Annotated in this window: 75 protein-coding genes and 3 pseudogenes; 39 read left to right on the top strand and 39 right to left on the bottom strand. The window is 42.0% G+C overall.

The window, feature by feature from the left end:
• From BKK52_RS13505 to BKK52_RS04580, 7 genes and pseudogenes are all read left to right on the top strand, one after another.
• Positions 1–2,575 (top strand): annotated as a pseudogene (locus tag BKK52_RS13505) (hypothetical protein); the annotation flags it as partial.
• Between the two features lie 149 nt (positions 2,576–2,724).
• Positions 2,725–3,216 (top strand): annotated as a pseudogene (locus tag BKK52_RS04600) (transposase family protein); the annotation flags it as partial.
• A gap of 173 nt (positions 3,217–3,389) precedes the next feature.
• Complete coding sequence (apt, locus tag BKK52_RS04595) at positions 3,390–3,932, top strand: adenine phosphoribosyltransferase (protein ID WP_077420211.1); 543 nt, start codon at positions 3,390–3,392, stop codon at positions 3,930–3,932.
• Between the two features lie 10 nt (positions 3,933–3,942).
• Entirely contained in the window at positions 3,943–6,015 is a 2,073-nt protein-coding gene (gene dnaX / locus BKK52_RS04590; RefSeq protein WP_077420209.1) for a DNA polymerase III subunit gamma/tau, read from the top strand.
• A gap of 40 nt (positions 6,016–6,055) precedes the next feature.
• A complete protein-coding gene (locus BKK52_RS04585) occupies positions 6,056–6,904 on the top strand; it encodes a DUF808 domain-containing protein (protein ID WP_077420207.1) in 849 nt (282 codons plus the stop codon).
• A 129-nt stretch (positions 6,905–7,033) separates the two neighbouring features.
• Positions 7,034–7,273, top strand: coding sequence for a surface lipoprotein assembly modifier (locus tag BKK52_RS14055; RefSeq protein WP_256821840.1), 240 nt, complete (start codon positions 7,034–7,036; stop codon positions 7,271–7,273).
• On the top strand, positions 7,273–7,803 hold the full coding sequence (locus tag BKK52_RS04580; RefSeq protein ID WP_256821839.1) for a surface lipoprotein assembly modifier: 531 nt from the start codon (positions 7,273–7,275) through the stop codon (positions 7,801–7,803). The genes BKK52_RS14055 and BKK52_RS04580 overlap by 1 nt, the downstream gene beginning before the upstream one ends.
• 67 nt (positions 7,804–7,870) lie before the next feature.
• Here the strand turns inward: BKK52_RS04580 and BKK52_RS04575 are convergent, their stop codons facing one another.
• Positions 7,871–8,425 (bottom strand): NAD(P)H nitroreductase, encoded by a 555-nt coding sequence (locus tag BKK52_RS04575; protein ID WP_077420205.1) that lies wholly within the window; start codon positions 8,423–8,425, stop codon positions 7,871–7,873.
• A gap of 336 nt (positions 8,426–8,761) precedes the next feature.
• On the opposite strand from BKK52_RS04575, the gene sppA reads away from it, so the two are divergent.
• Both sppA and BKK52_RS04565 read left to right on the top strand, forming a co-directional pair.
• Positions 8,762–10,618, top strand: coding sequence for a signal peptide peptidase SppA (sppA, locus tag BKK52_RS04570; RefSeq protein WP_077473498.1), 1,857 nt, complete (start codon positions 8,762–8,764; stop codon positions 10,616–10,618).
• Positions 10,618–11,292 carry a Fic family protein gene (locus BKK52_RS04565; RefSeq protein WP_077478054.1) on the top strand — a complete coding sequence of 225 codons (675 nt, stop codon included), beginning with the start codon at positions 10,618–10,620 and terminating at the stop codon, positions 11,290–11,292. Before sppA ends, BKK52_RS04565 begins: the two co-directional genes overlap by 1 nt.
• A gap of 53 nt (positions 11,293–11,345) precedes the next feature.
• Here BKK52_RS04565 and BKK52_RS04560 read toward each other — a convergent pair whose 3' ends face one another.
• The 6 genes from BKK52_RS04560 to BKK52_RS04535 are packed head-to-tail and all read right to left on the bottom strand — an operon-like array spanning position 11,346 to position 17,744.
• On the bottom strand, positions 11,346–12,278 hold the full coding sequence (locus tag BKK52_RS04560; protein ID WP_077420202.1) for a bile acid:sodium symporter family protein: 933 nt from the start codon (positions 12,276–12,278) through the stop codon (positions 11,346–11,348).
• A gap of 58 nt (positions 12,279–12,336) precedes the next feature.
• The gene (locus BKK52_RS04555; protein WP_077420201.1) at positions 12,337–13,146 is read right to left on the bottom strand and encodes a peptide ABC transporter ATP-binding protein; all 810 of its coding nucleotides are present in this window, start codon (positions 13,144–13,146) and stop codon (positions 12,337–12,339) included.
• A gap of 3 nt (positions 13,147–13,149) precedes the next feature.
• The gene (locus BKK52_RS04550; RefSeq protein ID WP_077420200.1) at positions 13,150–14,202 is read right to left on the bottom strand and encodes a peptide ABC transporter ATP-binding protein; all 1,053 of its coding nucleotides are present in this window, start codon (positions 14,200–14,202) and stop codon (positions 13,150–13,152) included.
• A gap of 2 nt (positions 14,203–14,204) precedes the next feature.
• A complete protein-coding gene (locus tag BKK52_RS04545) occupies positions 14,205–15,092 on the bottom strand; it encodes an ABC transporter permease subunit (RefSeq protein ID WP_077473493.1) in 888 nt (295 codons plus the stop codon).
• Positions 15,082–16,047 carry an ABC transporter permease gene (locus BKK52_RS04540; RefSeq protein WP_077420198.1) on the bottom strand — a complete coding sequence of 322 codons (966 nt, stop codon included), beginning with the start codon at positions 16,045–16,047 and terminating at the stop codon, positions 15,082–15,084. The genes BKK52_RS04545 and BKK52_RS04540 overlap by 11 nt, the downstream gene beginning before the upstream one ends.
• The gene (locus BKK52_RS04535) at positions 16,047–17,744 is read right to left on the bottom strand and encodes an ABC transporter substrate-binding protein (RefSeq protein WP_077420197.1); all 1,698 of its coding nucleotides are present in this window, start codon (positions 17,742–17,744) and stop codon (positions 16,047–16,049) included. Before BKK52_RS04535 ends, BKK52_RS04540 begins: the two co-directional genes overlap by 1 nt.
• A gap of 120 nt (positions 17,745–17,864) precedes the next feature.
• On the opposite strand from BKK52_RS04535, the gene BKK52_RS13645 reads away from it, so the two are divergent.
• Genes BKK52_RS13645 through BKK52_RS04525 form a run of 3 tightly spaced genes read left to right on the top strand, consistent with a single transcriptional unit; the run spans position 17,865 to position 19,757 of the window.
• The gene (locus BKK52_RS13645) at positions 17,865–18,038 is read left to right on the top strand and encodes a hypothetical protein (RefSeq protein WP_165688440.1); all 174 of its coding nucleotides are present in this window, start codon (positions 17,865–17,867) and stop codon (positions 18,036–18,038) included.
• A complete protein-coding gene (locus BKK52_RS04530; protein WP_077420196.1) occupies positions 18,031–18,315 on the top strand; it encodes a type II toxin-antitoxin system RelE/ParE family toxin in 285 nt (94 codons plus the stop codon). The genes BKK52_RS13645 and BKK52_RS04530 overlap by 8 nt, the downstream gene beginning before the upstream one ends.
• Complete coding sequence (locus tag BKK52_RS04525; protein WP_077420195.1) at positions 18,315–19,757, top strand: YcjX family GTP-binding protein; 1,443 nt, start codon at positions 18,315–18,317, stop codon at positions 19,755–19,757. The genes BKK52_RS04530 and BKK52_RS04525 overlap by 1 nt, the downstream gene beginning before the upstream one ends.
• A gap of 1 nt (position 19,758) precedes the next feature.
• Here the strand turns inward: BKK52_RS04525 and BKK52_RS04520 are convergent, their stop codons facing one another.
• The gene (locus BKK52_RS04520; protein WP_077478052.1) at positions 19,759–20,640 is read right to left on the bottom strand and encodes a VirK/YbjX family protein; all 882 of its coding nucleotides are present in this window, start codon (positions 20,638–20,640) and stop codon (positions 19,759–19,761) included.
• An 85-nt stretch (positions 20,641–20,725) separates the two neighbouring features.
• Between BKK52_RS04520 and BKK52_RS04515 the strand changes: the two genes are divergently transcribed.
• On the top strand, positions 20,726–21,784 hold the full coding sequence (locus BKK52_RS04515; protein ID WP_077473489.1) for a TIGR01620 family protein: 1,059 nt from the start codon (positions 20,726–20,728) through the stop codon (positions 21,782–21,784).
• A gap of 51 nt (positions 21,785–21,835) precedes the next feature.
• On the opposite strand, the gene BKK52_RS04510 is transcribed toward BKK52_RS04515, so the two are convergent.
• The 5 genes from BKK52_RS04510 to cls form a co-directional block, all read right to left on the bottom strand.
• The gene (locus BKK52_RS04510; protein WP_077478050.1) at positions 21,836–24,004 is read right to left on the bottom strand and encodes a TonB-dependent receptor; all 2,169 of its coding nucleotides are present in this window, start codon (positions 24,002–24,004) and stop codon (positions 21,836–21,838) included.
• A 37-nt stretch (positions 24,005–24,041) separates the two neighbouring features.
• Positions 24,042–26,012, bottom strand: a complete 1,971-nt coding sequence (gene fhuB, locus BKK52_RS04505; RefSeq protein WP_077420191.1) for a Fe(3+)-hydroxamate ABC transporter permease FhuB — start codon at positions 26,010–26,012, stop codon at positions 24,042–24,044.
• Positions 26,006–26,833 (bottom strand): iron-siderophore ABC transporter substrate-binding protein, encoded by an 828-nt coding sequence (locus BKK52_RS04500; RefSeq protein WP_077420215.1) that lies wholly within the window; start codon positions 26,831–26,833, stop codon positions 26,006–26,008. Before BKK52_RS04500 ends, fhuB begins: the two co-directional genes overlap by 7 nt.
• Before the next feature lie 172 nt (positions 26,834–27,005).
• Positions 27,006–27,770 carry an ABC transporter ATP-binding protein gene (locus BKK52_RS04495; RefSeq protein ID WP_077478048.1) on the bottom strand — a complete coding sequence of 255 codons (765 nt, stop codon included), beginning with the start codon at positions 27,768–27,770 and terminating at the stop codon, positions 27,006–27,008.
• Positions 27,771–27,853: 83 nt separating this feature from the next.
• Entirely contained in the window at positions 27,854–29,314 is a 1,461-nt protein-coding gene (gene cls, locus BKK52_RS04490; RefSeq protein WP_077473487.1) for a cardiolipin synthase, read from the bottom strand.
• Positions 29,315–29,332: 18 nt separating this feature from the next.
• Here cls and BKK52_RS04485 point away from each other — a divergent pair, with 18 nt between their 5' ends.
• From BKK52_RS04485 to BKK52_RS04475, 3 genes are read left to right on the top strand one after another with little or no spacing between them, the layout of a single operon-like run.
• The gene (locus tag BKK52_RS04485; RefSeq protein WP_077420213.1) at positions 29,333–30,013 is read left to right on the top strand and encodes a TIGR01621 family pseudouridine synthase; all 681 of its coding nucleotides are present in this window, start codon (positions 29,333–29,335) and stop codon (positions 30,011–30,013) included.
• 30 nt (positions 30,014–30,043) lie between these two features.
• Entirely contained in the window at positions 30,044–30,847 is an 804-nt protein-coding gene (gene xthA / locus BKK52_RS04480; protein ID WP_077420188.1) for an exodeoxyribonuclease III, read from the top strand.
• Between the two features lie 9 nt (positions 30,848–30,856).
• Positions 30,857–31,630 (top strand): TIGR01619 family protein, encoded by a 774-nt coding sequence (locus BKK52_RS04475; protein ID WP_077478046.1) that lies wholly within the window; start codon positions 30,857–30,859, stop codon positions 31,628–31,630.
• Between the two features lie 158 nt (positions 31,631–31,788).
• Here BKK52_RS04475 and BKK52_RS04470 read toward each other — a convergent pair whose 3' ends face one another.
• The gene (locus BKK52_RS04470; RefSeq protein ID WP_077420186.1) at positions 31,789–32,451 is read right to left on the bottom strand and encodes a trimeric intracellular cation channel family protein; all 663 of its coding nucleotides are present in this window, start codon (positions 32,449–32,451) and stop codon (positions 31,789–31,791) included.
• Between the two features lie 111 nt (positions 32,452–32,562).
• On the opposite strand from BKK52_RS04470, the gene BKK52_RS04465 reads away from it, so the two are divergent.
• Together BKK52_RS04465 and BKK52_RS04460 are read left to right on the top strand one after the other, a co-directional pair.
• Positions 32,563–33,363: a hypothetical protein gene (locus BKK52_RS04465; protein WP_077420185.1), complete on the top strand. Its 801-nt coding sequence runs from the start codon at positions 32,563–32,565 to the stop codon at positions 33,361–33,363.
• Positions 33,360–34,232, top strand: a complete 873-nt coding sequence (locus tag BKK52_RS04460; protein WP_143531384.1) for a DMT family transporter — start codon at positions 33,360–33,362, stop codon at positions 34,230–34,232. Before BKK52_RS04465 ends, BKK52_RS04460 begins: the two co-directional genes overlap by 4 nt.
• 383 nt (positions 34,233–34,615) lie before the next feature.
• Here the strand turns inward: BKK52_RS04460 and BKK52_RS13755 are convergent, their stop codons facing one another.
• The 6 genes from BKK52_RS13755 to BKK52_RS04435 all read right to left on the bottom strand — a co-directional run bounded on the left by BKK52_RS13755 (position 34,616) and on the right by BKK52_RS04435 (position 40,006).
• Positions 34,616–34,864 carry a hypothetical protein gene (locus tag BKK52_RS13755; RefSeq protein WP_208606143.1) on the bottom strand — a complete coding sequence of 83 codons (249 nt, stop codon included), beginning with the start codon at positions 34,862–34,864 and terminating at the stop codon, positions 34,616–34,618.
• Between the two features lie 36 nt (positions 34,865–34,900).
• Positions 34,901–35,248 carry an NAD(P)H-dependent oxidoreductase gene (locus BKK52_RS13750; protein WP_207551792.1) on the bottom strand — a complete coding sequence of 116 codons (348 nt, stop codon included), beginning with the start codon at positions 35,246–35,248 and terminating at the stop codon, positions 34,901–34,903.
• Positions 35,249–35,355: 107 nt separating this feature from the next.
• Complete coding sequence (locus BKK52_RS04450; RefSeq protein WP_077473486.1) at positions 35,356–36,231, bottom strand: arginase family protein; 876 nt, start codon at positions 36,229–36,231, stop codon at positions 35,356–35,358.
• A gap of 92 nt (positions 36,232–36,323) precedes the next feature.
• Entirely contained in the window at positions 36,324–37,220 is an 897-nt protein-coding gene (locus BKK52_RS04445; protein ID WP_077421777.1) for a LysR family transcriptional regulator, read from the bottom strand.
• 125 nt (positions 37,221–37,345) lie between these two features.
• The gene (locus tag BKK52_RS04440) at positions 37,346–38,305 is read right to left on the bottom strand and encodes an AEC family transporter (protein ID WP_077421778.1); all 960 of its coding nucleotides are present in this window, start codon (positions 38,303–38,305) and stop codon (positions 37,346–37,348) included.
• 63 nt (positions 38,306–38,368) lie between these two features.
• The gene (locus BKK52_RS04435) at positions 38,369–40,006 is read right to left on the bottom strand and encodes an NAD-dependent malic enzyme (RefSeq protein WP_077478042.1); all 1,638 of its coding nucleotides are present in this window, start codon (positions 40,004–40,006) and stop codon (positions 38,369–38,371) included.
• A gap of 197 nt (positions 40,007–40,203) precedes the next feature.
• Here BKK52_RS04435 and BKK52_RS04430 point away from each other — a divergent pair, with 197 nt between their 5' ends.
• On the top strand, positions 40,204–40,557 hold the full coding sequence (locus tag BKK52_RS04430; RefSeq protein ID WP_077421406.1) for a helix-turn-helix domain-containing protein: 354 nt from the start codon (positions 40,204–40,206) through the stop codon (positions 40,555–40,557).
• Between the two features lie 230 nt (positions 40,558–40,787).
• On the opposite strand, the gene BKK52_RS04425 is transcribed toward BKK52_RS04430, so the two are convergent.
• A complete protein-coding gene (locus BKK52_RS04425) occupies positions 40,788–41,009 on the bottom strand; it encodes an HP1242/YdcH family protein (RefSeq protein ID WP_077421405.1) in 222 nt (73 codons plus the stop codon).
• A gap of 197 nt (positions 41,010–41,206) precedes the next feature.
• Between BKK52_RS04425 and serS the strand changes: the two genes are divergently transcribed.
• Positions 41,207–42,496 (top strand): serine--tRNA ligase, encoded by a 1,290-nt coding sequence (gene serS, locus BKK52_RS04420; RefSeq protein ID WP_077473483.1) that lies wholly within the window; start codon positions 41,207–41,209, stop codon positions 42,494–42,496.
• Between the two features lie 55 nt (positions 42,497–42,551).
• Here the strand turns inward: serS and tpx are convergent, their stop codons facing one another.
• The 3 genes from tpx to serC form a co-directional block, all read right to left on the bottom strand.
• The gene (gene tpx, locus BKK52_RS04415; RefSeq protein WP_077473482.1) at positions 42,552–43,049 is read right to left on the bottom strand and encodes a thiol peroxidase; all 498 of its coding nucleotides are present in this window, start codon (positions 43,047–43,049) and stop codon (positions 42,552–42,554) included.
• Between the two features lie 7 nt (positions 43,050–43,056).
• Complete coding sequence (gene hisC / locus BKK52_RS04410) at positions 43,057–44,166, bottom strand: histidinol-phosphate transaminase (protein WP_077473481.1); 1,110 nt, start codon at positions 44,164–44,166, stop codon at positions 43,057–43,059.
• 71 nt (positions 44,167–44,237) lie between these two features.
• A complete protein-coding gene (gene serC / locus BKK52_RS04405; RefSeq protein ID WP_077473480.1) occupies positions 44,238–45,323 on the bottom strand; it encodes a 3-phosphoserine/phosphohydroxythreonine transaminase in 1,086 nt (361 codons plus the stop codon).
• 187 nt (positions 45,324–45,510) lie between these two features.
• Here serC and BKK52_RS04400 point away from each other — a divergent pair, with 187 nt between their 5' ends.
• The gene (locus BKK52_RS04400; protein ID WP_077421400.1) at positions 45,511–45,864 is read left to right on the top strand and encodes a DUF496 family protein; all 354 of its coding nucleotides are present in this window, start codon (positions 45,511–45,513) and stop codon (positions 45,862–45,864) included.
• A 52-nt stretch (positions 45,865–45,916) separates the two neighbouring features.
• Here BKK52_RS04400 and folK read toward each other — a convergent pair whose 3' ends face one another.
• The 5 genes from folK to dksA all read right to left on the bottom strand — a co-directional run bounded on the left by folK (position 45,917) and on the right by dksA (position 52,238).
• Positions 45,917–46,393: a 2-amino-4-hydroxy-6-hydroxymethyldihydropteridine diphosphokinase gene (folK, locus tag BKK52_RS04395; RefSeq protein WP_077421399.1), complete on the bottom strand. Its 477-nt coding sequence runs from the start codon at positions 46,391–46,393 to the stop codon at positions 45,917–45,919.
• Positions 46,394–46,404: 11 nt separating this feature from the next.
• Complete coding sequence (gene pcnB, locus BKK52_RS04390; RefSeq protein ID WP_077473479.1) at positions 46,405–47,853, bottom strand: polynucleotide adenylyltransferase PcnB; 1,449 nt, start codon at positions 47,851–47,853, stop codon at positions 46,405–46,407.
• Positions 47,854–48,046: 193 nt separating this feature from the next.
• Positions 48,047–50,101 carry a TonB-dependent receptor gene (locus BKK52_RS04385; protein ID WP_077473478.1) on the bottom strand — a complete coding sequence of 685 codons (2,055 nt, stop codon included), beginning with the start codon at positions 50,099–50,101 and terminating at the stop codon, positions 48,047–48,049.
• 75 nt (positions 50,102–50,176) lie between these two features.
• Positions 50,177–51,568, bottom strand: coding sequence for a glucose/sorbosone family PQQ-dependent dehydrogenase (locus BKK52_RS04380; RefSeq protein WP_077419900.1), 1,392 nt, complete (start codon positions 51,566–51,568; stop codon positions 50,177–50,179).
• Between the two features lie 232 nt (positions 51,569–51,800).
• A complete protein-coding gene (gene dksA, locus BKK52_RS04375) occupies positions 51,801–52,238 on the bottom strand; it encodes an RNA polymerase-binding protein DksA (protein WP_077419899.1) in 438 nt (145 codons plus the stop codon).
• Between the two features lie 260 nt (positions 52,239–52,498).
• On the opposite strand from dksA, the gene BKK52_RS04370 reads away from it, so the two are divergent.
• The 6 genes from BKK52_RS04370 to uvrC are packed head-to-tail and all read left to right on the top strand — an operon-like array spanning position 52,499 to position 60,540.
• Positions 52,499–54,868, top strand: coding sequence for a DNA internalization-related competence protein ComEC/Rec2 (locus tag BKK52_RS04370; RefSeq protein ID WP_242650009.1), 2,370 nt, complete (start codon positions 52,499–52,501; stop codon positions 54,866–54,868).
• A 40-nt stretch (positions 54,869–54,908) separates the two neighbouring features.
• Complete coding sequence (gene msbA, locus BKK52_RS04365; protein WP_077419903.1) at positions 54,909–56,672, top strand: lipid A ABC transporter ATP-binding protein/permease MsbA; 1,764 nt, start codon at positions 54,909–54,911, stop codon at positions 56,670–56,672.
• A 56-nt stretch (positions 56,673–56,728) separates the two neighbouring features.
• The gene (gene lpxK / locus BKK52_RS04360; protein WP_077419897.1) at positions 56,729–57,727 is read left to right on the top strand and encodes a tetraacyldisaccharide 4'-kinase; all 999 of its coding nucleotides are present in this window, start codon (positions 56,729–56,731) and stop codon (positions 57,725–57,727) included.
• Positions 57,720–57,899 (top strand): Trm112 family protein, encoded by a 180-nt coding sequence (locus BKK52_RS04355; RefSeq protein ID WP_077419896.1) that lies wholly within the window; start codon positions 57,720–57,722, stop codon positions 57,897–57,899. The genes lpxK and BKK52_RS04355 overlap by 8 nt, the downstream gene beginning before the upstream one ends.
• Positions 57,900–57,947: 48 nt before the next feature.
• On the top strand, positions 57,948–58,712 hold the full coding sequence (gene kdsB / locus BKK52_RS04350; RefSeq protein ID WP_077473477.1) for a 3-deoxy-manno-octulosonate cytidylyltransferase: 765 nt from the start codon (positions 57,948–57,950) through the stop codon (positions 58,710–58,712).
• 1 nt (position 58,713) lies between these two features.
• On the top strand, positions 58,714–60,540 hold the full coding sequence (uvrC, locus tag BKK52_RS04345; protein WP_077473476.1) for an excinuclease ABC subunit UvrC: 1,827 nt from the start codon (positions 58,714–58,716) through the stop codon (positions 60,538–60,540).
• A 140-nt stretch (positions 60,541–60,680) separates the two neighbouring features.
• On the opposite strand, the gene lysS is transcribed toward uvrC, so the two are convergent.
• The gene (gene lysS / locus BKK52_RS04340) at positions 60,681–62,189 is read right to left on the bottom strand and encodes a lysine--tRNA ligase (RefSeq protein ID WP_077478040.1); all 1,509 of its coding nucleotides are present in this window, start codon (positions 62,187–62,189) and stop codon (positions 60,681–60,683) included.
• A gap of 109 nt (positions 62,190–62,298) precedes the next feature.
• A protein-coding gene (gene prfB / locus BKK52_RS04335) for a peptide chain release factor 2 (RefSeq protein ID WP_143530038.1) occupies positions 62,299–63,397 on the bottom strand; the annotation gives its coding sequence in 2 pieces (ribosomal slippage) (positions 62,299–63,321 and positions 63,323–63,397; 1,098 coding nt in all).
• 131 nt (positions 63,398–63,528) lie between these two features.
• Here prfB and dsbC point away from each other — a divergent pair.
• The 12 genes and pseudogenes from dsbC (at position 63,529) to BKK52_RS04270 (ending at position 73,964) form a co-directional block, all read left to right on the top strand.
• Complete coding sequence (dsbC, locus tag BKK52_RS04325) at positions 63,529–64,215, top strand: bifunctional protein-disulfide isomerase/oxidoreductase DsbC (RefSeq protein WP_077478038.1); 687 nt, start codon at positions 63,529–63,531, stop codon at positions 64,213–64,215.
• Between the two features lie 55 nt (positions 64,216–64,270).
• Positions 64,271–65,998 (top strand): single-stranded-DNA-specific exonuclease RecJ, encoded by a 1,728-nt coding sequence (gene recJ / locus BKK52_RS04320; RefSeq protein ID WP_077478036.1) that lies wholly within the window; start codon positions 64,271–64,273, stop codon positions 65,996–65,998.
• Between the two features lie 4 nt (positions 65,999–66,002).
• The gene (locus tag BKK52_RS04315; protein WP_077473496.1) at positions 66,003–66,698 is read left to right on the top strand and encodes a thiol:disulfide interchange protein DsbA/DsbL; all 696 of its coding nucleotides are present in this window, start codon (positions 66,003–66,005) and stop codon (positions 66,696–66,698) included.
• Positions 66,695–67,390 (top strand): 5'-methylthioadenosine/adenosylhomocysteine nucleosidase, encoded by a 696-nt coding sequence (locus BKK52_RS04310; protein ID WP_077478034.1) that lies wholly within the window; start codon positions 66,695–66,697, stop codon positions 67,388–67,390. Before BKK52_RS04315 ends, BKK52_RS04310 begins: the two co-directional genes overlap by 4 nt.
• Before the next feature lie 2 nt (positions 67,391–67,392).
• Entirely contained in the window at positions 67,393–68,064 is a 672-nt protein-coding gene (cmk, locus tag BKK52_RS04305; protein ID WP_077478032.1) for a (d)CMP kinase, read from the top strand.
• A gap of 95 nt (positions 68,065–68,159) precedes the next feature.
• Positions 68,160–69,809: a 30S ribosomal protein S1 gene (rpsA, locus tag BKK52_RS04300; protein WP_077419887.1), complete on the top strand. Its 1,650-nt coding sequence runs from the start codon at positions 68,160–68,162 to the stop codon at positions 69,807–69,809.
• A gap of 138 nt (positions 69,810–69,947) precedes the next feature.
• Positions 69,948–70,232 (top strand): integration host factor subunit beta, encoded by a 285-nt coding sequence (locus tag BKK52_RS04295; RefSeq protein ID WP_077419886.1) that lies wholly within the window; start codon positions 69,948–69,950, stop codon positions 70,230–70,232.
• Between the two features lie 84 nt (positions 70,233–70,316).
• Positions 70,317–70,616: a LapA family protein gene (locus tag BKK52_RS04290; RefSeq protein ID WP_077416845.1), complete on the top strand. Its 300-nt coding sequence runs from the start codon at positions 70,317–70,319 to the stop codon at positions 70,614–70,616.
• Positions 70,616–71,797 carry a lipopolysaccharide assembly protein LapB gene (gene lapB / locus BKK52_RS04285; RefSeq protein WP_077478030.1) on the top strand — a complete coding sequence of 394 codons (1,182 nt, stop codon included), beginning with the start codon at positions 70,616–70,618 and terminating at the stop codon, positions 71,795–71,797. The genes BKK52_RS04290 and lapB overlap by 1 nt, the downstream gene beginning before the upstream one ends.
• Before the next feature lie 33 nt (positions 71,798–71,830).
• Positions 71,831–72,529, top strand: a complete 699-nt coding sequence (gene pyrF / locus BKK52_RS04280; protein ID WP_077419884.1) for an orotidine-5'-phosphate decarboxylase — start codon at positions 71,831–71,833, stop codon at positions 72,527–72,529.
• Positions 72,529–72,849, top strand: coding sequence for a stress response translation initiation inhibitor YciH (gene yciH, locus BKK52_RS04275; protein ID WP_077419902.1), 321 nt, complete (start codon positions 72,529–72,531; stop codon positions 72,847–72,849). The genes pyrF and yciH overlap by 1 nt, the downstream gene beginning before the upstream one ends.
• A gap of 542 nt (positions 72,850–73,391) precedes the next feature.
• A pseudogene (locus BKK52_RS04270) lies at positions 73,392–73,964 on the top strand (IS1595 family transposase).
• A gap of 68 nt (positions 73,965–74,032) precedes the next feature.
• Here the strand turns inward: BKK52_RS04270 and BKK52_RS04265 are convergent.
• From BKK52_RS04265 to BKK52_RS04230, 8 genes are all read right to left on the bottom strand, one after another.
• Positions 74,033–74,980, bottom strand: a complete 948-nt coding sequence (locus BKK52_RS04265; RefSeq protein WP_077419883.1) for a ribose-phosphate pyrophosphokinase — start codon at positions 74,978–74,980, stop codon at positions 74,033–74,035.
• Positions 74,981–74,996: 16 nt separating this feature from the next.
• Positions 74,997–75,914, bottom strand: a complete 918-nt coding sequence (gene ispE / locus BKK52_RS04260; RefSeq protein ID WP_077419882.1) for a 4-(cytidine 5'-diphospho)-2-C-methyl-D-erythritol kinase — start codon at positions 75,912–75,914, stop codon at positions 74,997–74,999.
• Positions 75,914–76,534, bottom strand: a complete 621-nt coding sequence (gene lolB, locus BKK52_RS04255; protein WP_077478027.1) for a lipoprotein insertase outer membrane protein LolB — start codon at positions 76,532–76,534, stop codon at positions 75,914–75,916. The genes ispE and lolB overlap by 1 nt, the downstream gene beginning before the upstream one ends.
• Before the next feature lie 27 nt (positions 76,535–76,561).
• Entirely contained in the window at positions 76,562–77,851 is a 1,290-nt protein-coding gene (locus BKK52_RS04250; RefSeq protein ID WP_077478024.1) for a multifunctional CCA addition/repair protein, read from the bottom strand.
• Positions 77,852–77,896: 45 nt separating this feature from the next.
• Complete coding sequence (locus BKK52_RS04245; protein ID WP_077473462.1) at positions 77,897–78,526, bottom strand: TIGR04211 family SH3 domain-containing protein; 630 nt, start codon at positions 78,524–78,526, stop codon at positions 77,897–77,899.
• An 88-nt stretch (positions 78,527–78,614) separates the two neighbouring features.
• Positions 78,615–79,877: an inorganic phosphate transporter gene (locus tag BKK52_RS04240; RefSeq protein ID WP_077478023.1), complete on the bottom strand. Its 1,263-nt coding sequence runs from the start codon at positions 79,875–79,877 to the stop codon at positions 78,615–78,617.
• A gap of 25 nt (positions 79,878–79,902) precedes the next feature.
• Entirely contained in the window at positions 79,903–80,583 is a 681-nt protein-coding gene (locus BKK52_RS04235) for a TIGR00153 family protein (protein WP_077478021.1), read from the bottom strand.
• Between the two features lie 101 nt (positions 80,584–80,684).
• A complete protein-coding gene (locus BKK52_RS04230) occupies positions 80,685–81,410 on the bottom strand; it encodes a DUF4184 family protein (RefSeq protein WP_077419878.1) in 726 nt (241 codons plus the stop codon).
• Between the last annotated feature and the right edge of the window lie 112 nt (positions 81,411–81,522).

The raw sequence follows: 81,522 nt of genomic DNA, 5'->3' as shown, positions 1-81,522 counted from the left end.
TACATCGAAAGTTGATCCTATTGCAGAAACGCCAAAAATCGACATCACAGAAATAGCTGGTGATAAGCAAGCAGATACTGTAACTGATGATGGCACAGCAACCGGTGATGTGTACGCACAAATCAGCCCGGCTGAAGCAGCGGCAGGTTTTATCGTTAAAGGTACAAGTAGCGATATTAGCGGTGAGATTACGGTGACAATTGGTGAAAAAGGGTCAGCTGCGGCGATTGTAACTAAAACAGTTACTCCGGCAGAAGATGGTTCTTGGTCGGTCACTGTTGGTGCCGGTGAATTAACCGACTATGCTTCAACTAAAGAGTATGAAGTGAAAGCAACCGGTGCTAACGCAGAAGGTACTGCAGCGAAAGACGTTGATTACACGGCATCAACTCCACAGGTAACGGCTATCGCACTTAACGATAATTTAACCGATGAACCGTTAGAAAATGGCACTTATGAATATAGTAGCTACTATGCACAAAATGATGATAAATATGTGGGTGAGGTAAGCAGTGCGGGCGACTTGAAAGCCGCGACATCTTTATCAACAGGCTTAACTAATGATAAAGATGCAAGCCTAAGCTTTACACTTGATAAGGAACCGACAGCGGGTCAAATTGTTAAGGTGTATCGTTATACCCTTTCTGAAAGCTCGGATGCGGCAACACCATACACCGAACATAGTAAAACGGATGTTACTGCAGATTTAACGACCTCAGATGGCTTAAATTATGTCTTAACGCCAAAAGGTGCTAATGTACTTGATGATACTTACAGTACAAACTACCGCTATGAAGTGGTCATCGAAGATAAGAACGGTGATGAACTCTCAGCCGGTGCTAAGGCGACATTTGATTTCCGCTTAGACACCTTAGTAGAGCAAATGTCGGTTGAGAAATTTGATATTACAACAGGTGAAGTCGTCTTTGCTCCAACCGGTTTATCTGAAGTGGGTGCAACCATTCAATATCGTTATGCAACAGGTACAGGCAAAACTGACTGGTCGGATAAAGTGATTGCAAATAGTGACGGTAAATACAATCTAACGCTCAATAACTTTAATCGTAAAGTGTCGGGTGCATTAGAACTGCGTATTACTGATGCTGCGGGTAACGTGTCTGAAACAAAAGTCAGCGTATTACGTAACTTAACGGCTACAATGAATACTGAGGAAGGTCCGGATCCAAGACCGGAAGGTAGCAAAATCGGTGCACCAATTACCTATGGTAATGGCAGTATGGATGATGCAGCTGTAGTTCTCCCACGTCAACCAGTTACAACTGCAGATAATGGTGGTTTTGTTACTACAGATGGTAACGATACTATTATCTTTGGTTTAGACTATAATCGCTTCGGTAATATGGGTGTATACAATGGTACCTTCGGCGCAACGCAGGCAAATACCTTTGGTGGCTTTGCAGCTGGAGCAGGTGACGACAGTGTTCAATTCAGAGGTGAGGCACAATCAATGTATGGTGCAAAATTTGATATGGGCGCAGGTAATGACCGTATTTCAGTCGCAGGTGATCTGAAAATTGGAAATTATACGTTTGATCTAGGGCAAGCGGATGATAAAGCGGGTGATACCAATATCCTCTATATTGGTGGAGATATTGTTAATGCCTCCACAACAAAATTCTTCGGTGGCGCAGGTAACGATAGTATCCAAGTAGATGGTAACTTTGATGGTAATAAAACGATTGAGCTTGGTGAAGGAAATAATGAACTTCGTGTGGGTTATGGCACCTCCGGCGGTACAGATCTTAAGAAGGCAACCTCCTTTACTTCAGGAAGTGGTGATGACATTATTTCTGTAAAAGGTAGTATCGGTACTATTGCAGGTCAAAAGCAAACCTTTGATCTCGGTGACGGTAATAACTTCATTGAAACAGGGGGCAATATCGACACCGATGGTGTGTTCACCTTCGGTAAAGATGTGGATACCGTGAGCATTAAAGGCGGACTCTACGGCGGTACCTTTAACTTCGGAGCGGGTAACGATGAGATGACTGTCGGCACAATCGCCAAATCAGCGGTAGATAACGTGAAGCTTAACTTTGGTGAAGGTGATGACAAGTTAATTATCAATGGCACTCAAGTGAATACCGGTTATGGTGCAATTGATGGTGGAGAGGGTAATGATACCATTGTCTTAAAAGGTCAAAATCTAGATCTCAAATTGAGTCAAGTGATCAACTTTGAAACCATTGATATGCGCGCAATAAGCGGTGGCACCGGCAACCAAAAAGTGAGTTTATCTCTTAAAGATTTACAGCAAACCGGTGATACAGCCACTAAACTTTATATCAAAGGTGATGTGGGTGATACCGTTGACTTTGGTAACAACGGCGGTGATGGAGCGAACAATGGTGCTAGAGATGGTGTCAATGGTAAAGAATTCCGTGATAGCGGTGGAACAAACTTAACTGGAAAAAATGACTGGAATGTTTGGGAAAAAACAGGTTCAGATATCGTTGAGAACGGTGTAGTGTATGATAAATACACCTACAAAGGTGCAACCGGTGAAGTGAATAGCGAAGAAGTGTATATCCAACAAGGTATTTCAATCATCTAATGATTGACTTCGTGATAGTTTAGTATCAATCCCCCGAGGAGTAATCCTTGGGGGATTTTTTATGAAAAGAGCGGTCTGTTTTTTTGATTTTTTCGATATTATGAAGCGAATGTACAAAAGTAGTTGAGATGTCGGCTTGAGTAGTATAGTTTGCATTGGATAAACTGGCGTTTGGGCAGGTTCGGATCAATAATGAACGATGCAAACAAAGCATTTTTGTGTTCGTAAGCGGTGTTCGCTCAATTTGGTTGAGACACAACCTAGCTAATATTAAACAGAGATTGACAGCACTTGAAAAACTTGTTGCAGAGCGAGGGGGTATTTTCAATGAATCCCAAATTCAAGCCTTAGAGCGTAAGAAATAGGATAAGGTCGTGACGAAATTGAAACAATCTATCTCGGCTCTATCTGGGGGCTCAAGGTTCGTTCTATGTGGACAATCTTAAAGGTGTTAGGCGAATTTATCAGCAAACCTTGCAAAATTATATACGATGAAGACCGCTATCACCGCCGCAGATATGCTGAATGATAAAGTGCAGCTTTACTTTGCAAGTCAAGGCTTACCAATGTTATTACGTATTCTCACCGACCGAGGCAGTGAATATTGTGGTAAGGTGGAAAATCATGACTACGACTTATTTGGTGATTAATGATAGGAAATGTATATTGGTAACTAGGAGGGACTTTCAACTGGCAATGAATTAGCTCGCTAATCAGCTTCCATAATTTTCTGGGATCTTCCATTTTTCCTCATTTTTTATGCTAGAATAGCCACCCAAAATATTGAACTTTCCTTACTTTATTGAGCTTATTTATGAATACCAAACTCGAACTTATCAAGTCTTCCATCAAATCCATTCCTAATTATCCGAAAGAAGGCATTATTTTCCGTGATATTACAGCCTTATTAGAAGTGCCTGAAGCTTTCAAAGCCAGCATTGATTTAATCGTTGCACAGTATCGTGATAAAAAAATAACTAAAGTACTTGGCACCGAATCCCGTGGTTTTATTTTTGGTGCGCCAGTTGCCCTTGCATTGGGTTTACCTTTTGAATTAGTGCGCAAACCGAAAAAACTCCCACGTGAAACCATTTCACAATCCTACCAATTGGAATATGGTCAGGACACCCTTGAAATTCACGTGGATGCCGTTTCCGAAGGGGATAACGTGTTGATTATTGACGATTTGCTCGCTACCGGCGGTACCGTTGAAGCCACTGTTAAATTGGTGGAACGTTTAGGCGGAAAAGTCAAACATGCGGCATTTGTGATTAATCTGCCTGAGCTTGGCGGCGAACAACGCTTGAATGAATTAGGCGTGGATTGCTACACCTTAGTGAATTTTGAGGGGCATTAAACAATCATTTATGAGCTATCAAGTTTTAGCCCGAAAATGGCGTCCCCAAACCTTTGAAGAGGTGGTGGGGCAAAGCCATATTCTCACCGCACTTTCCAATGGCTTAAAAGAACAACGCCTTCATCACGCCTATCTCTTTTCCGGCACACGTGGAGTGGGAAAAACCTCCATCGCACGCCTTTTTGCCAAAGGGTTAAATTGCATTAAAAACGGTATTACCGCTCACCCTTGCGGCGAATGTGAAAATTGTAAAGCCATCGAGCAAGGTGCATTTATTGATTTGATTGAGATTGATGCGGCTTCCCGTACCAAAGTGGAAGATACCCGGGAATTATTGGATAACGTGCAATATAAACCGGTGGTCGGGCGTTTCAAAGTGTATTTGATTGATGAAGTGCATATGCTTTCACGTCATTCTTTCAATGCGTTACTGAAAACTTTGGAAGAACCGCCGGAGTATGTCAAATTTTTACTTGCCACCACAGATCCGCAAAAATTGCCGGTCACCATTTTATCCCGCTGTATGCAATTTCATCTCAAAGCGTTAGATGAAACGCAAATTTCACAACATCTTGCCCATATTTTAAGTCAAGAAAATATCCCTTTTGACTCGGTTGCTTTAGATAAATTGGCAAAAGCGGCGCAGGGGAGTATTCGCGATAGTCTCAGTCTTACGGATCAAGCTATTGCTATGGGGGATCGTCACGTTACGGTCAATGTGGTCAATGCGATGTTAGGATTATTGGATGATACGCAAGCCATTGACATCATTTACGCCCTACACCAAGGCAATGGCGAAGCTTTAATGAAAACAATTCAGACGGTTGCCGAAAAAGCAGGTGATTGGGATAGCTTATTGTCTGAAGTGGCGGAAAAATTGCATCAAATTGCCTTAATGCAGTTATTGCCGCAAAATACCGCAAATGAAAATGAACACCTTGCCTTTCTTGCAAAACATATCGCACCGGAAGATGTTCAGTTTTTCTATCAGGTAATCGTTTCAGGTCGAAAAGAGCTGAGTGTGGCACCGAACTATCGTGTCGGGGCGGAAATGACATTATTACGGGCGTTAGCATTTCACCCAAAGTTTCTAACGGCAGCGCCGAAATCTAATTTGTCTGAATCTCAATCGACGTCCGATGGAAAAAGTGCGGTTGAAAATCAGGGAAATTATATTGATGTACCGGTGCTGTCGCAGACTATCAAAGCGAATTATGGCGCAGAATCCGCCCGTTCCGTTTCTTCTTCAAATCAAACACTTAATCTTGCCAGCCTTGCGGCGTTAGATGCGTTAAAGCAACTGAATCAAATTGAAGATAATGAGCGACAATCCCATCAAAAAGAAATGAATGATGCTGTGAATGAAACATTGCATCACATTCAAGTTCTTGATGAGCAAAAAACAGAAAGAAAAATGACCGCACTTCCCGTGCGTGAAATGACGCCGCCAAAGAAAACGGCGGTAAAAGAGCCTGTTGTTCCCCCACTCCCTAAAAATATTCAGACGATGGAAAACTCTGTGGAGGATAATGCGGAGTTGGCGCAAGAAGAGCAGGAAATGCTTGATGCGGAAACCTATCGTTGGGAATGGCGTAATCCTGAGCTTGCTAAGGAAGTGGAGACTATTCGCCCATCAGATATTAAACAAGCCATCTTGGAAGATATGACACCGGCGTTACGTTTACGCATTATTGGTATCACTCAAGCCCGTGATGAATGGACGGATATTGTCGAGCGTTCCGGTGTCACAGGTTTTGCCAAAGAGTTGGCATTAAATTGTTTTTTGCTTGGTAAAACAGAGAACACCATTCAACTTGGGATTCATTCGGGAAAAGCTCATTTACGTCAAGATCGGAATATCAAAGTTTTAACGGAAGCCCTCGATAAGCTTTACGGACAGGAAATAAAGCTTGATATTCAATCCGATGATCGTGAGGTCATAACGCCCATGGAACTTCGCAAACAGGTATATCAAGATCTTTGTGAGCAGGCCCGTGGCGAACTTCAACAAGATAAAAAATTACTTCTCTTACAAAAAGAGTTTGATGCAACCTTGGATGTAGAGAGCATCCGCCCGGTTTAAACTCACTTTTTTCTCAATTCACTTTATTAAAGGAAATTTTATGGCATTTAGTTCGCTTTTCACATTAATTGATGATATAGCCTCCCTTCTTGATGATGTGGCATTAATGACCAAAATGGCAGCCAAAAAAACCGTTGGAGTGGTAGGGGACGATCTTGCCTTAAATGCAAACCAAGTTACCGGTGCCAGTGCGGAACGGGAACTGCCGATTGTCTGGGCGGTGATGAAAGGATCTTTTGTCAACAAACTCATTTTAATTCCCCTTGCCTTATTGCTTTCCGCTTTTTTGCCCGGATTGATCGTGCCGCTTTTAATGTTAGGCGGGGCATACCTTTGTTTTGAAGGTGTTGAAAAATTATTGCACAAGTTCTTCCATCACGATGAACCGCAGGAAAAAAACGAGTTTAATGAACAGGTAAAGATCAAAGGGGCGATTCGTACGGATTTTATCCTTTCTGCAGAAATCATTATTATCGCGCTTGGTGAACTCACCCAAGCGGATCTTATTACGCGTATTATTACCCTTTCGATTATTGGTATAGGCATTACGGTTCTAGTTTATGGCTTAGTTGCTTTGATTGTGAAAACCGATGATTTTGGCTTGTTTTTGATGAAAAAAGGCAAAACGGCAAAAAGCATTGGGCAAGGCATTTTACTGATTATGCCAAAATTTATGCGGGCCTTAAGTGTGATTGGCACGCTGGCGATGTTCCTTGTGGGCGGTGGGATTTTCGTTCATCACCTTGATTTTATTCACCATTTCCTTGAACAATATCAACTCACCGATGGTTGGATAAGCAATCTTGCCGCATTAATTGTGGGGGTTGTCATTGGTGCAATTATTTGTGCGATAGTATTGCCGATAATGAAATTGGTGTCGAAGCATTAGAAAAACACGCTAAAAAATCACCGCACTTTCCCCCTTCCTCCGAAATCCTTCGGATTTCCCCCTTTCCTCTAAATAGGAGAGGGGACATACCATAAATAAGCGAAGTGAAGTTTGTACAATGGCGATATAATGCCACAAACCGCCCACGGCATAGCCTATAGTCTTTCGCTCGGCAAAGATTTCAATCTCGGCAACCGCTATTATCTCGCCTTTGAAAACGAATTATTCGGCAAAAGTTATTGGGATAATCACGATTATGACGATATTTATAACCGCACTTCCCTTGGTGTGCGTTATAAAACCGCACAATCCACCCTCAGCCTGTTACCATTTTATGAAAAACGTTGGTACGGTGGGGAAAGTTATTAGTGGGGCAATGGCGCACGATTGGAATTAAGCCATTGCTCAATCCGAATTGGCAGCTTTCAACAGCAGCGGAATACACCAAACAACGCTATTTCGACAGCACCGCACAAAACGGCAACACCAAATTAGTGTCTGCCACCTTGGTGTGGGCGAGAACGCCACGCCAATTTTTCTATCTTGGCGGCGATTTCAACCGTGAAACCACCAAAGTGAAACAATACGGCTCTGACACCAAATCGCTCCGTATCGGTTGGGGGCAGGAATGGAGCAAAGGCATTTCAAGCCGTTTAGGCTTGGGCTTTTCACAACGCCATTATAAAGATCAAGCGGTATTGGGTGGGTTGATTCCCTTGGGGAAAGTGCGCAAAGATCGCATTTTCAATGTTAATCTCACTCTTTGGAAACGGGATTGGCATTTGTTCGGTATCACGCCAAAATTGCAATTTTCCTACCGTAAACAAAAAAGTAACATCCCAAGTCTGTATTCTTACGACCGTCAAAACCTGAATTTGATTTTTGAGAAATCTTTTTAAGTTTATGGGAGGGAAAATGGCAAGTGGGTAAACTTTGTTCACCCACTTGCCTTGTTTAAAGAGGGGGTTATAAATAACTCACAAATTCTTCCATGCTCTCTTGGCGAGCTTCTCTTTCCACTTTTTCTATGGCGGTGCCAAGCATTAATAACGCCACAATGTTATCCTGTTCACGGCAACCAAGGGCTTGACGAAGAGCTGTGCCTTCCACCCACTTTCCGGTGATCCAAACATTGTCAAACCCTTGTGCGTGAGCGGCAAGTTGAATACCGTAGGCAGCGCAACCGGCAGTCAGCAATTGTTCCCATTCCGGCACTTTGGGGATGTCAGGGGTGATTTTAGCGATAACCGCAATCACCATAGGTGCACGGTGTGCCAAATTCTCTGCTTTTTTTAACCGCTCTTCACCAAGATTAAATTCCAAAACCGCTTCTTTGAGCAATTCCTCTAGTTTATGCAAACCTTCATTTTCGATCACCACAAAGTGATAAGGCTGTAATTTACCGTGATCGGGTGTGCGAAGTGCGGCTTGAAAAATGTGTTTGAGCTGCGTTTTATTAGGGGCAGGGGCGGTGAGTTTTTTGTTGGAACGACGGGTGGTTAAAAGGGTTAAAGCATCCATTTTTTTATCTCATTTCTTTTTCATTAAGCAAAAGTGCGGTGTTATGTCGCACTTGCACAAAACTATTGGCTATCTTCCCTCCCTCCGTTTACGGGGGGAGGTGCCGCAGGCGGAGGGGAAAAGAGCGGTTACTTTTCACTGAGTTTTTGCAACTTTGTTGCAATCCCCCTTAAGGTGCCACCTCGCTTCCTGTAAAAGGAGGGAGCGAAAAATTATCTATTGTGCAACTGCTACATAATGCCGCAAAAGTGCGGTAGATTATAGCATAGTTTTTAGTACGGGTTTATGTTACTCTAAGCGCAATTTTTTTGACCTATCTGATACCTTATGAATCCCATTTTTCGAGTCATTAGATTTTGTTGGCGTACACTAAATTTTATCCGTGATTTAGTGATGAACTTTTTCTTTTTAATTTTTATTTTATTGTTGGTGACACTTTTTAGTTTCACTGGCAATACGAAAAAAAATACGGTGAATTTAACTGCCGATAAAGGGGCGTTGTTGCTGAATTTAGACGGCTATTTGGCGGATAATCGTGATGACACATTTGGTTGGCAACAGGCATTACGCGAATTAAATACCAGCGAACGCACACCGTTGCAAATTTCTACTTTCGATGTGGTTTACGCCATTAATCTAGCAAAAGAAGACGACAGCATTCGGGGCTTGGTGCTGGATCTGAATTATTTTTCAGGCGGCGATTTGCCGGCAATGGATTATATCGGTAAGGCGATTGCGGATTTCAAAACCTCGGAAAAACCGGTGATCGCTTTTGCCAATAATTATTCGCAAGGGCAATATTTTTTAGCCAGTTTTGCCGATCAGATTTATTTGAATCCGATAGGGCAAGTTTCCGTTCAAGGATTGGCACAAGAGAATTTGTATTATAAAGATCTGTTGGACAAACTGGCTATCACGCCGCATATTTTCCGTGTCGGCAGCTATAAATCTGCCGTTGAGCCTTTCTTACGCAATGATATGTCGCCGGAAGCGAAAGCAAATATGAACCAATGGTTAAACGGGATGTGGGAAAGTTATGTGCAGATTGTGAGTGCGAACCGCCATATTTCTCACGAAACCCTGCTCCCCAATGCAAGACAATATTTAGCGGATTTGAAAGCCTTGAAGGGCAACAGTACGGCTTATGCGAAACAACGTAGATTAATCACAGACATTGCTACCCATTTAGATTTAGATAAAAAATTAACCGCACTTTTCGGTAAAAATGCGGAAGGTGAGGTGAATATGGTGGATTTCTCAACCTATTTATCCGGATTTGAAGATCGAATGACATCTTCAATAGGTGAAAATAAAATCGCCATAGTCAATGTGGAAGGAGCGATTATTGACGGTGAAAGTGCAGAAGGTGATGTTGGTGGCGACAGCGTGGCACGTTTGTTGCGTAAGGCATACGATGATAATTCAGTAAAAGCGGTTATATTGCGGGTAAATTCGCCGGGAGGCAGTGCTTTTGCCTCAGAGTTGATTCGTCAAGAAGTGGATAATTTACAAAAAGCAGGCAAACCGGTGGTGGTGTCTATGGGGGCGATGGCGGCATCGGGCGGCTATTGGATTTCGGCAACATCGGATTATATTATTGCGGATAAAAATACGATCACCGGTTCTATCGGTATTTTTGCTATGCTGCCAACCTTTGAAAATGCAATCAAAAAAATTGGCATCAATGCTGATGGTGTGGCGACAACGGAATTGGCGGAAACCTCGGTGTTTAGCCCGCTCTCAAAAAATACACAAGATATTTATCAGTTAGAAATTGAGCATGGCTATGATAAATTTTTGACTTTAGTCAGTAATGGTCGCCAAATGTCAAAAAATACTGTGGATAAAATTGCACAAGGTCAGGTGTGGCTGGGTAAAGATGCTTTCAAGCATAATCTTGTGGATGAGTTGGGGGATTTTGATCGTGCCGTAGAAAAAGCGGGCGAATTGGTTAATCTTCATCGTGATCCTGTGATTGAAGATTTTTCGGTGGAATGGATAACGGAAGAAGACACCAGCCTTGTAGGGAAACTCTTTAAGGATTTCAGACAAAGCGGACAGCAATTTATCGCCCAATGGTTTGATTTACCTAAACCGCTCCAACAAATCAAACGGGATTTAAATCAACTCAATAAATTCAATGATCCGAAAGGGCATTATTTGTATTGTTTGAATTGTGGAAAGGTGAATTAATGGAAAATAAATATCAACTTTCACTCAAAGAAAACATTTTTCTGGCGAAAAAAACATGGGTTTCTCAAATTTATCATATGAGTAAATTTGAAAATTGTAATACAACCTTGTTACAAACCGAGCATATTTTAAATTATCGTGCCGATATATCGGTTTCTTTAAATGACGCCGAAACGATCTTGAATTTACGCAATGGCTTTCGGTTTATGATTAATCATATTCAAGATGAATTGAGTCTTGATTTTATGAAAAAGATTAATTTTCTTGTGGCGCAAAATGATTCCCTTGATCCCGGCGAAATTCGGCGTGGTCAAGTGGGCGTATCCCTTTATAATGGCGAGCGTTATGTGCCGGCAATTCCTAAAGAGGCTGATGTGATAGCAAAAATCACTGCCATTTTATCGGACTTGCAACATTCAGAAATCTATCGGGGATTGGTTTTTATGCTTGAAATGATGAAAGATCAAATTTTTTGGGATGGCAATAAAAGAACGGCAATTCTTTCCGCTAATGCTTATTTTATTCAACAGGGATTGGGGATCATTGAGATTGACGATAGCTATTTTGATGAATTTAATTTAATGCTTTCCGCTTTTTATCAAGATCAAAATAAACGGGAAATATTGGTTAAATTTTTATATGAGAATTGTATTCAAGGCATTGATTTTAATTAAAAAAGCAGGGGTTGCCCTGCTTTTCTTTTTAATAAGAGCGGTCAAATTTACCATTATTTTCCATTCTTCATTGTTGAAAAAATATTCGCCAAAATCGGGCCGGATACATTGTGCCAGAAACTGAATAAGGCACTTGGTACGGCGGCAATAGGGTTAAAATGTGCCGCTGCAAGGGCTGCACCTAAACCGGAATTTTGCATACCGACTTCAATCGCAATCGCTTTACTGTCTGCAGTGTTGAGTTTGAATAATTTTGCCGCAAGAAAGCCAATGAGATAGCCTAAACAGTTGTGTAATACCACAACACTGAAAATCAATAAGCCGGATTCCACAATTTTATCTTTGCTCACCGCCACCACCGCCGCCAAAATTAAGACGATTGACACCACGGAGATAAGTGGGGTGATTTGACTTGCTTGGGTAATGATATTTTTGAATAAGGTGCGAACCACTAGCCCTAAGAAAATAGGGAAAAGCACCATTTTCAAGACTGACATAAACATCGCAGAGGCATTAATATCCAGCCATTGGCTTGCCAGTAGGTAAAAAATTGCCGGTGTTAAAAGCGGGGAGAGTAGGGTTGAAATGGTGGTGCAAGCAACGGAGAGTGCGGTGTTACCTTTTGCAAGATAGGTCATCACATTTGAGGAAGTTCCACCCGGGCATGAGCCGACTAAAATGACACCCACTGCAAGGTCAGAGGGTAAATTAAATACTTTGGCTAAGAAAAAGGCGATGGCAGGCATAATCACAAATTGACCGACCACACCGATAAAAACGGCTTTCGGGTGTTTTGCCACTTCACCAAAATCGCTGAATGTGAGGGTGATCCCCATACCGAACATCACTAAACCGAGTAAGTAAGGAATGTATGATGCGAAAATTTTGAATTCTGCCGGAAATAAAAAGGCAAGAACAGCAAAAACGATAGCCCATAGGGCAAAGGTTCTGCTGACAAATTGGGTTAATTTAAGCAGTGTTTGCATGGATTTTCCTTATAGATAATAAAAGAGCGGTCGATTCTAAAGGTGTTTTTCTTGTAAATCAATCTGCGATATCTTGGCGGACCCAAGCACTTTCATCCAACAAGCGACCAAAATGGCTTTCCACAAGGCGTTTTGTTACGGTGGTTTGAGGGGTGCAAAAGAGATCTTTGGGGGAACCGTATTCAATGATTTTTCCTTCATCCATCACAAGCACATCGTCAGCGAGATGTTTGATGACCCCTAAATCTTGCCCTACATAAATATAGGCAACGCCTAAACGGGCTTGGATATCGACGGAAAGATTGAGAAGTTGAACTCGCACCGAGGCATCTAACGAGCTTAGCGCATCATCGACAATAATAATTTCAGGTTCTAAGATGATTGCCCGTGCGATGGCGATCCGTTGTTTTTGGCTTACGGAAAGGTTTTTGATTTTTAAGTTGGTGTAATCAGGGTAAAGCCCAACCATAGAAAGGGTTTTAAAGATCTTCTGATTACGTTTTTCTTCATCCCAGTCAGTCGTTAATCGAAGTGGTGAATCAAGGATTTGCCCAATATTTTGTCGGGGATTAAAGGCGGAATTGGCATCTTGGAACACCATACGGATGTGTTGGGTGCGATAATGGGGATTTTCAAAATCAAGCGGTTCATTATTAAATTTAATTTCCCCTGAAGTGGGTTTTATCATCCCGGCTATCATTTTTACTAATGTGGATTTTCCCGAACCGTTTTTTCCGATAATGGCGAGGGTTTGTTTTCGTTCAAGATTGAAACTCACGTTTTCCACGGCATTAAATTTGCTTGAGCCAAACCAACGGGCGGGACCGTCAAAGGTTTTACAGAGGTCGATTACTTGTAATAAAGGCATAGGTTAATCCTTATTGGGTTCCGTAGATAAGGTAAGCGGGGAATTCAGCACGGTTTCTTTTATCTGTTTTTCTCGAAAGTTAATCGGAAAATGGCAAGAAAACTCGTGCTGTTTAATACGATAGCGTGTCGGTTTTTTAATGCATTGTTTTTGTGAAAAAGGACAGCGTGGTCCAAAACGGCATCCCATTGGCATTTGTTCTAATAGGGGGACGGTTCCCTCTAATGTCCCAAGTTTCGACTTAAAACCAAAGGGTTGGGTAAAATCCGGTACAGAATGAATCAGCGCCTTGGTATAGGGGTGATGAGGCGATTCCAATAAGGTTTGTGTGGGTGCCGATTCGGTATTTTGCCCGCAATAAAGCACGGATACCGTATGACAAAAATCACTCACGCCGGGAATGTCATTGCTGACTAAGAGAATACTCATCCCTTGGTTTTGATTCATACCGGAAAGTAAGCGGAACACTTGGCGTGCAGTAATAGACTCCAAGGCATTTGTGGGTTCATCGGCAATGAGCAGACGTGGTTGATTTGCCACGGCAATGGCAATCATCACTTTTTGCCCTTCTCCTTCCGTGAGTTCATTGGGGTAACTTGCCATAATGTCTTTATGATTTTTTATGCCTACACGATGAAGTAATTCGATGGCTCGGCGTTTTTTCCAACCAAACCAATGCCACCATTTGCCACGATATGTCCAACTCGGAATATGTTGGATTAACTGTTTACCGATTTTTCGACTGGGATCTAAACAGGTGAGAGGATCTTGAAAAATCATCGAAATTTCTTTACCGACTAATTTTCTACGCTGTGTAGGAGAGAGTTTTAACAGTTCCACATCATTGAATCGGAAACGATCTGCGGTGATAATCCAATCCTCTTTGATGGCATTTCCAATCACTTTGGCAATTAAACTTTTACCCGAGCCGGATTCGCCCACCAGCCCTAAAATGTCGCCGTCATTGAGGGTTAAATTAACACCGTCAATAATTCTTACGCGCCCCGTCGGCGTTTTGATTTCAATGTTGAGATTACGAATATCCAGTAGTGCCATAGTTATTGATAGTATTGGTTAATGGCTTTACATAAGCCGTTGGTAAAGACAATGCTTAACAAAATCGTGATGATAATGGCAAAGCCGGGGAGCAACACCGTCCAAGGGGCGAGATAAATCAATTCAAGGGAATCTTTAATCATCGCTCCCCATTCCGACATGGGGCGTTGCGCACCGAGGGAAATAAAACTTAGGGCACTAATGTCTAAAATCGTGACAACAAACGCCCGTGAAATTTCCTGAATATAGGTGACGGTAATGTTGGGTAGGATCGTACTGCGAAGTAATTCGCCGTCAGTGATACCATCCAGTTTTAACATCATGACATAGCCTTTTTTGAGTTCTTGTTGAATTGCACGATAAATGGCGTGGGTGAAATAGGGAAGCACTGCCAATAAGGTGGAAATCACGGCATTCATCAAACTGGGTTCCATAAAGGTGGATATGATGATCGCAATGAGCAAAATCGGAATAGAGAGAAAGGCATCAAAAATATGACCGAGAAAACGGGCTTTAATGCCACCGGACATCCCCGCCCAAATGCCTAATGCACCACCGATCAGCGCCGCAAGAATTACCACAATCAAGGAAGAGCCTAGTGTATAGCGCGTGCCCATTATGACACGGCTTAATACATCGCGAGCCAGATCATCGGTGCCAAAGAAAAAGGCGATTTGCCCTTTTTCCACCCAAGACGGCGGCATTAACTCTTGTCCGACAAATTCCATACTATCGCTGTATGGGGCGACAAAAGGGGCGAAAAGTGCGGTTAAAATTAACAGAAAAAATAAATAAAAGCTCAGTAAAGCAATTCGATTTTTGCGAAACTGTAACCAAATTTGATAAATTGATGCACTTTCACGAAATTCATCAGGTTCTTTATCTTGCATACCAACCTTTCTTATTAAATGGATCGAGAATAAACATCACGGTTTTGGCTAGGGTGTCAATGGTAATAATACAAATACCTAATACAATGACACCGGCGGAAATACTGTTGTAATCTTGGATGCTGACCGCATCAATAAGCCAACGTCCGATCCCGGGCCAGCCGAGGACGGTTTCTACGAGCATACATTGGGTAAGCACTAAAGTGAACACGCGCGTGATTTGTGGTACGAGTAATGGAAAAGTATTGCGAAAGACATATTGTTGCAAAATTTTCCATTTTGACCATCCACGGGTCACCGCTGTTTTGGTGTAATTTTGTTGAAGAATGTATTCCGCCCGTTGTTGAATGGTTCGGATGATTTCCATCGTCGGTAAGATACATAAAATTAGGGTTGGGAGGGCGAGATGTTGTAATACGCTTTGCACGATTTTTGTGCGATAAGGCACGTCCACAAACCAAACGTCAACCACCGGAAAACCGGTAATCGGGGGGATTTCATAAAGCAAATTATATTGTCCGGTAGCGGATATTTCCCAACCATAAATCGCCGCCATATAGAGTAAAATCGGGGCAAGCCAAAAAATAGGAATTGATAGTCCTACATAGGATAAACTTTGCAAGGTTTTAGAAAAAATGCCCTGATTATTGACCGCACTTAAAATGCCAAGAGGAATACTGAAAATAAAAGCAAGCAATAAGGCGGTAAAACACAGTTCTAATGTGGGCGGTAAAACGGTAAAAATAAGTGATTTTAATGATTGACCGCCGTTATAGGTAATGCCTAAATCTCCTTGCAGCAATGCATTAAGATAATAAAAATAGCTACCCAAAATGTTATTTTGGATAAGTGCTTCATTCAACGGATCCCGCATTAAAATAGCAAAGCTAATGAGGGTTAAAATAAAGAATAATAAAATAACCCAAAGGAGATGGCGTAATGCCGACCACAACATTATTTTTTCTCCTTAGCGAAATAAAGCGTTGAAAAATTGATGCTGCCGAAAGGAGTCATTTGCACCCCTTTTACTTTGTTATTGGCGACTAAAAAGCGTTTTGCATTGGCAATCGGGATAATCGGCAGCTCTTTTAGCACTAAGTTTTGAGCGATATTGTAATTTTTCGCACGTTCACGCAAGGATGTATTGGCGAGTGCATTATCCATTAAGTCATTAAATTGAGGATGACACCAGTTGGATAAATTTGTCATATCCTCTTTGGTTTCACAGCTTAAAATGGGACGCATAAAACCGTCAGGATCTAAATTCCCGGCAAGCCAACCGGTAAGAATCATATCGTAATCTTCGGTTTTTTTATTCCGCTGCTCTAACAAAAACGTTCGTGTAACCGACCGCACTTTGACATTTACCCCGGCTTGTGCCAAATCCCATTTGATAAGTTCCGCCATTTTTATGGGGGAAGGATTATACATTTGTTCTTCATTAAGTACCCACATATTCAGTTGCAAATTTTTGTTTTCCAGCACTTTTTTGGCGTGTTTTGGCGAATAGTCAAAATCAAATTCCGGTGTATTAATATCCGATGCCCAAGAAACATTGGGGATAATATTATTCGCCACCGTTGCCGTGTTGTGATAAATATTGCGGACAATACGCGCCCGATTAATACTTTGTGAAATAGCTTGACGAATTTGCGCATTTTGCATTAGCGGTTTATTGAAATTAAACGCCAAATAGGAAAGATTCATTCCTTCTGCAGACTGTAAATAATAACGTTCGTCATTATTGTGTAATAGCCCTAATTGGCTCACTTCCGGATAAGCGGCAATTTGACATTCGTTATTGAAAAATTTAATCAGGCGTGCGGTGCGTTCGGTGGATAAATCAACCAAAATATGTTTAATTTTGGCATCGTTGTTCCAATAATGATCATTACGCAACAAACGTACATATTGGTTATAGATATAATCTTGAACTTGATAAGGGCCGGTACCGACAGGATGAGTATCCAGTTGGGGGAGATTATCATCTGCACTTAATTGATAGGCATATTCTTGTGAAAAAATAATCGCATATTGGCTGGCAAGGTGCGACAGAATAGAAGAATCCGGCTCAAAGAGTTCAATTTTTATCTTGTAAGGATTGACTGCTGTAATGGACTTAATTTTTTGATTTAATCTGATGCTGTCAAAATACGGAAAACGCACTTTTTTCGCTTGTTCATGAAAGATGCGATATTGCGGATTCTTACCCTGTACCGGATGATCTTGATTTAAAACGGGTAAATAGGTGTTATGACCCAATACACGGTTGATGGAAAAGATGACATCTTCCGCATTGAAATCCCGAGTAGGCGTAAACCAGGCTGTGTGATGAAATTTTACCCCTTTACGTAAATTAATGAGAATTTCTTTACCATCGGGTGAGATGGTATAAGATTGTGCCAAAGAGGGTGTAACGGTCGCACTGTGATTTTTAATTTCAAACAGTTTGTTATAAATCTGTTCTGTGACCACATTCATACTGGTGCCGGCATCTGCTGTTTGTGGATTAAACGAAAATCCCGAAGAATTCGTGCAATAAATTAAACCGTTTTCCGTTAAACTTTCCGGCACACGCGGTGCGGCTTGAACCTGACTAAGTAAGCCCAAATTGAAAAGAAAGCAGAAAAATATCGGATTTCGGCGTAACATAATGAATGTGTTGTGGTAAATTATGGGGCAAATTGTAAGGTATATTGCTAAAAATGGCTAGACGTTGCTTTTATCGCACCTGAGGCGTATAGTCGTTTCAATCTGAGATGGGGGAAAAATATGTTAAAAGAAAAAGGTTATGATGAGTTTTTGGCTCAACAGTTAAAAGAAGCGCGTGAAGAAGTTAAAGCGGGGAAAGTGTTAAGTCATGCTGACTCTAAAGCACAAACACTTAAACTATTAGAACGTAAGGCCAGTGAGTTTTCAGCAATGGAAAACAAGATTTATGCCTAAGGTGATTATCACGCAAAAAGCACAGAAACACATTGATGAAATTATTGAGAATGTTGTCGAATATACTCACTCTCTTGAAAGTGGATTAAAATTATTTAATGACTTAAATGATAAAATTTCCCTTATTGGCTTTATGCCGGAAGCGATAGGCCGGTTACGGGAAGATGGAAGTCGAGAGGCTTTTTGTCGAGGCTATCGTATTGTTTATGAAGTCATTAATCATCATGTTTATATTCATTTTGTCATCCACAGTCGCAGAATTTATCCAAGACCCTAATGTTTAATGCTATTCAAAAAGAACTCAACCAAATAATTAACCGCGGATTTGACCGCACTTTACGCCTTGCGGTAACCGGGTTAAGCCGTAGCGGTAAAACCGCTTTTATTACCAGTCTTATTAATCAATTATTATCCGTTAATCAAAGCTCAAGCCGTCATTTACCGCTATTTGAGGCGGCAAGAAACGGCACAATAATTACCGTCAAACGTGTTCCACAACTGGATTTGAGTGTGCCACGTTTTGATTACGAAGCCAATATCAATGCGCTTACCCAACAACCGCCGCAATGGTGCCAATCAACCCGTGGGGTGAGTGAAACCCGTCTTGCTATTCGTTTTCAGCGACAAAGTGGTTTACTTCGCCATGTAAAAGAGCGGGGAACATTGTATTTAGATATTGTGGATTACCCCGGCGAATGGTTGATTGATCTTCCTTTGTTGCATTTGCATTTTGAACAATGGTCGCTCGAACAGGGACTGATTCATCAAGGTATGCGGGCAGAACTTGCCAAACCTTGGTTAGAGGCTGTGAGAAAATTGGATTTAAGTGAGGCTGCTGATGAAGCGGTGTTAGCAGATATCGCTAAAAGTTACACAGACTATCTCTACCAATGTAAAGCACAGGGAATGCAATTTATTCAGCCGGGACGCTTTGTGTTACCAGGGGAATTAGAAGGCGCACCGGCATTACAATTTTTCCCGTTAATTCACCTCACTCCGGGGCAATGGAAAACCCTGAAAAAAGAGGCAAAACCAAACAGTTATTTTGCGGTATTGAATAACCGTTATGATTACTATCGCCATAAAATTGTAAAAGGATTTTACGAAAATTATTTTTCAACCTTTGATCGCCAAGTAATTTTGGCAGATTGCTTAACCCCGCTAAACCATAGCCGACAAGCATTTTTAGAGATGCAGATGGGGTTAAATCAATTATTCAAAAATTTTCATTATGGTAAACGACATTTCCTAAACCGTTTGTTTTCCCCACGCATTGATAAATTAATGTTTATTGCCACAAAGGCAGATCATATCACCACTGACCAAATGCCGAATTTAGTAAGTCTAATGCGACAGTTGGTGCAAGAAGGGGGACGATATGTGGAATTTGAAGGTATTGAAACGGAATATACGGCAATTGCTGCAATTCGTGCGACAAAGCAGGTGATTGTTAATCAAAACGGCAAACAAATTAAAGCTATTCAAGGGGTACGCAGCAAAGATAAACGGTTGACTACGCTTTATCCCGGTACGGTACCGAGTAAATTACCAAGCCCGGAATTTTGGCAAAAAATGCCACCCTTGACGGAAAATGAGGGGAAAATGATGGCATTTGATTTCGACAGCTTTGAGCCGCAACCCCTTGAGCAAGGAGAGACGATCCCCCATTTACGAATGGATGCCGTATTACAGTTTTTGTTAGGCGACAGGTTCGATTAGACTAGGAAAAACGCCTTGCAATTTCATTGGTGAGACGATCGAGCATCTCGTAACGTTTACGATACATTGAACGTTTTTTACTGGCGATTTCCTCTAAAGGTTTATGTTCATTATCAAGCGGGAGTTGCCAATAAGGCGCTTGATAAACCCCTTGGTTTTCTTGCCAGAATTCATCGTAATCGAACAATATTTTGCTGCGGGCTGAAAGACGGTATTTACCTTGAGATTTATGGGGAATGCCAACCAAATCACATTGCCAATGTTTTGCCAATTCACGAAAGACCTGCATTAGCATAAACATTGGGCGAAGGCCGTGTAAATCCTTTGTTGCTTTTTTGATAAGTGCTTGGGCGTTTTCATAATAAGGGCCTTGCATCGAGGCAATCAACAACTTATTGGGCGATAAAAAGGTAAAAGAAGCATCGTAAATCCGCTCGTTATTTTTATTCCTAAGATTGATCGCAAAATAGCCTTCAAAAGGATCAATAAAATTGAGGCTTAAATTCAGGGAAAGATCCTCGGTTAATTGACAAAGTGGGATCACTTGTGCGTTAAGCAAGGTTGAGCAAAACGGAACTCCCCATTTTTCTTCAGCAAGTTGTAAATGTTGTGTAATGGCAGCCAAGCGTTGTGAGGCAGAAAAGCGTTTATCACAATAGGTTGTTAAGAGTGGATTAAAACGATAATAATCTTGCCTGAACAGGGGTTGCCATAAAGGGTTTTTATTGAGGAATTCAATGAGTTGCCGGCATTGCTTTTGGTAAAGGAAGGTGTAGGTATAATAGCGAAATTTCTCACGCAATTGTTTAATTAACGGACGATCCTTAGAATAGGGATACATTTGGACATAAGTCGGGAATGAAATTGGTGTTTGTGTTGTCATGTTTGTATGAATAAATAATCAGGGCAAATATCATCGCACTGCCTCAATGCGATGAAAGAAAATAAGAAATAGGGTGTATTTTATAATGGAAAAGCAAATTTTCAACCAATATGATGAGCCTTCGGCAGAAACTTTCCAGCCAAAACAAGAATTTATTGGTGTGGAAGCCATTGAAGATGAACCTTTAGAGGGGGAGTGGCTTGATGAGCAATTTGAACAGGTGATAAAACCGAAGCCAAAAGGTTGGAAAACGCTGTTGAAATTGACCGCACTTTTATTTGGTGCGGCAATCATTGCGCAGTCCGTGCAGTGGATTTGGGACAGTTTTCAGAACCGGCAATGGATTTATTTTGCCTTTTCTCTCGTGAGTTTGATTGTGGTGCTGTTTGGTATCAAAGAAATGCTGGGGGAATGGCAGCGTTTGGTGCGCTTGAAAAAACGGGAAAGGTTGCAACAACAAAGCCAATTGCTCTGGCAAAAAAGTGAGCTCGGCAATGAAAGTGTTTTTGATAGAGAAGGTGAGGTGGGGAAAAAGCTTTGTTTGGAAATGGCAAAAAGTTTGCAGTTAGATGAGCAATCGCCCGCTATCGTGCAATGGCAACGTTTACTGAATGAGGCTTATTCTGCCCAAGAGGTGGCACAATTATTCAGCCAAAATGTATTGAAACCCTTCGATCAAAAAGCGAAAAAATTGATAAGCCAAATGGCGGCAGAATCTGCCGTGGTGGTGGCAATTAGCCCCCTTTCCTTAGTGGATATGTTTTTTGTAGCGTGGCGAAATATTCGATTAATCAACAAAATTGCTGAAATTTATGGCATTGAGCTAGGCTATTTCGCCCGTATTCGTTTATTGCGTATGGTATTGGTGAATATCGCCTTTGCCGGGGTCACCGAAGTGGTACAAGAGATTGGGATGGATTGGCTTTCACAAGATATTACCGCAAAACTTTCCGCCCGAGCGGCACAAGGTATTGGAGTGGGTTTGCTCACTGCCCGTTTAGGGGTAAAAGCCATGGCGTTTTGCCGCCCCCTTGCTTTTCAACCCGCTGAAAAGCCGAAACTCTCTCATATTCAAAAAGAACTGTTGAGCACAATAAAAGAGGTAGTGTTGAATAAAAAAGTGAGGGAAAAGGAATTGGTTTAAAAATCGAAGGAAAGAAGATAAGTGCGTCAAGATGACGCACTTTTTGTTTTATTAGAAATCAATGGTGGCACTCACTGATAAGGTGCGAGGTGCACCCGAAACTAAATAACCATAACCCGGATGTCCTCCAACGGATTCCCAGTATTTTTTATTGGTTAAATTATCCAAACGGGCTCGCAGGGTAACCGGTGTATCGCCGAATAAAGCAATATAGCGAGCTCCAATATCGACACGTGTCCAATCTTTCGCTTTCAGGGTATTTTGTGCATCGACATAGCTTGAACCGGTGTAGGTAACACGGGATTCAAGGGTTAAGCCCTCAATGGCTTTGACATCATATTCCAATCCTAAATTACCTTGGAATTTTGGTACACCAATGGTGTATTTGCCATCAGTCTCGGAAGAACCGGTATCCCGTTGTTTGGCATGCAAGAATGTCACCCCACCAAGCAAACGCAAGTTAGTTATGATTTGACCATAAATATTGATTTCCGCCCCATCGTGGCGATCTTTACCTTTGGTGGTGTAGTACTTATTGGCGTCTAAATAACCTCGTGGTTTTTCTGTGCTAAAGAGAGAAAGGCTTGCACCGAATCCATTTTGTGATTCATATTTCACGCCAATTTCTTTTTGTTTTGACACATAAGGTTTTTGTGTTTGCCCTTGGTTGATTGCATCATTTGGTGCGGTATCGCCCTGTGAGAGGCTTTCAATATAGTTACCATACACGGAAAATTCCGGTGTAAAACGATAAACCACCCCTACACTAGGGCTAATTCTGGCTTCTTTATAATTAGCGGATTGTACGCCGGTATCGTAGGCAAAATCTTTTGATGACAGTTGTTGCCAACGGGCGCCTAAAGTAACTTGTAATGTTTTATCCAAAAACGATAGCGTATCGCCTAAAGCAACACTGGTAAGCACGACACGATTGGTTAAAGCCGGAGAGTTTAAGTTGTTTCCTCTAAATGCATTGTTAGCATAAGAAATTTCATTAATATAGCGTGGTGAATAAAGATTTGTAGCAAAGGTATTGAAAAAATCCATTACATAGGCATTTTTACGCTTTTCTTGATAATGGTTTGCGCTTAATACCGTTTCGTGACCGACTGAGCCTGTTTCAAAAGAGCCTTTTAATCCGATTTCCCCAGTATGAATAATATTACGGCGTTCATTATCAAAACGATATTCTGTGCCATCACCATTATTGTTACGAACGGTTAGATTAGCCAATACGTTTGATTCTTTTCCATCACGGAAACCATAAGCGGCATAACCGGTTAAGTTCGGTAAAAAATCATATTCGGCACGTAATGTACCAAAAACATCACGTTCTTCAGAGTAAGTCCAATGTTGTCCCCAGTTGCTTGTGGCTTTAGGGGCACTCGGGACTTCGGTGACACCGTCTAACGTTACGCTCGGGCGAGGATTGCTTAAATGGTTTTTCTGATAACCTAAATCGGCAGATACTCGGGCTTTATCGCCTTTCCAGTCTAGCCCTAAATGGAAGACTGTATTACGGGCTTTATCACTATCAATGGCACTTTCTCCCTCTGTATGGGCAGCATTTAAACGTACGCCAAATTCCTTATTGTCTCCAAAACGGCGAGAAATATCTGCTCCAACATTGGTGCGTTCATTGCTTGAAATACCAATATTTAAACGGTTCAGATCTTCCATTCCCGCCCGTTTTGGCATTAATGCAATGGCTCCACCAATAGAGCCGCCACCCGGAGCCATACCATTTAAGAATGCGGAGGCGCCACGTTGGACTTCAACACGTTCAAACATTTCGGAGGCGATATATTGACGGGGTAATAATCCATATAAACCGTTATAGAGAATATCGTCCGAATTTGTAATGAAACCACGCATAAAATAGCTTTCTTGGAAATTACCGAAACCACGGGCAACACGCACATTAGGATCGTTTTTCAATACATCTGCTACACTACGGGCTTGTTTGTCTTGAATAAATTTATTGGTATAACTTGTGGTCGCAAAGGGATTTTCTAAGTTAGCTTTATTGCCTAAAATACCTACACGACTACCGGAAGCCACTTGACCGCTGGCAAATTCCTTTGCCAGCCCTTCTTGTGAAGCATCAGCACTGACTTCAATGACATCCAATTCTTCCACTTTTTGCTCTTCGGCATAAGCAGAATTTACTGCCAAGATGATCGCACTTGTCAGTGCACTATAAACAAAGCTTTTTTTCATTTTTTATCCTTAATTGAAGGTTAGGGTTAATCCATTGTTAGACTTTCCGCATCATCAGCAAAAAGTAAGTTCCCCCCACTAACGTGGCAACTAAGCCTGTGGGGATTTCATAAGGGAATAAAATTTGTCGCCCAATCCAATCGGCAATGAGCATAATGGTGCTGCCAAGGAGGGCGGAAATCAGTAATTGTTGGCGTGCTTTGTGTATGCCTAAAAAATGGGTGAGGTGCGGCACGAGCAAGCCAATAAAGCTGAGTGGACCGATAATCAGCGTGGCAAGTGCGGTCAAAATCGCACTAAAAATAATTAAAATCCAACGGGTTTGAGAAATGTTAAGCCCTAACGCCTGTGCCATAGGGGCTTGCAGGCGGAGCAAATCCAGCCAACGGCTGAAAGCCAAACTGCCGCCTAATAACCCCAACGCCAATAAGCTAAAGGGAATGGCGAGGTCGGCGTCCAAACTTTGGGTTGAGCCGGACGTCCAGCTGATTAATTGGCTTGCACGGGGATCGCCACTGGCGATGGCGAGGCGTTGCAGCGTATCAAATAAGGCGGACAGGCTGATCCCCGTCAGCAACACTTTTTCCGGCAACATTCCATTGCGTTGGTTGATGGCGGCAAGAATGATTAATGCAATCAATGCACCGCCGATACCGGCAAGCCAAAACCACAGGGACGTTTGGGCGGAGAAGGCAAAAAGTAACACTAAAATTCCCATACTTGCCCCGGAAGACACGCCCAATAATTCAGGGCTTGCCATCGGATTAAGGGTTAAACGCTGTAATAATACCCCTGCCACGGAAAGCAAAATGCCGGCACAAATGGCGATCAATATTCGGGGATAACGCAGGGCGAGAATATCCATATTAAAGTCGCTATCGGGGGTAAGAATTTGCCAAGCGTGGCTAGCATTTTTCCCCAAGCCCAGGGCGATCATCAGGCTTATGGCGAAAAAGGCGATAATCATCCAAGTAAAGTGCGGTCGATATTGGCGGACTTTTTGTAATGCCGTGCCGGTTAAACGTCCGCTATGGGGTAATGCACGAAACATTAACCAAAGGAGTAATGGTGTGCCGAGCAATGCTGTTACTGCGCCGGTTGGCAGGCTTATTTGATAATAAAGGCTGATGAGTTGTAAAAATAAATCGGTGATGGCGAGTAATAATGCCCCAAGAAGAACAGAGGCGAGCAGTTGTCGGGTAAGAGTGCGGATGCGAAGTTGGCGAACCATGGTTGATGCCGCTAAACCAATAAAGCCAATCATTCCTACGGCACTGACTACAGCAGCGATCAAATAGGCACTGACTACAATGCCGATAAAACGCAGTTTTCCTACCGGCACACCAAGGCTTGTGGCGTTACTATCATTTAACGCAAGGATAGCAAACGGACGGCGCAATAAAAAAATAATCGAAAAACAGACCGCACTTTGTATTGCCAAAAGTTGACTGTCACGCCAGCTTTCTTGCACAAGCGAGCCTGCCCCCCATTGTGCTAGCCCCCGGGCTTCTTCCGGGTAAAATAACATCATCATTGCGGTGCAAGCCCCAAAATAAAGATTCACCACAAGCCCTGAAAGAATCAGTAATAATGGCGAGAGAGTTTTCCGCATTGCCAGTGCCAGCACAAATGCTAAACTTAATCCGGCACCGACAAGGGCAATGAAACTTGAGCTATATTGCAACAGTTGGGGCGCAAAAATAGCGACAGCAAATAAGCTAAATTGTGCACCGCTATTTATACCTAATGTACTATCGGAAGCCAAAGAGTTGCCCATCACCTGTTGTAATAGTAGGCTGGCAAAAGCCAGTATGCCACCGGCGAGCAAGGCAATGGCAATACGAGGTAGGGTATAGCTTTGTACTAATAATAAATCCAGATTATCGGTAGGTTGAATGAGCGCCCAAATACTGGTATTTTCAGGCAGTTGTAGGGTTAATACGCTAATTAAAAGCCCTAAGAATAATCCGCTTAAAAGGAGAAAGAATAAAGAAGGGCGGGTTACCATTGTTCGCCTCCTTGTAATAATCCATGGGCAAAAATACCGATAAAACGTTGGGCAGAAGGGAGTGCACCGAAAGTCCACACTGCCGGTAAAATCAACGGTGATTTAGCAAGAGGCAGACGTTGCCATAATGTATTGTGGGTGAGGGCAGTCGCAATATGACTAGGATAAGGTTTTATCACCACAAAACGAGTATTTGAAGGCAATTTTGCCAGCTCGGTAATGTCAATATTTTGGAAGCCCCAGTTATTGACTTGAGCGGTATAAGCGTTTTTAAAACCCAGTTGGCGGATAACCTCACCCAATAAACTATTTTCACCATAAATGCGTAAATGGCGGGTATCGATAAATTGCACCAACGCGATAGGGCGATCGGTGAAGGGTTGCAATAGCGGACGATAATGATCGATATCCTTTTGATATTGCGACAATAATTGTTGCGCAGCTTGCGGTTTGCCAATAATATCGCCGATTTTTTGTGTAGCGGCGACCACGTTTTCCCAAGCATTCCCTTCTTTGTAAAAATCCACATTATAAACTTTGCCATAAGGGGCTAATTTTTCATTGAGGGCGGCGTAGAATTGGCTGTGAATAAAGGTTAATGACTTAAAGGAATGAGAAAGGGCGGCAATGCGCTCGGCATTGGGTTGTAAACGAACGCCTAAATCAATGGTATTTTTAGGTAGTTGGGGCTCTATTACCCAAGTTTGATAACTTTTCACATCGCCCACGGCAAGGGGCGGTTGGTCAAGAGCAATGAGGGTTTCGGCAACCGTCCAATCCACTGTGGCATAAGCGGCTTGCGTGTCATAACCGGTTTGCATGGTATAGCCGGCTTGCGGCTCGTCCGCCTGACTTGGCAGACTGAAAAGTGTGGTCACAAAAAACAAGGTTTTTTGAATGTTCGCTTTGCTAACGGCGGCGAAGGCAGAAATTATCAGCTCAGTGATTAGGCATAAAAATAGCCGTGAATTTTTAAGACAACAGGACAACATTTTAATAAAAGCTCACGGGACGATGAGTTTCAGGATGTTCGATAACATTGAGTTCAATGCCGTAAATTTGCTGTAATGAGGCTTTATTGACGATGTCTTGTACATTGCCTTGTGCCAATAATTTTCCGCTGTGCAATGCCACTAAATGATCGCAAAAACGGGCGGCAAGGTTGATGTCGTGAATCACAATCACCACGCCGAGATTTAATTCACGGCTAAGCTGGTGAACCAGTTGCATCACTTCTACTTGATGGGCGATATCCAGTGCCGCGAGGGGTTCGTCAAGCAGTAAAAATTGGCTTTCTTGTGCCAATAGCATCGCAAGCCAAATTCTCGAACGCTCGCCACCGGAAAGGGTATCCACCTGTTGATCGGCAAATGGTGCTGTGTGGGTGAGTTGTAATGCCCGTGCGATAGCCTGTCTATCTGCTTGTGTTTCACGCCCAAATAGCCCATTCCACGCATATCGTCCCATAGCGATCAGTTCTTTTGCTGTCATATTGGTGGCTTGTGGCAAATGTTGCGGTAAATAAGCCACTTGCTTGGCAAAATCCCGGCTCTTCCACTGGTGAATAGAACGATTAGCCAACAATATTTCACCTGAAGAGATTTTTTGTTGACGAGCCATCAGTTTGATTAATGTGGATTTGCCGGAACCATTATGTCCGATTAAGCCATAAACTTTACCGCTTTCAAAGGAAAGGTACGTGGGATGGAGCAAGGTACGCTGAGGAATGGAAAAGGAAACTTGCTGAAGTTGAAACACAATAACTCAAGGGGAAATATTAAATCAAAAAGTTGGTAACATTCTATATGAAAATTATTCTTATTTCAAACTCAGCAGAACCATTATAACAGTGGGCTAAACAAAAAGAACAAACGCTCAATAATGCGATAATAAAAAGGGCGGGAAAGCCATTTTCCGCTGTCGAGCTGCTCGGAATTGGCAATATAGCTTTCGTGTAAAATCGCCACTTCATTGGCAAAGGCTCGATCCTCTACCGCAATTGCCAGTTCAAAATTTAAGAAGAAACTGCGTAAATCCATATTCATTGTGCCGACCAAAGCGAGTTTGTCGTCAATCAGCACGCTTTTGGTGTGCAATAAACCGGTGTTAAATTCATAGATTTTCACCCCGGCAGCGAGGAGATCGTCAAAAAAAGTGCGGCTTGCCCAACCCACCATGAGCGAATCATTTTTCTTCGGCAGAATGATGGAAACGTCCACGCCCCGTAATGCTGCTGTGCGAAGGGCTTCGGCAATGCTGTGGCTTGGCACGAAATAGGGCGAGGTGATGACAATGCTTTCTCGGGCGGCATAAATTGCCAAGGCTAAACTTTGAGGCGCAAGATCATCGGGGAACGCCGGGCCTGTGGCGATCACTTGCACAGAGTGGGTGTCATAATCATCAATGGGTACAATCGGACAGTTGGGCAAAAATAGCGGCAATTCCACGCCGGTTTCAATTTCCCAATCCCAAGCGTGCAGGCTGTTTAACACCGCCGACACCGCACCATTGATCCGTACCATAATATCCACCCAATTTCCCACTTTGCTATCTTGTTTGAAAAAGGCAGGATCGACCATATTCATACTGCCCGTGTAGGAAATTTGATTATCAATGACGATAATTTTTCGGTGCTGGCGTAAATCAATGCGACTGAAAAACATTCGGAATAAATTCACATACAGGGTTTCCACAATTTCAACGCCTTGCTCCCGCAAATCCCGGCAGGCTTTGCTTATCAAAAACGGGCGGCTGCCTACGGAATCCAATAAAATTCGAATTTCCACGCCGCGCTGTTTGGCATCCAACAAGGCTTGGCTGACTTCTTCAATCATGCCTTTATTCGACCAAATATAAAACACCATATTGATAGAATAACGGGCTTGTTGAATATCCTTGATAATACTGTGAACGATAGTTTCAGGAGTATCCAAAATATGCAGTTCATTACCTTTGATACAAGGAATACCAAGACGGCGATAGTTGAGATCAAAGAGCGGTCGATATTGTAAGCTTTTTGGCGTACTCACCAGTGCCGACTGTTGTGATAAATGGGCGAGCCATTTACTGTATTTGGCGTGCAATGCTTGAAAGGCATTCGCCCGTTTTGTTCCCAGTTTCACCTCGCCAAAAATAAAATAGGCAAGCACCCCGACAACCGGTACAAGATAAATCAGCATAAGCCAAGAGAGGGTGGCAGAGGAGGATTGTTTTTTCACCAAAAGACGAAGGGTCACTGAGATAATTGTCAGCCACGCCAACACAGGAATAATATAAACCAGTATAATATGTTCAAAATTCATAAAATTTTAACCGCACTTATGCAATTTGACATTCTTTATCAACATCGTGATTTTATCATTATTTACAAGCCTTGTGGCATCAGCGTGCATAAAGATCGGGAAACTCAGGGGCTAACCACGCAGGTAGCGAATCAACTTGGCGTGCCGCAAGTGTGGTTGATACATCGTTTGGATAAAATCACCTCAGGCTTATTAATTCTTGCCTTAAATGTAGAAAGTGCGTCGGAATTTTCACGACTTTTTGCCGAACATCAGATTCACAAAACCTATCTTGCCTTGAGCCATCAAAAACCGAAAAAGAAACAAGGCTTGATTATCGGCGATATGAAAAAAGCCCGTAACGGTGCGTGGAAACTCTGCCAAAGCAAAGAAAATCCGGCGATTACAAGGTTTGAATCCGTTAGCTGTGAACCCCATTTACGCCTGTTTTTCCTCAGGCCCCAAACGGGCAAAACCCACCAGTTGCGTGTGGCAATGAAAAGTCTTGGCAGCCCGATTTTAGGCGATGATCTTTATGGCAAAAACATAGCTGAAATTGACCGCACTTATCTCCACGCCGCAAGGCTTGAATTTGAATTTTACGGTGAAAAATTTGATGTGAAGGCAATGCCGAAAGAGGGGAAATGGTGGCAAAAAGACAGTGTGAAGATGAAAATAAATGAAAACCCTTTTTTCGGAAAAGGGAAAATCCCTGTATAATACCTACAATTTTTGTAACTAGGAACTGAAATGAAATTTATCTCTTTTAATATTAATGGTTTGCGTGCCCGTCCTCATCAATTGGAGGCGGTGATTGAAAAATATCAACCCGATGTGATTGGTTTACAGGAAATTAAAGTGGCGGATGAGGCTTTTCCTTATGAAATCACGGAAAATTTAGGCTATCACGTTTTCCACCATGGGCAAAAGGGTCATTATGGCGTGGCGTTACTTACCAAACAAGCGCCAAAAGCCGTTCGCCGTGGTTTTCCAACGGATGGTGAAGAGGCACAAAAACGCATTATTATGGCGGATTTGGAAACGGATTTTGGCTTGCTGACAGTGATTAACGGCTATTTCCCACAAGGGGAGAGCCGTAACCACGAAACCAAATTCCCGGCAAAAGAAAAATTTTATGCGGATTTACAGCGTTATTTAGAGCAAGATCACGATAAAGCCAACCCGGTTTTAATTATGGGTGATATGAATATCAGCCCAAGTGATTTGGATATCGGCATTGGAGAAGAAAACCGCAAACGTTGGCTGCGTACCGGAAAATGCTCATTCTTGCCTGAAGAGCGTGAATGGTATCAGCGTTTATATGATTACGGTTTGGAGGATAGCTTCCGCAGATTGAACCCTACCGCAAATGATCAATTCTCGTGGTTTGATTACCGTTCAAAAGGCTTTGATGATAATCGTGGTTTACGTATTGACCATATTTTAGTAAACCATGCCTTAGCAGCGCGTTGTGTTGACGCCGGCATTGCTTTGGATATTCGGGCAATGGAAAAACCTTCTGATCACGCACCGATTTGGGCGGAATTTAAATAGGACAAAAAAATGGATATGGCAAATTGGCAGAATTACCGTTCTATGGTGAATGATATGCCTGCAGTGTTTACCGCAAATATTGAAAACATCGATCAATTTCATGGTAAGAATTGCAATAAAATTGTGCAATTTACCATTAATTATGACAGTGATGAGAGCGGGCTTCCCTCAGAAGGGGAGTATGACAAGCTCATTAATCGTATCTTCAAAACTCTCGCACAATTGACCGCACTTCCAAACGTGTTTTTTGCTGGGCATTTTATTTGTAACGGACAGGCGAAAATACACTTTTATTGCGAACACTCGGAAATCTTGCTTGAAACCTTATCGCAAATCGATTTTGTGGAGGATGTGACGGTTCAGGATGATCCGAATTGGGATATTTACTTTGATTTTCTGCTTGCTTCGCCCCTTGAGATCAAAATGAATGCCACAGAGGAATTGCTGGGTTTATTGCAAAGCAAAGGGCGTGATTTAAGTGATACCTATTTGGTTGAACATAGTTTTCACTTTGACGAGGAACAAAAAATGTTTCCTTTTATGGATGAGCTGAGTTTGGGGGATTATTCCTTTACTACATTGCAATATTCCGCTCAAGCTATCCAATTTCATGAAGATGATGAGCCCTATTATTTGGTCAAACTTGAGCAAGAAATTCCCCTTGATAATGGCGAAATTTTTGAACTGGTGGAAAAGTTTGAAAAGTTGGCACGGCAGTTTATGGGCGATTATATCGGTTGGGAATGCGATAGTTTGATGGATGATAACAAGCAGCTGAATTGATATTTTAAGGTATCCCGCCCTCCACGGCTTGCTTGGATTTCTTCCCCTCTGTCTTAAACGGGCGGGGGGATTAAGGGACATAAGCCATTATTAAATAAACGAAATCCGATTTGTGCAACTGCTATGTAATCCGCACTCTTAATCAATTTTATTTCTCTTCATTTCTTTTTCTTGGGCAATTTATCTTGATGATCGCTTGTCAATTCTTGATAGTTGAACACTGGCAGCCCCCATTCAAAACGAATGGCTAAAATTCGCAGTGTAAAGCTACTGATTAAAGTGATTAACACCGCAAGGGTTTGTTCTATTTGCAAGGCCATCAGTCCGAAATAGGTCAGAGTGGCACAGAGTGAAACACTGGCGTAGAGTTCTTTTTGAAAAACAAGGGGAATACGGTTACAAAGCATATCACGCAATACGCCGCCAAATGCCCCGGTAATACAGCCTGCAATACAAACAATGGTGATACCATGCCCCATATCCATTGCAATCTGGGCGCCAATAATTGAAAACACGACCAAGCCCATGGCATCTAATACCAAGAAAATCATTCGGAAATAACGCATAAAATGATTGATAAAAGGGGCGATATAAACGGTCATCACCGCAGCCCCTGCCACCACCAAAAAATATTCGGGATGTTTTACCCAGCCCAAAGGATAGTGCCCGAGTAACACATCACGCACAGAACCGCCGCCAATGGCGGTGACAGAGGCGATGATAATCACACCGAAAATATCCATTTTTTCCCGACCGGCCGCCAATGCGCCCGTCATTCCCTCGGCGGTGATACCAATGATATATAAAATGCTCAGTAACATTCAGGCTCCTAAAGTGCGGTCGCAAACGAGATTAAATTTGACCTTCATTCTACTTTAAAATAGTCGGGATTTTTAGCATAATGGCGCATTATTTTTTTATCTTTTTTAACCATGTCCGAACAAGCTTCAAAATCTTTTTTAGTGCCGCTTTCAATCCTTGCTGTTGTGATGGTGCTTGCTGTTGATCTTTTCATTTTCTCTTTTCAATCCCAACCTCAAGTGTTGTCGCATTTAGGCTTAACGGTACTTGTCGCCCAGTTAATCTCATTATTGGTGTTTTATAAAGGGGAAATTTGCCCGGGGCAGCGTGGACGACTAATTAAAGTCAATTTGGCTTTTGCTTTATATTGGATTGTCTGGTTTGTGATGAGCCTGTTATCTCCAGAGCCTACCTTTACCAATGTGCTCTGTCTATGTGGGCTTTCTATTGTCTATTTTATTTGGAAACAGCCCAAAGAAGAAAAACTGCGTAATAGTTTTTTATTGATGGCGGCATTAGTTGGCGGTTTGGGGGGACTGGCGGGGTTCATGTCGCTCAGCCTGCTTCCGTTGTCCGATTTTGCCGAATATAACCCCATAGCCCCGATTTTAGCAGGCGTAATTTTAGCGAATTTATCGCTTCTAATCGCCAAAAGCCGCTTGCAAGGGTTGATTGCTTTATTCCCTTTCGTGATGATGATTTTGCTGATTCTCAATGCGGCTGTGATATTCATTTTTTTGATATTGAACGGCTTGGAAAGTGCGGTCAATTCTGAAGGCGTTTTTGCCTATGCCATCTATTTTATTTGTCATTTAATGATCGCCGCAATTTTAGCCATCCATAGTGTTAAGAAATGGGGGTTAAGTATAAATACATTATTTATTTTGCTTTTCATTGGCGCTTGTTTACCTTTATGGATGCGTTTTGTATGAGTCAAAAAACACATCGTTATGCCGCTGCAATGTTGGTGGTGGGTTGCATTTTGTTCGGTTTGGGCAGCATTATTGTAAAATTTGTCCCCGTGGGTGGCTATGCCATTGCCTTTTGGCGTTTGCTCATCGCCTCAGGCATTTTTTTCCTTTTGATGAAATTAAAACGCCAGAATTTCCCGAAAAGTCGAAAAGCGTTATTTTACAGTGTATTGTCAGGCATTTTCCTCGCTTTTGATCTCGCCTTCTGGCACGAAAGTATTTATGCCGTAGGACCCGGCATTTCCACCTTACTTAACAGCCTTCAAATTTTCTTTTTAGCGGTGATTGGATTTCTTTTCTTTTCCGAACGACAAAGCAAATTGCAGTTATTTAGCCTTGTGTTGGCCGTTGTTGGGGTGGTGTTAATCGCCGGCGAAGAATTACAGCACAATATTGAAGGCATTTACGGTATCATTATTGGCCTGCTTTCTGCGATGATGCTGGCAGGCTCAATGGTAATGGTGAAAAAAGTCCATCAAGAAGAGCCCACCGCTTTATTTCCTTTAATGCTCATCATCAGTTTTAGCGGTGCATTGGTACTGATTGTGCCTTCATTAATTTTTAATGCCGCTCAACTTTACCCAACAAATTGGCAAGATTGGGGCTTAATTATCATTTATGGTGCAGTGATGCAGTGCGTGGCCTGGGCAATGATCGCCTATGCGATCCCTTTACTTTCTCTCGGTTTAACAGGCTTATTATTACTTTCCGAACCTGTTGCCGCCTTAGTGATTGATTATTTTTATTTGGATAAAGTCATCAACCAATGGCAATGGCTTGGCGCTACTTTGACCTTGTTCGCCATTTATCTCGGCTCGGCGAAGCGTTAAAACAAGGCGAAACACCAAAACAAAAGTGCGGTTGATTTTGAGATAGTTTTACGATTTTGTGTAGCAGTTGCACAATGGATAATTTTGTCCACCCCAAACATCCTTTACATTTTCCCTAAGGACATCGTTTACATCGGGTAGGGGAGTTGTGCTATTTTTCGCTCCCTCCGTTTACGGGGGGGAGCTGGGCGTAGCCCTGAGGGGAGGAGGGGAATGAAGTTGCAAAAACTCGGTGAAAAATAACTGCTCTTTCCCCCCTCCGCCTGCGGCACCTCCCGCTGTAAACGGAGGGAGAGAAGATATCCAATAGTTTTGCACAAGTGATACATAATACTGGAAAATACCGAAAATTTTCGCAAAACCAACCGCACTTTAATGTCAAATTATTCCGACAAAAAAACCGGTATTTTCGCTTCAATTTCCGCTAGGGCATTTGCCAATGCTTCTTCGTTATTTACCGCACTGAGGGAGGTGCCTTGTAGGCGAATTATATCAAACTCGTTAAAGCCCATAATTTCGTTGAATACGCCTTTTAAATATTGATAGCTGATATCAAGCGGCGTGTAGCGGTCATTGTTGGTATAAATGGAACCGCTGGATTGCATCATCAGCACTTTACGACCATCATTCATCAAACCCACGGAGCCGCCCGGCACATATTTAAAGGTTTAACGGGCGATCATTACATTGTCTATATAATCTTTCAAACGGGCAGGGATATTGAAATTATGCAACGGCATCGCAATCACAATACGTTTTGCCGATTTGAATTGACGCAATACCGCCGCCATACGCCCCGCCAAGGCTTGCTCCTCCGTCGATAATTCCGCCTGTGCCGCTTGTTTGCGGAACAACTCCAACATTGCCCCATCAAGCGGCGGAATATCCGCTTCATATAAATTCAAAATGTCTAACTGATCCGCCGGTATAAGTGCGGCGAAATGGTTCGCCATTTGCACAGCATAAGCCTGTTGATTGTGTGGTTCGGGGTGGGCATTAATGAGTAAAACTTTCATTTTTATCCTTTTAAATTAAATCAACAAATAGGGGCGAATTGTAGCACAGGGAATAAAATCGCTAAAATTTTAAGGGGAGTTAAAACTCCCCAAAAACGCCTACACTTTTACCTCATTAAAGGTAATGCTGCCAGCATTTTTTTCAGTTTGATCACCTCTCTTGGCATACATTCGGCAATGGTAAGCCCTACCAAATCAGCGGCGTTGGCGATATCGTTGATTATTCTCACCGCTTGTGCAATGCGTAAACCGTTAGGATCCCGTCCCACGGCGGTGAGCAATTCGGTGGGTTCTAGCACGTCTAAATCAAAATGCACCATCACTTTGCGTTTGCCTGTGGCTTTCAGCCAGTCGATAACAGCTTGGCTGTTGTCTGCTACCTGTTCGGGATTAAGGGACGCTATACCTAAGGTTTTTTGCCGTTCGCTGGCTTCATCTTCTGTACGTAGCCCGACAATTAAGGCATTTTTCGGTTCTAAAGTCGCCGGTAATAAGGCGAGCATTTGCTCATAGCCTACACCAAGCAATTTGGCTAACGCCATCGCGTGATAGCCGTTGTAATTATCGCTCGGCACGGTTAAATCTCGGTGTGCATCCAACCAAATCACCGCGACATCATCCTCGTATTTTTTCGCTAAATAGGCAAAAGGCGGCACGCTCACCGAACATTCCCCGCCAAGGGTGACAATGCGATCAGGACGGTGGGTTTCAATGGTTTCCAATGCGAGTTTGAGTTGACGTTTTACTGTTTGATAGGCTTGAATACCGTTTTCTGTGACATTGTCCGCCTCATCAAAAGACATCGAAACCGGCACTGTGGCAGTTGGGCTATTGGTTTGCGGGGCAAGCCAATTAAGCAATTGACTACCGATCGCATAGCCTTGGCAGGCATCTTGATAATTAAGTTCAGGCACTAAAATCGGCATAATATTAAATCCTGCCCCTTGCCATTGGGGAAAAATCAAACGAAGTGTATTATTCATTTTTATTCCTTATAAATTGATAGACTATTTTGATAGGTAGGATTATAGCGATTTAGATTAGATAGAAAAATGGCAGTTTTAATTCATCACTGTTACTTATTTTGTAACAATGAGGTGATCCAGTCGCCAAAGACTTTCACTTTTTGAGCCAAATGCAAACGGCTTGGGTAAAGCAAAGAAAGGGGCTTATCAGGGACAGGAAAATGGGGGAGTAGCGCAATTAAACGTCCATCAGCCAATTTATCTTCCACATAAATTTCCATTGCCTGAATCATTCCCAATCCTTCAACCGCTGCACAAACATAATCTTCTGCACGGGTAATGGCCAATTGCCAATTGGGAATGGGAAGGGTGGTTTTTCCTTGTGGGGTTTGGAAATCCCAATCCAAAAAACGGCGGTTAGGCAGACTAAATGCCACGCCTTGATGTGTTTTCAAATCCTCTAATGTATGCGGTATCCCGAATTTAGCCAAATAAGCCGGGCTTGCACAAGTCAGCATTTTTAAATTACCGACTTTTCGGGCGATATAGTCGGAATCAATCAATTCACCAAGACGTAAAGTGCAATCCACGCCTTCTTTTACCAAATCAATTTGCGAATCATTACTGCTAATGACGATTTTTAGTTGGGGATATTGCCGATAAAAATCCTTGAGAGAGGGAATAATAAGATATTTGGCAAGGGAAGTTGGCATATCCACCCGCAAAATACCGGCAAGCGGTCGGTTGGGCGAAAAATTCTGTAAAGTGTGATCGACCTCCGCCAATAATAATTTACAGCGTTGGTAAAATGCTTCTCCCTCAGGGGTGAGATGAATTTGCCTTGTGGTACGTTGTAATAGGCGGGTATTAAGATGCGCTTCTAATTGTTGAATTCCTTTGGTTACCGCAGGACGGTGCAAATGCAATAATTCTGCGGTTTTGGTGAAACTCCCACATTCGGCAAGTTGCACAAAGATGTTCATTAATTCAAAAAGATTGATCGACATAAGCACTCTGTTTTTGAGCGCTTATTTTAATAAATCGCCTAAAGAAAGACCAAATTATTTTTGGCCGCACTTTGATCTGCTCCCCAAAAACTTGGACACCTAATTTGAGATGTCGATCACTTTATTTATAGAAATTTCAATAATGTTTCTACAATGGGTATCACGATAATAAATAAAAGGGTACTGGTGGTCACAATATTGGTGGCAAATTGTACATCACCTTTTGCTTCATTTGCGAGAATCGGCAATATGGCTAACGCAGGAATAGCAGATTGCACGATGAGTGTTTTTTCTTCCATTAAGGGGAGTGGTAATGCATTTTCCCCAAGGAGAATTAATGTCACCATAATAACTGGCGCAAGGATGAATTTTCCTATAAGCGCAACGACAGTATCTTTATCGAAATTAATACTGTTTAATCCTGCATTACACAGAACAATACCAATGTAAATTAATGAAAGTGGTGTAACGATTGAGCCAATGTAATTTAATGAAGTATGAATAAATGATGGAACAGGAATATCAGCCAATAAAAATACTAATGCAATTAAAAAACCGATAAGTGGTGCTGGCAATAGCTTTTTCCAGTCAATATGTTGTGCTTGTTCAGTCTTTTGGGGTGTGTTGCTATCATGTGCTATTAATATTGCGCCAAATGCCCAAGTTGATATTGTGTTGAGTACATAATAAACGAGAAAATAAGGCATGCTGACATTACCAAATAACGCAATATTTAATGGTAGTCCGATAAAAATTGTATTGGCATTAACAATGGTATTGATAAATACACCTCTACGTCCTCGTCTAATTTTCATTACTTTAACAAGCAGCCAAGCGATAAGGTAACCAAGCACGATCGAGATCGCACCATAAAGTAATCCATCGGATAGTGAGACGAGTTTATCTCGATTTAGATAAGTCAATACTGAATTGAATATTGAAGCCGGAAGGGCAATATTCATAATAAGTTTTGAAATGTTGGAGGCGAAGGTATTTGCAAACCATCCTGCTTTTTGCAAGTAAAAGCCGAGAGCGATAATAAGAACAATGGATACAACACTTTCTATTGTGGTTAAAAACAACATAATTTTATTTCTCTTATAAAATGTAAAATCGCTCGCTTAATTAAAGCGAGCGATCTTTATTTATTAACGATAAACAGGTTGCCACATTGCATCTTGGACTGTTTGTACCCAATTATCGGATTGTTTTGTCGCAACGCCATCTTCAACCGCTTGTTTTGCCACCGCCACAGCAACAGTTGCAGAAGATGCACGTAAATTATCCACAGGTGGAATTAATGATGCGCCTAAATCTTGAGGATTTACTTGGCTTGCTACCGCTTTTGAAGCCGCTAATAACATATTATCTGTTACGTGTTTTGCGCCTGAAACGATAATACCAAGCCCTAATCCCGGATAAAGCAATGCGTTATTTGCTTGTCCGATTTCGTAGTTCACACCTTTGTATTGCACTGGTGGAACAGGAATTCCCACAGAAATTAACGCTTTGCCATCAGACCATTCAATCGCATCATTTGGCATCACTTCAATTTTTTCCGTTGGGTTAGAGATTGGTAATAAAATTGGACGCTCTACGCCAGCACAAAGTGCTTTTACAACTTCTTTATTGAATGCACCGTGATCCGTTGATGTGCCGAGTAAGATGGTTGGTTTGATTTGTTTAATTACTTCTAACAAACGAATTTTACCTCCTTCTTTATTCCAGTTTGCGACTTCAGCAGTAGGGCGGGCATAAGTTTGTTGATAATTTGGTAAGTTCGGCATATCGTTGGTCACTAAACCATTAATATCGATTAGCCAAATGTGTTTTTTCGCATCCTCAGGGCTTAAACCATCACGAACCATCATTGCACAAATTTGATCCGCAATTCCTGTTCCAGCTGTACCTGCACCATAAACCACTAAACGTTGTTCTGCAAAATTTTGTTTGGTGACTTTCAAGGCGGAGAATAATGCAGCCATCACGATAGCCCCTGTACCTTGTACATCATCATTGAAAAGACGATATTTATTGCGATTTGCTTCTAAAATGCGGCGGGCATTTGATGGACCAAAATCTTCAAAGTGCAACAATGCATTTGGAAACATTTCAGTAGCGACTTTCAAATATTCATCAATCATATTATCGTAACGTTCGCCACGAATTCGAGCATGGCGGTTACCAAGATAAGTCGGATCGTTTAATAAATTTTCGTTATTTGTTCCCACATCAAGGTTTACAGCTATCACACGAGAGGGATCGATTCCGGCTGCAGCAGTATAAACAGCAAGTTTGCCTACGGAAATATCCGTACCGTTCACGCCCCAGTCGCCAATACCAAGAATTTCTTCCGCATCAGAAATGACGATTAAATCAACGTCATTTGCACCTAGTCCTAAGGTTTCAAAAGAAGTGCGAATATTTTCAGGATGATTAATATCTAAATAGACCGCGCGTGAACGACGATAATCCCGACTCCATTTTTTGATGGCTTCGCCTACAGTCGGATCATAAACAATCGGAAGCATTTCCGCTAAATGGTCAGTCAATAGTCGGTAATATAAAACTTCATTTCTATTGTGTAATTGATCGAGGAATATATATTTTTCAATGTCTTTTTCATAAGAGGAGAATTGTTGATAAGCACGATTCACTTGCTGTTCTAATGTTTCGATAGCAGCGGGCAAACGACCGATTAAACCGAATTTGTGACGTTCTTCTTGGCTGAAGGCTGTGCCTTTATTAGTTAGAGGATTTTTTAAAATATCAGGTGTAGAAGTCATAAGTAAGTATCCTTTCATTAAGTTGTAAAATTTAAAAACACAGGGAAAATAATTCCCTCTAAAACTACACTTTGATGAAAAGTGTGCCGACTAAGTGTATTACAAGATTGTCAACTTAACAAGTTGGTATATGGTATTTTAAAGTCCTTAATAAAATAAGTTGAATCCCCCACCATTAAAGCCTAATGGAGGGCTGAATGAAACTAAATTTAAACTATAATGAAGTCAATAAACGTATTGGAAAAACGATTGCAAAGTATCGTCAGCAAAGTGGTTTTACTCAGGAACAGGTTGCTGAAATTTTGGAAATTGGTAATGAGGCGGTGTCCCGCATGGAACGAGGCATCATTATTCCAAATGCGGTGAGATTAATTGAATTAGCAGAAATTTTTGGCTGTACAGCCGCAGATTTAATTGGTGAAAGTAGTCCGCGAGCCTCTGATCAGCTACATCACATTCATCGTGTTATGATTGATTTGACTGAATCGGATCGTAATTTAATGATGAATTTTCTGCATTGTTTTTCCGAACGCTTAAAACAGAGCGGATAAATGATATAACAGACAAACAAAAAGTACAGTTAAAGCCGTAGATACTTTTGGTTGTACACAAATAAACTATTTACCAAACATTTGGCACTGAAAATACATGACATACTCTACTAAATTGACTTTTGAATGGTCATAAACCTGCGTTTTTTTCCAATAAAAAATGTAGAAGAGTAATGTTAATCTTCTACATTTTGTATTATCGAGCTTTAAATATAGTTGAGATTAATCAATTATTGTTCTGCCGCTTTCTTTTTCAAGTAAGCATAAAGCTCGTCTTTAATCCGTAATTTTTCTTTTTTCAAGATCTCAATTTCCGTATGAGTAGCGAGCGTAATGTTTTCCTCTTTATTTTTGATATCCTGATCCAAATCATTATGTTTATTAAACAAACGTTCAAAATAGGCATCATGATTCTTAAGTTTAGTGATTAAGTCTCTAAATTCGGGAAACATAGGTAAGCTCCTGTGAAGGGTTAAAAACTGTTCCTACTTTACCTTATTTAGAAAAAATTAATAGAAGCGAATCACAAAAATTTGATGCGGATCACAAAATAAAATCCTGATTCTTGACCGGCTTTTAACTGGTTTATTTGACAAATCCACGCTAGAATAAGGGCATTTTTATTTCAATAAAAAAGTAAGGAAATCCAATGATCGATCCAAATTTACTCCGCAATAATTTGGCGGAAGTGGCAGAAAAATTAAAAATTAAACGTAACTTCATTCTTGACACGGAAAAACTCGCTGAATTGGAAGAGCAACGCAAAGCCCTTCAAGTGAAAACCGAAACCTTGCAGGCGGAACGTAATCTCCGTTCAAAAGCCGTTGGTGCGGCAAAAGCCCGTGGTGAAGACATCGCCCCGTTGCTTGCTGAAGTGGATAATATGGGCGAGCAGTTAAATGAAGCGAAAACCCGGCTTGAAGCGGTGTTGGCGGAAATAAATCAAATCGCCTTAACCATTCCGAACTTACCGGCAGATGAAGTGCCGCTTGGCAAAGATGATACGGAAAACCTTGAAATTTTACGTTGGGGCACGCCAAGAACCTTTGATTTTGAAGTGAAAGATCATGTGACCCTCGGCGAACAGTCCGAAGGATTGGATTTTGCTGCAGGGGCTAAATTAGCGGGGGCCCGTTTTGCGGTGATGAAAGGGCAAATTGCAAAATTACACCGTGCTTTAGCGCAATTTATGTTGGATCTTCACACAGAACAACACGGTTATTTAGAAACTTACGTGCCTTACCTTGTGAATCACGCCACGCTTTATGGTACAGGGCAATTGCCAAAATTCGGTGAAGATCTTTTTCACACCAATGCTTTGGAAGGGGAGCAACCTTACGCTTTAATCCCAACGGCGGAAGTCCCGGTGACGAATTTGGTGCGTGATGTGATTTTAGATGAGGCGGAATTACCCATTAAAATGACGGCGCACACCCCTTGTTTCCGTTCCGAAGCCGGATCTTATGGGCGGGATACCCGTGGTTTAATCCGTATGCACCAGTTTGATAAAGTGGAGATGGTGCAAATTGTGGATTCGGATAAATCTATGGAGGCCCTTGAAGAATTAACCGGTCATGCTGAAAAAGTCTTACAATTGTTGAATTTGCCTTATCGCAAAGTGTTGCTTTGCACCGGTGATATGGGCTTTGGTTCATGCAAAACTTACGATTTAGAGGTTTGGATTCCGGCACAAAATACTTATCGTGAGATTTCATCTTGTTCTAATATGTGGGATTTCCAAGCACGCCGTATGCAGGCACGTTGTAAAGCGAAAGGCGATAAGAAAACCCGTTTGGTTCACACCTTAAATGGTTCAGGTTTGGCGGTTGGGCGTACCTTGGTTGCCGTGCTTGAAAACTATCAGAATGAAGATGGCTCGATTACTGTGCCGGAAGTGTTGCGTTCCTATATGGGCGGGTTAGAGGTTATTGGGAAATAATACCGAGGTAGAAATGAGAAAAGTGCGGTCAATTTCAACCGCACTTTTTTGTTACTTATAATACCGCAATGGCCGCATCATAATTCGGTTCGTTTTTAACTTCAGAAACCAATTCACTGTGTAGCACTTGATTGTTTTCGTCCAACACAATCACGGAACGTGCCGTTAGCCCTGCGATTGGACCTGTTTTTATATCCACGCCGAGTTTTTCGTGGATTTCTTTATGGCGGAAAGTGGATAAGGTTTGCACGTTTTCAATGCCTTCAGCCCCGCAGAAACGGGCTTGTGCAAAAGGGAGATCCGCTGAAATGCACAAGACCACGGTATTTTCTAAATTTGCCGCACGTTGGTTAAATACACGAACAGAGGTGGCACAAACGCCGGTATCAATACTTGGAAAAATATTGAGTACTTTGCGTTTGCCGGCAAAAGCTTCTAAGCCAACATCGGCTAAGTCTTTGTTGGTGAAGGTGAGGTTTTCAAGCGTTTCCCCTTTTTGTGGAAAATCACCTTTAATTTCAATGGGGTTACCCATCATGGTTACTTTGTTCATAAAGCCCCTAGTCAGTTTGAGTTAAATTTAGCACTTGAATCAGTGCAGTAAAAAATTTGTCATTTTCTTGTGGTAAACCAATACTAATGCGTAAATGATTAGGCATACCATAGCCTGCAATCGGGCGAACAATCACGCCTTTTCGCAATAATGCTTCATAAATAGGTTGAGCAGGCTGTTTGAAGTCGATAGTAATGAAATTGCCTTTTGAAGGAATATAATCCAGTCCGTATTGGTGGCAGAATTGTTCGTAGCGTGCCATTTCAACACGGTTATTTTCTGCTACCTTTTCAATGAAGGTATCGTCATTCATCACCGCAATGGCGGAGGCGAGAGCCAAACTGTTACAGTTAAAGGGTTGGCGAACACGGTTTAATAAATCGGCAATTTCAGGATTAGACACCGCATAGCCAATGCGTAAACCGGCAAGTCCATAGGCTTTCGAGAGAGAGCGGGAAATAATGAGATTAGGATATTTTTTCAATAAACCAAAAGAATCGAGCCGTTCTTCAGGAAGGGTGAATTCCGTATAGGCCTCATCTAACACCACAATCACTTTTTCAGGCACTTTTGCAAGAAAATCATCAATTTCTTGTTCGGTTAAGAAATTACCTGTGGGGTTATTGGGATTGGCGATAAAAATCAGTTTGGTTTTATCGGAAAGTGCGGTCAAAAATCCCGCTAAATGATGGCCCCAGTTTTTTGCCGGCACTTCTTTTGCGATAGCATTAATTGCCTTGGTCACAAGAGGATAAACGATAAAGGCATATTGTGAATAAATGATTTCATCTCTTTCACCGGCAAAGGTATGTGCGAAGAGTTCAAGTAAATCATTTGAGCCATTACCCAGTGTAATTTGATTAGGCTGAACGCCAAACTTTTTAGCAATGGCTTGTTTCAGTTCAAAACCATTGGCATCGGGATAGCGGGTGAGGTTCTCCAATTGATTGATAATGGCTTGTTTGGCACTGTCGGGAAATCCAAAGGGATTCTCGTTAGAAGCGAGTTTAACGATATTGCTAATACCGAGTTCACGTTCAAGTTCTTCAATAGGTTTACCCGCTTGATAGGGGGAAAGGGATTTTACGCCTTGATTAGCGATAGTAATATATTGCATAGTGTTACATTCATTAAAGATAAATGGGCGTCTCAATATTGAGGGTTAAATTTAGGGCGGTTTCACGCACTTTAGGCGAGATTTTCCGCTTCAAATTTTTTCATAAAGTCGATGAGTGCTTCCACGCCTTCCAAAGGCATCGCATTATAGATAGACGCCCGCATTCCCCCCAGCACTTTATGACCTTTTAAAGCTTGTAGACCGGCTGCGGTGGCTTTTTCAACGAATTTGGCGTCTAATTCAGGATTGCCGGTCACAAAAGTCACATTCATCGTTGAACGATTTTCTTTTGCCACTACATTGCGGTAAAGCCGGCTTTCATCAATGTAATCATAAAGACGTTGCGCTTTACGGGTATTACGTTCTGCAATCACTTTTAACCCACCGATAGCTTTAAGGTGTTTGAACACCAGCGAGCAGAGATACCACGCAAAAGTCGGCGGGGTGTTAATCATAGAATCCGCATCCCGTTGTATTGCATAGTTCCAAATGGAAGGGGTTTCTTTGCGGGCATTGCCGATTAAATCATCACGAATAATCACCAATGTAATACCGGCAGGGCCAAGGTTTTTTTGTGCACCGGCATAAATGACCCCAAATTTGCTTATATCGATTTCGCGAGAAAGGATATTCGATGACATATCGGCGACTAAAACGGCATTACCCACATTTGGCAGATCAAAAATTTCTACACCGCTGATGGTTTCATTAGGGCAGTAGTGGACATAATCGTACTGATCGGCAATATCACTGAAATCTAAGCGGGTAATGCGTGTCTTATCGCCATTTTCCACAATGCTAATTTCATCTATTTCTGTAAAATTACGGGCCTCTTTTGCCGCGGTGGCAGACCAATGTCCGCTGTTTAAATAAAGGGCTTTTCCTTTTTTGCCGATAAGATTCATCGGCAATGCGGCAAATTGACCCCGGGCACCGCCTTGCAAAAAGAGCACACGGTAGTTATCGGGAATTTGATAGATCTCGCGCAGATCTTTTTCCGCTTCTGTGATAAGTTCCATAAAATATTTGCCACGGTGGCTGACTTCCATCACAGAAACGCCTTGCCCTAACCAGTTAGTGAGTTCCGCTTGGGCTTTTTGTAATACTTCGGGAAAAATCATAGCCGGACCGGCACTGAAATTGAAAACTTGAGACATTGTGCTTTCCTTATTTTTAGAGAATAACGCGCTACGTTTTATCACTAGAAAAGCGGATAATCAACGGTTTTTAGAAAAATCCGAGCTTTTTTTGACATAAGCCACAAAATTTAAATTTAAGGTTTTGACGACAAGGGAAAAAAAAGCTAAATTACGGGGCGTTATTTTGTCAATAGGGAGAGCCATTATGGAAACCGTCAACAAACAATCCTTTCAAGAAGTGTTGGAATATGTGCGTATGTATCGTTTAAAAAATAAGCTAAAACGTGATATTGAAGACATCAGCCGTAAAATTCGTGATAACCAAAAACGGGTGTTATTACTTGATAATTTAAACCAATATATTCGTGACGATATGGATATTGATGATGTGCGTGCAATTATCGAAAACATGCGGGATGATTATGAAGCGCGGGTCGATGATTATACGATTCGTAGTGCAGAACTTTCAGCACAGCGTCGTGAAACCAGTGCGAAAATGAAAGAACAGAAGAAAGCACATGCCGAGTTAGCGAAAAAATCCAGTAAAATCACGGCGTAAAAAGTTTGATAAAAATAACCGCACTTTAGTTGATTAAAGTGCGGTTATTTTTTTAGATTTTTTTCATTTTGTGATGGGCAAAATTTTTTGCTAATTCCGCTAATTTTATACCGCTTGGCAACATTAAATCCGGTGCGATTTCAGCCAAGGGCACAATCACAAATTCCCGATTATTCATGTCGTAGTGGGGAACGGTTAAACGTTCACTTTGAATAATTTCGTTGCTATAAAGCAAAATATCCAAATCCAGTGTGCGTTCTCCCCAACGGCGCAAACGCACACGGCCTTGCGCCTTTTCAATACGTTGTAATTCATCCAGCAAGGGTAAAGGGGCTAATGTTGTTTCAATTTTTGCCACGGCATTCACATAATCCGGTTGATCTTGCGGCCCAAGGGGTTTGCTTTGATAGAAACCACTCACCGCAAGAAGTCGGGTTTGCGGTAAATTTTCTATGGCGTTCAATGCACTGTTGAGTTGTTCAATGGGGGTGTTTAAATTACTCCCCAAGGCGATATAAGCGGTTATCATTATTTCGCTTCCTATGAGGCTTGGGCGTTTGAACGACGGCGTTTACGGGGACGAAAATATTTTTTCTTTGGTTTTGGATGTAAACGCTGTTGTTCTTGAACAAGTTGATGACGTTGCTCACCATTGCTAAATTGATACTCATGCCACCATTTGGCAAGCTCAACGGTTTCGCCCCCCTCAATTTCAGCCCGCATCATCAATAAATCAAAGGCCGCACGAAATTTGGGGTGTTCCATTGTACGCATCGGTGCTGAACCGGTGCGTTTCAATAACTGTAATTGTAAGAACCAAATATCACGGATCACTGCTGTATGGCGACGTGGTGCGGCTAAAGTGCGACAGAACAGGTCTAAAATTTCATTTCCGGCAAGGGCATAGGCATCGTGATTGTTTAGCCCCCCTTCATTTTTTAATATTTCTACTTTTTCACGCAGCGGATACCAAAAAAATGCGGCAAATAAAAACGCCGGGTTAATAGGCAATTTATCGGCAATTCGTTCATCGGTTGAGGTGAGTGCGGTGAGGATCATACGCTCCGCGAAGCTATCCTCTTTCTCCGTAAAGAAAGGGGTAAGGCTAGGGAAGAGGGGTTCAAATAAACCATATTGACGCAATAAACGATAGGTTGTTACCCCATAACCCGCTTGTAATAATTTCAAACTTTCATCAAAAAGGCGGGCAGGCGGAATGTTTTTCAGTAAATCGGCTAAGTCATAAATAGGCTGTTCACTGCTTTTTTCAAGGAACATCTCTAATTTCGCCATAAATCGAATGGCGCGTAACATGCGTACCGGATCTTCCTGATAACGGGTAACGGGATCGCCAATTAAACGTAATTTACCGGCTTTGAGATCGGCAATGCCGTTGAAATCATCCCTTAGGGTATTATCTTGTGGATTGTAATAAAGGGCATTGATAGTGAAATCACGGCGTTCGGCATCCTGTTCAACCGTGCCATAGACATTATCCCGTAAGAGCATACCGGCATCATTTTGTTTGGCTTGATGTTCGCTACGGGCATCGTTATGGCCGGCACGGAAGGTGGCAACTTCGATAATATCCCGACCAAACATAATATGCGCCAAACGAAAACGACGACCAACCAAACGACATTGGCGTTGGAAGATTTTTTGAATTTGTTCCGGTCGGGCATTGGTGGCGACATCAAAATCTTTTGGCTGTTTACCAAGCAACAGATCACGAATACACCCACCCACAATATAGGCTTCAAACCCTTGGCGTTGTAATTTTTCGACAACAGTCAAGGCATGACGGCTAAACATTCGGGGATGAATGCCAAACTGTGAGGCTTTAATCCCCCCCTTATGCGTGTGATTGGCTTGGCTGTTTTTGGGGTTTCGTGATGGGGTTGAATGCTCAACTCGTCTAGAATGAGCCTTTGTTTGGTTCGATTGTTTTGCGCTATTTTGTGAAAGTTTTTTTTTCTTTTTACCAAACAAATTTTTAATATAAGTAAGAATAGCGAACTCCGTTTATTCATGGTTTAAGACACCACATGGTGCCTTTTGGGTGAATGACATCATTGTTATTTATAGAGGGTGTTTATCACACCCTCTTTTTCCCTTTTCAAGAAAACGCTACATAATATCGAAAATGCGTCAAAATTCAACCGCACTTTATCCCATTTAGGGATTAGAAATGATATTTAATGTTCATACCAAGGCTAAAATTGCGTTTTAATGCCGGTTCGTAATAACGTCCGTAGGCATCATTAATCACCACATTGGCGTAGTCCTTGTTAAAGAGATTATTGATGCGTGCATGGGTATCGATTGTCCAGTTACCCGTTTCCCATAAATAGCCCGCATAAGTGCCGACTACAGTATAGCTTGGGGCATATTCGGTATTGGCGTGATTCACCTGAATTTTGCTGCTATAACGGATATCGGAGCCCAGTCGCCAACCGGATTTATCATGCCAGCCTAATGCCGCATAAGCGTTGTGTTTCGCCACGCCTGCAATGCGGTTGCCTTGTTGAATGGCTGTGGAGACGGTTTCACGGAAGCGTGCATCCACGAAGGTATAACTTAAGGTGAATTTTAAATCTTCCCATACATTGCCTTGCCAGCCGATTTCCGCCCCTTGGCGACGGGTTTTACCTGCATTGCGATAGGTCGCACGCCCATTAACTGTGCGATAGGAAACAATATCATCTTTGGTATCGGAACGGAAAAGTGCCGCAGTGAGCATTCCATCGCCTAAGCCACGTTTAATACCGATTTCGTAGTTATCACTGGTCAGCGGTTCTAGGTCGAAGTTCAGACCCGGCACGCCGTCAGGGCGATAACTCATCTCTAAAAATGTACCGGTTTCAAAACCACGGCTATATGAGGCGTAAATATTGGTATCGGCTAATCCTTGCCAGCTTATGCCCGCACTCGGCAACCATTTACCATCACGTTTTCTGCCACTGTCATCGCCATTACTTAAATAATGGTCTGAGGATTTAAAGGTGGTAGAGCTATAGCGGACACCACCGGTGAAAAGCCAATCTTGCGCAAAGGCCCAGTTGGTTTGCAAATAAGGGTCGATATTAAAGATTTTATTTTTCTCATCACGACGAAGATTGCCTTTCACGCCGTTTTCTGTGCCTCGGAAGTTTTCATAACCTTTGCGTTTATCTTGCATATAGTCGAAAGCGAAGCCGAGTAGGGTATCGAAATTCTCTGTGGCTTTATATTGCCAATAAATATCGGTACCAAAATAAGTACGGTCGAAATCAATTACCCCACCTGCGTGACCGGCACGGGCTTGGACAATGCGTGGAATCGGTAAATATTGCTCAAGTCTCCGCTCACCCATGTAAGCGGTGAAGTTAATAAGATTTTTTTCATTAATCTGCTGACGGTAAGTGAGTCCAAGTTGGCTTTGTTTCACATGTTTACGTGCGTTATATTTTTCTATATTGCTCGCTACTTGATCTCGGTTTTCTTTCCATTGGGCATAACTTAAGGCACCGGGATCTTGTGCTTTAATATCGGAATGATTAAAAGTTAATGCCACTTCCGCATTATTTTCCGTTACCCAATTCAGTTTAAAATTAACCTGATTTTTACGGGCAGCACTGTGATTGCGATCACCTGTGGTAGAGAAACGATTAACGCTCAGCATATAAGCCGGCACATATTTACCATCGCCGCCCCCTTGGGCTTTCAAACCATAATGCCAAGTGCGATGGCTGCCGCCTTCTACGCTGGTTTCAATACTCGGTGGATTTTTGCCTTGTTCCGATTTCACCAAAATCGTGCCGGCGGACGAGTTGCCATAAAGGGAAGAGAAAGGGCCTTTTAGCACTTCAATTTGACCAATAGAATTGAGATCAATATGTGTGGTAACGCCTTGTCCGTCCGGCATGGTGGCAGGAATACCGTCCACATAAATCCGCACACCGCGCACACTGGTGCGTGAACCACGGGTGGAAAGGTTGATATCTTGAGCATAGTTATCACGAGAGGTGGCAACCAAACCGGGAATACCTTGCAACGCTTCGCTGAAATTCACATTCATCTTGCTTTGGGCTTGAATCTCTTTTCCTTCTACCACTGCAATGGAAGCTGGGCTTTGGAATGGATTCATCTCGCTGCGAATCGCGGTCACTTTTATTTCATCTAATTGCATACTGTCGCTTTGTGCCGAAGCGATAAAAGGGAGATTGGCGACAAGTAAGGCTAATGCGGTTTTTTTCATTTTTGTGTTCCTCAAAAAAAGTAGGTGCAATAATATTTGCACCTACATCCTTAATAGTATGCCTTATGGGGTTGATTATTTACCGGTGTATTCAAAGACAATAATTGCACCTTTATTTTGCATTTCGGTATTTGGTTTTTGGTCTTTACCAATGCCGTAACCAACCGCATCGGTTGCCACATAGATTTTACCTGTGTCGTTGCCGATTACCACATTACGATAGCGGTTGTTGGTTTTGAAATGCTTGCTGAAATCGCCTTGCACCTGCTCTGATTTACCGTCTAAATTTACACGGTAAATCGCACCATTTTTCAAGGTGGTGATTAGAAGAGAGTTTTGCCACTCTTTGATTTTACCGTCTTTCGGATAGTAAATAATGCTTGATGGTGCAATTGTAGGCCAGCATAAGAAAGCTAAATCGCCACAGTTTTCATCGGAATAGTTGTAACCATTTGGCACAGTGAAGAAGGATTTTTGCGGTGCTTTAAAGTTTTCCGCTTTAAATTCACTTTCTTGTTGAACCGGTACACCTTCAGGAATGATATTCGGATTGAATTTCGCCTGTAATTCTTTTGGTGCTGCCGACCAGTTGGCATACACATAGCCTGAATCATCTTTGAAACCGGCAACATTTGGCCAGCCATAGTTACCGCCTTTTTCGATACGGTTTAATTCGTCATCAGAAGATGGGCCGTGTTCTACTGCAAATAAGTTATCGCCGACAAAGGCTAAACCTTGTGTATTACGGAAACCATAAGCATAAACGTGGCTTTTCACCCCATTTAATTCCGGGTTATCTTCAGGAATTGAGCCATCGGTATTTAAACGTAAGATTTTACCGACATAAAGTGAATAGTCATGATTAGCAACTTGCTCTGCGGTTGGTAAATCTTGAGATTGAATTGGTTTATCAACGTGTTTGCCTTGGTTATGACCTTGGTCACCGATGGTGTAATAAAGTTTGCCATCCGGCCCAACGCGTAAGCGACCGGAGTTGTGGTCATTGCTTGCCGGAATTTTATCCATCACAATGGTTTCGTTGGATAATTTGTCTGCTTTTTGATCGTAGGTTAAACGCACAATACGGGCGAATTTCTTATCGCCTTCATCATAAGTATAAGCAGTATAAAGATAGTTTTCGCCTTTGCCCGATAAGAAATCCGGGTCAAATGCCATACCTAACACGCCTTGATGCGGAGGAGCGGCGACGACATTTTCAAAATGATAAAGCGGAGTACGTTTACCGGTTTTTGGATCGATTTTGGCAATGTTTTTGCCTTGACGTTCTGTCACCCAAATTTGGTTATCTTTCCCCCAAAGCATTTCCCATGGGCTTTCTAAACCTTCCACTAAAATTGTGGCTTTAAAGGGTTCGGCAATCTCGACCGTATCGCCTGCTTTCGCATAAAGATTGCTACTGGTTAAGGTTAATGCACCTAATGCAAGTGCAATTGCTGTTTTTTTCATAAAATCTCCTGTGTCAATACAAATTAAGGCGGCGCATTTTAGTTTTAAAATCAATCAATCGGATAAAAAATATATCCAAAACGGTTAATTTTTATTCTTTATTTTGCAAGAAATATAGTATTTCCCACTTATTTTTGATGGTTGTTGTGCATTTCATTTGTTACTAATGCCGTAAAAATGCAAAAAGTGCGGTCAATTTTGACCGCACTTTCGTTTTTTCTAACAGAATAAATTAACCGGCAACTTGCTTTTCACGAATTTCCGCAAGGGTTTTACAGTCGATACACAAATCTGCCGTTGGACGGGCTTCCAAACGACGAATGCCGATTTCCTCGCCGCAGGAATCGCAGTAACCGAAATCATCGGTATCTAGTTTTTTCAATGTAGATTCAATTTTTTTCATTAATTTACGCTCGCGATCACGGTTGCGTAATTCTAGGCTGAACTCCTCTTCCTGAGTCGCACGATCAGCCGGATCCGGAAAGTTTGCCGCTTCATCCTGCATATGCGCAACGGTACGTGAAGCCTCTTCCACGATTTGTTCGTGCCAAGCCGTTAAGATTTTTTTAAAATGAAGAATCTGATTTTCATTCATGTATTTTTCATTTTTTTTTGGTTGATATGGTTTTACACCGGCCAGCTCTAATAAACTTAACGTTGCTTTTGACATATCTCACTCCTAATACGAACAGAATTTAAGCGTGAAATTCACGACTTCCTGTCATAGTTTACACTTTGTTCTCTATTGCTTTATTGAGAACCCGATTTTTTGAGGGCGATATAAATAGCAAAACTTTTTGCTTTTAGCAAATAAAATTTCCTCATTAAAATTTGATTTTGCGATCAATGTCGCAAAATTAGTGTGGGGAGATTGTAGACTCTCTTGAGAGGAGGTAGCGTACAGGTCATTTAGTGTTCAATTTTGTTTTCATGCCTACGGTATTTACCTTAGCAATCTGTATAATTGTAGCCTCCCTGTCGCTAATATTTTTGCCTGATTTTATGCTCATTGGTATAAAACCAATGCTGCTTTGTCATTTAATCCTTATTCCAACCGCACTTTGCTTTCGTTATTTTAAAAGAATCGCACTTTTTCACTTTTTTCTCGGGGTAAATATTTTTGTCTTGGCATTGGGTTACGTGCATTCTTTCGCATTGGATTTATTGCATCAGGCGGAGAATATTTCAGTAAGAAAACAGCAATTGGAATTGACTATTGAGGAAATATTGCACCAACAAGAATATCAAACTTTAATTGCGCACACGGTGTTAGAAGAGGGAGGAAAACCGCAACGTATTTTTTTGAATTGGAAAGCGAAAGAACGTCCTTTCTTAGGGCAGCGGTGGCGAGGGGAGGTTTCTCTCCGACCGCTTTCTGCCCGATTGAATTCGGGGGGATTCGATCGTCAACAATGGTATTTTTCCAAAGGTGTGATTGCTACGGGTACGTTAAAAAGTGCGGTTAAAATTGGCGATGATTTTTCATGGCGGGAGAAAAAATTGCAACAGACGCTGCAACAAACGGAAAATTTATCTTCGCAAGGATTATTGCTCGCCCTAGCCTTTGGTGAACGTGCTTGGTTAGACAAAACCACTTGGCAGGTTTATCGACAAACCAACACCGCTCATCTCATAGCAATTTCGGGGCTGCATATTGGATTGGCAATGGGGATCGGATTTTTACTGATGCGAATGGTACAATTTTTTCTGCCCTCAAGATTTATCACGCCTTTTTTACCTTTGTTATCCGGCGTGATTTTTGCCATATTTTATGCCACCCTCGCAGGCATAAGTATTCCTACTTTTCGGGCGATGTCAGCCTTGGTTTTTGTTTTTGGGTTACAAATATCTCGGCGGTATTATTCACCTTTCCGGCTGTTTATTTTAGTGGTGGCATTTCTCCTGTTTTGTGATCCGCTTATGCCCCTTTCGGTAAGTTTTTGGCTTTCGGCTGGGGCGGTATGTTGTCTGATCATTTGGTATCGTTACCTGCCTTTTTCCTTGTTTCAATGGCAACACCGTCCTTTTCCGAAAAAAGTGCGGTGGATTTTGGGGCTGTTTCATTTACAGTTTGGTTTATTACTGCTATTTACCCCGATACAACTGCTGTTGTTTAATGGAGTGGCATTGAATGGTTTTCTCGCCAATCTAATCGCCGTTCCGCTTTATAGTTTTTTGTTGGTTCCTTTGATTTTGTTTGCCGTGTTGACAAATGGTGCTGCCTATGCCTGGCAATTAGCGAACGCCTTAGCGGAGGGTATAACCCGAATTCTTGCTTTTTTTCAGGGAACTTGGGTGGATATTTCGCTGAATTTCTCCTTTATTTTGACCGCACTTTCCAGCCTGTTTTTTGCTTTTCTCATTTATTGGATTTATCGTGAAAAACCACTTTCACCGCTTAAACCCTCAGGATTTTTCACCTTAACGCTTCAACCTTTGCCTGTTATTCAGAAGAAACAAGGGATCGGCACTTCAATCGGCATTGCCCTGTTATCGCTATCCGTTTTTGCTTGCCGACAATATCAAAAACCACTTTGGCAACTTGATACGCTGGATGTAGGGCAGGGCTTGGCAACCTTGATCGTTAAAAATGGTCGGGGAATTTTATATGACAGTGGGGCAGCATGGAAAGGCGGTTCTATGGCTGAATTGGAGATTTTGCCTTACTTGCAACGTGAGGGGATTCAATTGGATAAGCTTATTTTGAGCCATGATGATAACGACCATTCAGGCGGAGCAAGGGCAATATTACAGCGGTTTCCCCATGTCACATTAATCAGCCCTTCAGAGAAAAACTATGGCGAAACCGACCGCACTTTTTGTGTGGCGGGCAACAAGTGGCAATGGCAAGGTCTCCACTTTCAAGTGCTTTCTCCTAAAACGCCGGTCAAGCGTGCCGAAAATTCTCATTCTTGCGTGATTCTTGTTGAGGACGGTCAATATCGCGTATTGCTTACCGGTGATGCGGAAATGCAAAATGAGCGGATTTTTGCCCGCACTTTGGGGAAAATTGATGTCTTGCTAGTGGGGCATCACGGCAGCAAAACCTCTACCGGGGAATTTTTGTTGAAACAAACCCGTCCCGATCTTGCGGTTATTTCCGCCGGGCGTTGGAATCCATGGAAATTTCCACATTCTTCTGTGATGGAAAGGCTTAAACAGTATCAAAGTGCGGTCGAAAATACGGCGGTTTCGGGGCAGATTCGTGTTAGTTTTTATCATAATAAATGGAAAGTTTCACACCAAAGGAAAGCGTTTTCTCCTTGGTATGCTCGTCCGATTGGATTATCAACGGAATAAAAGGTACAATGCAACGGATTTTTTTCGGAAGATAATGACTATGCAAGATCAAAAAATGCAAGATAAAGACCTCTCCACAATGCAAACCTTCAAACGTTTGTGGCCTATGATTAAACCTTTTAAATCCGGATTAGTGGTCGCCGCTGTAGCCCTTGTGCTGAATGCTTTAGCCGATTCCGGCTTAATTTATTTATTAAAACCCTTACTTGATGAGGGATTTGGTAAAACGGATCATAGTTTTTTGAAAATCATGGCCTTTGTTGTGGTTGGGATGATTTTTTTGCGGGGCTTGACCAGCTTTATCTCTAACTATTGTTTGGCTTGGGTGTCAGGCAAAGTGGTGATGACGATGCGCCGCCGATTATTTAAACACCTTATGTTTATGCCGGTGAGCTTTTTCGACAGCAATCCTTCAGGAAAATTACTTTCCCGTATCACCTATGATTCCGAAATGATTGCCAATTCTTCTTCTAATTCACTTGTTACGATTGTGCGTGAAGGGGCATATATTCTTTCCTTACTTGTAGTGATGTTTTATACCAGTTGGGAATTGACTTTGGTGCTTTTTGTGATTGGGCCGATTATCGCCGTGCTAATTCGTATAGTGTCAAAAATCTTCCGTAAACTGAGTAAAAATTTACAAGACTCCATGGGAGAGCTTACCTCTACTACAGAGCAAATGTTAAAAGGGCATAAAGTGGTGTTGTCCTTTGGCGGACAGTATGTGGAAGAGGAACGTTTTAATCAGGTCAGCAACGATATGCGCCGTAAAGGAATGAAAATGGTGACCGCCGATGCCATTTCTGATCCGGTAGTACAAATTATCGCCTCTCTTGCCTTAGCCGCCGTGCTTTATTTGGCGACAACACCGTTAATTGCTGATGATCATTTAAGTGCCGGTTCTTTTACCGTGGTGTTTTCCTCAATGTTGGCTATGATGCGTCCACTGAAATCTTTAACAAATGTTAATTCGCAATTTCAACGGGGGATGGCGGCTTGCCAAACCTTATTTGCCATTTTGGATTTGGAAACGGAAAAGGATAAGGGGAGCTATAAAGCCGAACCTGCAAAAGGCGAGTTGGAATTTAAAAATGTGAGTTTTGCCTACCAAGGTAAAAATGAACTCGCCTTAAATCAGATTTCATTTAACATTCCGGCGGGTAAAACCGTGGCATTGGTGGGACGTTCCGGTTCAGGGAAATCCACCATTGCAAATCTTGTCACCCGTTTTTACGATATTTCACAAGGCGAAATTCTGCTTGATGGGGTGAATATTCAAGATTACCGTTTATCTAATTTACGTCAAAATTGTGCCGTAGTTTCACAACAAGTGCATTTGTTTAACGATACCATTGCCAACAATATTGCTTATGCGGCCAAAGATAAATACAGCCGTGAGGAAATTATCGCCGCCGCCAAAGCCGCCTATGCCTTGGAGTTTATTGAAAAATTACCACAAGGTTTTGATACGGTTATCGGTGAAAATGGGGCGAGTTTATCCGGTGGGCAACGTCAACGTTTGGCCATTGCCAGAGCTTTATTGCGTAATTCGCCGGTGTTAATTTTAGATGAAGCCACCTCAGCCCTTGATACGGAATCTGAACGGGCGATTCAATTGGCATTGGATAAATTGAAAAAAGATCGTACCGTCCTTGTGATTGCTCATCGTTTATCCACCATTGAAAATGCCGATGAAATTTTAGTGATTGAACACGGAGAAATTCGTGAACGGGGTAATCATCATGAACTGCTCGCTTTAGAGGGCGCTTATAAACAATTGCATAGCATGCAGTTTAGTGGCTAGCTTTAACGTAGGTTGAAAACCTGCGTTATTTTATCCGCACTTTGAGAGGAATATATATGCCATTTTGGTACTCCAACTCAAAACTTGCTTGGCTTCTTTTGCCGTTTTCATTGGTATTTTGGTTCATCAGCCAAATTCGACGGGCATTATTTTCTCTTGGGATCAAGACCTCCTACCGCGCACCTAAACCTGTTGTGGTGGTCGGGAATTTATCGGTGGGAGGGAATGGAAAAACACCGGTGGTGGTATGGCTTTCGGAAGAAATAAAAAAACGGGGGTGGCGTGTCGGTGTGATTTCCCGTGGTTATGGTAGCAAAGCAAAAACCTATCCCTTGCTAGTGAGTGCAGAAACCGACCCTATTGAGGGGGGCGATGAACCCGTACTTATCGCAAAACGCACCGGTGTGCCGGTGGTGATTTCAGCAAATCGCCGACAGGCCATTGAATTACTTTTGAAACATTGTGATTGCGATATCATTATTTCAGATGATGGATTACAGCATTATTCATTGCAACGTGATATCGAAATTGTCGTGATGGATGCAAAGCGTGCCCTTGGTAATGGCTTTGTGTTACCGGCAGGCCCTTTGCGTGAATTGCCAAGCCGTTTAAAAACCGTGGATTTTGTGATAACCAATGGCGGTAAAAATCGCTATTCCGATGCACTGATGCGCTTAGTGCCTCATTATGCGATTCACTTAAAAACCAATGAAAAACGCCCTTTGAGTGAGTTTCAATCGGGATCAGCCATTGCCGGTATAGGCCATCCGCCACGCTTTTTCAGCATGTTGGAAAAATTAGGTATAGCCTTGATACAAACCCAAGGTTTCCAAGATCATCAACATTTTGATGCCGCACAGCTCGCTGCATTTCCGTCAGATCAACCGCTTTTTATGACGGAAAAAGATGCAGTAAAATGCCAAGCCTTTGCCCAAGACAATTGGTGGTATATACCGGTGGAAGCCGAGATCGTTGAGGCTGAAAAACAGGGTGAAAAGTTACCGCACTTTTGGAAAAAAATAGAGGCATTGGTGGAGCGAGATAAAAATGCCTGAATCGATTAATCCCAAATTGCTTGAACTTATCGCCTGTCCCCGTTGCTTGGCTCGTCTGCAATATGATGCGAAAAATCAGCGGTTAATTTGTCGCTATGAGCAGTTGGCTTATCCCATTGAAAAAGGGGTAGCGATACTCATTGCCGAAAAAGCAGAAAAAATCGAAGAGTAGCGCCCCATATTGGCGTTTGCTTTACCTCAATTATGAAAGGAATACTGTATGTCATTTAGCGTTATTATCCCTGCCCGTTTTGCCTCCTCCCGTTTACCGGGTAAACCCCTTGCCGAAATCGCCGGAAAGCCGATGATTCAACATGTCTTTGAAAAAGCACAACAATCAGGTGCAACGCGTGTGATTATTGCAACCGATAATGAAAAAGTGGCAAAGGTTGCGCAAGATTTTGGGGCAGAAGTCTGTATGACCTCAGAACAGCATAATTCCGGTACGGAGCGTTTGGCAGAAGTGGTGGAAAAGCTTGCCATTTCTGATGATGAAATTATTGTGAATATTCAAGGTGATGAACCCCTTATTCCACCGGTGATCGTGCGTCAGGTCGCGGAAAACTTAGTGAAATTTCAGGTGAATATGGCAACCTTGGCAGTGAAAATTAATGAGGCAGAAGAATTGTTTAACCCTAATGTGGTAAAAGTTGTGACAGACAAAGATGGCTATGTGCTGTATTTTTCCCGCTCGGTTATCCCTTACGATCGGGATCAATTTATGGGCTTGCAAGAGATGACAAAAGCCACTTTAACGGAGGGGTATCTACGCCATATCGGTCTTTATGCCTACCGTGCCGGTTTTATCAAAAAATATGTGCAATGGGCACCAACAGCCTTAGAAAATTTAGAAAAACTGGAACAATTGCGTGTACTTTGGAATGGGGAACGAATCCACTTGGAATTGGCGAAAGCCGTGCCGGCAGTGGGGGTGGACACACCTGAAGATTTAGAAAAAGTGCGGTCAATTTTAGCGGCAAATTAAGATGTTTGATGCGAAAAAATTTCTGACAACGGTTTCCCATGAACCCGGTGTTTATCGTATGTATGACGATAAAGATCAAGTGATTTATGTGGGCAAAGCCAAAGATTTAAAAAAGCGTCTGTCGAGTTATTTCCGCACCAATCTCAGCAGTAAAAAAACCGAGGCTTTGGTTGCGGCTATTCATCATATTGATACCACCATCACCTCGTCTGAAACCGAAGCTTTATTGTTAGAACACAATTTCATCAAGCTCTATCAGCCCCGTTATAACGTGCTATTGCGTGATGATAAATCCTATCCTTTTATTTTATTAACCAAAGACACTCACCCCCGTATAACGGCTTACCGTGGTGCTAAAAAAATTGCCGGTGAGTATTTTGGGCCTTATCCCCACGCCGGGGCGGTGCGGGAGAGCTTATCTTTATTGCAAAAATTATTTCCGGTACGACAGTGTGAAAACTCTGTTTATAGCAATCGTTCGCGCCCTTGCTTGCAATATCAAATTGGGCGTTGCTTGGCACCTTGTGTCGCAGGCTATGTAACCGATGAGGCGTATTCACAACAAGTGGAACTGGCTCGCCTGTTTTTGCAAGGCAAAGATCAGCAGGTGTTGGATTATTTGATTGGCAAAATGGATCAGGCAAGTCGTGAGTTGGATTTTGAGCAAGCTGCACGCTATCGGGATCAAATCCAAGCGGTGCGTTCAGTGATTGAAAAACAGTTTGTCTCTAATGAGCGGTTAGATGATATGGATATCATGTCCATTGCCTATCAACACGGCTTGGCTTGTGTGCAGGTGATGTTTATCCGCCAAGGAAAAGTGTTGGGCAATCGTAGTTATTTCCCTAAAGTGCCGGCCAATACCGATCTTTCTGAGCTAACGGAAACCTTTGTGGGGCAATTTTATTTACAAGGGCACCAAGGCAGAAGCATTCCAAACAGCATTATTGTGGATAGAAAACTTAAGGAAAAAGCTGAATTAGAAACCCTGCTTACAGAGCAAGCGGGCAGAAAAGTGACGATCCAAGAAAGTGTAAAAGGGGATAAAGGAAAATATCTGCAATTGGCACAGGTGAATGCCAAAGCCGCTTTGGCAACCCAACTCAAACAATCCTCACGCATGTCTGAGCGTTATCAAGCATTATGCGAATTACTGGGTATGTCGGAAATTAAGCGAATGGAATGTTTTGATATTAGCCATACCATGGGGAACCAAACGGTGGCCTCTTGTGTGGTGTTTAACCAAGAAGGGCCGTTAAAATCCGATTATCGCCGATTTAATATTGAGGGCATTACCGGGGGAGATGATTATGCCGCAATGGAGCAGGCGCTGAAAAAACGTTATGACCGTGATTTGGAAGAAGAAAAAATTCCTGATGTGATCTTTATTGATGGTGGAAAAGGGCAACTGAATCGCGCTTTGGCGGTGTTTGAGAGGTTGAATGTAAAATGGGACAAAAACCGACCGCACTTAATTGGGGTGGCAAAAGGCGTTGACCGCCGGGCAGGGCAAGAAGTATTGATTATCAGCAAACAACATCGTGAAATTCATTTGCCTGATGATAGTCTTGCTTTACATTTAATCCAACATATTCGTGATGAAAGCCACCATCACGCCATTAGCGGACACCGTAAAAAACGTCAAAATGCCTTCACCCAAAGTGGGCTGGAAACCATTGAAGGGGTGGGGGCAAAACGTCGCCAAGCCTTGTTGAAATACCTTGGGGGGTTACAAGGGGTGAAAAAAGCCACATTGGATGAAATTGCCTCTGTGCCGGGCATTTCAAAAAAATTGGCAGAAACCATTTATGAAACGCTGAGAAGTTAAAAATTTATAGCGATTCTCTTTTAATTTTAACCGCACTTTGTCGGAAAGTTTTTAGGAAAGAGATGGAATATATGGGTTAGTAAAATCCAAAAATTAAGCCCTGTATGATACAGGGCTTTTTAATCAGTAAAATTTTTATCTTATTTTTGACGCATTGCCGGGAATAAAATCACATCACGGATGGAAGGGGCATTGGCATAAAGCATCGCTAAGCGGTCAATCCCCAAACCTTCACCGGCTGTAGGCGGTAAGCCGTGTTCGAGGGCTACCACAAAGTCTTCATCTTTAAACATCGCTTCATCATCACCGGCTTCTTTGGCGGCAACCTGCGCATCAAAACGTTCATTTTGATCTTCTGCATCGTTTAATTCAGAGAAACCATTACCAATTTCACGTCCACCAATAAACAGCTCAAAACGGTCGGTGACTTCCGGATTTTCATCATTACGGCGTGCGAGCGGGGAAATTTCCGCCGGATGAGCCATTAAGAATGTGGGCTGAATAAGGTGATGTTCTGCCACTTCTTCAAAAATCGCATTGACGATACTGCCTAATCCCCAAGATTTTTGCACTTCAATGCCTAAACGTTCTGCCGTGGCTTTTGCACGGTCAAAATCATATAAATCCTCTTTGACAATGCCTTTATCTGCGCCGTATTTTAGAGTGGCATCATGTAATGTAATACGCTCGAAAGGTTTACCAAAATCGAATTCGTATTCACCGTATTTCACAATGGTTGTACCAAGAATATCAAGGGCCAATTTACGCAATAATTCTTCCGTGTTATCCATTAAATCGTGATAATCCGCATAGGCTTGATAGTATTCAAGCATCGTAAATTCCGGGTTATGGCGCACAGAAACCCCTTCATTACGGAAATTACGGTTAAGTTCAAATACCCGTTCAAAGCCACCGACAACCAAACGTTTTAAATAAAGTTCTGGAGCAATACGCAAATACATATCCACATCAAGGGCGTTGTGGTGGGTGACGAAAGGACGCGCTGCCGCACCGCCCGGGATCACTTGCAACATTGGGGTTTCCACTTCCATAAAACCTTTAGAAAGGAAATATTCACGAATACCGGCAACCACTTTAGAACGAATAATAAAGGTACGGCGGGATTCTTCATTTGAAATTAAATCTAAGTAGCGTTGGCGATAACGTACTTCTTGGTCGGTTAAACCATGGAATTTATCCGGTAAAGGGCGGAGGGCTTTGGTTAATAACTGAACTTCCGTGGCTTTCACCGTAAGTTCGTCTGTTTTGGTTTTAAATAAAGTGCCTTTAATACCAACAATATCGCCTAAATCCCAAGTGCCGACCTCTTCTTTATAAATCCCTTCAGGGAGATTATCTCGGGCGACATAAAGCTGAATTTTACCGCTCATATCCTGAAGGGTAATAAACGTGGCTTTTCCCATGGCACGGCGGGTCATAATACGACCTGCCACCGCCACTTCAATATTTTTTTCTTTTAATGCTTCGCCTTCTTCCCCATCGTATTTATCGTGTAAATCTTGGGCGAGAGCATCACGGCGGAATTGGTTTGGAAAAGCATTGCCTTTGGCGCGTAATGCCGCTAATTTTTCACGGCGTACCAACATTTCGCCGTTAAGATCCAATTCTTTGATTTCTTGTTCTGACATTTTTGTTTACCTTTCTTAAAATAAATCATTTCTTGGCTTTACCCGTTTACAGAGGCTATGAGGAGAGATTTTTCACTCCTTTCGTCCCTTCGGGATAGGAAAGTGTTATTTACAATCCGGCTTTTAAACTGGCTTCAATAAAACGATCTAAATCACCGTCTAGCACCGCTTGGGTATTGCGGTTTTCTACGCCGGTGCGTAAATCTTTGATACGGGAATCATCCAACACATAGGAACGAATTTGGCTTCCCCAACCAATGTCGGATTTATTGTCTTCCATGGCTTGTTTATCGGCATTTTTCTTTTGCAATTCCAATTCATACAACTTCGCTTTAAGTTGTTTCATGGCTTGATCTTTATTTTTGTGTTGGGAACGATCATTTTGACATTGCACCACAATACCGCTCGGCATATGGGTAATTCGCACCGCACTTTCGGTTTTATTGACGTGCTGACCACCGGCTCCTGAGGCTCGATAAACATCAATACGCAAATCCGCCGGGTTGATTTCAATATCAATATCATCATCAATTTCGGGATAGACGAAAGCCGCACTAAAAGAGGTATGACGGCGGTTATTGGAATCAAAAGGGCTTTTACGCACCAAACGATGAATACCGGTTTCTGTTCGTAACCAACCGAAAGCATATTCACCTGTCACTTTGACGGTGGCAGATTTCAATCCGGCTACATCAGCGTCTGAAACTTCCATTAATTCGGTTTTAAAACCCTTGCTTTCCGCCCAACGCAAATACATTCGCAACAACATTTCTGTCCAGTCTTGCGCTTCTGTGCCGCCGGAGCCGGCTTGCAAATCGATATAGCAGTCGCAGGCATCGTGTTCTCCACTAAACATACGGCGAAACTCTAATTTCTCCAGTTGTTGTTCAAGGTCGGTTAATTCTGCCACGGCTTCATTGAAGGTTTCTTGGTCTTCCGCTTCTACGGCAAGTTCAAGCAAACCGTCCACATCTTCCAAACCTTGTTCCAAATGTTTAATGGTGTTAACAACTTGTTCGAGGGAAACCCGCTCTTTTCCTAACCCTTGGGCTTTATCAGGATCATTCCAAACATCGGGTTGTTCTAATTCGGCATTGACTTCTTCTAATCGCTCAACTTTGGCATCGAAGTCAAAGATACCCCCTAAGCACCGAAGTGCGGTCGGAAAGGTCGGTAATTTTATTTTTTACAGGATTTATTTCAAACATAATCAATTGAGTTTATTCAAAATTTTGCGGATTATATGCTATTTTCGGATTTTTGGGTAGCGAGGCTTGCACAAATTAGCAATCTCTTTATAATTTCAACCTTTCTTGTTGCGTGAATTTAGGAATAAAAAATGAATAAAATTTTAACCGCACTTTTATGTGGTATAACGCTCAATGCGATGGCAGATGATGCGGCAATTCAAAGCCAGCTGAAAGCCCTTGGCGCAACGCATATTGAGATTAAAAATTCCCCTGTCTCCGGTATTAAAACGGCGGTGACCGATGAAGGCATTATTTATGTCACCGAAGATGGAAAATATGCCTTTCAAGGCAAACTTTACGCCTTAACGAACAAAGGGCCGGTGGATGTTTCAGGTAAACTTTTAATGGATAAACTCAATGCTTATAAAAACGAAATGATCGTTTATCCGGCAAAAAATGAAAAACACGTTGTCACGGTGTTTATGGATATTACCTGCCATTATTGCCATTTATTACATCAGCAGGTGAACGCCTATAATGATTTGGGGATTACCGTGCGTTATTTAGCTTTCCCCCGTGCCGGTATGAACACGGAAACAGCAAAACAAATGGAAGCGATTTGGACGGCAAAAGATCCTGTATTTGCGCTGAATGAAGCAGAAAAAGGCAACTTACCCAAAGTACTGAAAACGCCAAATATCGTGAAAAAACATTATGAATTAGGGGTGCAATTCGGTGTGCGTGGAACACCAAGCATTGTTACCTCAACCGGTGAGGTGATTGGCGGCTATTTAAAACCTGCAGATTTACTTGCTGCATTGGAAGAATCAAATTAAGACAAAGGTGGGGTAATACCCACCGATTTTTTACTGTATTACATTTGTTATCGTTGTGAATAAACTCATCAAGCGCCGAGCACTCCCCGAGGGGCATTCTGTTAGTGAAAATGCCTTGTTAGATCGTCTTTATCGAGCTCGTCATATTCAACATTCTCAAGAATTAGACTGCACCTTGAAATCGATGTTAAACCCAAACCGTTTATACGGTATCGAGCAAGGAGTAGCGTTGCTGGTCGAGGCTTATCAAAAGCAGAAAAATATTGTGATTGTCGGCGATTTTGATGCCGATGGTGCAACCAGCACAGCTTTGTCGGTGTTAGCCTTACGACAGCTTGGTTTTCAGCATGTGGATTATTTAGTGCCGAACCGTTTTGAACAGGGCTATGGGTTGAGTATTCCCGTGGCGGAAATGGCACTGGAAAAAGGGGTAGCGCTGTTGATGACGGTTGATAACGGCGTTTCTTCCTTTGAGGGCGTGGCGTTTTTGAAAGAAAAAGGCGTGCAAGTGTTGGTGACAGATCACCATTTGCCGCCGGAACAATTACCGCCTGCCGATGCGATAGTCAACCCCAATCTCACCCAATGCGACTTTCCCTCAAAATCCCTTGCCGGTGTCGGTGTGGCTTTTTATTTGATGCTGGCATTGCGGGCAAAATTTCGTGAAATGGGCATCTTTAACGAGAAAACCCAACCAAATTTCAGTGAATTACTCGATCTTGTCGCGGTAGGAACTGTGGCTGATGTGGTGCCGCTTGACCAAAATAATCGTATTTTAGTGCATCAAGGGTTGATGCGTATTCGAGCGAAATATTGCCGTCCGGGTATTATTGCCTTAGCGGAAGTGGCAAACCGCAACCTTGAGCAAATCTCAGCAAGTGATCTTGGGTTTTCTATCGGCCCCCGTCTAAATGCCGCCGGGCGATTGGATAATATGTTGCTTGGTGTTGAATTATTGCTTGCTGAAGAGATGCAAAAAGCGCGTGAATTGGCTTTGGATTTGGATAGCCTTAACCAAACCCGTAAAGAAATTGAGGCGGGAATGAAACTGGAAGCCATGGAAATTTGCCGAAATTTGACCGCACTTTACAACGAGCCGCCAATGGGGATTGTCCTTTATCAAGCCGATTGGCATCAAGGTGTGTTGGGGATCGTTTCTTCCCGTTTGAAAGATTTATATCATCGCCCGGTGATTGCTTTTGCACAAGACAGCGAAGGCGTGTTAAAGGGCTCGGCCCGTTCTATTGAAGGATTGCATATACGGGATCTTTTGGAGCGGATCCATTCACAGCATCCGGAGATGATCTTAAAATTTGGCGGACATGCCATGGCGGCGGGGTTGAGTATTCGAGAAGCCTGTTTTACGGAATTTCAGCAAGTTTTCAATCAAACGGTTGTTGATTGGTTAGGCGAGGCGCATTTACAGCGTATTATTTGGACGGACGGTGAATTGTCGGCAAATGAATTGAGCCTTGAAACGGCAGAATTGCTGAAATCCGCCGGGCCTTGGGGGCAAAGCTTCCCCGAACCTTGTTTTGACGGTGAGTTTAAGATTTTAGCGCAACGTGCCATTGGGCAACATCAAAATCATCTAAAAATGCTGGTTGAACCCAAACAGGGTGGCCCGCTTTTAGATGCGATTGCCTTTAACATTGATACAAGATTATATCCTGATTTATCCATTAAAAAGGCACGTTTTGCTTATCAGCTGGATATTAATGAATTTCGTGGTCAACGCAATGTACAATTGCGCGTGAATTATATTGAGCCTATCGATGAGTAAAAAAATGACAGCATGGCGAGGACACTGGGTTGGCTTATTGGGCATTGTTCAATTGAGTGTTGCCGTCGCAAATCCGAAAGATTTTTCTGTGCAAAACCAACCTCATTTGCCTTCAGCCGACACGGTAAAATTTGAAGATGGCAGGGATTATTTTTCTTATCAGGAAGCGATAGGTCAGCCTTTATCGACGGATAAAAAAACACGAATTCAATTCTTTTTTGACTACGATTGTCGGGTATGCTCATCTGCGCAGGATATTTTGGTGTTATATAGCCAAATTCGTGCCGATAAAATACTTTTAGAAGAATATCCGGTGGCAACGTCGGATAACCCTTTTAGTGCGAAAGTGTTTTACACATTAAAAGCCTTGCATGCCAATGAATTATCCGATGCATTGTTGTTTGAAACTTCAGAAAAATCACGCTATGTAGAGCTGAGTTCAATGGCAAATATCTTAAACTGGGTCGAGGAAAAAGGGCTGGATAAAACCGGTTTTATAGAAGCCCAAAATTCTGTTGATGTCAAAAAACAAGTTCAACAGGCCATTGAATTAACAGAAGAATACGGTGTGTTTACTTACCCTTATGTTGTGGTGGGCGGAAAATATGTGCTGACGGCAAGTACGCTTTATAATGATGATTATAGTGTGGCAGTGTTAGATTATTTGGTGAATAAATTAGAAAAGGAGCAGAAAAAATGAAAATCGGTATCGTGGGGGCGATGGCGCAAGAAGTCGAAATTTTGAGCGGGTTAATGACAGAAAAAACACAAACTCGTGTGGCAAGTGCGGTCATTTTGGAAGGCAAAATTAACGGAAAAGCGGTGGCGTTATTACAATCCGGTATTGGTAAAGTGGCGGCGGCAATCGGTACGACGGCATTATTACAATTGGCAAAACCCGATGTGGTCATCAATACCGGTTCAGCCGGTGGCGTGGCAAAAGGCTTGAAGGTAGGCGATATTGTGATTTCCGATGAAACCCGTTATCACGATGTGGATGTTACGGCATTTGGCTATGAAAAGGGACAATTACCGGCAAATCCTGCGGCATTTTTGTCAGACAGAAAACTTGCGGATTTGGCACAATATGTGGCAGAGGCGCAAGGTCAATCTGTAAAACGGGGGCTGATTTGCTCAGGCGACAGTTTTATTCACAGTGAAGAAAAACTCTCAGCAATAAAAAAGGATTTTCCTCAAGTTACCGCCGTTGAAATGGAAGCGACGGCTATTGCACAAGTGTGTCATGCTTTTAATGTTCCCTTTGTTGTGGTTCGAGCAATTTCAGATAGCGGAGATGGGGAGGCGAGTATTTCTTTTGAAGAATTTTTGCCGCTGGCGGCAAGACAATCCTCAACCTTGGTTTTAGGTATGCTGGATAAATTAGAGGATTGATTATGGGCATAATTATTACCGTTGATGGCCCAAGTGGTGCGGGCAAAGGCACATTATGCTACGCCTTGGCGGAAAAGTTGGGCTATGCCTTGTTAGATAGTGGTGCGATTTACCGTGTGACGGCGTTAGCCGCATTAAAAAGTGCGGTCGATTTAAAAGATGAATTCGCCTTGGCTGAATTGGCCCGTCATTTGGCGGTTCAGTTTGTGCCGCAAGAAGGGGAAGTGCATATTTTGCTCAATGGAGAGGATGTCAGCCGCCTCATTCGTACTCAAGAAGTGGCAGATGCTGCCTCCCAAGTGGCTGTTTTTCCACAGGTTCGTGCCGCTTTATTACAGCTTCAACAAGATTTCGCCAAATATGAAGGATTAATTGCCGATGGGCGGGATATGGGCACGGTGGTCTTTCCTCAGGCACAAGTGAAACTCTTTTTAGATGCTAGTGCGGAAGAACGTGCAAAAAGACGCTATAAACAGTTGCAAAGTAAGGGAATTAGTGGTAACTTTGCGCAGATTTTAGCCGAGATAAAGGAACGTGATTTTCGTGATAGAAATCGTGAGGTGGCACCCCTTAAACCGGCAAAGGATGCTTTGTTGCTCGATAGTACAACATTAACTATTGATGAAGTGATTGCGCAGGCTCTCAGTTATATTCAACAGCGTATCCAAGCTTAACCCTGTTTATTCAAGGATGAATAAACCTTTATTTTCAACCCCACATCTTAAGGATTAAATGTGGATGTTATTAACTTTTAAAGAAGATTATTTATATGTCAGAATCTTTTGCTCAACTTTTTGAAGAATCATTAAAAGGCCTTGAAACCCGTCAAGGTTCAATCGTTAACGGTACTGTCGTCGCAATCCAAAAAGGTTTCGTCCTTGTTGATGCCGGTTTGAAATCTGAATCTGCAATTCCTGTGGCAGAATTTTTAAATGCACAGGGTGAGCTTGATATTCAAGTCGGTGATACGGTGAATGTTGCTTTAGATGCGGTGGAAGATGGTTTCGGTGAAACTAAACTTTCTCGTGAAAAAGCAGTACGCCACGAATCTTGGATTGAGTTAGAAAAAGCATACGAAGAAAAAGCGACCGTTATCGGTTTAATCAACGGTAAAGTGAAAGGCGGTTTCACAGTTGAGTTAAACGGTGTTCGTGCGTTCTTACCGGGTTCTTTAGTGGATACCCGTCCTGCTCGTGATGCGGATCACTTACTAGGTAAAGAATTAGAATTCAAAGTGATCAAATTAGATCAAAAACGTAACAACGTGGTCGTTTCCCGTCGTGCGGTGATTGAATCTGAAAACAGTCAAGAACGTGAGCAAGTGTTAGAAAACCTTGCAGAAGGTTCAGAAGTTAAAGGTATCGTTAAAAACTTAACAGACTACGGTGCATTCGTTGATTTAGGTGGCGTTGACGGTTTATTACATATCACGGATATGGCTTGGAAACGTGTTAAACACCCAAGTGAAATCGTGAATGTGGGTGATGAAGTCACTGTTAAAGTATTAAAATTCGATAAAGATCGTACCCGTGTTTCTTTAGGCTTAAAACAATTAGGTCAAGATCCTTGGGTGGCTATCGCTGAAAATCATCCGGTAAATAGCAAATTAACCGGTAAAGTGACAAACTTAACTGATTATGGCTGTTTCGTTGAGATCTTAGATGGTGTTGAAGGTTTAGTTCACGTTTCTGAAATGGATTGGACAAACAAAAATATTCATCCGTCTAAAGTGGTCAGCTTAGGTGATACTGTTGAAGTGATGGTGTTAGAGATTGATGAAGAACGTCGTCGTATCTCTTTAGGCTTAAAACAATGCAAACCAAATCCATGGACTCAATTTGCAGAAACCCACAATAAAGGTGATAAAGTAACCGGTAAAATCAAATCGATCACTGATTTCGGTATCTTCATCGGTCTTGAAGGTGGTATTGACGGTTTAGTTCATTTATCTGATATTTCTTGGAATGTGCCGGGCGATGAAGCTGTTCGTAACTACAAAAAAGGTGACGAAGTTTCTGCAGTCGTATTAGCGGTGGATGCGGTGAAAGAGCGTATCTCTTTAGGTATTAAACAGCTTGAAGAAGATCCATTCAATAACTTCATTGCTATCAACAAAAAAGGTGCAGTGGTATCTGCAACTGTTGTTGAAGCCGATGCTAAGGGTGCGAAAGTTGAGTTAGTTGGTGGCGCAGAAGGTTATATTCGTGCGGCAGATTTAACTGATGAAGTGGCAGTCGGTGATGTTGTTGAAGCAAAATATACCGGTGTTGATCGCAAAGCTCGTATCGTTCACTTATCAGTCAAAGCGAAAGATCAAGCTGAAGAAGCGGCAGCAGTAGCAAATGTGAATAACAAACAAGAAGAAGTGGCTATTCCAAATGCAATGGCTGAAGCCTTCAAAGCAGCTAAAGGTGAATAATTGATATTTTGTAGGCTGGGCAAGTCCCAGCCTTATTTTTTTAGGATCTATTGATAATTTATCCCTATTAAATAATGAATTATCAATAAATCTTATTGTTATAAATCAGCACATAAATAAAATTAAGGGAGAAACAGGATGACCAAATCTGAGCTTATTGAACGTTTATCCGTTAAGCATCCTTCTTTGTCTGTAAAAGAAGTTGAAGGAATAGTAAAAGATATTTTAGAACTTATCTCACAATCTCTTGAAGAGGCTAATCGTGTAGAGATTCGCGGATTTGGTAGCTTTTCTCTTCATTACCGCCAACCTCGTCTTGGGCGAAATCCTAAGACTGGGGATTCTGTGAAATTAGATGCAAAATGCGTACCTCATTTCAAAGCGGGGAAAGCGCTTAAAGAAAGGGTGGATGTATTTGCTTAGAAATAAATGAAATAACGACACTTAGGTGTCGTTTTTCATAGGAAACTTTGGCATAATTAGGAAAATTTTTTGAGGAATTTCATTATGATTAAATATATTTTGGGGTTTATTATCGTATTGGCTATTTTGATTGTAGCGATTACCGTTGGCGCAAATAATGATCAAATTATCACGTTTAATTATATTGTTGCCGAAAGTCAATTTCAGCTTTCAACATTAGTTGCTATTTTGTTTGGTTTCGGTTTGATTTTAGGTTGGTTTATTACCGGTTTTTTCTATTTAAAACTCAAACTCAAAAATATATCTCTTCATCGCCAAATTAAACGTCAAAACTTACAAATTAGTGAATTAACTTCTGTCCGTGAGAAAACTAAGGCTGACTAATGCTTGAATTACTCTTTCTGCTTTTGCCTATCGCAGCAGCCTATGGTTGGTATATGGGGCAGCGTAGTGCAAAGAAAGACCAGGAAGATATGAGTAATAAACTTTCCCGTGATTATGTCACGGGCGTTAATTTTTTACTCTCTAACCAAACTGATAAAGCCGTTGATTTGTTTTTGGATATGTTGCAGAAGCAAGAAACCGAAAACGAAATAGAAAGTCACTCCCAATTTGAAGCAGAGCTGACGCTTGGTAATTTATTTCGCTCTCGTGGTGAAGTTGATCGAGCCCTCCGAATCCATCAGGCATTAGATCGTAGTCCTAATTATTCTTTTGAACAAAAACTTCTAGCAAAACAACAACTTGCACGTGATTTTATGACAGTAGGTTTTTTTGATCGTGCAGAAAGTCTTTATATTTTATTAGTGGATGAACCTGAATTTGCAGAAAATGCGCTACAACAGCTTTTATTAATTTATCAAAAAACTAAAGAGTGGAAAAAAGCGGTTAATATTGCAGAAAAATTAGCAAAAATTAGACCACTCGAGAATAATGTTGAGCTGGCACAATGCTATTGCGAATATGCGGAAAGTTTAAGTGGGGAAAGTGCGGTTGAAAAACGTAACATTTTACAAAATGCACTTCGCATTTCCTCTCGTTGTGTGAGAGCGTCCATATTACTGGCTGAACTTGATATCCGTGAAAAAAACGACCTACAGGCGATTAATACATTAGAAAATGTACTGTATCAGAATTCCGATTATATTGGCGAGGTGCTATCTACCTTAAAATCTTGTTATAGCGCCTTAAATCAACAGGATAATTTTGAACTATTTTTAATTCGGGCAGAGCAAATCGTTAAAAATGATGAGGTGGATTTAGCCCTTGCAAAATTAATTGAAGAAAAAGATGGAAAATCGGCGGCGCAAGCTAAGCTTTATCAGCAATTAATAAAAAATCCAAGCACGCTGATTTTCTACCATTTTATTCAGTATCAAATTGATGATGCAGAAGAAGGGCGGGGAAAAGAAAGCCTGATTTTGCTTCATAAAATGGTTGGCGAACGTATTAAACAAAGTGCCGCTTATCGCTGTTCAAATTGCGGTTATCAGGTTCATAAACTCCTTTGGAATTGCCCATCTTGCCGCCATTGGGAAACGATAAAGCCATACCAATACAACTAGACATAATAAAGAAAGACACAGAGAGGTAAAGTGATGACAAACAAAGTGATTGTTGCCCTTGATTATGAAACGGAAGCCGAAGCCCTTGCGTTAGTCGATCAAATTGATCCAAGCTTATGCCGTTTGAAAGTCGGTAAAGAAATGTTTACCACATTAGGTACAAATTTCGTAAAACAACTCCATCAGCGTAATTTTGATGTTTTCCTTGATCTAAAATTTCATGATATTCCCAATACAGTGGCACGCGCCGTCCGTTCTGCAGCAGATTTAGGTGTATGGATGGTGGATGTTCATGCCAGTGGTGGCTTGAAAATGATGGAAGAGGCAAAAGAAATTCTTGAACCTTATGGGAAAGATGCCCCATTGTTAATTGCCGTCACCGTTTTAACCAGCATGGAAGATTTAGATTTACTTCAAATTGGTATTAATGCTTCCCCAATGGAGCAGGTTTTACGTCTTGCCCATTTAACGCAACGAGCAGGACTAGACGGTGTGGTTTGTTCACCTCAAGAAGTGGAAATTTTACGCAGCAGCTGTGGTGCGGATTTTAAATTAATCACCCCGGGCATTCGTCCAATTGGTGCAGATTTTGGTGATCAACGTCGAGTGATGACCCCGGCTGCCGCAATCCGTTCGGGTTCGGATTATCTGGTGATTGGACGGCCGATTACACAAGCGGAAAATCCGGCAGAGGTGCTTCGTTCTATCAATGCGTCTATTGCCCAATCATGATGTCTGATTCTGTTTTAGTGTATTCCACGGAAAGTGGACGAATTAAAGAAGAAAAACGGCAGTCATTAAAGCCAAAAGGCGATGGCATTGTGCGTATTCAACGCCAAACCAGTGGTCGAAAAGGAGCCGGGGTTTCGGTGATTAGCGGATTAGATTTAGCGGATGAAGAATTGAAAAAACTGGCCACTGAACTTAAAAAACGCTGTGGTACAGGAGGCGCGGTAAAAAGCGGTAATATTGAAATTCAAGGTGAAAAGCGAGATTTACTCAAACAATTGCTGGAAGAAAAAGGTTTCACCGTTAAATTTGTAGGCGGCTAAGAAAAGAAAAATCCATCTGATGATCTGCTCCCAAAAACTTGGATAAATATCCCTAAATTAAATATTGAGCTTTGTACCTGATATTTCATTCTTGGTTTATCTCTCAGAGTACCGCCCGATTATAGGCATTATCTATACTAGTTTTTGACAGTGTATTTGTATCAATAGTTGAAATTGTGTGATTCAAGCAGTCTTTTTCTACTTAATGTATTTCGACAATTAATGAGCAAAGAAATACTAGAGTTTTAAACCGATCCATTTCAGAACCTTATGGATGTATCGTTTAACTATGAACATCAAGTATTGAGCGTAAAATTCTACCACTTGATATTTTTATGTTAGTTTTCTTCAATGATTGAAACATGAAAAATGGTTTCATTTGAGGAAGAATAACGACCATTAAGCTAAAGCCTGTATAGTGAAGAGAGATAACCGGTAATTTAATTTGTTTACAGTGAAAAACAACTTTTTAGAGAAGTTAAGATTGCATCCATATTTCTTTTGGAGCTGTAGTAGATTAACAAGAATGCTACACTACAAAAATGAAGATAAGCCATTGTAAATTAAAGAAATCTATTCATCGAAAATTCCTTGAATATTTTGTCGCAGAAGTGACGGCAAGAACCGCCGTAGATTTGCTTGATGTTCAATCTAATACTGCCGCTCTGTTTTACCATAAAATCAGGCTCGTCATTGAATATTATCTTGCCCTCAAAGCTCATGAGATTTTTGAGGGAAAAATTGAGGTAGATGAAAGTTATTTTGGTGGTCATCGAAAAGGAAAAAGAGGGCGAGGTGCTGCAGGAAAAGTTGCTGTGTTTGGCTTGTTAAAACGGCAAGGAAAGTCTTTACGGTGATTGTTGAAAACACCAAATCCGAAACGCTAATACCGGTGATAACAAGGAAAGTCAAACCTGATAGGCAGGTTTTATACAGATACTTATCGTAGTTATGATACACTTGATGTGAGTGAATTTCACCACGAAAGAATCAACCATTCAGAGCTATTTGCAGTGAAGCAAAATCACATCAACAGTATTGAAAATTTTTGGAGTCAAGCGAAGAGAGTACTGAGAAAATACAATGGAATAAACCGAAAAAATTTCCCTTTATAAATGAGTCCCCCTTTTGGGGGGAGCTCAAAAACCTCTTAGATTTTCGACCGCTCTTTAGGAGAGGTAGGTTAGTTAAACATCGCTGAGATAGATTCTTCGTTGCTGATGCGGCGAATTGCCTCTGCAAGCATTGAAGAGAGGGTGAGAATACGTACTTTACCGAGGGCTTTCATTTCTGTGGAAAGTGGAATCGTATCGGTCACGACAATTTCATCAATAGCATCACTGGCGAGGTTTTTCGCAGCTGAGCCGGAAAAGACAGCATGTGTCGCATAGGCAAAGACCCGTTTCGCACCACGCTCTTTTAAGGCTTCTGCCGCTTTGCATAATGTGCCTCCGGTGTCGATCATATCATCGACAAGAATACAATCACGTCCTGCAACATCGCCAATAATGTGCATCACTTGAGCCACGTTGGCATGAGGACGACGTTTATCGATAATTGCCATGTCAGTATCGTTTAATAATTTGGCAACGGCACGGGCACGAACGACACCGCCGATATCCGGAGAAACCACAATAGGATTTTCAAGATCAGTTTTTTTCAAAATATCATGAATCAGAACAGGGGAACCGAATACGTTATCCACCGGTACATCAAAGAAACCTTGAATTTGTTCTGCGTGTAAATCGCAGGTGAGAACACGGTCAATGCCCACGGTAGAAAGCATATCTGCCACAACTTTAGCGGTGATAGGCACACGGGCTGAACGGACACGACGATCTTGACGCGCATAACCGAAATAAGGAATCACTGCGGTGATGCGCCCGGCGGAGGCTCGGCGTAAGGCATCCACCATGACGATTAATTCCATTAAATTATCATTGGTAGGGGCACAGGTTGACTGGATGATAAAGACATCTGCTCCCCGTACATTTTCATTGATTTGAACTTGAATTTCACCATCACTGAAACGACCAACAGTCGCATCGCCAAGAGAAATATATAAACGTTCTGAAATCCGTTTTGCAAGTTCAGGTGTGGCATTACCCGCGAAGAGTTTAATGTCTGGCATTTGTTATAACCTCAGGTTAAATTGTTGATGAGTTTGGGAGATTGTGGTGTTTCAGCAGTTGATGTAACGGGGAAACATTGAGTCCTTTCGCAACAAAACCGAATAATGCTTTGGGTTTTTGTTGAAAACATGCTTGAGCATCAGCCTCATTATCAAATTCAGCAAATACGCAAGCACCGGTTCCGGTTAATCTTGCCGGTGCATATTGTAGCAACCAGTTCAGGGCATTTTCAACGTCGGAATAGTGATTTAACACAATTTTTTGGCAATCGTTTTCGTAGGGCGAATGAAGTAACTTATCTAGCGGTCTTTTCGGGGTGTGACGGGGGAGCGCCGGATCATTAAAAATCACCGCCGTAGAAATTGCACTTTCCGGTTTGAGCACGACAAACCATTTTTCCTGCGGATGGCAATAAGTGATTTTTTCACCCACACCTTCGGCAAAAGCCGCATGACCATGTATAAAAATCGGTACATCAGCCCCCAATTCCAAGCCGATTTCTGCGAGTTCATCAAGGGACAAATTCGCTCCCCAAAGCACATTTAAAACAACCAAGGTGGTAGCCGCATTGGAAGAACCGCCGCCGACACCGCCTCCCATAGGAAGAATTTTGTCTAAATGTAGGTTTGCCCCTTGGGTGATATTGGCTTTTTGTTGTAATAATTTTGCAGCCCGATAAATTAAATTATCTTCTGTTTTTAGATTCGGTATTTCAGGGGTGATGATAATCTGATTATCATGTGTGCGGACATCAATTTCCAGCCAATCGCCAAAATCAAGAAATTGGAAAAGGGTTTGTAATTCGTGATAGCCATTTGGCAATCTTCCGTTGATATAAAGGAATAAATTCAGTTTCGCAGGGCTTGGAAAACGGCGGGGTTTTCCAAGTTCGGAAGGCGAGGAAAGTGCGGTCGAAAATTGATAGGTTTTCATTAAAATGCCCACTCATCCACACGGATTTTTAGGGTTTGGGCGGTATTTTGATTTTTCAATAAGATATTTTCCGGCATCGCATTTTCTGCATGATAAGTTAAATAATCGGCTGTCCAAATAGAACCCTCAAGAGGATAACTGAAGGTGCCAAGTAAATGATTTATTCCCACTTTATAATCAGAATTGACGGCAGGTTGTCCTTTTAACCAATAAGCAAGATGCTCTAAGGGAATATCCATACCGATCATTTCTTGAAGTAATAATTTTGTATTGCGTGCCGATTGTCGATTACCGTTGTTATCTGAAATTGTCATTCCCTGTGGTTGCATTTCAATCAATAAAGTGGCTTTACTGATAAGTGAATAGAGTTTAAGGCGGTAGGATTGTGGATTTTGATATTGCCATTCAAAGCGGCTGGAAAAGCGTTCTTTCGGGCTAATGTAACCAATTTGCCCTTTGGCTTGATATTGCTGAATTTTTTCGATTTTTTGTAAGTGCTGTTGCCAAGCGGCATCGGTTTTCTCAAGATATTGCACATTGGTTGGACGCTCTGTATCGAAGGTACAGGCACTTAGGATCGTTGCAATAAAAAGTGCGGTTAAAAATTTTAATGATTTCATAGGTGATATTTCGCCAAAAAATTGCGGCTATTTTAAGCGCTCATCGCTATTTAGTAAAGCCTGTTCTCCTTGTCTTTGGTAGGCTTTTTTCATCTCACTGATAGCCTGTGTTCTGCGGCGGTTTAATTCTTCCCGAATGTTTTGTTTTTCAAATCCTTCTGCAATAATTTGTTGCACATCTACGCTTTCTGCGGCTTTTAGTAGTGCGTTGATGTAATCCCGTTGTGGGTATTCACGCTGCTCAAAACCACTTCTACCTCGGGTATCGGCAAGGCAAACTAAAAGAAATTCTTGGAACCGTTGTGGTTTACGCCAGGCATCAAAACGGTTAAACAGTTTCATCACAGTTTCCGGACGAAGCTCAAAGGCCTTATGAATATGAGTGTGGTATTCACAGGTGAGTTCGGCAAGTTCTTGGTAATAGCTTGGCACTTTTAACCGTTTAGAGAGTGTACGGGTCGGTTTAATGCCTGCTTGTTCATGTCCATAATGATGAGGCAGAATTTCTTTTGGTGTGAGGGCTTTGCCAAGATCGTGGCAAATGGCCGCAAAACGCACCGCACTTTTGTTGAGTTGAAGTTTGTTTTCGGTGAGTTTTACTGCCTGCTTCAACACTAGCATCGTATGTACAAAACTATCAATTTCCGGGTGATGTTGTGTAGGATTTGGCACGCCATACAAAGCATCAAGTTCAGGAAAAAGGATTTTTAAGGCGCCAATTTGACGTAATACTTCAAAATAAATTTCAGGGTGTTTTTCATTAAGGGCTTTTTCCGTTTCAAGCCATACCCGTTCTGCCGTGAGATGTGAGAGTTCGCCACTTTGCACCAGATTTTCCATTAATTGGAGGGTTTCCAGTGCGATATGAAAGCCTAAATGATGAAAACGGGCAGCAAAACGGGCAACCCGTAGAACCCGCAAGGGATCTTCTGCAAATGCAGGGGAAATATGGCGTAAAATTCGCTTATCTAAATCCTGCTTGCCCTGATAGGGATCAAAAAGATGGCCTTGTTTATCCTGCGCCATGGCATTGATGGTGAGATCCCGACGGATAAGATCTTCTTCTAGTGTGATATTTTCTGAAAAATCACAGAGAAATCCGGTATAGCCCTTGCCGGATTTTCGTTCTGTTCTTGCCAAGGCATATTCTTCTTTGGTTTGGGGATTGAGAAAAACAGGAAAATCTTTGCCCACCTGTTGATAGCCTTGTGCTAATAATTGTTCCGGTGTCGCCCCCACGATCACCCAATCTCGATCTTTTACAGGCAAACCGAGGAGCCGGTCACGCACGGCTCCCCCTACTAAATAGATTTCCATGGATTTTCCTTAAAAAGAACACCGAACGGAGTTCGGTGCTATCGATTATGCCCAACCATCACGACGTTTACGTCTTGGTAAAATATGCGGAATAATTAACCCGAGTAATAAGCCTACGCCCAGTACGGAACCGCCATAAATAAACCATTGAATGGCAATTTCACGCTTGCCCACATCCAGCATCGCTTCTAAATCCCGATTTTTGTTTTTAACGATCTCTAACTCACGTTTAAGCTGAGAATTTTGTTCTAATAATTCACTGCTTTGTTGTTCTGATTGTTTGGTACGGCGTTGCATTTCCACCGTCCGTTGTTGCCAGTCACTGTCTAAATGATTGAGCTTTAAGGTTAATTCTTGAATTTGTGCTTTTAATTTTGGGTTTTCGAGTTTACTACTTGGGCTATTACTGAGTTCGGAAGATAAAATCCAAGCCTCACGGTTTTTGCTATCACGAATAAGGCTGTATTTACCTTGTCTATCCAATACGTTAACCTGTTCTCCTGATTGAATAGCGCCTGCAATTTTAAATTGATCACCGGCACCACGGCGAAGGTAAGTATTCAGATTTTCTGTCACATATTGGGTTTCAGCATAGGCGGAATTTATTGTAGAACCGAGCAAAATGCTAGGGAGTAAAAATCGCGTTAATGTTAATATTGAAGAGATTTTTGGCATAGCTATCCTTTAAAATGATTTTAAGTCACTTGATACAGACCTTAATTGAGAAAGAAAGTGCGGTCAAATTTAACCGCACTTTTTTTAATTAGTGAAAAATTGCCCGTAAAATGTAGAAAATTACGATAGCAAAAAACGCACCGGCCGGGAGGGTGACGACCCATGAGCTGATGATATTGCGGATGACCGTTAAATTTAAGGCGGCAATACCACGTGCAAAACCGATACCCAAAATTGCCCCAACAAGCGTCTGTGTAGTGGAGATCGGTAAACCTGTACCGGAAGCGACGACCACAGTCATTGCGGTAGCAAATTGAGCAGCGAAACCACGGCTTGGCGTTAAATCGGTAATACCCGATCCTACTGTCGCCATTACTTTTTGCCCCATGGTGATCAATCCAACTGCAATGCCTAACGCACCTAATGGTAAAATCCACCAAGCTAATGTGCCGCCTGAAACAATTTTGCCGCCTTCATCAACAATGGAAACCACGGCGGAAAGTGGACCAATCGCATTGGCTACATCGTTAGAACCGTGTGCGAATGCCATAGCACAGGCGGTTAAAAGCATTAAAATACTGAACACTTTTTCTACTGCACCAAATGTACCTTTTGTCGCAGATTGCTCAAAGGTTTTGCTGCGGAAATAGAAACGGAAGAAGATCATTCCGACAAGGCTGATTGCCAATGAAATCGCTAGCGTTTCGTTGGTGGAAAGATGTAACCCGACGTGTTTTAAGCCTTTTGTCATAGTGACGATGCAAAGCACAAAAATGGTCACCCCCATGTAGTAAGGTCCGTATTTTTGTGCATTTTTGAGAGGTTGGTCGGTGTCAAAAATAAGCTTTTGCGTGCTGGCAAAAATGGCATAAGCCAAAATTCCGGCAACCACAGGGGTAACAAACCAACTTCCTACAATGCTACCGATTGTTGACCAATCCACCGAACCGGGGCCGATGGTGACACAAGCAAAGCCAATAATTGCACCGATAATGGTATGTGTACCGGAAACCGGCCAGCCCATTTTTGTGGCGATAAACAACCAAACACCAGAAGCAAAAAGTGCGGAAATCATTCCCAGAGCGAGAATTTCCGGTGTATTGACAAATTGCATTGGATCAATGACGCCGCTCTTAATGGTTTCTGTAACTTCGCCACCGGCAAGATACGCCCCGGCAGATTCAAAAATTAATGCGATGATAATCGCTTGTTTTGCGGTAATTGTGCCTGAACCTACAGAGGTTCCCATTGAATTTGAGACATCATTAGCGCCAATACCAAAAGCCATAAAAAAACCAAACACAGCAGTGATCAACACCAACCATGTACCATATTGATTAATTATTTCCATAGTATTTTTCCTATGTATATAAGTTTTATGAACGCGCTAACATTAATTCAATACGTGAACCGACACGCTGTGCTTGATCGGCAAGAACACCCACCCATTCAATGATTTTATACAAGAACATCACATCAATCGGGTTGTAACGGCTTTCAATGGTGTAAAGCATTTTACGCAGTTTAATTTGCATTTGATCCGTATCATCTTCAATGCTGTCCAATTCTTGAATCATATTGTTTACTAATTGTAGCTCACGGCCTTTAAAGCCGGTTTCCAATAATTTATCCATTTCTTCAATCACAAAATGGGCTTGATGAATAGAATCCAAACTACGGCGAACATAATTCAAAAAATCTTCCTGCATTTCTTCAGGGATACCAAATTGGCGACCAATCATCCGACCGGCAATATCTTTGGCAAAGTTGGCGAGTTTATCTTGTTGGGTCACCAATTCCAGTAAATCGGTACGGTCGATAGGTAAGAATAAACCGCGTGGCAATTTCAAACGAATTTCACGTTTGAGACTATCCGCTTCACGCTCGCGTTGGGAGATTTCTAAACGAACATTCTCCGCACTTTCCCAATCCTTTGAGAAGGTTTTTTCAAAAAAAGGAATTAAAAGATCGCAACATTCCGTCACTTTGTCGGAGTGTTTTTGCAAAGGTTTTAAAGGCGAGTGGGCAAATAATCCAAGGATATTATTCATTGCCATATCTCATTACTCCATATAAGGGGTTGAAATTCGTGCGCATATTACCTGATTTTTATTTGAAATAGAATTGATTTTATAAATAGCAATCATCGGTTTATGGATTACTCTTTCGACTTAGGTAGGCAAATTTCAAATAGCCCGACCAAACATATCGTAAGACAAAGGCAATCTATTGTCCGAACAATCAAAATACCGTGTTGTTTTAACTGTATCGGCAGAATAAAATTCCAACATAGAAAGGCTAAACCCGATAGTCCTAGAACCATAACCCAAAAGCGTTGTTTTTGTTTGATGCTTTTGGTTTGTGGGTAAGGGTAGCGTTTTGCCATGGTGCGAAGGTAAATTCCCATCGCGATTAACCCGATTGCGCTGCTACCATATTGAAGCCATTTATAAATTGGGAAGTAAATTTCTTTTTGTAAAAAAGGAAAAGTTTGCACGAAATATCCGGTGCCATGGGTGAAATTATCCAAGAAAATATGTGAAACCATGCCGAACCAAGCGGAAAACAAGAATATCATTAGCTGTTTCCAATAAGGTAAAGGTGCAGTATCTGGGAGTTTGTATGACAAACTACATGGTAAATTCGCCCAAAGAGGTGTTTTTAATAAGGTAAGATAAATATAATAAAAAATGAAACAAAGGGGTAAATTCAACCATTCACTATAAAAAATAGTATGCCCACCATCAGTCGGTTTACCCGATAAATAATAGATAAAATCAGGCGACATTGAGCCTAAAATAAGGGCGGGAAAGTAAAAATAGTGCTGAAAAGAGCGACCGGATAAAGGCAAAATAATTGCAGGATGGGCGAGGGTAAAGGGCATGAGGATTCCTAATGATCATTCTTTATTTTTTATTTTCTGAGGGATACAATCAATTAAACGACAGCGTTCAACTTTGCCTATATTTAAATAATCAAGCATATTTTGTTCTATC

This window comes from Rodentibacter trehalosifermentans (assembly GCF_002000545.1).
GTDB lineage: Bacteria > Pseudomonadota > Gammaproteobacteria > Enterobacterales > Pasteurellaceae > Rodentibacter > Rodentibacter trehalosifermentans.
This window is presented reverse-complemented; position numbering and strand designations above follow the sequence as displayed.

Bases quoted from the DNA above. Each gene is read 5' to 3' on its own strand.
- BKK52_RS04400 (WP_077421400.1), top strand. From the start codon at position 45,511: ATGGAAACCGTCAACAAACAATCCTTTCAAGAAGTGTTGGAATATGTG.
- BKK52_RS04310 (WP_077478034.1), top strand. From the start codon at position 66,695: ATGAAAATCGGTATCGTGGGGGCGATGGCGCAAGAAGTCGAAATTTTG.
- BKK52_RS04565 (WP_077478054.1), top strand. From the start codon at position 10,618: ATGGAAAATAAATATCAACTTTCACTCAAAGAAAACATTTTTCTGGCG.
- BKK52_RS04425 (WP_077421405.1), bottom strand. From the start codon at position 41,009: ATGTTTCCCGAATTTAGAGACTTAATCACTAAACTTAAGAATCATGAT.
- BKK52_RS04315 (WP_077473496.1), top strand. From the start codon at position 66,003: ATGACAGCATGGCGAGGACACTGGGTTGGCTTATTGGGCATTGTTCAA.
- BKK52_RS04460 (WP_143531384.1), top strand. From the start codon at position 33,360: ATGAGTCAAAAAACACATCGTTATGCCGCTGCAATGTTGGTGGTGGGT.
- BKK52_RS04485 (WP_077420213.1), top strand. From the start codon at position 29,333: ATGCAATTTGACATTCTTTATCAACATCGTGATTTTATCATTATTTAC.
- BKK52_RS04245 (WP_077473462.1), bottom strand. From the start codon at position 78,526: ATGCCAAAAATCTCTTCAATATTAACATTAACGCGATTTTTACTCCCT.
- BKK52_RS04235 (WP_077478021.1), bottom strand. From the start codon at position 80,583: ATGGCAATGAATAATATCCTTGGATTATTTGCCCACTCGCCTTTAAAA.
- BKK52_RS13755 (WP_208606143.1), bottom strand. From the start codon at position 34,864: ATGAATGATGGTCGTAAAGTGCTGATGATGCAATCCAGCGGTTCCATT.
- BKK52_RS04525 (WP_077420195.1), top strand. From the start codon at position 18,315: ATGTTTAATGCTATTCAAAAAGAACTCAACCAAATAATTAACCGCGGA.
- serS (WP_077473483.1), top strand. From the start codon at position 41,207: ATGATCGATCCAAATTTACTCCGCAATAATTTGGCGGAAGTGGCAGAA.
- BKK52_RS04540 (WP_077420198.1), bottom strand. From the start codon at position 16,047: ATGTTGTGGTCGGCATTACGCCATCTCCTTTGGGTTATTTTATTATTC.
- ispE (WP_077419882.1), bottom strand. From the start codon at position 75,914: ATGAAAACCTATCAATTTTCGACCGCACTTTCCTCGCCTTCCGAACTT.
- msbA (WP_077419903.1), top strand. From the start codon at position 54,909: ATGCAAGATCAAAAAATGCAAGATAAAGACCTCTCCACAATGCAAACC.
- BKK52_RS04370 (WP_242650009.1), top strand. From the start codon at position 52,499: ATGCCTACGGTATTTACCTTAGCAATCTGTATAATTGTAGCCTCCCTG.
- BKK52_RS14055 (WP_256821840.1), top strand. From the start codon at position 7,034: ATGCCACAAACCGCCCACGGCATAGCCTATAGTCTTTCGCTCGGCAAA.
- BKK52_RS04440 (WP_077421778.1), bottom strand. From the start codon at position 38,305: ATGTTGTTTTTAACCACAATAGAAAGTGTTGTATCCATTGTTCTTATT.
- folK (WP_077421399.1), bottom strand. From the start codon at position 46,393: ATGATAACCGCTTATATCGCCTTGGGGAGTAATTTAAACACCCCCATT.
- BKK52_RS04515 (WP_077473489.1), top strand. From the start codon at position 20,726: ATGGAAAAGCAAATTTTCAACCAATATGATGAGCCTTCGGCAGAAACT.
- BKK52_RS04555 (WP_077420201.1), bottom strand. From the start codon at position 13,146: ATGCCTTTATTACAAGTAATCGACCTCTGTAAAACCTTTGACGGTCCC.
- BKK52_RS04355 (WP_077419896.1), top strand. From the start codon at position 57,720: ATGCCTGAATCGATTAATCCCAAATTGCTTGAACTTATCGCCTGTCCC.
- fhuB (WP_077420191.1), bottom strand. From the start codon at position 26,012: ATGGTAACCCGCCCTTCTTTATTCTTTCTCCTTTTAAGCGGATTATTC.
- lpxK (WP_077419897.1), top strand. From the start codon at position 56,729: ATGCCATTTTGGTACTCCAACTCAAAACTTGCTTGGCTTCTTTTGCCG.
- BKK52_RS04265 (WP_077419883.1), bottom strand. From the start codon at position 74,980: ATGCCAGACATTAAACTCTTCGCGGGTAATGCCACACCTGAACTTGCA.
- BKK52_RS04530 (WP_077420196.1), top strand. From the start codon at position 18,031: ATGCCTAAGGTGATTATCACGCAAAAAGCACAGAAACACATTGATGAA.
- BKK52_RS04380 (WP_077419900.1), bottom strand. From the start codon at position 51,568: ATGAAAAAAACAGCAATTGCACTTGCATTAGGTGCATTAACCTTAACC.
- xthA (WP_077420188.1), top strand. From the start codon at position 30,044: ATGAAATTTATCTCTTTTAATATTAATGGTTTGCGTGCCCGTCCTCAT.
- BKK52_RS04585 (WP_077420207.1), top strand. From the start codon at position 6,056: ATGGCATTTAGTTCGCTTTTCACATTAATTGATGATATAGCCTCCCTT.
- lapB (WP_077478030.1), top strand. From the start codon at position 70,616: ATGCTTGAATTACTCTTTCTGCTTTTGCCTATCGCAGCAGCCTATGGT.
- dnaX (WP_077420209.1), top strand. From the start codon at position 3,943: ATGAGCTATCAAGTTTTAGCCCGAAAATGGCGTCCCCAAACCTTTGAA.
- dksA (WP_077419899.1), bottom strand. From the start codon at position 52,238: ATGTCAAAAGCAACGTTAAGTTTATTAGAGCTGGCCGGTGTAAAACCA.
- lolB (WP_077478027.1), bottom strand. From the start codon at position 76,534: ATGAAATCATTAAAATTTTTAACCGCACTTTTTATTGCAACGATCCTA.
- rpsA (WP_077419887.1), top strand. From the start codon at position 68,160: ATGTCAGAATCTTTTGCTCAACTTTTTGAAGAATCATTAAAAGGCCTT.
- BKK52_RS04535 (WP_077420197.1), bottom strand. From the start codon at position 17,744: ATGTTACGCCGAAATCCGATATTTTTCTGCTTTCTTTTCAATTTGGGC.
- pyrF (WP_077419884.1), top strand. From the start codon at position 71,831: ATGACAAACAAAGTGATTGTTGCCCTTGATTATGAAACGGAAGCCGAA.
- BKK52_RS04510 (WP_077478050.1), bottom strand. From the start codon at position 24,004: ATGAAAAAAAGCTTTGTTTATAGTGCACTGACAAGTGCGATCATCTTG.
- BKK52_RS04230 (WP_077419878.1), bottom strand. From the start codon at position 81,410: ATGCCCTTTACCCTCGCCCATCCTGCAATTATTTTGCCTTTATCCGGT.
- BKK52_RS04430 (WP_077421406.1), top strand. From the start codon at position 40,204: ATGAAACTAAATTTAAACTATAATGAAGTCAATAAACGTATTGGAAAA.
- BKK52_RS04240 (WP_077478023.1), bottom strand. From the start codon at position 79,877: ATGGAAATAATTAATCAATATGGTACATGGTTGGTGTTGATCACTGCT.
- hisC (WP_077473481.1), bottom strand. From the start codon at position 44,166: ATGCAATATATTACTATCGCTAATCAAGGCGTAAAATCCCTTTCCCCC.
- tpx (WP_077473482.1), bottom strand. From the start codon at position 43,049: ATGAACAAAGTAACCATGATGGGTAACCCCATTGAAATTAAAGGTGAT.
- yciH (WP_077419902.1), top strand. From the start codon at position 72,529: ATGTCTGATTCTGTTTTAGTGTATTCCACGGAAAGTGGACGAATTAAA.
- BKK52_RS04550 (WP_077420200.1), bottom strand. From the start codon at position 14,202: ATGGCACTACTGGATATTCGTAATCTCAACATTGAAATCAAAACGCCG.
- BKK52_RS13645 (WP_165688440.1), top strand. From the start codon at position 17,865: ATGTTAAAAGAAAAAGGTTATGATGAGTTTTTGGCTCAACAGTTAAAA.
- serC (WP_077473480.1), bottom strand. From the start codon at position 45,323: ATGTCTCAAGTTTTCAATTTCAGTGCCGGTCCGGCTATGATTTTTCCC.
- BKK52_RS04575 (WP_077420205.1), bottom strand. From the start codon at position 8,425: ATGGATGCTTTAACCCTTTTAACCACCCGTCGTTCCAACAAAAAACTC.
- BKK52_RS04470 (WP_077420186.1), bottom strand. From the start codon at position 32,451: ATGTTACTGAGCATTTTATATATCATTGGTATCACCGCCGAGGGAATG.
- uvrC (WP_077473476.1), top strand. From the start codon at position 58,714: ATGTTTGATGCGAAAAAATTTCTGACAACGGTTTCCCATGAACCCGGT.
- BKK52_RS04465 (WP_077420185.1), top strand. From the start codon at position 32,563: ATGTCCGAACAAGCTTCAAAATCTTTTTTAGTGCCGCTTTCAATCCTT.
- apt (WP_077420211.1), top strand. From the start codon at position 3,390: ATGAATACCAAACTCGAACTTATCAAGTCTTCCATCAAATCCATTCCT.
- dsbC (WP_077478038.1), top strand. From the start codon at position 63,529: ATGAATAAAATTTTAACCGCACTTTTATGTGGTATAACGCTCAATGCG.
- BKK52_RS04450 (WP_077473486.1), bottom strand. From the start codon at position 36,231: ATGAATAATACACTTCGTTTGATTTTTCCCCAATGGCAAGGGGCAGGA.
- BKK52_RS04445 (WP_077421777.1), bottom strand. From the start codon at position 37,220: ATGTCGATCAATCTTTTTGAATTAATGAACATCTTTGTGCAACTTGCC.
- BKK52_RS04435 (WP_077478042.1), bottom strand. From the start codon at position 40,006: ATGACTTCTACACCTGATATTTTAAAAAATCCTCTAACTAATAAAGGC.
- BKK52_RS04295 (WP_077419886.1), top strand. From the start codon at position 69,948: ATGACCAAATCTGAGCTTATTGAACGTTTATCCGTTAAGCATCCTTCT.
- BKK52_RS04545 (WP_077473493.1), bottom strand. From the start codon at position 15,092: ATGCAAGATAAAGAACCTGATGAATTTCGTGAAAGTGCATCAATTTAT.
- BKK52_RS04500 (WP_077420215.1), bottom strand. From the start codon at position 26,833: ATGCAAACCGGTTATGACACGCAAGCCGCTTATGCCACAGTGGATTGG.
- BKK52_RS04290 (WP_077416845.1), top strand. From the start codon at position 70,317: ATGATTAAATATATTTTGGGGTTTATTATCGTATTGGCTATTTTGATT.
- cmk (WP_077478032.1), top strand. From the start codon at position 67,393: ATGGGCATAATTATTACCGTTGATGGCCCAAGTGGTGCGGGCAAAGGC.
- BKK52_RS13750 (WP_207551792.1), bottom strand. From the start codon at position 35,248: ATGAAAGTTTTACTCATTAATGCCCACCCCGAACCACACAATCAACAG.
- BKK52_RS04385 (WP_077473478.1), bottom strand. From the start codon at position 50,101: ATGAAAAAAACCGCATTAGCCTTACTTGTCGCCAATCTCCCTTTTATC.
- lysS (WP_077478040.1), bottom strand. From the start codon at position 62,189: ATGTCAGAACAAGAAATCAAAGAATTGGATCTTAACGGCGAAATGTTG.
- BKK52_RS04475 (WP_077478046.1), top strand. From the start codon at position 30,857: ATGGATATGGCAAATTGGCAGAATTACCGTTCTATGGTGAATGATATG.
- BKK52_RS04250 (WP_077478024.1), bottom strand. From the start codon at position 77,851: ATGGAAATCTATTTAGTAGGGGGAGCCGTGCGTGACCGGCTCCTCGGT.
- BKK52_RS04560 (WP_077420202.1), bottom strand. From the start codon at position 12,278: ATGCAAACACTGCTTAAATTAACCCAATTTGTCAGCAGAACCTTTGCC.
- cls (WP_077473487.1), bottom strand. From the start codon at position 29,314: ATGAATTTTGAACATATTATACTGGTTTATATTATTCCTGTGTTGGCG.
- kdsB (WP_077473477.1), top strand. From the start codon at position 57,948: ATGTCATTTAGCGTTATTATCCCTGCCCGTTTTGCCTCCTCCCGTTTA.
- BKK52_RS04520 (WP_077478052.1), bottom strand. From the start codon at position 20,640: ATGACAACACAAACACCAATTTCATTCCCGACTTATGTCCAAATGTAT.